We start from the raw sequence: 115,343 nt of genomic DNA on the forward strand, positions 1-115,343 counted from the left end.
TAGATATCTTTTTTTGATGTGGGTCAATATGGAATTGTTGAATATTAAGACAAGCATGAAATAATAAATTAAGTCACGCCTATCTTAATAGGATAATCAATTTTTGCGGTTATTCAATTCCAAGCTCTTTTAATTTCCGAGTTAACGTATTTCTTCCCCATCCTAATAAACGGGCGGCTTCTTGTTTGTGACCATTTGTATATTTCAACGCACAATTTAACATGGTGCGTTCAAGTAATGGCATCGTTTGGGCGAAAAGATTTTCCTTTCCATCCATTAAGGCGCTATCGGTCCACTCTTCAAGTAATTCAAACCACTGGGCGTTAGAAATAGGATCTTGCGATGACAACGATGGTGTTGGCATGAGATTGGCTTGGGATGATTTTACTACGGTATTTGGTTGGGGATGCTCTTCAAGCAAATCATCGGGTAAGTCTTGCGGTAAAATTTCTTGGCTTGCCGCCATCACAGTTAGCCAACGGCAGACATTTTCCAATTGGCGAACGTTACCCGACCAGTAATAGCGTTGAAGAATTTTTTCGCTATCAGGGTGCAGTACCTTACTTTCTACTCCTAACTCTTTGGCGGTATTTTGCAAAAAGTAGTGGGCAAGTCGAGGAATATCTTCAACGCGCTCACGTAATGGGGGTAATTGCACTCGGATCACGTTTAGCCTGTGAAATAAATCCTCACGAAATAGCCCTTCTTTAACCCGTTTTTCGAGATCTTGGTGGGTCGCTGCAATAATCCGCACATCCACATTAACTGGGGTATAACCGCCAATACGATAGAATTGGCCTTCCGCCAGAACGCGTAATAAGCGAGTTTGTACATCAAGGGGCATATCACCGATTTCATCTAAAAACAGTGACCCATGGTTAGCTTGTTCAAATCTCCCTTGACGTACTTGAGTCGCACCCGTAAATGCCCCTTTTTCGTGACCGAATAACTCAGATTCAATTAAATCTTTGGGAATAGCGGCCATATTTAATGCAATAAAAGGGGCATCGGCACGGGGGCTGTGCTGATGTAGCGCATGGGCAACTAACTCTTTCCCTGTACCTGACTCGCCATTGATAAGCACGCTAATTGATGAACGCGATAAACGGCCAATAATACGATAAACCTCTTGCATAGCCGGTGCTTCACCGATCATGGTCGAAGAGACAACAGGAGCGGCTTGTTTAGCTTCACGGCCAGTATGGTTTTGTTCGCGGCTATGATTCAGAGCGCGCTCGACTAATGCGACAGTTTCATCAATATCGAAAGGTTTTGGTAAGTAATCAAAGGCGCCTGATTGGTAGGCATTTACGGCAGCATCAAGGTCAGAGTGTGCTGTCATGATAATAATCGGTAAGAGAGGGTGCGATTGTTTGATGGTATTCAGAAGCTCAATACCATTTGTGCCTGGCATACGGATATCAGATAACAACACATCAGGGAGTGAATTTTCTAATGCGGCGAGTACAGCATCTGCACTGTCAAAGCAGGTGCAAGCGAATTTTGCATTATCGAATGCACGCTCAAGTACCCAACGGATGGAGCTATCGTCATCAACCACCCAAATTTTTCCCTGCATCATGGTTATCTCCTATTTTTTTATTGGTAGATAAATGGAAAACTCAGTGTGACCCGGCCAGCTGGTAAATTCGATTTTCCCTGCGTGTTGGTCGACTAAACTGCGGGCAATTGATAGGCCAAGTCCGGTGCCATCAGGACGTCCACTCACCATGGGATAAAACAATGTATCTTGGATTGCCAAGGGAATACCGGGGCCGTTATCTTCAATATCAATGCGTGCAGCTAATCGATAACGCTCACCTTGCAGTGTGACTTGAAAAGCAGTTCGTGTACGCAAGGTGATATAACCCCCCGTTTCAGCGAGAGCTTGCAATGCATTTCGAGTGATATTAAGGAGTACCTGCTCGATTTGGTCTGGGTAATATTCTAATTCAGGCAGACTCGGGTCATAGTCTCGAATTAGTGCCACGTTATCGGGTTTTTCTAATGACACCAATCGCGTTACATTTTCCATAATATGATGGATACTTTGCTGTGTTTTCGGCCCCGGGTATTGTGGGCCAAGTAGCCTATCAACAAGCGCTCGCAGGCGGTCGGCCTGCTCGATAATCACTTGAGTATATTCATTTAATTGTGGGTCAGGCAGTGCTTTAGATAGTAATTGCGCGGCGCCTCGCAAACCTCCAAGAGGGTTTTTGATTTCGTGAGCAAGCCCTCGGATTAATTCGCGTGCGGCAAGTTGTTGGGCATTTTGCGCGAGTTCTTGGCTAAGACGTCGCTGGCTATCTAATTGTGAAAGCTCAACTAAAATAAATTGCTCTGAAAAAGGCTGTGCGCTGAACGACATCACATGGGAATGGTTATTAAAGACCAAGGTAACTTCATTTTCGGTAAAACTGTGACCGTCTTTTAAACTATTAAGCATGAGTTCATCATTGAGCGAACAATAGCTGAATAGTAGAGGTAGTGGTGTACCGTATAGCTTGCGCTGGCTTTGGGTTAAGATCTGGAGTGCAGCATGGTTGGCATAATGGATAACCAAGTCGTAATCCAAAATTAGCACGCTATTAATGAGAGAGTCGAGAATATGTTCCGGTGCTGGCAAATGTTCGGTTTTCATGTAATGTTGCTCCTGCACTATTTTGGTGCATTATACCTGATAGACCAAACAACCGATATTTGATTTTTGTTGCGTAAATACGTTAGAGATAAAAGGCCCCATCAAAAGATGGGGCAAGTGCTTCACGGCAACAAAGACTAACAGTGGAACGGCGTGTTACACACTGTAGTACATTTCAAATTCGAGAGGGTGTGGTGCCATACGAACACGTTGGATGTCGGCACGGGTTAATTCAATATACGCATCAATAGCGTCATTCGTGAATACACCACCACGGGTTAAGAATTCACGGTCTTTATCTAATTCCGCTAACGCTTCGTCTAAAGAGCCTGAAACAGTTGGAATTTCTTTGGCTTCTTCTGGTGGTAAGTCATATAAATTTTTGTCCATCGCATCACCAGGGTGGATCTTATTGATGATGCCATCAAGACCGGCCATTAACTGGGCTGCAAACGCTAAATATGGGTTAGCAGCTGGGTCTGGGAAGCGAACTTCAATACGGCGTGCTTTGGTACTCGCGACGACTGGAATACGAATCGAAGCAGAACGGTTACGTGCAGAATATGCCAACATGACTGGTGCTTCAAAGCCAGGAACTAAGCGTTTGTATGAGTTAGTCGTTGGGTTTGTAAATGCGTTCAGTGCACGTGCATGCTTAATAATTCCACCGATGTAATACAGCGCCATTTCGGATAAACCGCCGTATTTGTCACCTGCGAACAGGTTAACGCCACCTTTAGATAAAGACATATGGCAGTGCATACCTGAACCGTTATCACCCACTAAAGGTTTAGGCATAAAGGTCGCTGTTTTGCCGTAGGCATGGGCAACATTGTGAACAACATATTTATAAATTTGGGTTTCATCCGCTTTTTTGGTCATGGTATTAAAGCGGGTCGCCACTTCGTTCTGGCCAGCGGTTGCCACTTCATGGTGGTGAGCTTCAACAACCAAGCCCATCTCTTCCATCGTGGTACACATAGCTGAACGCAAGTCTTGTGATGAATCAACCGGTGGAACTGGGAAATAACCGCCTTTTACTGCAGGGCGATGGCCTTTATTACCACCTTCGTACTTGGTGCCTGTATTCCATGCCGCTTCGATATCATCAATATGGTAGTAACTACCATGCATGTTGTTGCCAAAACGAATGTCATCAAAAACGAAAAATTCAGGTTCTGGCCCAAAGAGAACGATATCGGCAATGCCACTTGAGCGCAGGAAATCTTCCGCACGTTTTGAAATTGAACGTGGGTCTCTGTCATAACCTTGCATCGTGCCCGGTTCTAAAATATCGCAGCGAATGATCAACGTGATATCTGCATAGAATGGGTCTAACATCGCCGTTGATGGGTCTGGCATTAATACCATGTCTGATTCATTGATGCCTTTCCAGCCACCAATAGATGAACCATCAAACATCTGGCCTTCTTCAAAGAAGTCTTCGTCAACTTGATGAGCAGGGATAGTGATGTGTTGCTCTTTACCTTTAGTGTCGGTAAAACGCAGATCAATAAATCTAACATTGTGCTCTTTAATTAACGATAAAACATGTTCAGCGGACATCTCGGCTCTCCTGGTCGGGTCTAATCAACAAATCACAAGCTATCGTTTGATAGTCGGTCTGTTGTTTGTCTGGCGTGTTAGTTATATAAAATTAGTTATATAAAAATAGTTAGCACGCGCTCTATAAATAGATAAGCTAAAAGCGTGCCAACTTTTTTAATTATAGTAAATACTGATTGTTACGTGAGGAATAGATTTATTATTAAGCAAATATTGCATTTTGTGCACTGTTTTGGTGCGATCGGCTCTTTTGCGCGCACCAATTTGGTGCTTTGAGTGAATTTGGGGGCCATCGGTGGGATTTCAAATAAAAAATCAGCACTGTGCTCTGTTAAAGCGCAATGCCGATGAAATCTAAAAGAAATGAGGTTATTTAATCTCAAGCAGCGGCATTAATCTTCATCGCTATTGGTTAATAACGTATTTACTTCTTCAATTTGTTTTACTGCATCATTGATAATGGAAGCTATTTGGCGAGTCTGTTCTTCATTTAGCTGTTTTAAAACCATTTTGTGACGCAATAATGCTTTAAAGCGACTGACAGCCATTTCAATGTCTTCCGCTAAATTGCCGCCTTGTTGCATATCACGCGCTTTTGCTAGTTTGCGAGCAATAACCGCTTCAATTTCTTTATTTTGAGCGAGATGGGCAGCTCCTTCTGGTGTGATCGTAAAACTTTTGCGATTGCGCTCAACAATCTGAGACTCTAGGAAGCCTTGCTCTTCTAACAGTGTTAGAGTCGGATAAATAACACCGGGACTAGGCACATATAAGCCATTTGAGGCTTCTTGAATATCTTTGATAATTTCATAGCCATAGCTTGGTTTTTTAGCGACTAACGAAAGTACCATTATATGAAGATCGCCATGGTCGAATAAACGACGCAGGCCTTTGCCTCTTCCGCGGCCTCTTTGGCGGCCTTCGCCGTGGCAGCGTTCACCGTGTCCGTGACCATGACGGCCTTCGCCGTGGCAGCGTTCACCGTGTCCGTGACCATGACGGCCTTCGCCGTGGCAGCGTTCACTGTGTCCGTGACCATGACGGCCTTCGCCGTGACAGCGTTCACTGTGTCCGTGACCATGACGGCCTTCGCCGTGGCAGCGTTCACTGTGTCCGTGACCATGACGGCCTTCATTGTGGCAACATCCACCGTGGTGGCCACGTTGATTTTCATCGTGGTGTGCATAATATACATGACGACAAGATTTAATTAGCATATAGTTACTCCTTAGCGTGTAACTTTAGATATATCGAATTTATTTTATGGGTTTACTATATTTAGATATATCTAATTAGTCAATTTAGATATATCTAAATAACGCAAAAAGATATTTAAACTGGCAGTTAAGAAAGAAAGTCTATTTTTTGTTCTTTTTTTGGGCTGCTAATATTAAGTTTTTAGCGTATTATTCTGTCACTTTGTGATTTCACAGTGCTGATAGGCCTATTTTTATTAGGTATTTTGGCTCAGTCTCGCAACTGAATGTTTTTTCGTTAAAAACTTTTTATACAGTGATGGGTTTCACATTTATTCCACTTGTGCGGAAAAACGTGTAAAATAACAGCAAATTAACGTAGAAAGTATGCTTTGGGCGTGAATAACGGCTCAAAAAGCATATTCCTTTCCTGTCAATTAAACGGTAAAAATCCTTGTCAATTCAAAATTTAAGAAACATCGCCATCATCGCTCACGTTGACCATGGCAAGACCACACTGGTTGGTAAATTACTGCAGCAATCAGGCACGTTCGGTGAACGTGAAACTGTTGATGAGCGTGTTATGGACTCCAATGACTTGGAGAAAGAGCGTGGTATTACTATCCTTGCTAAAAATACCGCTATCCAATGGAATGGTTATCACATTAATATCGTAGACACCCCAGGTCACGCCGATTTCGGTGGTGAGGTTGAGCGCGTTATGTCTATGGTTGACTGCGTACTGCTGGTTGTTGATGCGATGGACGGCCCAATGCCACAAACTCGCTTCGTAACGCAAAAAGCGTTCGACCACGGTTTACGTCCAATTGTTGTTATCAATAAAGTTGACCGCCCAGGCGCACGTCCTGATTGGGTTGTTGACCAAGTATTCGACTTATTCGTGAACTTAGGTGCAACGGATGAGCAACTCGATTTCCCTATCGTGTATGCTTCTGCATTAAACGGTATTGCTGGCCTTGACCACGAAAACATGGCTGAAGACATGACTCCACTGTACGAAGCGATTGTGGAACATGTTGCGCCTCCGGCAGTCGACATTGACGGCCCATTCCAAATGCAAGTTTCGCAATTGGATTACAACAGCTATTTAGGTGTTATCGGTATCGGTCGTATTAAGCGCGGTGTTGTTAAGCCTAACCAACAAGTAACGATTATCGATAGCGAAGGTAAGACTCGCAACGGTAAAATTGGTAAAGTTCTGACTCACTTAGGTTTAGAGCGTATTGACTCACAACAAGCGGAAGCGGGTGATATCGTTGCTCTGACAGGTTTAGGTGAACTGAATATTTCGGACACCATTTGCCAAGTCGGTAGCGTTGAAGCATTGCCTGCGTTAGCGGTTGATGAGCCAACTGTTAGCATGTTCTATTGTGTTAACACCTCACCATTCTGCGGTAAAGAAGGTAAATTCGTGACTTCACGTCAGATCCTTGACCGCTTGAATAAAGAACTGGTTCACAACGTTGCACTGCGCGTTGAAGAAACTCAAGATCCAGACGCATTCCGCGTTTCTGGTCGTGGTGAGCTTCACTTATCTGTTCTGATTGAAAACATGCGTCGTGAAGGTTTTGAATTAGCCGTATCTCGTCCAAAAGTTATCATTCGTGAAATCGATGGCCGTAAACAAGAGCCATTTGAACAAGTGACTTTAGACGTTGAAGAACAGCACCAAGGCGACATCATGAAAGCTTTAGGTGAACGTAAAGGTGACCTGCGCGACATGATGCCAGACGGTAAAGGCCGCGTACGTCTTGACTACGTGATCCCAAGCCGTGGTCTGATTGGCTTCCGTACTGAATTCATGACAATGACATCAGGTACGGGTTTACTGTATTCAACATTCAGTCATTACGACGATGTTCGCCCAGGTGAAATCGGTGGCCGTCAAAACGGCGTTCTGATCTCCAACGGTCAAGGTAAAGCGGTTGCTTACGCACTGTACAGCCTGCAAGATCGTGGTAAATTGTTCTTAGGTCACGGTGCTGAAGTGTATGAAGGCCAAATCATTGGTATTCACTCACGTTCTAACGACTTAACCGTTAACTGCTTAACAGGTAAAAAACTGACTAACATGCGTGCGTCAGGTACTGACGAAGCAACGACTCTGTCACCACCAATCAAAATGACTCTGGAACAAGCACTTGAGTTCATTGATGATGACGAGTTAGTTGAAGTGACTCCGCAGTCTATCCGTCTGCGTAAACGCCACTTGACTGAGAACGATCGCCGTCGTGCAAACCGTTCTAAAGAAGACTAATTATCGTTACGTGATATTGTTTATTACATTATTGTCGTGATGTGTGTAAGGCGCCTTTCGGCGCCTTATTTATTGATAAGGTTTATAACGACTTGTCTTTCTTCATAAAATACAGTGATGAAATAAATAGTCCGATAATTAAAGGGATTTCGTACAATTCTTCAATAAGGCTTTGTAGCTCAGCATGATGTAGAAAAATGGAACTCAGGAACCGATGGTGTTCAACACTATCTGAAATCAAAAAAGCACAAAGGGTCAGTAGTAAGCTCCAAAGTGGAATCGCTGTATTTTTTAGGTGAAAAACAATACTTTTTCTTAATGGAGAAGCGAATAGCATCAAAACTAAACTGCCAATCAAGACGACAGAAACGAGTCTAAAATAGATGTGATCTAAATTAGGGAAAAATTCGCGTCCCCAATTGATTCCTCTACCAAATAATGTTATCCACCAGATAGTTGCCCATAACCAAAATAATTTCATTCCCTGGATTTTTTGCTGTAATGGTTTCATATAAAACCAAGTGAAAAAGGCACAAAAAATTAGAGTAATAGATTGAAAATGTTCAATAGTTTTTGTTGCTAGGTCGATATTTAAATTCTGGGAGAGATTATTAAATAATGGAATTAAAAATAAGCTTCCCCATAGAATAACAATCGGCCAAGAGATTGTTTTATCTACTTTCATAGTATGACTTTTATATTTTAAGATTTATTGATTACTGATAATGCATGGATATCAGCTGACATTGCTTATGTGTAACTTGCTACGTGTAAGTCATTATGCAAAAAGCCTATGGTGGGACTTAACATTTAGTATCAAAAGCCGATAGTGTGGTGTGAAATAGCACCTTTAGGATAAAAAATATTTTCTCTTTAATGGAACAAATTGCCCAGTTTGCTGCTCGTTAATTGAGCTAAGTGCGGGTTGCTTAATCGATAAATTGACAAAATAACGTGAATTATCACTAATTAGGGCTGTTCAGTTGCATGAATAATGATTAAAGTAAATTTAGTGAATAACAATGAGGAAAATTTATGCTGTATATCTTCGATATGGGTAATGTGATTATTGATATCGACTTTAATCGTGTATTTGATAAATGGTCTGAGCTCAGTGGTACACCAAGTGAAGAAATCAAATCACGTTTTACTTTTGGTAATATCTTTCAATTACATGAGTGTGGAAAAATTTCAGACATCGAGTTTGCTGAACTGCTTTGTGAAGAAATAGGCATAACACTAAGCTTTGAAGATTTTGCTGAAGGCTGGCACGCTATTTTTATTTCATTACGACCTGAAGTCATTGATATTATGGAGCGCCTTCGTGAACAAGGGCACCGAGTGGTCGTTTTATCGAATACCAACCGTCTACATCTAGACTACTGGCCAGCACACTACCCAGAAATTGCAGCTTCCTCTGATTTTTTATATCTCTCCCAAGATTTAGGCATGCGTAAGCCTGATCCTGAAATTTACAAATATGTGCTGCAATCAGAAGATTTTGATGCAGCAGATGCTATTTTCTTTGATGATGTCGAGGAAAATATAAAAGCTGCAGAAGCTCTTGGTATTCGCAGTATTCATGTCGTGAATAAAGACACCATTCCTGAATATTTCCGCACTTACGATTTTAGTGCTGAAGTTGAATAACATCCTGATTTTATCGTGGGGCAACGGCGAACGTTGCTCCATCTTTTTGTAAAGAGTCATCATGATTGCATTAATCCAGAGAGTCACTCAAGCGAGTGTGGTTGTTGATCAGAAAATAGTAGGGCAAATAAATACTGGGTTGTTGGTTTTACTTGGTGTTGAAAAAGATGATGATGAGCAGAAAGCCAAGCGTTTGTGTGAAAAAGTATTAGGCTACCGTATTTTTAGCGATGAACAAGGGAAAATGAATCTCAACGTTCAGCAAGCGGGAGGTAGCCTATTGGTGGTTTCTCAATTTACTTTAGCTGCTGACACCAAAAAAGGTATGCGGCCAAGTTTTTCAGGGGGAGCCGAACCTGAAAAAGCAGATACCTTGTATCAATACTTCGTTGAACAAAGCCGGCTACAAGGGATTGAAACACAAACGGGGGAATTTGCTGCCGATATGCAAGTAAATTTAACCAATGATGGCCCTGTTACCTTCTGGCTACAAGTGTGAAGCCATTTTTAAAGGGGGAAGCGATGTACCATTTACGTACACCGAAAGATGATATTGAATTCGCAACTTATTACCATTTTCGCTGGGAAATGTTGCGAAAACCGTTTAATCAGCCCCTTGGTTCAGAAAAAGATGGATATGATTTAACCGCACACCATCAAATGGTTGTGGATGATAAAAACCGTATCCTTGCCATTGGCCGCTTATATATCAATGCAGATAATGAGGGGGCTATCCGTTTTTTAGCCGTTAACCCTGCCATGCAAGGTAAAGGACTCGGCAAATTAATTATCATGGCCCTGGAGTCCGTTGCGCGGCAAGAAGGCGTAAAACGCATTGTGTCGAGCGTTCGTGAAGAGGCCGTCCCCTTTTTCGACAAAATGGGTTTTGAGAACCGTGGCCAAGTCGCTGGGCAGCTAAAAACGCCTGTACGCCACTATTTGATGATTAAACCCATTGAGACGCTAGACCAAATTCTACATCGTCCCGATTGGTGTGGTGAGCTACAACAAGCGTGGTATAAGTACATTCCATTGAGTGAGAAAATGGGGGTTCGAGTTGACCAATACACAGGAACTCGTTTTATTACCACCATGCCGGAAGCGGGCAACCAAAATCCTCATGAAACGATATTTGCAGGAAGCCAATTTTCATTAGCTACCTTGACGGGATGGGGGCTGATTTGGCTGTTAATGCAAGAACACCAGCTTGGTGGCGATATTGTGTTGGTCGATGCCAGTATTCGTTATGGTAAGCCCGTGAGCGGCAGGCCGACAGCGACAGCGGACTTAGCAAATATGAGCGGTGACCTTGACCGTTTAGCGCGCGGCAGTAAAGCGCGGGTAAAGCTGAAAGTCGAGGTTAGTAACCCTGATGGCAAGGTGGGCGCAGTATTCAGTGGTGTCTATATGGTGCTACCTGTAGCGCCAGTAAAGTAATGTTGTTCATTGAAAATTAAAAGATAAAGGCAGGTATGATTGACCTGCCTTTTGTATATCTATGGATTACTAAGTGCGGGGAGCGGCTCTACTAATGAAGGCTCGGTAGGCTGTAAATCGGCTTCGGACTCTACTGAAGAAGTGACAACCCCATTAACAACGGTACGGAATAGGCGTTTGCCTTGCAATGGGACTGCCATCAACTCCCCATTCAAACTTTTTTCTACTGATGGGGCGAGTAAATCCCCTTGTAATGTCGCATCAAAATCACCAATAACTTGAGCGGGAAAGCCTGCCCAGCCCCATTGGTTTAAATCAACGAGATCAATATTCGAACCCGATGCTCTCAGTAAGAAGGGGACTTTTTTTGGTTCTTGTTTTACCAGCAAGCCAACCTTACTGATGCCTTTATCGGTACTGACTGTTAAGCTCGCAGCGGCTGAGGACTTACCACTTTGACGCACTTCAATAAACGGGCGGCGTACAAGAACTTGGTTAATTGTGCCGCTATCTGCAGTGAATGTCGCTTTACCGCTCCAAATTCCCCACTGCTTTTGTTTTATTAAATCGATATTTTCAATATTGCCGCTGAGCGCGGTCAGCTCAAAGGAAAACTGTGGTTGGATATTCATCAAAAGTGATTGAGAAAGGGTGAATTTTTTGATGCTTAAACCAGATAACCAAGGCGGTGTAGGCTCTGCAAAGAATGATAGCCAATTTTCAGGCAAAGTATATAAGATACCCGCTAGTTTGCCTTCGTCGATAGTCAGTATTCGGTCATTGCGCTGCCAAGAACCACTGAGGTTAAAGACGCCTTTATTATAGTAACCGGATAACTTATTGATATTCAGGCTGTCACCGTTAATTTTCAGATCACCAATTAAGGTACTGAGTTGCTGGTCTTTTACGACAAATTGGTCAACATTAAAACGAATGTTGCTTTCGGAACTAGTCCAGCTCCCTCTCACGAAGCTGAGTTGGTCAATTTCGGTGCTTAGGCCAGAGAGTGCCCAATCCTTCCCTTGAATATCAATGTTGGTTAACTCTACTTTTTTGATCTGCAATGATTTTTCACTCGTTATTGCATCAAATAGTGAATCGACATCAACTTTATTTTCCCAACCGACTTTATTCATGGTGAGGGAATCTACCGCGATAGCGCCATCCTTAAGTACCTTCCCAGCCCCCGCAATATAGCCATTATTTAGGTAGGCACTTGCTTGACTTATTTCTGTTCCTTGCTGCTGCAATTTACCGGTAATGGCAACATTCTTGAATGAAAGGTCATTAAATTTTAATTGGTTAGCGGTAAATCGAAAATCACCGTAACCAAAAGGGGAGTTTTCATCGGGTTTCCAAGGGGTAATTCCCCCCGTGAAGCCAGTGACTTGCACAGTATCATTGTCTTTTTTAAGCGTGATTTGGCTATTTTCAAATTGCAAAATATTCGCGGAAATAGGTAGCAGTATCGTATCAGGTGTGACAGTTGTCGATAATGTTCCTTGAGTAATAACCAAACGTTTGATTGCCGTACCGCTAAATAGATTTCGCCAATTAACATCAAGCACGATTTGCCGTGAGTCTAAAGATAGGTCACAGTTTTTATTCGCTAATTTGACATCTTGGAAAATGAATTCACCGGGGTTAGAAAATTCATGTCCCATAATTCCCACATCAATATCATAGTCAGTGAACTTACTTAAAAATTGACTGGAGTAGGATGCACCCCAACGGGTTTGCAGCCCGATATAAGTAAAAATAAACAATAGCAGCAGTAACAGAAGTGCATAGGTAGTAAGTTTGATTAACCATTTCACAGTTTACTGCTCCTTTGGTTTGTTGACGAATAGACACAGGAAGAGACTGCCTAATATAGCGACAATTTAAGGATAGGATACAGAAAAACCGCCAGAGTGTTCAACACTGGCGGCTAGAATGAAGGTTATTTTTCGAGAGGGAAGACTAAATTCAGAACAATTGCAGTTAAACCACCCGCAGCAATACCAGAAGAAAACAATGTTTTTAGCCAGTCAGGTGCGAATTGCAAAATCAAAGGTTGCTGTGAAACGCCCATACCCACTGCGAGGGAAAGCGCAATAATCATGATAGCCCGGCGATTGAGCGGTTCACGAGATACAATGCGTACACCTGAAGCGGCAATGGTACCAAACATTACAATGGTTGCTCCGCCTAATACGGGTTCTGGAATTTGTTGCACAAAGCCTGCAACCGCAGGGAACAGCCCCAATAGCACTAACATTAACGCGACAATATAGCCGACATAGCGACTTGCCACCCCAGTTAACTGGATAACACCGTTGTTTTGCCCAAAGCAAGAGTTAGGGAAAGTATTAAATACCGCAGAAACCATCGAGTTCAAACCATTAGCAAGTACGCCACCTTTGATACGTTTCATGTACAAAGGGCCGCGAACCGGTTGCTCAGATACATCAGAAGTGGCGGTAATATCACCTATCGTTTCTAAGGAAGTCACCATAAAAATAAGAATTAATGGGATCAACAGGTTCCAGTCGAAGGATAAGCCATAATAAAAGGGCTCAGGGACAGTAATAATTGGCTGGTTGGCTTCCATTGGTTGCGCATTTGGCAACATGTCCATCCACCAAGCTGCAATATAACCAACAGCCATAGCAATGACTAAAGATGCGACACGTAAGTAAGGGTTTTTCTGCCGATTAAGTAAAATAATAACCGCTAAAACAACCCCAGCTAAAATCAAATAATCAGGGGAACCAAAAGTGTTGTCACTAATTGCACCATAGCCACCGCCAATGGATGTTAACCCGACTTGAATCAAGGATAGGCCGATAATCATGACAACAACACCTGAAACCAGTGGTGTAATGACTCGACGGGCTAGATGTAAGAAGCGAGAAAGAATCACTTCGGTGAGTGCTGCAACTAGCAATGTGCCGAATAAGGCTGCCATCATCGACGGGATATTAGCGCCACCTTGCTTAAGTGCAACACCCCCCATGATTAAAGGTGCAACAAAGTTAAAACTGGTTCCTTGAATCGAAAGCAGGCCTGAGCCAATAGGGCCCCATGCACGGATCTGAATTAAAGAAGCAATACCGGAGGCAAATAAAGACATACTAATGATGCGCTGGGTATCGTGAGCTGGTAGTCCTAATGCCTGACAAATCAGCATCGCAGGGGTAATCACCGCAACAAACATCGCCAGAAGATGTTGCCCAGCGGCAAACAAGGCTTGGGGCAGTGGTGGGCGGTCTTCTAATTTATAGATGAGTTCGCTTTGCGTTTGTATGGTCGCTTCAGTAGTTTGTTTTTCAGACGTCGCAGTATTCATTGCCTTCATTTCTCGCCAACAAAAAACGCATTGTAATGTGTCGAAATTAAAAAGCAATCGTTTGCGCGTAAAAAATATTGATCAATGTTAAATAAGGCTGTCACATTTTTATATCTTTTAACTTGTATTTATAACAGTTTTTTTTTCTAATCCTATAACCTGCTTTTGGCGTTTTAAGGAAGAAATTAACGTCTTACTAGTTTTTGATAATTTTAACAACAGACGAGGTACGTGAATGTATCATCTCGATGTCTACGGTACACTGGTAGCAGCTACCTTAGTACTATTACTTGGGCGTAAACTGGTCAAATCAGTTCCTTTCCTTGAAAAATATACAATCCCTGAACCTGTTGCGGGTGGGTTGTTAGTAGCTTTTAGTCTTTTATTGCTTAAACAATTATTTGACTGGAGCCTTTCTTTTGACTTATCACTGCAAGAACCTATGATGCTGGCATTTTTTGCCACAATTGGTCTTAATGCCAACCTTGCTAGTTTGAAGGCTGGTGGTAAGGCATTGTTTATCTTCATTTTTGTGGTTGTTGGTTTATTGCTTGTCCAAAATACGGTAGGGATTGCTCTTGCTGAATTATTGGGATTAGACCCTCTCATGGGGCTATTAGCTGGTTCAGTTACCTTATCGGGTGGTCATGGAACTGGTGCGGCATGGGGGAAAATTTTCACTGAAAGCTATGGTTTCCAAAGTGCAACAGAAGTTGCAATGGCGTGTGCTACATTTGGACTTGTTCTCGGTGGTTTAATCGGCGGGCCTGTTGCACGTTTTCTAACGCGTAATATTCCAACGCCAGGAACGGCTGATGATGATAAAGACGTTCCAACTGCATTTGAGAAACCACAATCTGGGCGCATGATCACTTCAATGGTTTTAATTGAAACTATTGCACTGATCGCTATTTGTCTATTGGTGGGAAGTTTTATTGCAGGCGAATTAGCCGATACTCCTTTCGCATTGCCTAAGTTTGTCTGCGTACTTTTTGTTGGTGTCATTTTAAGTAACAGCTTATCACTGCTTGGTTTTTACCGAGTATTCGACCGCGCTGTTTCTGTCATGGGTAACGTGAGCCTCTCATTATTCTTAGCAATGGCACTCATGAGCTTGAAGCTGTGGGAATTAGCATCACTTGCAATCCCAATGATTATCATTCTTGCTGTACAGGCTTGTGTGATGGCGGGATATGCTATTTTTGTGACTTTCCGCGTGATGGGCAAAAACTATGACGCTGCAATCTTAGCTGCAGGTCATTGTGGGTTTGGTCTTGGTGCGACACCAACAGCGATTGCGAATATGCAAGCTGTTACGGATAGATTAGGTCCATCTCACTTAGCATTCTTGGTTGTACCAATGGTTGGGGCATTCTTCATTGATATTGTTAATGCGATAGTGATTAAACTGTATCTGATGCTGCCATTATTCCCAACGATTGCTGGTTAACTTTCATTTTATAATAAATCAAGTAAAGCAGGTATTGCCGTGAAAATATTCACGGCAATTTTCATTTTAGGGAACGAATAAAAAGAAGATATAAAACTTAAGCGTGGCTGTACTGCTCTCGCTCAGGTAACCAACGCTCAATAAGTTGTTGTGCATTTTCGGGGTGATTTTGTTGAATATGGCGAGCAAGGCGTTGCACTTCTGGCAACATGTATTGGTCACGCAACAAATCTGCGACTTTAAATTCTGCATTTCCTGTTTGTCTAGTGCCTAATAATTCCCCTGGCCCGCGAATTTCGAGATCTTTTTGTGCGATAACAAAGCCATCATTGCTGTCCCGCAACACTTGTAGTCTTTGTTTAGCGGTATGGGTTAACGGTGTCTTGTACAATAAGACACAGTGAGACGCGATAGCTCCACGGCCGACCCGCCCTCTTAGTTGGTGTAACTGAGCCAAACCAAGGCGTTCAGGGTTATCAATAATCATTAAACTTGCATTTGGCACATCCACACCGACTTCAATAACCGTCGTAGCAACCAGCAGTTGAATTTCATTCTGTTTAAAAGCCGCCATAATACTTTGCTTTTCAGCGGGTTTCATTCGACCATGAACTAAACCGACTTTCAATTCAGGTAATGCCAGTGCGAGCTCTTCGCTGGTCACTTGAGCTGCTTGCGCTTCTAATAATTCAGAGTCTTCAATGAGTGTGCAGACCCAATAGGCTTGGCGGCCTTCTTCAATACAGGCTTGGCGAACACGCTCAATAATATCATTACGGCGAGTGTCCGGTATGGCGACAGTGGTGACGGGGGTTCGTCCTGGAGGTAGCTCGTCGATGACCGAGGTATCTAAGTCTGCATAGGCTGTCATCGCCAGCGTCCGTGGGATTGGCGTAGCGGTCATGATTAATTGATGAGGGTGGTACCCTTGCTGCTCACCTTTTTCACGCAGAGCGAGCCGCTGATGAACGCCAAAGCGATGTTGTTCATCAATGATAACAAGCCCCAGAGCTTTAAAGCTCACTTGCTCTTGGAAAATAGCGTGTGTTCCAACAACCATCGCGACCTCTCCACTTGCGATGGCATCTTGCTGAGTCTGACGTGCCTTACCCTTTTGTTTACCCGCAAGCCAACCTACTTTGACACCTAAAGGTTCTAACCACTGTTTGAACGTATTGGCATGTTGCTCTGCAAGAATTTCCGTGGGAGCCATCAGCGCCACTTGTTTGCCATTCTCGATGGCACAAACGGCGGCTAAGGCTGCAACGAGGGTTTTCCCTGATCCCACATCCCCTTGAATCAAACGCATCATAGGGGCGTTTTTAGCGAGGTCTGCTTCAACTTCACTAACAACACGGTTTTGTGCGTCTGTTGGTGAAAACGGTAATTGTGCAAGTAACTGAGATTTTAATTGACCACTTGTCACTAATGGTTCCGCATATAGGCGTTCATTACCTGCGCGGATAGCTAACATGCTTAGATGGTGAGCGAGTAGTTCTTCGAGGACTAGCCGCTTTTGTGCCGGATGATGGCCTTTTTCTAGCTCGCTCAGTGCCACATTCGGTGGTGGATTGTGTAATAAGCGAATAGCATCTGGTAAGCTTATCATTCCACGGCTAAGCTCTTCAGGAAGTAATTCTTTTATTTTCCCGCTATCCAGTAGCCCGAGCGCTTGTTCCATGACTTTGCGTAAAGTCGCTTGGCGAACACCTTCAGTGGTTGGATATACGGGTGTTAAATTCTCTTGCAAGCTGATATTGCTGGGGTCTTTAGACACTTTATATTCAGGGTGAATGATTTCCGGTCCTGTATTTCCTCTGCGAACTTCCCCATAGGCGGTAACCTGTCTTCCTTCTGCTAAGTTATTTTTCATTGCTGCTGAGAAGTTGAAAAAACGTAAGGTGAGGTTGCCTGTTCCATCGGAAATTAAGCAAGTCATCATTCTTTTTCGGCCGAAGACGACTTTAGTTTGCAGGACTTCGCCCGTGATCGTTGCTGTCGTGCCGGGAAGAAGATCTTTTATTTGATATAAACGAGTATGGTCTTCATAGCGCAAAGGGAAATGAAGAAGAAGGTCTTGAACGGTGTTCAAACCGATTTTACGCATTTTTTCTGACTGACTTGCACCAACACCATGCAATGAGGTCAGTGAAATGGTATCAAGTAGCCCATTATTCATGTTATTTCCTTCTATTTAACCAAACTGCCGTCTTTTCATTTTTTCGGTTAATTGCATTTGTGCCCACCACGTCTCATCAGCTTCAATTTGCCCTTGGTTATTAATCAATGGCCGAGGAAGCCCCTTACGTTTAGCGACTTCAGCCAGTACAGGGTAACCGCCTTCAAATAACCAAGCTTGTTGTTCATCTGGTGAAAGTAAGCAATGTTCACGATCGTACATTCCCGCTTGTTGCCGCTGCCTTTGGGCTTCATAGAGAATTAATGCAGAAGCGACGGAAACATTCAAAGATTGCACCATACCCGCCATTGGAATGATAATGTGTTTATCCGCCAATGCGAGGGCTTGTTGTGAAATCCCTGTTTTCTCTTGTCCCATCATAATACAAGTTGGTAAAGTATAATCAATTTCACGAAAATCAACGGCATGTTCCGACAAGTTAGTTGCCAAAACCTGCATGTTTTGTGATTTTATTTGGGAAATGGCTTCTTCGGTCGATGCGTGTGAAATAATTTTAACCCAGCTATTACTCCCTGCAGCGGAAGAAACGGACAGTTTGACTTGTTGGTCAGGCCAAATAGCATGAATTTGATGGATCCCTACCGCATCCGCACTGCGTACAATGGCAGAAACATTGTGCGGTTTATGAATTTCTTCGAGACAGAGAGTTAGGTCAGGCTGCCGCATCGCCATCATTTGGCAAATGCGGCGGTAGCGGCGTTCATTCATAGTGATTAATCAAGTATGGTCGTTAATTACGGTTTCGGCTAACACGTAGAACGTCAGGCATAATACGGATTTTTCGCATCACATTTGCCAATTGAACACGGTTTTTAGTCGTAAGGCGAATAAAGGCACAATATACACGGCCATCTTTTTCTTCTGTATTCATACTTTGAATACTTGAGTTAGCGTCATTAATAGCGGCGGTTAAATTCGCTAAAGCGCCTTGATGGTTAATCATATCCACTTTAATTTCAGCGATAAAGTCGGTGTCGGTGTCATTGTCCCATTCAACTGCCATAAATTTATCAGGTTCTTTCTGATACCCACGGATATTTCGGCAAGACTCATGGTGGATAACCAGACCTTTGCCAGGACTAATATGTGCAACAATTGGGTCACCAGGAATAGGGCGACAACATTTTGCAAAGGTGATTAAAACACCATCTGCACCCTTAATAGACAGTTTATTCCGGCTTTCAACTAACACTTGTTCTTCTGGTGCATTTTGTGGATTGTTTTGTAGATTACGTGCGACAACCACACTCATTGCATTACCCAACCCAATTTCAGCAAGCAAATCATCGATAGAGTGCAGCTTCATGCGTGCTAATTCTGCATCAATATTGGTTTGAGGGATATCAGTGAGTTTATTTCCTGCCCCTAGGGCATGGTTGAGTAAACGGCGACCTAAGTTAATAGAATCTTCGCGTTTTAAATTCTTTAATAATTGGCGTATTTTGGCGCGAGCTTTTGAGCTAACGACGAAATTTAGCCAAGCTGCGTTCGGCCTAGCGCCCGGTGCAGTGATAATTTCAACAGTTTGGCCACTCGTCAGGGATTGCGAAAGTGGGTAAGGCTGACGGTCAACACGAGCCCCCACGCAAGCATGGCCAATATCCGTGTGTACCGCATATGCAAAATCAACAGGTGTTGCACCAGTAGGTAATTCAACAATACGGCCTTCTGGAGTGAAAACGTAGATTTCATCTGGAAATAGATCCGATTTAACGCTTTCAATAAATTCAAACGAGCTACCTGCACTTTGTTGCAACTCAAGTAGGCTTTGCATCCAACGTTGAGCTCTAACTTGTGCCGTTGTACCTTGTTCACCTTGCTCTTTATAGGCCCAATGTGCAGCAACCCCCATTTCAGCCATTTGGTCCATGTCTTCTGTGCGAATTTGCACTTCGACAGGCACACCATGCGGCCCAATAAGTGAGGTATGTAGCGACTGATAGCCATTGGCTTTAGGGATGGCAATATAGTCTTTAATACGGCCCGGACGCGGCTTGTATAAACTATGCATCTGACCTAAAACACGGTAGCAAGTATCCACATCTTTCACTATTACTCTAAAAGCATAGATATCCATAATGGAATGGAAACGTTGCTCTTTTTGGTGCATTTTGCGATAGATGGAATAAAGATGTTTTTCTCTGCCACTGACGCGACAAGGAACACCCGCCTCAGTAAGCCTACTGTCAATTTCCGAGAGAATTTTTTGGATCATCTCTTTTCGGTTACCGCGAGCGGCTTTAACCACTTCTTTGATAACGCGATAACGGTTGGGATACAACGCCTCAAAACCAAGCTCTTCAAGCTCTGTTTTGATGTGGTGTATACCTAGCCTATGGGCTAACGGGCTATATATTTCAAGGGTTTCACGTGCAATGCGCCGACGCTTATCGGGCCTGAGTGACCCTAACGTGCGCATATTGTGAGTACGGTCTGCCAGTTTTATCAAAATGACACGGATGTCTTTTACCATCGCCATGATCATTTTGCGGAAGTTTTCTGCTTGAGCTTCTTTTTTGTCGCGAAAGTTGAGCTTGTCTAGTTTGGAAACACCTTCAACGAGACCGGCGACGGTGGTACCAAACAATTCTTCTATGTCTTGAAATGTCGCTGGAGTATCTTCAATCACATCATGAAGTAGCGCAGCCATCAGTGTTTCATGGTCCAAACGCATTTCAGCAAGAATACAAGCAACAGCAACTGGGTGAGTAATATAAGGCTCACCACTCGAACGGGTCTGTCCTTCGTGGGCATCCCGTGCAACAACATAGGCTTTTCTTAGTAATTCAATTTGTTCTTTAGGAAGATACTTTTGAATGACTAAATTAAGGCTCTCAAACAGATACAAGGCAGACCCACCTTAGTGATTAGCGACGACCTTCAGCGATTGCAGAAACTGCTTGCATTTCAGCTGCTTCTTGCTCTTGCTGCTCTTGGCGCTCACGCACATCTAAAATGTGACCGTTGATTAAACCTTCTTCTACTTCACGCAATGCGATAACAGTATATTTATCATTTTCTTCAGGAACTAAAGGGTCTTTTCCACCCGTTTGTAACTGACGAGCTCTACGTGCCGCAACCAATACGAGGTCAAAACGGTTACCAATTTTTTCTACTGCGTCTTGAACAGTTACGCGTGCCATAAGTGTGCTACTCCAAAGAAATAAAAAAATGACCTGATATGATACTGAAACTATTCTCAGTCTGCTAGTAATTTGCTGATTAAAGCATCATGTCGCTGAATTTGACGCGCTAACTTTAAACGCTCAGTACGGATGATAGATTGTAAATCGCTTAGCGCGGTATTGAAATCATCATTAACAATAAGGTAATCATACTCGTTGAAATGTTCAATTTCACCTACCGCTTGTGACATACGCTTTTCTATAACTTCATCGCTGTCTTGCCCACGTCCACGTAGCCTACGATAAAGTTCATCTTTTGATGGTGGGAGAATAAAAATACTGCGTGCTTCTGGCATTTTATCCCTAATTTGTTGGGCTCCCTGCCAATCGATATCAAGAAAAACATCTACACCACTATTTAATACATCTTCAATGATGGGTTTGGACGTCCCATAATAATTTCCAAAAACGCAGGCATGCTCTAAGAACTCGCCTTTGTCGACCATTTGTAAAAAATCAGTTTCAGATACAAAGAAATAGTGCTCGCCATGGACTTCCCCTGGACGTGCGGCTCGAGTTGTATGAGAAACGGAAACCTGTGTGTCATACAATGGTTGTGTTTTTAATAAAGCCTGAATCAGACTTGATTTCCCTGCACCACTAGGGGCAGAAACAATATATAACGTGCCTTGTATCATGATGATTTCTTGAATAGTCGAGGATTAAACATAAAAGATGGTGATAAACCCGACATAGTATACACGTACTTGCATCAACATGCAGCGATATCAATAAATCATGAATTTTAATTAAATGAATTTGATTCATCGCTAAATTGTGAACAGGTTCGAGAAATTAACTTATTACTCATGAAAACAACATTCGTTTTGCGAAGCTTTTTGCAAATAATCTCTTTTGGAGATGAAGACAGAAAAAAGATATTTCATGCTTAGTGAATCGGAAAAATGCTTTGAAATATAGCATTACAATGGATTAGTAATAACAAGGAATAGTTATGGTTTATATTTTTTATGGTTATTGGTTAGCGTCATCTTATAGGTTGGGTGGGTTAATTTTGGGCGTCATGGTGTGTATTAATTTTGCCCAAGCCGCGCAGCAAAGTGCTATTAATGAACAGTGTGAAGAACAAAATAGTCAAATAATTAAGCGGGAGAGTCACAGGTTAGGAAAACAATTACAGTTGTGGAACCAATCTTATCGTTTGGCTGGTAGCAGTCCTATTAGTGATGAAGCTTATGATCAGTTATTTAATTTATGGCGTTCTCTGCAACGCTGTCAGCAGCTTCCTGAAGAATTACCCGACGTGCAATTTCCCGAAAAATTACAGTTAATGAGGCATCCTATTCCTCATACAGGCTTGAAGAAACTCAATGAATTAGATGTTTATAGATGGATAGAAACACGTAAAAACATCTGGTTGCAACCTAAAATCGACGGTGTTGCGGTAACGTTGGTTTACAAGAATGGCAAGCTTATTTCCATGATCAGCCGGGGAAATAGCGTTGAAGGAATCGAGTGGCGAGCAAAAGCAGATTTCATTCCTGCAATACCCAAACAAATTAAATATTCAGGTACGCTTGTGCTCCAAGGGGAGTTATTTTGGCGTATGAATAAGCACATTCAAGCTAAAAGGGGGGGAGTAAACGCACGCAATAAGGTTGCAGGGTGGTTAATGCGAAAAAGTCCCCCAACTGCTCTTGAAGAAAATATTGGTATTTTTATCTGGGCGTGGCCTGCGGGAGATGCAAACCCAAAAACACAATTAACATTACTTTCTGAGATAGGTTTCCCGCTTGCTGAGCAATATAGCCATAAAATTGAAAGTAAAACCCAAGCTAAGCAACTAAGGGAATTCTATTATCAAGGCCAATTACCATTTGCGACCGATGGCATAGTGCTTAAAAATTTTCCAGCGCCAGCGGCATCAGCTTGGCAATCAAAACAAAATAGCTGGGCGATTGCATGGAAATACCCATTGCGCAGTGTGCTATCAGAGGTAACTAAGCTCAAATTTAATGTTGGCAGGACAGGAAGAGTTAGTGTCGTTGCTGAAATCATCCCCATCAATATTGACTCAAAAACTATTTCAAAGGTAAATGCTGGATCATTATCATCATGGTCAAAGCGGAATTTACTTGTTGGAGATAAAATACTTGTCTCTCTTTCAGGTCTCGGAAGTCCAAAAATTGAAGACATTGTTTGGCGGCGAGAGAAACGTGAATACCCAGATACATCAAGCTTAACGCAGTTTCATGCGCTCAGTTGCCTGACTTATACGGAATCTTGCTCGCAGCAATTTGTAGCGAGGTTAACATGGTTAGGCAAACAACTCAGTATTCGAGGGATAAATGAAGCGACGTGGCGCCAGTGGGCTGAGAGCCATAACCTTACTCAACTAACAACTTGGTTGTCAGAGCAATGGCAAAACGATTTACCTAAAGGGAAAAAGCACCAACTGTTAGTAAAGCAACTGAAAATGGCAAAGGCTCAACCTATTTGGTTTTGGTTAAAAGGTTTGGCAATTCCACTGCCTAAGGTACAAGTAGGAAAAGTGACTGACATAGGTATGCTGTATGACCCCTCATGGGTTAATAGTATAAATTTGACAGAATTACAAAGGAAAAAACTGGCTAATTGGTTGGCAGAGCCGGAAATTCAATCTATTTTACGTATCTTGTCTGATATGAAAGCTATTCAGCCATCAATCGCAAACTATTAATGGCTGACGATCTTTTGCTGAACTAGGTTAATCTTGGTTTTCGTAATTGAAAATAGGTAGACCAAGACGATAACGAATGGCGATTAGCCTTGCGCTTAAACCAACAACGAGTGTGATAATTACCACGATGTCTTTAGGCAGAGGAGTTTGTAATAGGCCAATATAGATCCAAGCGGCAGCGAAAGAGACGCCAGCATAGACCTCTTTTTGGAAAACTAAAGGGATTGTATTACACAGCATGTCTCTTAACACACCGCCAAAAACGCCAGTAATTACGGCTGCAATAGCAGCGATGATTGGGCTATAGTGCATATCGAGGGCAATTTGGGCACCCAGTATAGAAAACACAATTAGCCCGATAGCATCTAATATGAGGAACAATCGACGTAAATGTTTCATCATCGGAGCTATCCAAATTGTCACAATAGCAGCGCCTGCAACAGTCAGGATATACTCAGGGTGTTCCACCCAGCCTAAGGGGTAATGGCCAAGTAACATATCACGTACGGAACCACCGCCAATTGCTGTCGCAGACGCAATAATGATGACACCAAAGACATCCATTTTTCGCCTGCCAGCGGCAAGCGCACCCGTCATGGCTTCTGCGGTGATACCAATAATATAAAGTACACTTAATAACATGGTAGTTTTGTTCAAGACTAAGGTTGTTGCTAAAGGGTAATATTACTTGTGAAACTTCTCGACTGAGATTTTCTAGTGTTGGTTAAACTAGATTAGTTAAAGTAATCCGATAGCGATATTAAATGATGTCAAAGGATAACAGATTGAATAATAAATTGCCCTATAAAGAAACACGTTTAACGCATGATGAGCGAAGCCATCAACTAACGAACATTAATGTCTGGACTCCAGATAGCCAGTGGTTAGCGTACGATATACGGCCAAATGGTAGTTCTTTTACAGGTTTATCTATAGAAAAAATTCATGTAAAAACACGGCAAGTTGTTGAGGTTTATCGTGCAAGTCATGGGGCTCACGTGGGGGTGGTAACTGTAAGTCCTCAACCACCAATTCAATATGCGTTTATACATGGCCCTGAGTACCCAGATGATCAGTGGCAATATGATTTTCACCACCGGAGAGGGGTGTATGTTAAAGACGAGCAATTAAACGTCGCCCACTCCATTGATGCAATGTGTATTACTCCTCCTTATTTAGTGGGGGCGTTACGTGGGGGCACTCATGTTCACGTTTTCAGTCCAGACGGAAAGTGGCTGAGTTTTACATATAACGACCATGTTATGCACGAATTAGATGTGCAATTAGATCAACGGAATGTTGCGATTGCTGTACCTATCGGTCCTATCAATGTAAACCCCAAAAAACATGTTCGAGAATATAATGGTGACTACTTTTGTTGTGTTGTGACCCAGACTACACCGCAGCCTAAAGCTAACAGTGATGAAATTAGCCGTGCATACGAAGAGGGTTGGGTAGGTCAAAAAGGCTATCAAAAACAGAGTGGGGAATGGCAGGAAAGAGCCTTGGTATTTATTGGTGATACTCATTCTACAAATGGTGAAATTATTCCTGAGATCTACATTGTTGATTTGCCTTCACAGCTTGAGGATTACATGATTGCAGGGGAATTTCCTATCCAAGGAACAGAATCGAGCATGCCTTCCCCTCCTAGGGGGATACTGCAAAGGCGCTTAACTTATACACAGGATAAAAAATTTCCTGGTTTAGCAAAACAACCTCGACATTGGCTTAGAACTTCTCCAGATGGTAAATCAATCGCTTGTTTGATGAATGATGATGACGGTAATGCTCAATTATGGTTAGTTGATACGCTAACTGGAACACAAAGGCAAATAACACACGGTTCTTCGCCACTTCAGTCTGCTTTTAACTGGGATAGTAAAGGAGAGCACATCTGCTTTATTCGTGATAATAGCGTCATGTATTGTCATGTTGTGACTGGAACTATGCAAAAACTAACAGAATGGACGGAGCTTGCCCCTGTTGCCGATGCCGTTGTATTTTCACCTAATGATGAGTTGATCGCATTCATGCGTGATATTGATGGATTTAGACAGATTTATACCGTAGAAACGGGTTTAAAGCGGCAAATAAAATAATCAGATTACTATAATAACGGATAAAAAAGTTAGGATTGACTTTTTTATTCGTAATTGTTTTTATTATATTCCAATAAAAAACTCAATCATTTAATTGTTAATTATTTACATGTAGAACATGTAGATGCTTACAAATAGAATATTTAAAGTTAAGAAAAATTCTTGTCATAATAAATTAATAATTAAAGTAATATTACATAAATGATTTGCCAGAACTTAGTTAGGTTAAAAATAATGTATTAACAAATACATTTAGTACACAATCATATTTTAATTACAAACGATTGATTACCCCTAAATTACTTTTTCGTTTTATCTTTCTTTTCAAGTTCTTCTATACGTTTCTTGGGTGAGTCAGCTTGAGCATCATTATCTGATTTAGCGTAATCTAAAGGAATTAAAAGGGTATCCATAACAACAGAAAAAGGTAAATCAATAGCAAGTAAAGGCTTAACGACCCAACCCGTTTCATCATCTTTAATCATTTTAATACTATTTTTAGAACCAGGGTAATAGCCTTCAGATGGACCCGCATGAGTCATAATACTTGAGCAGCCACTTAAAATAAGAGGTGCGATAAGAAAGCAGAATCGTATTGAAATTAAACTCAGCATAGACGTCGTCAACCTGTATTTTGCTTGTTATTCCTAATATTGACTTATAATAACGAAAAACAAGAAATTCACAATAATGGCGCCATATTATTATTTTATTGAGCCGTATGTGTTTTTTTAGTTAATAGTTTTCTTGTAGCTATTAACTAAAAATGTTTACCTTCAGTATCTATTCGATGAATGGTAAATAACGTTAAGAAATAATGACATACTATTTTATATTTGTTATCAGTTTGAAAATTCTAAAAAAATAGGTCATTTATTCATTCTGAACTGTGCTCTATGGCACATATTACCCTCAGGCTATTTGGCATAATCGATTCAGTAGTCTGTTTTATCGCCTATCTGGGTGTGTTTAATGGGTAACTTGTCGTCAAAAGGATGCGGTTTATGAGTGAATTAGCTCTTACTGTAAGTTTGTTGGCGTTAGCTGCTGCTTTAGGGCTATGGATCGGTAATTGGAAGATCCGTAGCGTTGGGCTGGGCATTGGTGGTGTCCTATTTGGGGGGATCATCGTTGGGCATTTTGCCCAAAGTTACGGCTTACAACTGAATAAAGACATGCTGCATTTTATTCAAGAGTTTGGCTTGATACTGTTTGTATACACGATTGGTATTCAGGTCGGGCCTGGTTTTTTCTCTTCTTTACGTGTTTCTGGCCTAAAATTAAATGGCTTCGCACTAATGGTGGTTGTCTTAGGTGCGGTGGTAACGGCAATTATATATAAAGTTGCGAATATCCCATTACCTATTATTTTAGGTATTTTTTCAGGTGCAGTCACGAATACCCCATCTTTAGGTGCTGGTCAGCAAATTTTATCTGATTTAGGCTCTGATCCTAACCTTGTTGACCAGATGGGGATGGGTTATGCCATGGCATATCCTATGGGGATTTGTGGCATATTATTAGTGATGTGGTTAGTACGCATTATTTTTAGGATCTCAGTAGATAAAGAAGCTTCCGCATTTAATAGTTCTAACTTTCAACAGCGCGACTCTCTGCAGACTATGAATATTGCCATTCGTAACGCTAATCTTGATGGCTTAATGATGCAAGACATCCCACTACTTGGTAGCGAAGCGATTGTTTGTTCAAGATTAAAACGTGGGGATATGCTTGTTGTCCCTCAGCCCACAACAGAGATCCATTTAGGGGATCTATTGCACGTTGTTGGTTTGAAAGACGATTTAAATAAAGTTCGCTTAATATTAGGTGAGGAAGTTGATGCATCCCTTTCGACATCAAGCTCTATTTTGCATTCCGTTCGTGTAGTAGTCACGAATGATGCCGTATTAAGTAAAAGGCTTAAAGACTTAAATTTAAAACAAAAGTATGACGTTGTTGTTACACGATTAAACCGTACGGGTATTGATTTAGTGGCTAATAACAATTCAGTTTTACAATTTGGCGATATTTTAAATATTGTTGGGCGCCCTGAGTCAATTGAAGCTGTCACCGCTTTGTTAGGCAATGCGAAACAAAAACTACAGCAAGTTCAAATGTTACCTGTGTTCCTTGGAATAGGGCTTGGGGTTGTACTGGGGTCAATACCTGTTTTTGTTCCAGGTTTTCCTGCAGCGCTAAAACTTGGATTAGCGGGAGGTCCATTAGTTGTTGCATTAATTCTAGGCCGTATAGGGACGATCGGGCGTTTATATTGGTTTATGCCTCCGAGTGCGAATTTGGCGTTGAGAGAGCTGGGAATTGTCATGTTCCTCGCTGTGGTAGGGCTCAATTCTGGTGGTGGCTTCATTGATACTTTAATTAAAGGCGATGGGCTGACGTGGATTGGCTATGGGTTATTGATCACGTTTGTGCCGCTATTTATTACAGGTGTTGTCGCTCGAATTTTTGGCAAAATGAACTATCTGAGCCTTTGCGGGGTGCTAGCGGGTTCCATGACGGATCCGCCTGCATTAGCATTCGCAAATAATATTCATGCGACCAGCGGCGCGCCCGCATTATCTTATGCAACAGTTTATCCATTAGCGATGTTTTTAAGGATTATTTCGCCTCAATTGCTGGCCATTTTATTTTGGGCTGTTTAGTTAAATGTGATAGTCCATTTGATGAATAACTAACACTGTTTAAGGCTTGTTTTTCAATTGGATAGGTGAGTATTCTGATGGATGTAGAAGAAGGCCATTAAAAAGTATCACGATATATAGGGGCAAAAAGTGCTTTTGTTCAAGCAATAACCAAATTGAAAAGATGTTCTAATGGTTCTGAATGATATTCGTATTGAAAAATTAATTTGATTTCAATTACGGAGTTCTCGCTAATTTTAGCCCTTTCTATATGAAAGGGCTTTTTTTTACCTAAAACTTGCAATGACAGGGTTAAAAGCCCTTTGTTATTTAGCAACCTAACAGGTTACTTCTTGATACGCTTTTTCTAGTTCTTCAGCTAATATCTTGATCCCCTGTTCAATTTTTTCTGGTTCAGGGACATAGTTCATGCGCATACATTGATGTGCATGTGGCCAATCTTGTTCGATACCGGGAAAGAAGTAGTGGCCAGGAACCATCAATACACCACGTTTTTTTAAGCGTTGGTATAATTCTAAGCTATTAATTGGCAAGTCTTTAAACCATAACCAAAGAAAAATAGCACCTTCAGGCTTATGAATTAAACATTTATCTTCTGGAATATAGCGGCGAATAATTTCGATGGCTTCTTCCACTCGTTGCTTATAAAAAGGGCCAATGACATTCTTAGATAATGAGATAAGGTCATCTTTCTTAAGCATTTCTAACGCAAGTGCAGGGCCTATGCCACCTGGAGCAAGGCTGATAATGCCGTTCATGTTGCTAACGGCTTCAATGATTTCTTCATTAGCGATGATAATGCCGCATCGAGTTCCAGGTAAACCAAGTTTAGATAAACTCATACAAAGAATGACATTTTCGTTCCAAAATGGCGTAGCTTCGCTGAAGATAATGCCGGGGAAAGGAACGCCATAAGCATTGTCTATTAATAATGGGATATTATGTTGTTTAGCTAGTTTGTCTAAATGCTCAACTTCTTCATCTGTAATGACATTACCAGTTGGGTTTGTTGGGCGAGATACGCAAATAACACCAATGTCATCAGTCACTTCTAAAGTATTAAAATCTACACGGTACTTAAATTGACCATTAGGTAAAAACTCAATTTGCGGTTTATTAGCCACAAATAAGTCGTCGTCTAGCCCTGAGTCTGCATAACCGACATATTCAGGGGCAAGAGGGAAGAGGACTTTACGAGTGATACCATCTTCAAAGCGACCGGCTAGCAAGTTAAATAGATAGAAAAAAGCACTCTGGCTGCCGTTAGATAGGGCAATATTTTTCGCGCTAATATTCCAACCTAGTTTTGCTTTTAGCGTTGCTGCAAGCGCTTTCAACATGGCATCTTTACCTTGAGGACCATCATAATTACATAAAGTGTCCGTCAATTGGCCATTAGCACACATTTCTGCTAATAGATCTTGGAAATACTTATCCATTTCAGGGATATGAGCTGGATTGCCACCCCCTAACATAATGGAGCCAGGGGTTCTTATGCCGTCATTCAAGTCTTTCATTAATAATGAAATGCCTGAATTTTGGGCAAATTTATTACCAAATTTAGAAAATATCATCGCATTTATTCACATATATTTATTAGATTGTTAATGGAATTTAAAACATACTCTGCTACTTCTCAGAGTTCAACCACCCATTCACATCTTTTTTTAATTTAAAATATCGAAAGTTTATAGTTTGCCGAGTTAAAATATTGCAATGTTAATGCAATGGTGGTTTATTTTTCTTTTTCTTTGGTAAGTTACACTGATAAAAACTAATTTATTTAAATTGGCAACAATGCATTAAATGGTCATTTACCATGCCAGTCGCTTGCATAAATGCATAACAAGTGATTGAACCTACAAATTTAAAACCATGTTTTTTAAGTGCTTTGGAAAGAAGCTTAGACGTTTCAGTTTCCGTAGGAACTTGCGACGAATTTTCCCAAGCATTGACAATGGGGCGGCCATCAACAAATTGCCAAAGAAAAGTAGAAAAATCTTCACCATTGCCTTGCATCGCTAAATAGGCTTTTGCATTCGCGATAATCGCATTAATTTTGAGTCGGTTACGGATAATTCGAGTGTCTTGCATAAGTCGCTCAACATCATTCTCATTCATTAATGCGATTTTTGTAGGATCGAAATGATGAAATAAATCACGATATCCTTGGCGTTTTTTTAAAATGGTGTACCAAGATAGCCCGGCTTGCTGGCCTTCAAGGCAAAGCATTTCAAATAATGCTAAGTTGCTATAATTGGGTTTACCCCATTCATGGTCGTGATAAGCGATATATTCAGGGTCTTGATTAACCCAATGGCAACGTGTCAGAGAAGTACCCATTTTTCATCCTTTTTACAGTTTCGATAACCTTGTTTCAAAAAACAAACTATTTATACTGTATAAATAACCAGCTTGAAAGGGGTGAAAGTATTTTTTTTTATTTTTAGAATAAATACAGACATATTCAATGCTGTATATCTTGCGGTCAAAGGGTATACTGGCGTACTTTCATTAAATTTTACGTATCGCGTGCGGATCTAACATGCAAAAGTTTGATACCAAGACCTTCCAAGGTCTAATCCTGACATTACAGGACTACTGGGCGCGTCAAGGCTGTACCATTGTTCAACCATTGGACATGGAAGTCGGCGCCGGAACTTCTCACCCAATGACGTGTTTGCGTGCATTAGGCCCTGAGCCTATTGCTGCGGCTTATGTTCAACCATCTCGTCGACCTACTGATGGCCGTTATGGTGAAAACCCAAACCGTCTACAACACTATTATCAGTTTCAGGTGATCATTAAACCATCACCCGACAATATCCAAGAATTATACCTAGGCTCTTTAAAAGAATTAGGTGTTGACCCAACCGTTCACGACATTCGCTTTGTTGAAGATAACTGGGAAAACCCAACCCTAGGGGCTTGGGGATTAGGTTGGGAAGTATGGCTTAACGGGATGGAAGTGACTCAGTTTACTTACTTCCAGCAGGTCGGTGGTCTTGAATGTAAACCGGTAACGGGTGAAATTACATACGGCCTAGAACGCTTAGCTATGTATATTCAAGGCGTGGACAGCGTGTATGACCTTGTCTGGTGTGATGGCCCATTGGGTAAAACCACCTATGGTGATATTTATCATCAAAACGAAGTTGAGCAATCAACCTATAACTTCGAATACGCAAATGTAGATTTTCTTTTCAAATGTTTTGAAGAGTATGAAAAAGAAGCTCAACACTTGCTGGCTTTGGAAACACCACTTCCACTACCTGCATACGAACGTATTTTGAAAGCGGCTCATACTTTCAACCTACTCGATGCACGTAAAGCCATTTCTGTTACTGAACGCCAACGCTATATTTTACGTATTCGTACCCTAACTAAAGGGGTTGCAGAAGCGTACTATGCTTCTCGTGAAGCGCTTGGATTCCCTATGTGTCATAAGAACTAAGAGGCTGTCATGACTCAACAGACTTTCCTTGTGGAAATCGGCACCGAAGAGTTACCGCCGAAGGCTCTTCGTTCATTAGCTGAATCATTTGCTGCAAATTTTACGGCTGAACTTGATGGTGCTGATATCGCTCATGGTGCAGTAACGTGGTTTGCTGCCCCTCGTCGTCTAGCACTTAAAGTCGCTGATTTAGCGGCTTCACAGCCAGACCGTGAAGTTGAAAAACGCGGCCCTGCTATCTCTCAGGCGTTTGGTCCAGATGGCCAACCGACTAAAGCCGCTGAAGGCTGGGCTCGTGGTTGTGGTATTACCGTTGATCAAGCTGAGCGTTTGACGACCGATAAAGGCGAATGGCTACTGTATCGTGCTCAAGTAAAAGGGCAGGCTGTCAGCGAATTATTGGTTGATATGACTAGCCGCGCGCTCGCAAAACTACCCATTCCTAAATTAATGCGCTGGGCTGATAAAGACACTCAATTCGTTCGTCCTGTTCATACCGTCACATTACTACTAGGTAGCGATGTTATTGATGGTGAAATCTTAGGTATCAAGAGCGGGCGCACGATTCGTGGTCACCGTTTCATGGGTGAATCTGAATTTACTATTGATAATGCGGAACAATATCCAGCCATTTTACGTGAACGCGGTAAAGTCATGGCGGATTACGCAGAACGTAAAGCGGTTATTAAAGCAGATGCGGAAAAAGCAGCTCAGGCTCTTGGTGGCCAAGCTGACTTAACAGATAGCTTGCTTGAAGAAGTGACGTCATTGGTTGAATGGCCAGTCGTTTTAACGGCTAAATTTGAAGAGAAATTCTTAGAGGTTCCTTCAGAAGCGCTCGTTTACACCATGAAAGGGGACCAAAAATATTTCCCAGTTTATGATAAGGCTGGCAAGTTAATGCCTAACTTTATCTTTGTGGCCAATATTGAGTCTTCTGACCCTCAGCAAATCATTTCAGGTAACGAAAAAGTTGTACGTCCACGTTTAGCGGATGCCGAATTTTTCTTTAAGACTGACCGTAAACAACGTTTGGAAGATAACTTACCACGCCTAGAAACCGTATTGTTCCAGAAACAATTAGGTACACTGCGTGATAAAACCGACCGTTTAGAAGCATTAGCTGGCTGGATTGCGAGCAAAATTGGTGCGGATGTCAATCATGCTACACGGGCTGGCTTATTAGCGAAATGTGACTTAATGACTAACATGGTGTTTGAGTTCACAGACACTCAAGGCGTTATGGGAATGCACTACGCACGCCATGATGGTGAGTCAGAAGATGTTGCATTAGCTTTAAAAGAGCAGTACCAACCGCGTTTCTCAGGGGATGCACTTCCATCAACTGACGTTTCAGCTGCATTAGCACTGGCTGAAAAAATGGATACGCTTGCGGGTATTTTTGGTATCGGTCAACATCCTAAAGGCGATAAAGACCCATTTGCTCTGCGCCGTGCTGCGTTAGGCGTCTTACGCATTATCGTTGAAAAAGGCTATCAGCTTGATCTCGTTGAAATGACAGAAGAGGCGGCTCGCTTATACGGTGATAAATTAACCAATGACAATGTGGTGAGTGACGTTGTTGAGTTCATGCTTGGCCGTTTCCGTTCTTGGTATCAAGAATTAGGCTATAGCATTGATACCATTCAAGCGGTATTAGCTCGTCACCCAACACAACCAGCTGACTTTGATGCACGAGTGAAAGCCGTTACTCACTTCCGTTCATTAGACGAAGCACAGGCTCTTGCAGCGGCAAATAAACGTGTTTCCAATATTCTGAGCAAATCAGAAGAAAAACTTGCGGACAACGTTTTAGCCTCTGTTCTAAAAATGCCTGAAGAAGTCAAACTGGCGACTCACGTTGTGGTATTACAAGATAAGCTTGCGCCAATGTTTGCAGAAAGGAATTATCAAGAGGCTTTAGTTGAATTAGCTTCTTTACGCGATATCGTGGATGAATTCTTTGCAAATGTGATGGTAATGGATGAAGACCAAGCGGTTCGTATTAACCGTTTGACACTATTAAGCCAGTTACGTGAGTTATTCTTAAGAGTAGCGGATATTTCTTTACTGCAATAGGCTTAAAATTGAGTTATTAGCGTGTTGTTAATGCTATTTTTATAAACTCTAACCTGTTTGATAAATAAGCACTAAAATATTTTAGTGCTTATTTTTTGCTTTAAATAAGGCGAGTTGCATATAAACCTTACCATTTTGGTGGTTTTATCGGCAAACGAACAGAATTGGCGAAAAATGGGTTGACGACCTCCGTTCTTGGCAGTATTATTCACACCGTTTTCGGCGAGTAGCGCAGCTTGGTAGCGCAACTGGTTTGGGACCAGTGGGTCGGAGGTTCGAATCCTCTCTCGCCGACCAAATTCTAAAACCCACCTCATTGAGGTGGGTTTTTTCATTTTTACCCCTTCCTATTTTTCACCTCAACTATTTCAGACTAACTTGGCTTGCACTCAATCACCTATCTCTGTTGATATATAAGCTGACTAACTCATGTTGTTTTAGGTAAAAACGCTTTTTCATTACAAGGACTCGTTAATGAAAGTTGATAACGTTTTATCGATACATCTTTGCTGCTTCTTATTCAGTTTTTGTACCATTATTGGCTTTAAAGCTTATAGCACGCCTATAGCGCCTCCAAATGGCATTATCCAAGTCCCCTCTACTTGTATCATGATGAATCAAGTACATTTCATTGGGCTTGAGCAAGTAAAAGAAATCGCTCGTAGCCAAGTGAATAAATGGCGGCAAAAGATAGAAGGCCAGTGCATTGATGAACAAGGCTTGCTTAAATATGCGGATGACATTACGGCAGAGTTAGTTCATGCAGGCTATTTGACCTCTTACTTGTATTACCCAGAGCAAACTTTTCTATTTGGTATCCTGCAAGCAAAAATAATAGCAGGAACAGTTTCTTCAGTGGTTTATCAACATGAGCAGGTAGAATATAAATCACTTCAACATATATTTCCTTTTCAACTAGGGGATGCGCTTAATCTGCGACAAGTTGAGCAAGGTTTGTACAACTTACAAAATGCATCTTTAATCCCTTTTCAAGTCAAATTAATTGCAGATGATAAGCATGAAAATGCCACTCAAATTATAGTGTTAGGCCAGCACCGGCGAGAATTTCAAGGTACTCTCTCCTTTGAGTCACACTCAATGGCCCATCAGGTAGGCAATACAAATACAGTTAGCCATACTTTTATGGTTGCTAATCCTTTGCTACTAAATGATTTTCTATATTCAAATATTAGCCGTCAATTTAGTAACACTGAAGAGACCGAAGTGAAATCAGCCATGTTGTTTTATTCTCTTCCTTATCAATACTGGTTGTTTTCAATATTGAGTGGATACCAGAAAAATAAAACGGTCATTGCTAGCAATGATGTTGTTTTACCTCTGCAGCAGCATCATGGTTTCTTATTATTACAAGCCGAGTATTTATTAAAGCGAACAGAAAACGCGATGACTTCATTAAGCCTAGGGTCTGAAAGCCAAAAGAGTGACACATTTTTGGCTAATCTACACTTACGAACACAACAACGTTTGGCTCATTACATTATCGGTGAGTTGACTCATCAGGTTAACTTTTTACAGGGTAGCGCTTTAATGGCATTAAAGTATAAACAAGGAACTAGCTGGTTTGGTGCAAATGCACAGCAAGTTACAGGTTTAAATAAGCCACAGGTTATACAAATCTCGGTTTCTGCAATGAGGGTGGCTTCTCCTTTTCAATATGAAAGCCAACTTGATGTGCAATTAAGTCGTGATAAGTTAGATGTTTTATTAGAGCAAGAGTCATTTGTTGGTTTTGGGGGCGTTAGCGGTTTTATTGGAGGGGGCGAGCCCTTTGATATGGGGGATAATAGTTTAAAGCTACAAAGTGAGGTCCTCTGGCAGAGCCCATGGCCATATCTGGCTTTATATACCTCGTTAGGTTTAGGAACAACATCAAATGATAGAGGAACCTTTTGGAAAGAAAATCTATTGCTGGGTGGTAGAGTCGGAGCTAAAGGCCAAATAGGGCGTTTGTCATATCATTTATTTGCTGAAACTCCAATTTGGCAAACTGACCAGCTGTTGGTGAATTCAATGAGTACAGGTCTTCAGGTAAGGGTTCATTATTAGTTAAATCATAGGGTTAAGATAGGCAATTGCATCATTCAGGAATGGCCGAATTAATACTAGGCAATTGTAGCTTTTATCGTTGGTATTAAAGCATATTCTGTATTTGGGCAAATAGAATACAAACTCTTATCAGTGTTATTTTATTCTTTAAGTTATCAGTTAGTTAAAATTTTGTTTAGCATAGTCAGCTGAATGTTTTTTATTTGCTTATAAAACAAACTAAATTATTACATACTAAAATAATTTCCATATCAATTCTCTTTAGTGTTTTATTTCGCACTACACTAATAAAAGCACTATATTCGTTCAGTAATTCAGCACTTAATCACAAATATAAAAATAAATAACCGCAACATAAAACCCTATTCACTACGAATTATATGGTTATAACGCCTGCACCTTGTCCTATACTGTAAAATTTTAAGCTAAATTGCGATGCTAATTGTTTCTAATATGTTACATAGATTGTAGGTGAGTCATAAATGTGGCTATTGACGAAGTGAGTAACAGTTGATTAATTGCACAATGAATAACAAAAAATACAGATACTACATCTGTCGTTTTTATGACGGATTTAGGCATCAAGCAAAACAACATGAACACCATAGGAGCATACAGATGCGCTCTATTAAAAAGACAGGTTTACTGACTGTAGGGCTTACATTGGCAGCATTAGCAGTATCAGCATCAGTACAGGCAAAAACGTTAGTTTATTGTTCAGAAGGTTCCCCAGAGGGCTTTAACCCGCAGTTGTTCACGTCAGGAACAACCTATGATGCAAGTTCAATCCCACTGTATAACCGCTTAGTGGAATTCAAATTAGGAACGACGGAAATTGAACCGGGCCTAGCGGAAAGCTGGGAAGTGAGTGATGATGGTAAAGAATATACTTTCCATCTACGTAAAGGTGTCAAATGGCACTCGAATAAAGAATTTAAGCCAAGCCGTGATTTGAATGCGGACGATGTCATCTATACATTTATGCGTCAAAAAGATGCAAATCACCCATACCATAAAGTTTCAGGTGGCAGCTATGAATACTTTATGGGAATGGATATGGATAAAATTATCGATAAAGTTGAAAAAGTCGATGATAACACCGTAAAAATTACGTTAACTCGTCCAGAATCTCCATTCTTAGCCGATATGGCAATGGACTTCGCATCCATTCTTTCTGCTGAATATGCAGATCAGATGTTGAAAGCGGGTACGCCAGAAAAAGTAGACTTAAACCCAATCGGAACAGGCCCATTTGTTCTACAACAGTATCAGAAAGATTCCCGTATTCTTTATAAAGCCAACGACCAATATTGGGGCACAAAACCTAAACTTGACCGCTTAGTCTTCTCTATCACGCCAGATGCTTCCGTTCGTTATGCAAAACTGCAAAAAAATGAATGCCAAGTCATGCCATATCCAAATCCGGCTGATTTAGAGCGTATGAAGCAAGATAAAGACATTACGTTAATGGAGCAACCAGGCCTAAACGTCGGTTACCTCTCTTATAATGTCGAGAAAAAACCGTTAGATAATCAAAAAGTTCGCCAAGCGCTGTCTATGGCGGTGAACAAAGATGCAATTATCGAAGCGGTTTATCAAGGTGCAGGCCAAAAAGCGAAAAACCTTATCCCGCCGACAATGTGGGGCTATAACGATGCTGTGAATGATTACGAATATAATCCTGAAAAAGCGAAAGCCTTATTAGCAGAAGCGGGTTTCCCGAATGGTTTTGAGATAGACCTGTGGGCGATGCCTGTTCAACGACCATATAACCCAAATGCACGCCGTATGGCGGAAATGATCCAAGCAGACTGGGCAAAAGTTGGCGTTAAATCAAAAGTTGTCAGCTATGAGTGGGGCGAATACCTCAAACGTGCGAAAGATGGCGAGCCACAAACGGTAATGATGGGGTGGACGGGGGACAATGGGGACCCTGATAACTTCTTTGCAACCTTATTTAGCTGTGCCGCAAAAGAGCAAGGTTCTAACTACTCAAAATGGTGTAATGAAAGCTTTGAGAACTTGATCCAACCTGCGCGCCAAACTGCAGATCACGACAAACGAGTCGAACTGTATAAGCAAGCGCAAGTTGTGATGAATGAGCAGGCGCCAGCTCTCATTATTGCACACTCCACGGTGTTCGAGCCAGTACGTAAAGAAGTCAAAGGCTATGTGGTTGACCCACTAGGGAAACACCACTTCGAAAACGTCGATATTGAGAAGTAATCGTATCTAATCTGTCTATGCCCTTCGTTGCTGGTTTAGAGCGGAGGGCGTTTTCTTCTCTAGAAGAAGCGGAAAAGTTAAGTTGTTTGTGAGCACCCGGAAAAGCGATTTTCTGAGTAGCCAAACGGACTAAGAGCCGTCAACGGCATTATTAAAGAGATTCAGGATATGTTGCAATTTATCCTCCGACGATTGGGGCTTGTGATCCCCACGTTTATCGGTATTACATTATTAACCTTTGCTTTTGTCCACATGATCCCGGGTGACCCGGTGATGATCATGGCTGGTGAAAGGGGATTATCCCCTGAAAGGCATGCTTATTTAATGGCTGAACTAGGGCTTGATCAGCCACTTTGGAAGCAATATCTCCATTACATCAATGGGATATTTCATGGTGATTTAGGGATTTCCCTAAAAAGCCGTATTGGTGTGTGGGAAGAGTTTTTACCGCGTTTTTTAGCGACAGTCGAACTGGCTACCTGCGCCATGATTTTTGCGGTTTCTGTTGGGATCCCTGTTGGGGTTTTAGCGGCAGTAAAACGTGGGTCAATTTTTGACCATACTGCCATCGGCCTTTCTTTAACGGGTTACTCAATGCCTATCTTCTGGTGGGGGATCATGCTCATCATGCTTGTGTCGGTGCAGTTAGACCTCACCCCAGTAGCTGGCCGAGTCAGTGATACCGTTTTTCTGGATGACTCCCAGCCTCTAACCGGTTTTATGCTTATTGATACCCTAATTTGGGGGGAGGATGGTGATTTTATTGATGCGGTAGAGCACTTAATATTGCCGTCTATTGTTTTAGGAACGATCCCATTAGCCGTTATTGTGCGTATGACTCGCTCGTCAATGTTGGAAGTGTTGGGAGAAGACTATATTCGTACCGCACGGGCTAAAGGCCTTGGCCGCGCGCGCGTCATTTTAATTCACGCATTACGCAACGCATTATTACCCGTAGTCACGGTAATTGGCTTACAGGTTGGGGTGATGTTAGCGGGGGCTATTTTAACAGAAACTATTTTCTCATGGCCTGGATTAGGACGCTGGTTAATCGAAGGGTTACAGCGCCGTGACTACCCTGTAGTACAAGGGGGAGTCTTGCTGGTTGCTACACTGATCATACTCGTAAACTTAGTGGTCGACGTGCTGTATGGCATTGTAAACCCACGTATTCGTCATAAGAAATAAGGAGCGCTAAATGTCTCAATCTACTGAGCCAACTGTTGTCAGCGCCCCGCAGCCGATGACACCATTGCAAGAGTTTTGGCACTATTTTAAGCGTAACAAAGGGGCCGTTGTCGGGATGTTCTATATTATCCTGATGGTGCTGATTGCGATTTTTGCGGGGGTATTGGCGCCTCACGCACCTGATGAGCAATTTCGTGATTTTTTACTTGTTCCACCAGTTTGGGAAGATGGGGGAAGTTGGCAGTTTATTTTAGGGACAGATGATGTTGGGCGTGATTTACTTTCCCGCTTAATGTATGGCGCACGTTTGTCATTGCTAGTAGGCTGCTTAGTCGTTGTTTTATCATTAATTATGGGTGTCACCATTGGGGTGATCGCGGGATATTTTGGTGGTGTTGTTGATGCGTTAATCATGCGTGTAGTTGACATCATGTTGGCATTACCGAGCCTATTATTAGCGTTGGTGCTGGTGGCCATTTTTGGCCCGTCCATTGTTAATGCTTCTATTGCTTTGACGTTTGTTGCTTTGCCACATTACATCAGGCTGACGCGTGCGGCTGTACTGGTGGAAGTCAACCGTGATTATGTCACTGCCTCTCGAGTCGCGGGTGCGGGAGCGGCTCGTCAAATGTTCATCAATATTTTACCTAACTGTTTGGCACCTTTGATTGTACAGGCCTCTTTAGGTTTTTCGAATGCCATTTTAGATATGGCTGCTTTGGGTTTCCTCGGAATGGGCGCACAGCCACCGACTCCTGAATGGGGAACGATGCTGTCTGATGTGTTGCAATTTGCACAAAGCGCATGGTGGGTAGTGACTTTTCCTGGACTAGCAATTTTATTGACGGTGCTTGCGTTCAACCTGATGGGTGATGGGTTACGTGATGCATTTGATCCAAAACTCAAGCAGTGATGAGGTAACCAAATGGCATTGTTAAATGTAGAACAACTTTCGGTACATTTCGGAGACGAAAAAGCACCGTTTCGCGCCGTTGACCGCATCAGCTATAGCGTTGATAAAGGCCAGGTCGTTGGTATTGTTGGTGAGTCGGGTTCAGGTAAATCGGTGAGTTCACTCGCGATTATGGGATTGATCGATTACCCCGGAAAAGTGATGGCAGATTCATTAAAATTTGATGGACGTGATTTGCTGTCGATCCCTGAAAAAGAACGCAGGCAGATTGTTGGTGCCGATGTTGCGATGATTTTCCAAGATCCGATGACCAGTTTAAACCCTTGTTTTACCGTGGGGTATCAGATCATTGAAGCATTGAAAGTGCATCAAGGCGGGAGCAAAAGTACACGCAAACAGCGGGCTATTGACCTGTTAGATATGGTAGGGATCCCTGACCCACAATCACGTTTAGATGTGTATCCTCACCAGTTGTCTGGTGGGATGAGCCAGCGAGTGATGATTGCGATGGCGATAGCATGTCGACCTAAATTATTGATTGCGGATGAACCGACAACAGCGCTAGATGTTACTATTCAAGCCCAAATCATTGAATTGTTGTTGGAATTGCAGCAACAAGAAAATATGGCATTAGTGCTTATCACTCATGACCTCGCTTTAGTAGCAGAAGCGGCACATCACATAATTGTAATGTATGCAGGGCAGGTGGTTGAGTCCGCCAAAGCGAGTGATATTTTTAAACACCCTCGCCATCCTTATACACAAGCGCTACTACGTGCCTTGCCGGAATTTGCGACAAATAAATCACGTTTAGCCTCACTTCCCGGTGTGGTTCCCGGAAAATACGATAGGCCAGTGGGCTGTTTATTGAACCCACGTTGTCCATATGCAACGGAGATATGCCGTCAAGAAGAGCCAATGTTACAAACCGTTGGTGATCGCCAAGTCAAATGCCATATGCCACTGGATGATATGGGGAGGCCAACACTATGAGTGACAAACAATATACTCCATTACTTAAAGCTGTGGATTTGAAAAAATATTATTCCGTCAAAAGAGGGGTTTTTGCTGCCGAGAAAACCTTAAAAGCATTGGATGGAGTCTCTTTTGAACTAGAAAGAGGTAAAACACTGGCAGTGGTTGGGGAGTCCGGTTGTGGTAAATCGACATTGGGTCGTTTATTAACCATGATTGAGCAACCTTCTGAAGGCGAGTTGTATTATCAAGGCCAAGACTTGTTAATAAAAGATAAGTCTGCAGAGAAGCTACGTCGTCAAAAAATCCAAATTGTTTTTCAAAACCCTTATGGCTCGCTGAACCCACGTAAAAAGGTGGGGCAAATTTTGGAAGAGCCGCTATTGATTAATACTTCGCTATCGAAAGAGCAGCGTAAAGAAAAAGTGCTCTCCATGATGGCTAAAGTGGGTTTGAAAACAGAGCACTATAGCCGATACCCTCATATGTTTTCTGGTGGTCAACGTCAACGTATCGCGATAGCACGTGGTTTAATGCTTGACCCTGACATCGTGGTTGCAGATGAACCTGTTTCCGCTCTGGATGTTTCTGTTCGTGCTCAAGTATTAAATCTGATGATGGATCTACAGCAAGACTTAGGTTTATCTTATGTGTTTATTTCACACGATTTATCGGTGGTAGAGCATATTGCTGATGAAGTCATGGTGATGTATTTAGGCCGCTGTGTGGAAAAAGGGACAAAAGAGCAGATTTTTAATAACCCTCTTCATCCTTATACCCAAGCGTTATTATCCGCGACACCAAGGTTGAATCCAGACGCACGGCGCGAACGTATTAAATTAACGGGAGAGTTGCCAAGTCCCTTGAACCCACCACCGGGGTGCGCATTCGCCGCGCGTTGTCGTAGAGCATTTGGTCAGTGTACGCAGCTCCAGCCAACATTGAAGGAATATAACCAACAGTTGGTTGCATGTTTTGCGGTTGATGAAGATGAAAAGCAGATGATTGTTATGAGTTAATGTGTGAAACGGCAGAAAAGGCTAATTTTCTGCCGTTTTTTATTCAAGTATGCCTTTAATCTGTTTTAACATGTTGTTTGTCCTAAATACCCAATCTTTCTTTTTAAGCTACTCTTTTGCAGATAAAATCAAGTATACTGGCTGATGTTCCCGTTTTCTTTAAAAAGCTGCTTGATTAGAAAGGTTGTGGCCAAATGAATACCCGAGTCCAACGCTCACTAACATTAAAAAGTATGGTCGTATTCTTTATGATTACGTTGCTATCACTTGCGCTTTTTTTAGCTATTCAATTCAGTTATTTAGTTGAACAACGTAAGCAAGATTATTTAGACCAACTCAGTAACGCTGTAGTGCAAATTCAAGAACCATTAACAGATTCATTGCTAAGTTCCGATCTTAACGAAGTCAAACGGTTGCTGATAAGTTTAAAAACATCGGGTATTATGGGAAATGCGATTATTACGGTTGATGGCACAACGGTAATGAATCTAAGCTTTGCAACGCCTAAGCCGATACCTAATTGGGTGACTCATTTTGTGGGGATCCCTGTCGAAATGACCGTGCCGCTGTACGCCTATGGTAATGTTGTGTTGCAAGCGAAGCCTCAAGGGTATTTAACATTACAGGTTGACCCTAACCGTGTTTATCGGTTCGCATTAAATACACTTGCTTTGATGACAACCACTTATTTGCTGTTAGTACTCATTATTGCTATTGGAATGACGTGGTGCGTCAGCCGTATGATAGTAAGACCACTGCGAAAAATCGCAATTGAGTTACAGACAAATTCTGAAGTTAATCAAATTACTGTGTCTGAATATCATCATGACGATGAGCTCGGTTTACTTGCAAAAGGGTATAATCGTCAAAGAAAACAGCAAAAATCAGACTAAGCCATGAACATGAACTCAGCTTTATGGTCTAATATCGTTATAGTGGTGACAATGAAAAATGGAATAAAGCCAAACTATATCGTTTAACCCGATAAGTTCGCGTTTTTCGTTAATTTATCTGTCGTTATTCGCGGTTAAATATAAAGATATAAAACACATAGGGGTTTACATGCAGGGCTTGAAAGTTCGGTATATCATTAGTGTTGTATTATTCTCCGTCTCGCATTTAGCGGTGGCTGAGTCTTTACAACCTGATCCAGCATGGCAGCAAGGAAAGCTAGAAAATGGCTTTAGCTGGCAATTATTACAAACACCACAACGTCCAAATGACCGTATCCAGCTCAGATTAGCAATAAAAACAGGCTCATTAACAGAAAAAGCGAGCGAGAAAGGATACAGTTATCTCATTCCTAAAATGGCGTTGTTTCATCAAACAGAAGCGTTTCCAACTGCAACACTACAAGAATTTTGGCGTCAGGCAGCAGACCCTGACATGCCTAATCCACCCGCTGTTGTTTCCTATGACTATACTATTTATAGCTTAAGTTTACCTAATAATCGCCCAGACCTAATTAAGCAAGCGCTCAATTGGCTTGCAACTTCTGTTGCAGGTGCGGAGTATACAGAAACGACGTTACATAATGGTTTAACCGCTCAAAACGTACCCGTAGCAACACTCCCTTTAAATGCCAACGATCCCGTTTGGCGAGCGCGTTTAAAGGGGTCAACTATGATGGGGTATGACCCAGGCCAAAAACCGAATGATGTTGTGGCGCTTGAAAGTGTGAACTCTTTTTATCAAAAATGGTATACACCGGATGTCATGACATTGTATGTCGCGGGCCATGTGGATGCTCGAATGTTATCTGATTCAATTTCACAAAATTTCTCTTCATTAGAAGGTCGGCGCTCTGAACCGGTTTCTGTTGCCGTGTTATCGTCAGTAAAACCGCAATCTATTGATATTTTGCAGGAACAACCTGCACAGGACACGCTTTCATTAATTTGGGATATTGATTGGCTACCCATTAAAGACTCAAATGTCTTACTGCGTTATTGGTCCAGTGACTTAGCGCGTGAAGCGGTTTATCGCTCCTTGCAAAAAGCGTTCAATCAAAAATTTAATCAAGGGGAAGTCGTTCCGGGGTTAGATTGTCGTGTGCAATATCAAAAAGCCAGTTGTACATTAACGGTCACGGCAGCGCCTGAAAAAATGGCGGCGGTGACAGACATTGTCGCGAGTGAGCTTGCATCGATTAACCAAAATGGTATTGCGCCTGAGTTATTTGACGACATGCTCAAAGAGAAACAGGTGCAGTTATCGCAGTTGTTTGCCGCTTATGCGCGCACGAGTACCGACGTTCTGATTAGCCAACGTTTAATTTCTCAACAAAATGGGGTGGTTGATATCGCTCCTGAACAGTATCAGCGGTTAAGGCAATCTTTCTTGGCGTCACAAAGCCTTGAACAGGTGAATATGGAAGCTCGTCGGTTATTATCTCAAGAGGCAGCGTTTGTATTAGCGCAGCCAAAAGATAAACAAATGATGGATGCAGAACAAATTCGCCAGAAATTTACCAAGGTGCTATGGCCTCAAATTGCAGCGCCAGTATCAACAGAAGCCGCATCCGCTTCACCTGTAGAAGAAAAATCTACTGCACAATAAATATGAAAAGATAGAAATACGAAAGATAGCCATTGAATATCCAGTGGCTATTTTTTCATTTCATGTTGTTGGCTTAATATTGATTCAATAACGTGGATCAGCGTCTCTCGTGACTCTCTATCATCAACAAACCCTGCCGCACTGGTTTTTGCTTTTGGTGCATAATAGGCTACCGAGCCCCAAAAACCTAAATGGGAATACAGGGTGATGCCATTGACAACATTCACCATGATGCCCAATCTGTAATTTTCTGCGCCATCATGAGAACCCATACTTAGCATAGTCTCTAGCGTATTTGGTGATGAAAAAATATTTCCCTCAAACAGCGCTTCTAGAAATATCGCCATTTGTTTCGATGACATAACTAAACCACCACCGCCATAGGCATCCATGGAAGCGTGAACATGAGTGCCATCCCATTTACCTAAGTATTGGCGAGCCCGGGGAGCCGCGATTTTAGGGGGCGGCTCTAATGACTCCCAATAGGCGCTTTCAAGGCCAATAGAGTTGAAATGCAAAAGTTCCCTAACGGCTAGGCCAAGGGATTGCCCTGTGATTCGTTCAATAATATCACCGAGCAAAATATACCCAGTATCTGAATAGATAAAGGACTCTGAAGGCGAAAACGTTGGAAGTTGTTTACCCATGTACATCTCGACCTGCTCTGTTCGGCTCCAAACATAATTAGGCTGTTTAAGAACGGCTTTGAGATAGTCACCATCAGCATGGTCTAGCAGGCCACTGCTGTGCTCCAGTAAATGGCGGATGGTGATAGCACGAGTGTTATATTGGGTACTGAGCAGCGCATCATATTGTGGGTCAATATATTCAGATATTGCATCATCAATACTAAGTTTCCCCATTTCAGTAAGACGTAAAATTGCAGCCGCAGTAAATGTCTTTGTGTTACTGGCGATTCGCAGCGGTGTATCAACAGTGAGGGGCGCACCTTCAAGATCTGCTCCTCTGGCGCAGAAGGTTCCCACGCTATTTTGGGGTTGATTATGGTAGTAAAGGACGACACCACAAGTTAAATTTTCGAGTTGTTGAATAGAGGTGGTCATAATAATCTCATTATTAAATGATTAAGATGAGGATACATACCATCTTAATCATATTCATACGAACCAATGTACGTTTAAAATGCGCTGAAATGAGTAATATGGCAGCCATACTAGGGTCAGTGTTTTTTCTTTTTATATAAATTTGGTGCTATGTTTATTCTCAATATAAGAACATAAAATGTACCCAGATATTGATGTAAAGGAAATAGCATGAACAACGTGAATACATTTTTACAACGGTTAGGCTTGCGTTATCCCATTATACAAGCTCCGATGGCAGGCGTTTCCACCCCAGCGCTAGCCGCTGCAGTTTCGGAGGCGGGCGGGCTTGGCTCACTAGGCCTAGGTGCAAATTCAGTGGAACAAGCTCGCCAATTGATTACTCAAACGCAAGCTCTGACAAGTAAAGCATTCAACGTCAATTTATTTTGCCATTTACCTGCGAAGCGTCATCCCACGAATGAACAAGCGTGGATCCAGTATTTGGCGCCTTATTTTGCTCAATTTAATGAGACTCCACCTTCCTATCTCAATGAAATTTATGACACTTTTTTAGATAACTCAGAAATGTTATCTATGTTACTTGAAACAAAACCTGCAGTCGTGAGTTTTCATTTTAATATTCCATCCATCAAGGTAGTCCAGAAATTGAAACAACATGGGATTTATACCATGGCGACCGCAACCAATTTGCATGAAGCACAACAAGTTGAATTGGCTGGGATTGACGCTGTTGTTGCACAAGGTATTGAGGCGGGAGGGCATCGAGGTATGTTTGATTTGCAGGCTTTAGATGAAGAACTGACCACTTATGAATTAGTGACGTTAATATCTCAACATATTGATTTACCAGTGATTGCGGCTGGTGGCATGATGGATGGGCAAGGTATTAATATGGCTTTAGATTGCGGTGCTGCTGCCGCTCAATTAGGCACTGCATTTTTGCTTTGTCCTGAATCTGCCGCGAACGCAGGCTATCGAGCTAAGATTAAGCAACAAACTGGGGATCACACGCAACTAACGTCTGCAATTTCAGGGCGTCCAGCGAGAGGGATTATTAATCAATTTATTCGAGCAGGTAACGGCTATGAGACAAGTCAATTACCTGATTATCCATTGGTTTATGATATTGGTAAGCAGCTTAATGCAGCAGCAATCAAATCAGGTAGCGATGAATTTTCGGCATATTGGGCGGGGCAGAGTGTGGCGAAAGCTCGCGAGATGCCAGCGTCTTTATTGGTTAGAACGTTAGCAGAAGAAATGAAACGCTAGTTTTAAGCGTGGTGGGGCGGGTTGTATCACCGCCCTCAATAAGTTGCTATTTAACCATTTCGTTATCCAATGAACCTTTTGGCTCATCAGTGGCTATCCAAGCTGCACAAAATAAAGTTAAACGCGCAAAGAAATAGAAGAATGCCATTAGCCCAAGCACTGAACCAAATGCGGCACCGGAAGGTGAGGATGCAAGGTTAGGTAGAATCCAGGTCATAATGGATTTGATGATTTCAAACCCAATAGCCGCCAGTAATGTACCTTTAAAGAGTGACCTACGGCGATGTTGCATACGCGGTAGGATCCAAAAAATCCACAGAAATAATAGGAAGTTAGCCGTAATTGATATCGTTAAACCAATGAGTGTCCAAGCCGGTTTCAGCCATTCTATACCGCCTAGCCCAAGTGTACTGACAATCGTTGCTTGTGCAGAGCCAGCAACAGAGGTCAGCGTAATTGTCACAATTAAGGCAATAAGTAGGCCAATTAAAGCAAAGAAGTCGCGAATATAGCGGAAGATAATATTTTCATGTTCATCTTCATTACGTTCCCATACAGGGCGAGATTGCGCCAAAATAGCTAAACGTAAGTTATTAACCCAATTAACCCCTGAGTAGACTGCTAAAGCTAACCCTGTCAGCCCAACGGTTGTACGTTGACGGATGGCGGTATCTATTGTTCTTTCTAATGTATTTGCGAGTGTCGGATCAGTAATATTTGCAGAAATTCCACGAACTAATTTTTCAAGTAATTCAGGATTACTAGCTAATACAAAACCGGCAGCAGCGAATGAAAACATTAAAACGGGGATTAAAGAGAGAAAGGAGAAATAAGTGATCGCAGCTCCAAACTGGTTCCCCATTCGGTCGTTAAAGCGTTGCACGGTACGAATGATATGCGCAATAAAAGGAATTGCACAAATAAAGTTCACAACGCGCATTGAGAAGGTCACTGCTTTTTTACTGCCATCAATACTTCTATTCAGTGTTGCTTTCAGTTTATTGGTATCTTTTTGTTCTTCTTCCTGCGTATTCGACATTTAATCCCCTTTTCCCGCAACTAAAAATTGTCTGACTTTTCGACCTATTTAATGCCTATAAATGAATAATATGCATAATACTATAGCTTAAATTGGCTAGTAACTTCATCCCAATGACTATTTTAAGAGATAAATAGCCATTGGAACGTTTGTATAAAGTCAAAGCAACTAGCTAATTAATCAGAGGAAAAGGGACATTAGAAATTAAAGCGCATCTTTATAAACTTGCAGTTCAGCTTGAGCTTCTTTTAACTCGGCTTGTGCTTCCGCGAGTTTTCTTTCACGCTTTTTAATTTTGCTTCTGTCATCACCTTTTAATTTTTCTTCCTGCAACTCAGCTTCGCGCTCTTGTACTTTTTCTGTTTTTTCAGCCACCTCTTTTTGGCTATCTCGGTATAAAGATTCTGGAGTGCAATAACGATTCACATTATCGAGTGCTTCTTCTAAGCCTTTAACTCGATGTTGATTTCCATGTTGTTTAGCGTAATTAATTTGCTCTTCAATGCGTTGTTTTTTTATTTCGCAGCCATTTTGTGTTTTTGCTGCCATTACTGATGCGCTCGTAAAAAAAGAAATACAAATACTAGTTGTAAGGAGTAGTTTATTCATTATTTACCTCTGTTTATTTTAAAATTTGTGTTTAGGATAGCGTTTTATTTCTTTTCAGTCATGTGAATTTTAACACAGCTATGGTTATGACATTTGTAGTCAATTTTAGCTATAATGACGCGGATGAATAAATCCGGTCTATTTTTTGTTCAAAAGGGCTATCTTTAAAGAATCTATTTAATAATAGTCATCTTAGTGGCTAATATTGAATTTCCTCAGGAAATAAACGTTACATGTTAAGTTATCGTCACAGCTTTCACGCAGGCAACCATGCTGATGTGTTAAAACACACAGTACAGAGCTTGATCATTGAATCTCTGAAAGAGAAAGAAAAACCGTTTCTGTATATAGATACGCACTCAGGTGCTGGCCGTTATCAATTAACGGGGGAACATGCAGAAAAAACAGGTGAATATCTTGAAGGGATCGCGCGTATTTGGGAGCAGCCAGATTTACCTGAGGAATTATTGCCGTACATGAATATTGTGCGCCAATTGAATGATAATGGGCGCTTACGCTATTACCCAGGTTCACCATTATTAGCAAAATATTTATTACGTGAACACGATAAACTGGTATTAACTGAATTACATTCGAGCGATTATCCATTATTGCGCACCGAATTTTCACGGGATAACCGCGCGCAAGTTTTCAAGGAAGATGGATATCAACAGCTGAAATCGAAATTACCCCCACAGAGTCGACGTGGTTTTGCGCTGATGGATCCTCCTTATGAGATGAAGACGGATTATGAAGCAGTAGTGAAAGGGGTGGTAGAAGGCTATAAACGCTTTGCAACAGGAACTTATGCAATTTGGTATCCTGTTGTATTACGTCAACAAATTAAGCGCATGGTCAATCAATTAGAAGCAACGGGCATTCGTAAAATACTACAAATTGAATTGGCGGTACGCCCTGATAGCGACCAACGTGGAATGACAGCGTCTGGTATGATAGTGATTAACCCACCTTGGAAACTTGAGCAGCAAATGAAGAATGTGCTGCCGTGGTTACATAAAACACTCGTCCCAGAAGGTACAGGACATACGTTAGTTGACTGGATTGTGCCAGAGTAAACGGTATTTATGATAGGTAACGTCGATTAAATCAATAGGCTTTACCTATCTAAAAGCGCTATTTATATCATGACAATCAATAGCATGATGCGAGAAAATGCATTCATAAATCATTCAATCAATGGGAATAACCAAATTATGAGCAAACATTACGACTATATCGCAATTGGTGGCGGAAGCGGTGGTATTGCGTCGATGAACCGTGCAGCAATGTATGGGCAAAAATGTGCCTTAATTGAGGCGAAAGCATTAGGTGGAACTTGTGTTAACGTGGGCTGCGTGCCGAAAAAGGTGATGTGGCATGCGGCACAAATTTCTGAAGCTATTCGCAATTATGGCCCTGATTATGGTTTTGATGCGACAATTAATCGTTTTGATTGGAAAACATTGATTGATAGCCGTACTGCTTACATTGACCGTATTCACCAATCTTATGACCGTGTCTTAGGCAATAACAAAGTCGATGTTATCAATGGTTTTGCACGTTTTATTGACGCACATACTGTTGAGGTAAATGGTGAAACCTACACGGCAGACCATATTTTGATTGCAACTGGCGGGCGTCCAGTGATCCCTGCTATCCCAGGTGCAGAATATGGCATGACTTCTGATGGCTTCTTTGAACTTGAAGCCTTACCAAAACGTGTTGCGGTTGTGGGAGCTGGTTATATTGCCGTTGAACTCGCTGGTGTATTAAATGGCTTAGGTGCAGATGCGCATTTATTCGTGCGTAAACACGCCCCGTTACGCTCATTTGACCCACTTATTGTTGAAACATTAGTGGAAGTCATGAATACGGAAGGGCCAAAACTGCACACAGAATCAATTCCAAAAGAAGTCGTGAAAAATTCAGATGGTTCACTGACATTGAAATTGGAAAATGGCCAAGAACAAACGGTAGACGCATTAATTTGGGCAATTGGCCGTGAACCAATGACTGATAACCTGAATATTGAAGCCACAGGTGTCGCACTGAATGAAAAAGGCTATATCAAGGTTGATAAATACCAGAACACCAATGTACCGGGTGTCTACGCGGTGGGTGATAACACTGGCGCGGTTGAATTAACCCCAGTTGCGGTTGCGGCTGGCCGTCGTTTATCTGAGCGTTTATTTAATAATAAACCGGATGAGCACTTAGATTACAGTAATATTCCAACGGTGGTGTTCTCACACCCACCAATTGGCACTGTTGGTTTAACTGAACCAGAAGCGATTGAAAAATATGGTGCTGATAAAGTTAAATGCTATAAGTCATCTTTCACAGCCATGTACACCGCGGTTACTTCGCATCGTCAGCCTTGCCGCATGAAGCTAGTTTGTGTTGGCGACGATGAAAAAATCGTTGGTATTCATGGTATTGGCTTCGGTATGGATGAAATGTTACAAGGCTTCGCGGTTGCATTAAAAATGGGCGCAACCAAAAAAGATTTTGATAATACTGTTGCTATTCACCCAACCGCAGCGGAAGAATTTGTGACCATGCGTTAGTATAGAAAAACTAACGAGATAAGTTTGTTTTTCTGGAAAGTAAACTAATACTGGCTATGCACAATATATGTAGCCAGTATTTAAGGTGTTCACTAGTAATTATTCTCCCTCCTCGAAGAATACAGGGGTTCTCTTTTTAGCCTGATCATACGAGATGGCCTATTTAATATAGTTACTTTCTTTAAAAGTCATTTGGCTTACTTTTTCTAGTATAATTAATCTGAATACAGATTTTAGAGACCATCTGTTTATACTGTAACGTATTCTATTTATTAACAATGAGTAATATATTTCCATGTCAGGGTGTACCATTGAGTATTCTCGGTATACCTTTCAGAGTGGTCTATGTGAACAATAACTAATTTGATAAGAATTAAAAGAGGTATCTGTAATGGCTGGGTATGAAGCACCGATTACTATAAAAAAAGCAATAGATAATATTAAAAAACGTCATTATTTGCTACCTTCTATTCAGCGCGAATTTGTTTGGGATACCGATCAGATAGAAACTTTGTTTGATTCACTTATGCGTGATTACCCAATTAGCACATTCCTTTTTTGGAAAGTAGACAAAAATAAAATTAAAGATTTTCAATTTTATGAATTTCTAAATAAATACCATGAAAAAGACAGCCGTCATAACCATAAAGCAGAACCTAGTAATGAAGAGGACATCATTGCGCTACTAGATGGTCAGCAGCGTATGACTTCAATGTATATTGCTCTTACAGGTACTTATGCTAAAAAAATTCCTTATTACCATTGGGATAGTTCACATGCGTTCCCTGCTAAAAAACTGTATCTAAATCTATTAAAACGATCTGATGAACTGGAAACGGAGTATGAGTTTAGGTTCCTAACTGAAAAAGAAACGAAACAGTCGGAAGGCTATTATTGGTTTGAGTGCAGTAAAATTCTTGAATTAAATGAGTCTAGAAAACTCAATAAGTATTTGATTCAAAATAAACTAATGGATACATCCATGTATACAGAAACGGAATGTGACTTCGCTTCAGATACATTGTTTGAGTTTTTCAACGTCATTCACCAAAAAGGCACTATTAGCTATTACCTTGAAGAAAGTGAAGAGCTGGACAAAGTACTTCAAATTTTTATTCGGATCAACAGTGGTGGCACCAAGCTAAGTTATTCTGACTTGTTATTATCAATCGCCACAGCTCAGTGGAAGGAAAAAGATGCGCGTGAAGTGATTCATGAGTTTGTGGACTCAATTAACCGAATTGGAGATGGTTTTAATTTTACTAAAGATATCGTTTTAAAGTCATGCTTGGTACTAGCCGATTTTGATGTGAAGTTTAAAGTCGATAATTTCACAAAAGAAAATATGGTAACTATTGAGCAAAATTGGGATAAAGCGTCAGCAGCTATGCGTTCAAGTATTCAACTGGTTTCTAAGTTAGGGTTTAGCCGAGATAATTTAGCCGCAGCTAATACAATTATACCTATAGCCTACTTTATCTTTAAGAATGATTTCGAAGATACAATCGTTCACTCCTCTCACCGCGATGAAGATCGAAAAGCCATAAAAGAGTGGTTAGCTCGTGTTCTACTCAAAGGAACGTTTGGAGGTCAGCCAGATTCAATTTATCCTAAAATGCGTGATCTGATAAATGAAAATTTAGGTAGGTTTCCGCTTCAAGAAACAATTGAATATTACCGTGGCAGCCGCAAGTCAATCAACTTCACTGAAGATGATATTGAAAATATATTGGATTTACAATATGGCACAGCTAAAACGTATTGTGCACTTTCATTATTGTATCCTGGATTAAACTCTGCCTATAAGTATCACCAAGATCACATTCACCCGCAGTCACTTTTTAAATCTAAAATACTCGTAAAACAAGGTGTTGATCCGAGTGATGTTGAACAGTTTATTGCGGAGTTTAATAAACTACCAAATCTTCAGTTACTGGAAGCTACCAGTAATATTGAGAAAGGTGATAAGTTATTTGAGAACTGGTTAGATATCAACTTTAGCACAAATGGAGCTAAAGAAAGCTATCTAATACAGAACCTAATTGCTACGGATCAATCATTAAAACTAACTGATTTTTTATCTTTTATTGAATCTCGTAAACAAAATATGAGAGAAAAACTTATTCGGTTATTAGATGTAAATTGAGTTTCAGTTAGTTAAGGAAAGTATTCGGCGACTAAGTAAGCAAGGGGCCGTGATTATATTGTGTATTCCATTAATACAGATGATAGTTTAAACAGTACTTTCCTATTAACTATTTTTGGAAAAATTTTCCACGTTATGTTAAATCTATCTTTATAGATATTTTTTAGAGTTAGGGTGGGCTATTGCCGTACCAATTGTAGGGAAATTAGCGGATAAATGGGGGACAAAGACTGTTGCTCAGATAAGTGCATTATTGGTGATAGTATCATTTCGTATATAGATTAAGAGATAATTAGTTATTTACTATGTATTTTAATTTACGTAAGAATCTATTCTTATGCCTATAGTGGGTTAAGAGTAATACGTGAAAAATAATTTCACTCTCTTTCTATTGTGGATTAGGAAGAGAGTGATTGTTAATACTTACACGCTATTGGCGTTTTTATTCTTGATGATTTTTGACGTCAGGGAATAATATTTATTATTTATTCTCTAAAATCTCGGCAATTGCAGGAATAGTAGACAAACTTTTCATGTAAGTTTGCATCGCAGGGGTGGTTTCCATGACTTGGTATTTAACTAAAAACATCACAAATGCGCCGATATACACATCGACAGCCGTAAATTGCTCGCCACAAATAAACGGTTTAGCATTGTTTAAACCCACTTCTAAACACGCCATGGCGCGCTCGATAGAACCAAAGCCAGAAGATTTTTGTTGCTCTTCGTCTAATTGAATGCCTAAATTATTGATGGTAAAGGCAGATTCAATTGGCCCAGCAGTAAATAGGAACCAACGGTAGTAATCTGCACGTTTAGGGTCGTTCAAGGCCGGTGCTAACCCTTTTTCAATAAACTTATCTGCTAAATATAAGCAAATGGCGGCAGTTTCAGTGACGATGGCATCACCATCAACAAGCGCAGGGACTTTTGCCATGGGATTAATTGCAAGATATTCAGCGGTGTGCATATCCGCGCCATAACCTAATTCAACACGTTTGTAAGGAATGTCTAAAATTTTTAAAAGTAGGTCGACAGTATTACCGCGTGACATTGAATTAGTAAACAGAACCAGTTCGCTCATGGTGATTTCCTTATATGAAGTTGAGCGCTTACTATAAGGGAGTCGAGTGTCAGAAATTGTCAGGAGAGACGCACAATACTTCTTTTTGCCAACGTTCTAGTAGGTAATTTTTGGGGTAAGGTAGCTTATCTGAAAGTGCCTGATAAGATTGAATGCGGTCTAAACGGAAGTGGCGGTAACTTTCACGTAATTCACACCAAGCGGCCAAAACTTGTGAATCTTTCATATAACCAATCGCAATTGGCCAAATAGTGCGTTTGCTAGGTTGATTTTGTCCATCCAGGTAAGTCATTTGAGCTTTGCACTCTTCTCGCAAGCTTAAACGCAAATCTTTAGCTATCGTGTCATTAATTTCATAGAAATGGGTGGTTGGGGCAAATAAGGTATTTTGATTTAGGATTTTCTGTGAATGACCTGCCACCACCGCATTAATCTTACTTATCGCTCGTATTGCTGAGCTTTTTAGTTCAGTGTCTGTATTACTTTTTACCCAACGTAAACCTAATATTAAGGCTTCGAGCTCATTTTCATCAAAAGTTAAAGGCGGTAATAACAGGCCCGTTTTTAATTGGTAGCCAATACCGGCTTCACCAATAATCTCAGCACCTTGGTCGCGTAAGGATTCTATATCCCGATAGATCGAGCGAACGCTGACCTGCAGTTGTGATGAAAGTGCTTCTGCCGTAATCGGATAGCGATTCTCTTTGAGTATCTGCAATAATGTGAGTAGGCGCTGCGTGCGGGTCATAAAGTCGTCTGCTTAATATTATAGAAGGAGAAAAACAGCAAAGATAATGTGTCTAACTATAATAAAAAAATAATAAGCGGAATGCTAATTTATTGGTGATAAAGGGAGTGGGGAGCTCCCTTTATCGATAGAGATAAAATAAACGGTAATATCATTTAAAACGTTAAAACAGTCTTCAGCCCCAAGACCCACGCATCTGATGTTCTTTTTACTCCGCCTGGTTGATGCCAATACTGCATACTTGGTTGGAGTTCCAACCAATGAATAGGCTTAAAGCGATAATAGAGTTCTGCGTTTAATGCGTTTGAAGTAATAGGATGATATAACGGATCATTATAATCGGTGATCCCTAACTGCTCATTTTGTATTTTTTGGTTTTTTGCAAAGTGGTCACTAAGCTCAATATAGGAAACACCGAGGCCAATCCAATCTTCAGGTCTGGCATCAAAAGCCCCGCGGTAGCGAAGGGAGCTTGAGACAACATAGTTCATGAAATTACTGCGCTCATCGTGGTAACTGCCACTAACCGATAGACTTAAGCCTCGATTTTCATCATCTTTGTGGCGAGTTAACTGTTGGTTCATTCCGCCATAGGCAAACCATGTGTTGTTGTAGCTTTTATCTTTATAGAGGTCATGCTGTTTGGCATTGGTATATAATAACCCTAGGTTATAGGCACCAGGCAACCTATTGACGAAAGTGCGGTTCTCAATTTCTAAAGGTAATAAAATGCCTTTACTGCCTTTGGTTGACCAACTCCATGCATGGCTTCTATCCGTTGCTTGAGGATTTTGTTCCATAACCCCTGTTTTGATGGTGATTCCGGGGGTGATTTTATAGCTAACCGTTGTTCCCCAAGTGTGAATATTCCAGTTACTCCATGTCAGGGCGTTAGCTGATTTTCCGCCACATTGGCTGAGTAATTGGAAATCACAAGGAATAATTTGGTCGAACTCTTGTACTTTATTCATCATACCAATACGCCAGGTTAGTCGGCGGTCATCAAAGCTACGAGCGAAGGTTAGCCATCCTAATCGTGTTATGGAGCCGCCCCCATAGCTTTCTTGTGCAAGGTCGTTATTCGGTACCCGAGGGTCTTGCAGGCGTTTAATGGTCAGGTTGTCTTCATGGTTTCGATTGACAATATTTCCTTCAATACGGGCATCTGGAATACCTGTCCAACGTTCAAGGTCTTGTGTGAATGTAAAAGCAAATTGGTCGATATAAGCAGTATGTTTATCATTATTGTAGCCACCCCCTGCATTATAGGCGACTTGGCTCAAATAATTGCTGTGAAATGAAAAACCGTGGTCGGATAATATAGGACGTATTCCTAACATATCGCCAAATATTCCTTTAGGGGCGGGCTCAAAGCCTAAAACAGTTCCATTCCATTGTTGCTCATTCGCGATAGCAGGTAACGTTAAAAATAACAAAGAGAATAATAATTTTTTATTCATGTCGGAAATAACCTATTAGCAATAGTTTGCCTTAACCCAATAGTAGATAATGGGTTTATGCAGTTGTCTTTTTAATCTAAGGGCTCTCGAGATAAATAAATTATCCCGAGATATTTTTTATTATATTGAGGTATTTATTTTATTAGCGTAATAACTCTCCTTGGCTCTTAATAATACTTTGATACCAATAAAAGCTTTTTTTACGTTTTCTTTCGAGAGAGCCATTACCTTGGTTGTCACGGTCAACATGAATAAAACCATAGCGTTTTGACATTTCAGCTTTGGATGCGCTAACAATATCAATCGGCCCCCAACTGGTATAGCCCATAATGTCTACACCATCTTGGATGGCTTCGTGTATCTGAACTAAATGGTCGTTGATATATTGAATACGATAATCATCAATAATTTCTCCTTCAGGCGTTATTTCATCAATAGCGCCTAATCCATTTTCAACAATGAATAATGGTTTTTGGTATCTATCCCATAATAAATTTAAAAGTGTTCTCATCCCTTTGGGATCTATTTGCCACCCCCACTCTGAACTTTCTAAATGAGGGTTTGGAACCATGCTGAGAATATTTCCGCGTTTTTTCTCATATTCATCTTTATCCGCAGTCACGCAACCCGTCATATAATAACTGAATGAGATAAAGTCCACGGTATGCTGTAAATCGCGTTTATCTTCTTCTGTAATCGTTATATTAATTTGCTGGTCTTTAAAATAACGCAGCATATAGCCTGGGTATTGCCCTCTACACTGTACATCACCAAAAAACAGCCATTTACGATTTTCCGTCAGGGTTTCCCACACATCATCAGGTTTACAAGTTAATGGATAAACAAGACCCCCTAATAACATATTACCGATTTTGGCATCAGGAATAATGTCATGGCAGGCTTTCGTGACTCTTGCACTGGCAACGAGCTGGTGGTGAATTGCTTGGTAAACTGCTGAAGGAGAACTATTTTCAGGCAGGCCTACGCCAGTCATTGGTGCATGTAAAGACATATTGATTTCATTGAATGTCAGCCACAGTTTGACTTTATCTTTATAGCGCTCAAAGACGGTACGTGCATAACGTTCGAAAAATTCAATTGTTTTACGGTTTCCCCAACCGCCATACTCTGTCACTAGGTGATAGGGCATTTCATAATGGGATAAAGTAATAACGGGTTGAATGTTATATTTCGCCATTTCATCAAATAAACTATCGTAAAAAGCGAGGCCGTCTTCATTGGCTGTTAATTCGTCACCAAGTGGAAATATACGGCTCCATGCAATAGAGGTGCGTAAACAGGTAAAACCCATTTCAGCGAAAAGTGCGATATCCTCTGGATAGCGATGATAAAAATCGATAGCGACATCTTTAATATATTGGTCGTTATCATTTCGTTCAACAAGCTCTCCAAAAATACCATTTGGCTGAACATCAGATGTACTTAATTCTTTCCCTGCCGTTAAATATGCTCCTTCGGCTTGGTTTGCTGCAATTGCGCCACCCCATAAAAAGGTATTCGGAAATTTGGTCATCATTTTAATTCCTTATTTCGGATTAACTGTCATGAATGTAAGTCCAGAATTGATTGTCTGGTTCAGCAAGGTTGTTTCAACGGCGGCGTAATCATCACTATTACTAATAATGATTGGCGTTGTTAAGTCATAACCAGCCTCAATAATTTTTTCTAATTCAAAGGTGAGAAGAAGGTCACCGGCTTTGAATGTATCCCCTTGTTTAACTTGAGGGGTAAAGTAAAGCCCATCGAGTTTTACGGTATCGATGCCAACATGGATTAATAATTCAATTCCACTTTGGCTTAATAGACCTAGCGCATGGCCAGTTTTAAAAAATGAGCCAACTTCACCATCGAATGGGGCATAGACTGCGCCAACAGTTGGGACAATGGCGGCACCTTGTCCGAGTAATCCACTGGCGAATGTTTCATCAGGGACATTTGCTAGTGGAAGTGAGTGCCCAGACATAGGGGACAAAATATCATTGTCAGTCACGGGTTGAGCTTGAACATGGGTAGGTTGAATGAGTTTAGTTTCATGTTTAAGCCCAAAGAGGCGCGTTGCTAGGCAAGCAAAAACAAAAGAAAGCAATGATCCAATAATCGCTCCCCAAACGGTATTATTGAAACCACTTTCAGGAATGATTTGTGTGAAAGTGAAAATGTTGACTAAGCCAAAAGAGTAGGTCAGCGTTTGGCTATAACCGATGATTGCACCACCGACACCACCACCGATGCAGCCAAAAATAAAGGGACGGCGCAGCGGTAAAGTGACACCATAAACGGCGGGTTCGGTAATGCCAAAGATCCCTGCGGTGACGGAAGAGCCTGCCATAATCCGCATCTTTGCATTGCGAGTGGCTAGCATGACGCCAAGTGCTGCACCGACTTGCCCCGCAACGGCAGGAAGAAGCAATGGAACCAGCGCATCTTGTCCATAAACACTAAGATTATTGATGCTAATGGGAACAATGCCCCAATGTAGGCCGAAAATAACACAAACCTGCCAAATCGCCCCCATAAATGCACCAGCAATAACGGGGGTAAAGTTATAAATAGTTTGGAAAGTATCTGCAATTAATAGGCTTAACCAGGTTGCTGATGGGCCAATAACCAAGAAAGTGAGAGGAACGATAATCAGTAAACATAAGAGTGGCGAGATGAAGTTTTTCATCGCAGCAGGCAATAAAGTATTCAGCTGCTTTTCTAATAAACAACTCAGCCAAGCTGCAAAGATAATAGGAATAACGGAAGTACTGTAATTAATGAATGTAACAGGTAAACCTAGAAAATATTCAGTAGCCGAACCATTAAGGCTTTGTTGAAATGCCGCTATCATTGATGGGTGTACTAAAGCACCACCAATTGCCATGGTTAAGAATGGGCTTCCTCCAAACTTTTTACCCGCGGTATAACCGAGAACTAAAGGGAAAAAATAAAATAATGAGTCACTGGCAGCAAACCATAATTTATAAGTGGCACTTTGTTCTGATAACCAATTAAGAGTGACAGATAAAGAAAGGAAACCTTTTAAAATCCCCGAGGCTGCCATCACGCCGAGTATTGGTGTGAATATACTGGAGACAATATCGATAAAATGGCTAAGAATATTTTCTTTGTCTTTTTTCTCGTTAGCTATCTGACCGCTTTCTTTTAGGGAATGTTCTGTCGTTGCATCTTCTTTGCCAATGAGTTGGTTTATTGCGTTATAAACCTCATGTACATGGTTACCAATAACTACCTGAAATTGGCCCCCGCTTTCAACAACGGTAATCACTTCTGAGTTTTGCTTTAAATGCTCAGGGTTGGCTTTTTTTATCTCTTTAAGCTTAAAACGCAAACGCGTTGCACAATGAATGACATTGACGATATTGTCTTGGCCGCCTACATCGTTAATTATCTGCTCTGCTAAAGGTTGGTACTTCATAAATATTCCTTTATCACTTTATGATGAACACTAGCGCTATTAATGAATATGCAAAAAAAAACCTGATGCACACTCGCCTAATGAGGCGAGTGATAATCAGGTTTTGCCCACCATGAGTTGGTGGTAACAATCCATTCGGTTTTTATTCGTTGTCAGTTAAATAGCGAATTTAATTTTGTTGTAACGCGTTCTCTTTTCTCACGCGCTCAATATGGATAGTAAGAAACATACGTTCTTCATCTGTTAAGTCTCGTTGGTATTTTTTCTGTAAAAACTGGCTTATTTTTTCGGCACATTGCCAAGCAATGGCATAATTTTCTTTAATCACAAGATGCATAGAAACATCATCATTCGGTACTGGCGTATTACTCATCATGCGATGGGCAAAAAACTTTAAATGAGTAACGAAGCGTTGATAACTTAATGTTTCTGCATTGTACTCAACTTTTAGGTTATATTTCACAATGTTCATGATTTCTTGCATCACGTCCATCGTTTGCATAACAACAGGCATTTCCCCTGTAAGCTGCGCATTAACGAAATGTAACGCGATAAACCCAGCTTCATCGATGGGTAACTCAATCTCTAAATCTTGCTTAATTAAGGCCAGTGACGCTAACCCCAACTGGTACTCTTTTGGATAAAGTCGCTGAATTTCCCATAGCATAGTATTAGTGATAGCGAGGCCTTTTTGTTGTCTTTCAATTGCATAATTACAGTGATCAGTTAAAACGATATATAAGCTTTCATGTAGGCTGCCAAGTTTACTTTTCGCATTTTCAATTATCTTGTCACAGACTTGCATGACAGAAATCGGTATTTGGCTCAACAGTTCACTTAATCGGTTTGTTAATTCATGGCTACGTAACTCAAAGATTTTTTCTATTTTTTTAGGATCGATAAAGTCATTAACCTTCATTTGAAAGGCGAGTCCACGCCCCATGATGACAATTTCTTGCTGTTGTTCATTTAGGGCAACGACCACATTGTTGTTTAAAATTTTTGCGATCTGCATTTTGTTTCCCCTGAAACGAAAAAAACCTGATAGCACAATGACAATTCATTGACTAATCAGGTTTTGCCTGCATGATAAGTGCAGTAACAATCCAATAACTTAATTTTCAAATACTGTAATTAAACTTTTTGGATTATTCAAATAGCAAAGCATGAAAATGTGAACTCACACGGTCAATTCAGCCAATCTCTTTTTTGCATGACCAATGACCGTGTTGCGCCTATTTAACTGTTTTTGCCACCAAGACACTTTTTTGCCACCAAGACACAATGTAATCAGCAATTTGTTCTGGGCTATTGATATCTAACTGCGGCACATTTGTATCAATGATTTCATTGCTGGCAACAGCAACCACATAGTCATCAATTAAGCCGTTTAACGGCTTACCCACCTCAGAACGGAACAAGGCAATTTTGTCGATCGTTTCATGTTTGAACCCTTCAACGAGGATCAGATCTAATGAAGTGGGATCGAAACGGCTGGCTAAATAGCGTAGATCCATCTCATTCGCGTCGGGGGTTTCAGTCATCAATGCCCAGCGTTTTTCACTGGCAACAAGCGTTTGGTCAGCGCCAGCTTTACGTAATTCAAAGCTGTCCTTGCCTGGTTTATCCACCTCCATGTCATGATGAGTGTGTTTAATTAAACCAACGCGCAAGTTGCGTTGCTTGAGCAAAGGAATAACTTTTTTTAATAGGGTCGTTTTTCCTGTGCCGCTGTAAGCGGTAATTCCAAGTAGGGGTAGAGTATTTTGCTTCATGATTCTTTTTGTTGTAGCTCCCAGTTACGGCTATCTTCCAGTGTATTAAGATTCGCAAATGAACCTGACTCGGGTGAGAAAATAACGCCTTTTGCATTAACTTCATGCATAAATAGCATTAATTTACGGTCACCTCTTGCAAGGTAATCATCGAGTTGAGTTTTTAGTGACCGATGTAATAAAGCAAATGTAGGGTGTTCTCGTTCTGCATCACAAGCGTAGCAGGCTAAATGTTTTTCTTTCTCACTAAACATTTTTTCCACTAAATTAAGAGGAAATGCAGGAACATCGCAAGGCACAAACAGTAACCAGTCAGTTGTCGCGTGGTGCAAAGCAGATTGCATTCCTGCTAATGGGCCAGAAAAATGGTTATTTAAGTCAGAAATAACGGTCAATTGGCTTTCGCTGTAACGTGCCTGATTACGGTTTGCATTGATGAGTACTTCGCCAACTTGAGGTTGTAAGCGTGCTAAAATATGTTGATAAAGCGGCTTTCCCGATAAAAGTACCAACCCTTTATCTTGCCCCCCCATTCGAGTGCCTCGGCCACCAGCGAGTATCACACCGGTTATTGACTGACGAAATGACATGTTCAATATCCTTGAATATCTTCAAGAAAATGTTTCAACATTCGTATAAAACACTTTCGAGTATAGTAATTACTAAAATTTATTCTATTTTGCTATAAAATCAATGAATATTCGTGCGTATTGCCGTTAAACTTTACGTAGATTGACAACAGTTCGCTTTTTCTCTTGTATGATTATTGGTAACTTGTATCAAATATTCGTGATAAAGGAATAAACATGAAATGCCATCGCTTAAATGAAGTTATTGAGCTTCTGCATCCTGTCTGGAAAGATAATTCAGATTTAAACTTGGTAGAATTATTGCAAAAATTGGCTGATGAAGCCGGCTTTAAAGGTAGTTTATCTGAGTTAACAGACGATGTGCTGATTTATCATTTAAAAATGCGTGGCTCGGACAGCAATGAAGCGATCCCGGGTTTAAAAAAAGATTATGAAGATGACTTTAAAACCGCTATTTTGCGTGCCCGTGGCATCATTAAAGACTAAAGCGCGATGGATGAAATAGAACATTCGAATTTCCATTTTAGTGGAATTTCCCCTGACTTAATTTTAGATGCCTTAATGGAAGTTGGGGTTTACCCCGAATCAGGGCTACTTGAATTAAATAGCTACGAAAATCGTGTTTATCAGTTCCAAGACGAAAATCGGCAACGTTATGTGGTTAAATTTTATCGGCCTGAACGTTGGAACCGCTCACAAATTCAAGAAGAGCACGATTTTACTTTAGAACTACGAGACGAAGGCTTATCTGTAGCCGCACCTCTTGAGTTTGCAGGGCAAACGGTATTGGAATTTGGTGGGTTTATATTTGCAATCTTTCCGAGTATCGGTGGCAGGCAATATGAAACCGACAATTTGTTTCAATTAGAAAGTGTAGGCCACTTATTAGGGCGTATACACCAAATTGGTCAGCGTAAAAATTTTGCATTTCGTCCGACAATAGGCGTCGATGAATATTTGGCGCAACCCCGCCAAGTGATGGCATCGAGTCCTTTGATTGCGGAACGTTATAAAGCCCAATTTATGGCATCTTTAGATGCATTGATTGCACAAGTAAAATTACAATGGCCTGATTCACATTCATCTATTCGCCTACAAGGTGATTGCCATCCAGGTAATATTCTATGGCGCGATGAATCTTGGATGGTGGATTTTGATGATGCTCGAAACGGGCCTGCAATCCAAGATATCTGGATGCTGCTTAATGGTTCTCGTCAAGAACAAGTCATTCAATTGGATACGTTATTAGAAACGTATAATGAGTTTTGTGATTTTGATGTAAAACAGCTGAAGCTTATTGAACCTCTTAGAGCAATGCGCATGGTACATTACCTCGGGTGGGTTATCCGCCGCTGGCAAGACCCTGCGTTTCCTAGAGCATTTTCATGGCTACAAGCTGATGATTTTTGGCAAAAACAATCGCTCGAATTTAATCAACAAATTGAACGGTTGCAAGACGCCCCTTTGCAGTTAACCCCTCAGTTTTAACTTTTAAGTTTTTGTTTTTGGAGAATGTAGTCTATGAAAAAAATTATGTTGGCTTTGCTTGGTATTGCCATGTCTTTTAGTGCTGCAGCGGCAAACTACACGGAAGGTAAAGAGTATACTGATGTTAAAGCTGTCCCAAATTTACCACAGGTTCTGGAGTTCTTCTCATTTTATTGCCCACACTGTTATCAATTTGAGAGTGTGTATAAAGTGCCTCAAACCGTAGAGAAAAACTTGCCAGAAGGCGTGAAGATGGAACGCTATCACGTTGACTTTCTTGGTCCTTTAGGCGCTGATTTAACCCAAGCTTGGGCTGTTGCGATTGTCCTGAAAGCAGAAGACAAAGTGACACCTATCCTATTTGAAGGCATCCAAAAAACGCAAACTATCAATAGTAAAGCTGATATCCGTAATGCTTTTATCAAAGCAGGTATCTCGGGTGAAGAATATGATGCAGCGTTAAATAGCTTTGTCGTGAAATCTATCGTTGCAAAACAGCAAAACGCAGCGCAAGACTTAAAACTTCGCGGTGTTCCTGCACTATTTGTTGATGGTAAATACCAAGTTCGTAATAACGGTATCTCAGTTGATAATGCGGCTGATTATGGTAAAGAGTTCTCTAACGTTGTGAACTTCTTAATCAGTAAAAAGTAATCGTACATAGACGGTGGTATACTCACCATCGTCTATTTTCTTCTCGTAATATCCACAATTCTAAGACTTTCTTTCACGTGTGTTAAATCCATTCAATTATGTGCTAACTCTTTGATTTTACTTTTCTGTTTATATTATTAATAGCCATGTTACTTGTTGAATTTACTGAGTAACATAAATTTACACACAAGCTTATCCACAGGATGTTAGTCAGATACTTAGTTAATCGGCGTGATTAATTTTAATTAACTGTAATCAATGGTGTACTCATAATAGTGGATGATTTTGGTGTGTTTTTAGTTATCTAACTAAGCAGAATATAAAACTTGGGATGTATCTGAGGCTACATTATGGCATCCTATTAGCATTCGTTCCTGACTAAAAAGATGATGACAGATTATGGCTCAGATTGCAGAAAACCCCCTTATTTTGGTTGATGGTTCTTCTTACCTATACCGTGCTTATCATGCATTTCCTCCACTGACTAATAGTGCAGGTGAGCCTACAGGGGCAATGTATGGCGTGCTTAATATGCTACGCAGTTTAATTATGCAGTATAAACCTAGCCATGTAGCGGTTGTCTTTGATGCGAAGGGAAAAACATTTCGTGATGAATTGTTTGAAAGCTATAAGTCTCATCGCCCACCCATGCCTGATGATTTACGCGCTCAAATCGGCCCATTGCATGAAATGGTTGAAGCGATGGGGTTGCCTTTACTTGTTGTTTCAGGCGTAGAGGCTGATGATGTTATCGGGACATTAGCCTGTGAAGCAAGCCGAAAAGGTATACCTGTGTTAATCAGTACGGGCGATAAAGATATGGCGCAATTAGTTGAACCTAATATTACGCTAATCAATACCATGAATAACACTATTCTAGGGCCTGATGAAGTCAAAGAAAAATACGGTGTTCCCCCTGAACTTATCATCGACTTTTTAGCCTTAATGGGGGATTCATCAGACAACATTCCCGGCGTGCCAGGTGTTGGTGAAAAAACAGCACTCGCTTTACTGCAAGGTATTGGTAGCTTAGACGCAATTTATAATGACCTTGAAGCTATCGCGCCATTAGGTTTTAGAGGCTCTAAAACGTTAGCTCCTAAAATGGCGGAAAACCGTGATGTTGCCTTTTTATCGTACCAATTAGCGACCATTAAAACGGATGTTGAGCTGGAAAAAACGTGTGAAGAGCTGAAAGTTGCTCAACCTGATGTGGATAAACTGCATCGATTATTCAGTCGTTATGAATTTAAACGTTGGCTAGCCGATGTTGAAAATGGGACTTGGATGGAGGGTAAAGGCTCAAGTGCGAAAGCAAGCCCAACACCAGCAACATCACCTGCGAAGCCATCAGCCCCAACTGCGCCAACATTGTGTGCCGAAAATTACCAAACGATCCTAGAAAAAGCCGATTTAGAGCGCTGGGTTGAAAAATTAAGCAAAGCATCATTATTTGCTTTTGATACTGAAACCGATAGCTTAGATACCCAAGAAGCTCGTTTAGTGGGAATGTCATTTGCAATTGAACCGGGGCACGCCGCTTATTTACCATTAGGCCACGATTACCTTGATGCGCCAGTACAGCTTCCTCTGAAAGAGGTTTTGGAACTTATGAAGCCTATTCTTGAGAGTGAAAACATCCTCAAAATTGGCCAAAACTTGAAGTATGATGCAGAAGTTCTTGAGAATTATGACATCGAATTAAAAGGCATTGGTTATGACACCATGCTGGAATCCTATGTATTAAACAGTGTTGCGGGGATGGGACGCCATGATATGGACAGCTTGGCCGATCGTCATTTGAACCACAAAACGGTGAGCTTTGAAGAGATTGCAGGGAAAGGCAAAAAACAGCTAACATTTAACCAAATCGCCTTAGAAGAAGCCGCTAATTATGCGGCAGAAGATGCAGATGTCACGTTATTATTGCACCACGCGTTATATCCACAATTAGAGGCAGAACCAAAGCTTAATCATATTTTCCAAAATATTGAAATGCCACTTGTGCCTGTGTTAGTGCGTATGGAGCGTAAAGGCGTTTTAATTGATGCAAACGTACTTGCAGCGCAGTCAAAAGTGATTACTGCCCGTTTAGCTGAATTGGAAAAAGAGGCTTTCGAACTTGCAGGGGAAGAGTTTAACCTCGCTTCACCAAAGCAATTGCAAACGATTTTATTCGAAAAATTACAATTGCCAGTGATAAAGAAAACGCCAAGTGGGGCTGCATCGACCAATGAAGAAGTACTTGAGGAATTGGCGCTGAACCATGCATTGCCGAAATTATTGCTTGAGCACCGTAGTTTAGCCAAATTGAAATCCACGTACACGGATAAACTGCCGCTAATGATTAACCCGCGTACTCAGCGCGTTCATACTTCTTACCACCAAGCTGTCACGGCAACAGGGCGTTTGTCTTCTCGGGATCCTAACTTACAAAACATCCCAGTGAGAACCGAAGAAGGGCGTCGGATCCGCCAAGCCTTTGTTGCACGTGAAGGCTACAAAGTGATGGCTGCGGACTATTCACAAATTGAATTGCGTATTATGGCGCATTTATCCCAAGATAAAGGCCTATTAACGGCATTTGCGGAAGGGAAAGATATCCATAAAGCAACAGCCGCTGAAGTCTTTGGTGTACCACTGGAACAAGTCACTAGTGACCAACGCCGCAGTGCCAAAGCGATTAATTTCGGGCTTATCTATGGCATGAGTGCGTTTGGCTTAGCGCGTCAATTAGGGATCCCTCGTGGTGAGGCGCAGCGCTATATGGATCTTTACTTTGAACGTTACCCTGGTGTATTACGTTACATGGAAAACACACGTATACAGGCTTCCGAACAAGGCTATGTTGAAACACTTGAGGGGCGCCGTTTATATCTGGCAGATATTAAATCCAGTAATGGGATGCGCCGTAAAGCAGCGGAACGCGAAGCGATCAACGCGCCAATGCAAGGAACCGCTGCGGATATCATTAAAAAAGCCATGATTGCCGTTGATAATTGGTTGCAAACGGAAAAACCGCATGCAGACATGCTAATGCAGGTTCACGATGAATTGGTCTTTGAGGTCAAAGAATCTGAACTAGAGCGTGTCCAAGCTCAAGTTCAGTCATTAATGGAACAAAGTATGAAACTCGATGTACCATTAAAAGTGGATGTAGGGATTGGCGATAACTGGGATGAAGCCCATTAATTTTTAACTGTATTGAATATAGAAACCTCCAAGACGTTATTGGAGGTTTTTTTATGTTTCAATAAAGGCATAACCGATAATTATGCGTTTGAAATAATTTACTAGAAATTTAATCTAACTCTGCAATAAATCAATTATTTTATGGTGAAACGCCAGAAAATGGATAACATTTTTATGCGACATACATCTCATAAATATGTAATTAAAATCCGTTTTTTGTCTTATTTTATGTGTGTTATTATGCTGAATCGTGGGCAGCTTTGAAAAAAAATTACAAAAAGGCTTTTTTTCGAGCGAAAAATAAAGTACATTAATAGGTGTAGGGTACAGAGGTAAGATGTTCTATCTTTCAGACCTTTTACTTCACGTAATCGGATTTAGCTGAATATTAGCTGCTCCAGTCAAAGTTTTTTTGACTGGAGCATTTTTTTATCTAAAATTCAGTGGATTAGAAGATATAAGGCAATAATGAGCCATTTCTGGCTCACAATAAAAGAAATCAAGCTGGTGTGTTATACCAACTATCTAGCTTAATGCGGAGTTTATCGACACCAATCTTTTTCAGCGCTGAAAAGTATTCCACTTCAATATCCCCTTCAAGAGGAGCAAGTGCTTGGCGAACTTCCATTAACTGTTTCTTTCTTGCGCCAGAGGCAAGTTTGTCTGCTTTAGTGAGCAAAACTAAAACGGGCACATTCATTGCAACAGACCATTCAATCATTTGCATATCGAGGTCTTTTAATGGATGACGGATATCCATTAATACAACAAGCCCCTTAATACATTCTCTTTTTTGGAGATATTCCCCGAGTGCTTGCTGCCATTTACGTTTCATTTCTTCAGGAACTTCGGCATAACCATAGCCTGGAAGGTCAACAAGGCGAACGCCTTCCTCAACTTCAAATAGGTTGATTAGCTGAGTTCTTCCTGGTGTTTTACTGGTACGTGCTAAGCTTTTTTGCTGTGTTAATGCATTTAATGCACTGGATTTCCCCGCATTAGAGCGGCCAGCAAAAGCCACCTCAATTCCGGTATCTTTAGGTAGATGGCGGATATCGGGTGCACTGATGACAAATTTTGCCATCTGGTAGTTATGATTTTTAATTGCCATTTGTCGTTCTCCCTGAGTTAGCCTCAAAAGGCTCGGGGATTATAGCTTTGCTTAGCGCTTCACGACAACTCGAAATATCCTCTCAACCTCTTTTCCCTTTGAATCCAGCCTTATTTTTGTATGTTGTGGGCGGGTGAAATAGTAATAATAGAAAAATAACCATTATTGATGACGTCTTTTACAGAAATTGGTCTAGAATTTAGCGCATTTAGTGTGTTTTTATTTTCTGGCGTAAATATAGGTAAATCTTCAGCATTCTTGTTGGCTTCACTCTAGAATTGCTTGATTGCAGTTGTAATGAGCTATAACGAAAGGGATCTTACATGTTAAAACGAATTTTTGTGCCACTTTTGGCCGTCTGCGCAATGAGCGCATCTTCTCTTGCATTATCTGCGGGTGAGACTTATGTTAAATTAGTCACGTCGGCGGGTGATATCGAATTAGAACTGAATAGCAAAAAAGCCCCTGTTACGACAGAAAACTTCGTTCAGTATGTTAATGAAGGTTATTACAACGGAACCACTTTCCACCGTGTTATTCCTGGATTTATGATCCAAGGCGGTGCGTTTGATAAAGATTTACAACAAAAACAAACCCGTGAACCGATTAAAAACGAGGCAGATAACGGTTTACGTAACTTACGCGGTACTATCTCAATGGCGCGTACAGCGAATAAAGACAGTGCAACGAGTCAATTTTTCATCAATGTCGCAGATAATGCTTTCTTAGATCATGGACAACGTGATTTTGGTTACGCTGTATTTGGTAAAGTGGTCAAAGGGATGGATGTTGCAGATAAAATCTCTAAAGTGAAAACGGAAAACGTGGGGCCATATCAAAATGTCCCAGTTGACCCTATTACAATCATCTCTGCAGAAGTAATTAAAAAGCCATAGTGGTTAAAAAAGTCATAGTGGTTAAAAATGGTAGTGATTAAAAACTATCATATCGAATACAGTGGGTAAGTTGCTTTAACGTACCCACTTTTATTAAAAACCACGTTCCCCCCCTTTGTGTGTCCCTTCATGAACGCTCTTCGTTAAAATGTGTCAGCTTCTACTCATTTTTAACAGCCTTTTATTTCATTGTATTTAAAGTAAATCTTAATCAAAATACGGGGTTGTTATAAGAGTGTAAATATAATCCCATGATTTTTATATGGAAATTTATCTCTGATAAAAAACAATCATTGACTTAAATAGGCTATTTTCCTGCTTTGGCTGTGCTATGATAGCCGCCATTATTATTTTTATGGTGTTTTAATCATCGTTCTGATTGCCAACACGATAAAAATATGCATAAGAATTAATATATAATGATAAAAATCAGTCGGATAGGCTAATATGCTTTTACTTATTGATAATTACGATTCTTTTACTTACAACTTATACCAATACTTTTGTGAGTTAGGGGCAGAAGTTGTTGTAAAACGTAATGATGAAATTACCATCGAAGAAATTGAACAGCTTTCACCTACACATCTTGTGATTTCACCTGGGCCATGTACACCGGATGAGGCAGGTATCTCCCTTGAGGCGATCAAATACTTTGCAGGTAAATTACCCATTTTAGGGATTTGCTTAGGGCATCAAGCGATTGGGCAAGCATTTGGTGCATCAGTCGTTAAAGCTCGAGAAGTTATGCACGGTAAAACCTCTGCTATCCACCATAACCATCAAGGTGTTTTCAAGGGCTTGAACCGCCCCTTGACAGTAACACGCTACCATTCACTGGTGATTGCGGCAGAGACACTTCCTGTTTCTTTTGATGTATCAGCGTGGTCACTGAACAATGGTGATGTTGATGAAATCATGGGAATACGGCACAAAACCTTGCCTATAGAAGGCGTTCAGTTCCATCCTGAAAGCATTCTGAGTGAGCAAGGCCATGAATTACTCAATAATTTTCTAAAATATTAGTTTATAAATCTGGTTCAGAATAAATTAATTATGCATATTATGCCCTTTGCTATTGCTCTTTTTTGATTTTTTATTCATATTTAATGATTATATTTTCATTATCGCATTAAATAAGAGCAGGTGAGGGGTATGTCAGAGCAATCAGTAGTAAATCGGCAGACTTTTGATCAAGTTATGTTGCCTATATTTTCGCCAGCGGAATTTATTCCCGTTAAAGGCGAAGGGAGCCGTGTTTGGGATCAGCAAGGTAAAGAATATATTGATTTTGCTGGTGGGATTGCGGTTCTTGCTTTGGGGCATTGCCACCCTAGTTTAGTGTCGGCTGTGCGTGAACAGAGCGAAAAGCTATGGCATGTCAGCAATATTTTCACCAACGAGCAGGCGCTGAAGTTAGCACAAAAGCTCACGAATGCGACATTTGCTGACCGTGCATTTTTTGTGAATTCCGGCTCAGAAGCGAACGAAGCCGCATTTAAATTAGCGCGTCGTTACGCTATCACCAAATATAACCCATATAAAACTAAGATTATTGCTTTTAAACAAGCTTTCCATGGGCGCACATTATTTACCGTTTCGGTTGGTGGGCAAGCGAAATATGCGGATGGTTTTGGGCCAAAGCCTGCGGATATTATTCATGTACCTTTTAATGACCTTGATGCAGTCAAAGCGGTCATTGACGAAAATACCTGTGCAGTCGTTCTCGAACCAGTGCAAGGCGAAGGTGGTGTAACCGCAGCAACGTCAGAATTTCTGCAAGGTGTACGCAAACTGTGTGATGAAAATAACGCGTTGCTGATTTTTGATGAAGTGCAAAGCGGTATGGGGCGAACAGGCAAATTATTTTCTTATATGCATTACAATGTTGTGCCTGATATTTTAACTACGGCAAAAGCATTGGGTGGCGGTTTCCCTATTAGTGCAATGATCACCACTGAAGAAGTGGCAAAAACCATGGAAGTCGGTTCGCACGGTACCACCTATGGTGGCAATCCCTTAGCGTGTGCAGTAGGTAATGCAGCGTTTGATATTATTAATACTGAAGAAGTATTAAATGGTGTTGAAAAGAGTCGTGAATTATTTGTTGCTCATTTAAATAAACTGAATGATAAATACCACATCTTTTCTGAGATCAGAGGAATGGGGTTATTAATTGGCGCGGAGTTAGACGGAAAACTATTGAACCGCTCGAAAGATATCCTGCAAGCTAGTGCAGTAGAAGGCCTGATGATGCTCAATGCTGGCACGAATGTTTTACGTTTTACGCCTTCTCTGATCATTTCTGAAGAAGAAATCAACAGCGGTATGGCGAAATTAGATGCGGCGATCGGGAAATTGCTGAGTTAACCATGAGATAAGATTGCAGAAAATATTTTCTGCAATCTATTTTTTAATGTTATTTAATTGTTTTTGTTTAATTTAATTGTAAAATAATATTTTTTTGAAGCTGTATTTCTTTCTCCATATCGCTACTAAGTTGCTCTAATTCATTAGACGTTTTTTCTATTTTTTTTCCATTTTACTCAATTTCATTGGGGTCATTGAGGTTGCTTTATGAATTGGGGAAGTTTTATCAATAGGCAGATGTTGTCTTAGTCTAGATGATCGCGTTTGCCTAATTACTAAGGAGCTAGCATTAGTTGCTTTTAGGTATTCAGGTAAATTAACGATTGCTTTCTCTCCTTTGTGGAGTCGATTGGTTGAATCACTGTGTCCATAGGTAATTTTGTCGGCCTTTCTAATTTTTCCAGGTTCTGGAATTTGATAAAGCGGTTTTTTTAAGCTTGTATTTAGTAAATAGCTGTCCATTGTTGTAGTAGGTATTTCTGTTTTATTCGTCGTTGATGCTCCATTAGTTTTAATTAACTGAGGAATATGGCTTTTTTTTGATTTAATTGGATGCTCTATTTTTTTAACCTGTGAAAAATCGTACATTTTGATTTGTTTAGGTATTAGGCTTTTTTGCTCTTCTTTATAATCATTTATATCATCAGAATGATAGCCAGATGAGCTTAAACTTACATTACTTGATGAGTGGGTGAGTTCAAAAGAGGATATTTTATTTGTATTTTTGATTTTATCATCTTTATTTTTTTCTTCTTTTTCAATCACTCGTTTAAAACTATTGTATTCATCTTCCAGCATTCTGATGGTTGCTCTCATATCATTGAAGATAACATTAATATCGCGAATTTTACCATTTGGTGATATTGGGAAATCTATAATATCGATGATATTTAATTTTTCGAACTGCTTATGATTTTGATAAAGGGGGTGGATTTCCTCTTCAGGTTCTGACTTTCTGTTTATCAGTTTATTAATTTTCGATTCAACTCGGATCATTTCATCGAGTAGGAATTTATAATTATTAAATAAATCTAATTTTTGCTGCTGAGTTGTATAAACTAAGTTACTTATAGCCTTGGTGCTATTAATTTCATTGTGTTTTTTCATTAACTCTTGTCTAGCTATAGTAGCCCTATCTGTAATTTTAACCTTTCCATTTTCAAACTTAACGCATAGTTCTTTCTTTTTATTTGTTTTAAAAACATCTCTGAACTTGCGAATACTTTTTTCATGAATGGATTTTATTTTATATTTAAAATTAGATAGCGTACCTGCGGAACGGTTTAAATGAAAATCTACAAACGTTGAGGTTTCAACGTTGTTTTTTTTAGTTGTTTGCATTGGTAAGTCTTCCTGAGTTTTATGGGTAATTGAATGGTCTTCTACTGGGGTAAAATTTTTTTCTATTTTTCTCGAATTTTTAAATATGAGGGGATAGCGAGAAACTAAGCTCTGATCTTGAGAACTAGGCATATTTTTAAAAAAATCAAGGCTAGTCTTGAAATCGATAGAGCGGATGTCAATATTTTTATTTTTTTGAGTTCCAAAAACAATCTTATGTTTAGGATCAAATACCTTATAAGTTGGCTGGGTATTAGGTAGCAAACTTCCTATATTTAATGAAGATATAAAATTTACATTTCGCGTATTTTTCATCGACTCTGTAGTTTTATTTGCTAATGCAGGGAATTTTACAGATGTGGAATTTGCATATTGTAATTTCTTAAAAAAATTCTTATTTTGTTGAAAGTTGTTAATAACGCTATTCGTAATATTTCCTGATTGTGGCAAGGAAAATTGGTGGTTTTGGTTGCTATTAATGGGCATATATAAATTCCCGAATGATTATGTATTAATTATCCATGATTTTATATAAGCATATTTTAAATAATATCAAAAAACGCGAGTATACTTGAAAATTAATAGAGGAGTGGGTACAAGAGAAAAGTGTAAACAGCGATATATTGCTGTTTACACTAAGAGTCTAGCCAACCAAGTTTGGCTAAAATATTAATTAACGGGTGCCGTAGACAACAATGGTTTTGCCGTGCGCAGAGATCAGGTTTTGATCTTCTAGCATTTTTAAAATACGACCGACTGTTTCACGGGAACAACCCACGATTTGGCCAATTTCCTGACGAGTGATTTTGATTTGCATTCCATCTGGATGTGTCATTGCATCGGGTTGTTTGGCTAAATTTAATAGGGTTTGAGCTATACGGCCTGTCACATCTAAGAAGGCGAGGTTGCCCACTTTTTCAGACGTGGTTTGCAGGCGACTAGCCATTTGCGCAGAAAGGCGCATTAAAATATCAGGGTTTACCTGAATCAATTGACGGAATTTTTTGTAAGAAATTTCAGCAACTTCGCAGGCGACTTTTGCTCTAACCCACGCAGTGCGTTCCTGCCCTTCTTCAAATAACCCAAGCTCACCAATGAAATCCCCTTGATTCAGGTAAGAGAGGATCATTTCTTTGCCTTCTTCATCTTTAATTAAAACAGCCACCGAACCTTTAACGATATAGTAAAGGGTTTCTGCTTTCTCACCCTGATGGATAAGAGTGCTCTTGGATGGATATTTATGAATATGGCAGTGTGACAAAAACCATTCAAGAGTAGGGTCTGTTTGTGGCTTGCCGAGAACCATTAGCGTTATCCTCTGTATGTTATTGCAGCCATTCAGAAAAACGAATTAGAAAGGCTGGCTTTAAAGTCACTAGCTTAGCATATTAATTTGCCTTATATACCTTTAAATAATCTAACAGCTGATTGGTTCAGCGTTTTTGATTGCTTTGGGTAACGCAAATTGATATCAACACTATAATATGATCAATTAAACCGTTGAGTTTTGATCTTAATCCTATCAACTAAGTATTGTTTGTAGCATATTCAATACAGAAAGTCTCCCCTGTATCGCTTCAGCCAAATAAAGTTGATATAACATTCATTATATCTATGGAACAATGTAGCCTTTAAGTCGATTTCATTTCAAGGGGAAATACAATGGAAGCAAGAGTAAAGTGGGTTGAAGGGCTTTCTTTTTTAGGTGAGTCAGCGTCTGGACACCAAGTGATGATGGATGGGAATGCGGGGGATAAGGCCCCAAGCCCAATGGAAATGGTGCTCATGGCAGCAGGTGGCTGTAGTGCGATTGATGTCGTTTCGATTTTACAAAAGGGTCGTTACGATGTGACTAATTGTGAAGTTAAGTTAACGTCACAGCGCCGTGAAGAAGCCCCGCGTTATTTTGTAAAAATCCATTTGCATTTTATTGTAGCTGGGAATGAATTAACAGAAAAAGGGGTCGAACGTGCGGTTCAACTTTCCGCAGAAAAATATTGTTCGGTGGCGTTGATGTTAGAGAAAACCGTTGAAGTCACACACAGCTTTGAAATAAAAAGCTAAAAATAAATTTAATATTTATTAATATATTTGAATCGAAAGATGCTTATCTTAATTAATGATAAGCATCTTATTTATTAATCAAAAAATAATTTAATTGTTGTTCTTTTGATTAATTAATTTTTCGACTATTGGCGCCATAATTAATTCCATCGCTAGCCCCAATTTCCCTCCAGGAACGACAATTGTATTCATTGCGGAAATAAATGAGCCGGATATCATTGATAGCAAATAGGGGAAATCAATTTGTTCTAGCCCACGAAAACGGATCACAATAAAGCTTTCGTCTTGTGACGGAATCGCTTTTGCTGAGAATGGGTTAGATGTGTCTACCGTTGGAACACGTTGGAAATTAATGTGAGTGCGAGAAAATTGTGGCGTGATGTAATTAATATAGTCCCCCATAGAACGCACAACCGAGTCCATGACGGCTTCGCGAGAGTGCCCTCGCTCTGTGGTATCGCGGATCAATTTTTGGATCCATTCTAGGTTGACAATAGGGACAACGCCGACAAGCAAATCAACATGTTGTGCAACATTATGTTCTGGCGTCACAACGCCCCCATGTAGCCCCTCATAAAACAATATATCTGTTTTGTCTGGCAGCGGCTCCCAAGGGGTGAATGTCCCTGGTTGCAAGCCATAAGGTACGGCTTCATCATAAGTATGTAGGTATTTACGGGACTGCCCACAGCCGGTTTTTGCGTAATCAACTAAGGTTTGTTCAAGCAAAGCAAAATCATTCGCTTCGGGGCCAAAATAACTGATGTGCCGCCCTTGTTCTCTGGCTTTACGGATAGCCATATCCATTTCAGGACGTGTATAGCGATGAAAGCTATCTCCTTCCAGTGTTGCCGGTTGAATATTTAATTGGTGAAAAACTTTACGAAATGCTTGGCTAGTTGAGGTTGTGCCAGCACCGCTTGAACCGGTGATGGCTATGATTGGGTGCTTTTTGGACATCGCAGACTCCCTGTGTTGCGCTAATAAGCACTATTTTAATCAACAGTGCATGAAGCGGATTAACGGGTGTTAGGGTTATGAGTCTTATTTGATAGTTTACGACATGGTTGCGTTGGAAAACACTCACTTAATTTGTGGTTGCTGATGATGTCAAAATGAACCATGGAATAAACACATCATAAAGAAAAACTTCCCTTAGGCATGAAATTAACCGATTCATGCAATTCAGACCAGACTAGCACAATTTCACCAGAAACTAACTGCTGTTTCACATCGTTAACCTTATCTTGCAAGCTTTTTTCATGGGAGCCATAGTCTGTCCCTTCTCGTAAAACATAGCTTTCAATCAGATTTTCCAATGTTTCAGGGGCAAGTTCTTGCCAAGGAATAATCACATTATTTCCTTATCTAAATAAGGCGTTAACCATTGAGGAATACGGGTTTCTAACCACATTTGCGGTTTTCTCAATGTACCGCTCACAAAGCCGACGTGCCCGCCATGTTCTGTCATTTGGTATTCCACATTGTGGGGTAAAAATGATAAATCAGGCACAACTTCAGGCGCCATAAATGGGTCATCTTTGGCGTGAATAATTAACGTTGGTTTAGTGATATAAGCTAATTTGGGTAATGCGCTGCATTTTTGATAATAATCGGTTGCATCATCAAACCCATGAATACGTGCAGTAATCACATCATCAAACTCACGGATCCGTTTAAGCTGCTTTAATTGTAAGAGGTTTAAGGGTAGTGAGCCTGGATAACGCACTAATTTTCGGGTGGCATTGCGTTTCAAGCCATTGAGCAAATAACGTTGATAAAATTGAGAAATGCCCTTTTCCATGCGTAAAGAGCAGGCTTCTAACATCAAAGGAGCAGAAACAACAACACCCGCATCGACATCTGCATTTTGGCCGCTTTCAGCTAAATAGCACGCTAACATATTACCACCAAGGGAATAGCCGACCGCGGCCGTCGGCGTATCACCATAGGTTTGTTTTAACCAACGGAGGAAATAGCGAGCATCACTGGTTTCGCCTGAATGGTAAATTCGCTGTTGGCGATTGGGTTCACCACTACAACCGCGAAAATGCATAATCACCCCCAACCAACCATGTTTTTGGGCAGCTTCTAGCATCCCGTGGGCATAAGGACTCTTAAAATTGCCTTCTAGGCCATGGAATATCACTAAACGTGGCTTGTGCGCTGCTAGCTCAGGTTTTTCACTCCAAGCGAGATCGATAAAATCGCTATCAGGCAATTCAAGCCGCTGCCATATCGGTTTGATTTTCGGTGTTCTACGGAAAATCCTTGGCAGTAATGTTTGGAGGTGTGGATTTTTAGCCCAACTTATTGGACGAAAGTTTTCTGACATAGCCTTATTTTTATTTAATGGGGACTCTTGTGAGTCACATAACATACTGTTATTTTTTTGTGATGCAAGTAAACAAATTTGAGTTTGAGGCTAAATTATAAATGACATTGGGGCTGGTTTTTTCTCTTTTTACGTTTTTATTCATTGCTGCAGTCACTCCCGGCCCTAACAATATGTTGCTAACATCAAGTGCAGCAAACTACGGTTTTCGCCATACGATTGTATTATGCCTTGGTATTATGTTAGGTATGCAATCCATACTTTATCTCTCTGCATTCGGTATTGCCGCACTTTTGCTGCTCTATCCCGCCATTCATATCGCATTAAAAATTGCTGGAAGCTTGTATTTACTTTGGCTCGCATGGAAAACCGCCACCGCTAATTATGCACCACTTAAGGCCAATAGCGAAGTCGCAAAAAGTGTGACTTGGTATCAAGGGGGGTTATTACAGTTTTTGAACCCAAAAGCGTGGATGATGGGTTTAGGAGCTGTAGGGGGATTTAGTCTCCCCGGTGAGTTATTCACCCAATCTATTTTAATGATGAGCATCGCATTCGTGGTAGTTAACTTAGTGGCGGGTTTAATCTGGATGGGGTTTGGCTCATTAATCAGCTTATTTTTGCGTAGCCGCCGTGCTTGGTTTATTTTTAACTGGGTAATGGGAATTTTAACGGCTTTGTGTGTTCCCCTGATTTGGTTGGAATGATTTTTTGATAAAAGTGTAGTTTATAGACTCATAAAAAAGCAGCCAACTAGCTGCTTTTTTGTTTGATCGAGTTATTAATCTAAATCGACGTTCTTAGTTCCGAAAAAATAAGTAAAAATAAAACCGAATAAGTAGGAAACGAGTAACCCGCCTACATAAACTAACATCCCTGGGAACACGCCATCCGCAGAGGTCATCATTGGTATAGCGACTAAGCCAGATGGGCCAAACACGGTATTTAAACCAACCGGTAAACCCATCCAAGCGACTAAGCCAACAAAGAAACCTCCCGCAGCACCGCCTAAACATGCTGTGACAAACGGTTTCATTCGCGGAAGGGTGACACCGTAGATCAGCGGCTCACCGACACCTAAGAAACCTGGAATGATAGCACCACGAATTTGGTTGCGTAATATTGAGTCTTTTGCGGCTTTAACATACAACGCCATTGCGGCACCAACTTGCCCACCACCTGCCATCGCTAGGATAGGGAAAAGTGAGTTAAAGCCTTGAGTTTCAACCAATGCCATATATACCGGAACAAAACCTTGGTGCACGCCAAACATTACTGCAATTAAGAATAGCCCAGCAAGTATTGCCGTTCCGAATGGATTGCTGCTTAAATGAACAAAAAGCCATGACATGCCAGAGAATAACCAACTGCCAATTGGCATGATGAAGATAAACACCGCAGCACCAACAATTAATAGGGTAATTGTTGAAGTTAAAATCATATCAAGGTTTGCTGGGATGATTTTACGTACCTGTTTTTCTACCCATGCGCCAAAAATACAGGCAATCAAGACCCCAATAATGTTACCTCTTGGGTCGATAGCTAACCCGAAGAAGCTATTCATGTCAGAATAGAACCCTTTGGCTATTTCAGGGTTGTAGCCAAGAACAAACAGTGAAGCGATGATGGCGCCATTTACTGCGCTACCGCCAAAGGCTTTTTGAGTGTTATAACCAATAAGAATACTTAGAAAGCTAAACAGCCCTTTGCTAAATACGGACATATATAAAATAGTATGTACGAGTAGGGTTTGCTCTTCAGGTTTTGTGGGGAGACCTGCAGGGAAATAGCTCTGTTTTGCCAGTGTTGCAAAACCTAATAATAAGCCAGCAGCAATAAAACCTGGAATTAAGGGGGTAAATATCGTGGCAAATTTTGATAAAAATCGGTGAACGGCACTGGTTTGTTTCTTTTTCAGTTGCTGTTTATTTGCGGAAGCAATGTCTTTCAGATCATGAGGGGAAGATGCTGCCTGATGGTCGTCGTCTTCACCTTCTAGCAATTGATTCATTAAATCCGCAGCAGTTTGTGCTTTGCCGGGGCCCACGATGATTTGCAGTTGTTCATCACTTTCAATAACACCAAGCACTCCTGCGATTTGTTTGAGTGCGGCTTTGTCGACCAACTGGTCGTCATTGAGTGTTAAGCGCAGGCGCGTCATACAGTTGCCCGCTAACTTAATATTACGACGACCACCAACGTGTTGCAGAACTTGCTGCATCATTTCTATTGTTATTTTAGCCATGCTATTTATCTCATAAAATCCGCAGGTTAAGCGGAGGTAGCGATATTGAGTGCTGTACGAATAAAGCCATTATTATTAGAAAGTAACTGGCGGGCTTCATCGGCATTCAAGCCAGATAACACCATTAAAATGGCGGTTTTACAGTGTCTATCACATTGTTGAAGTGCAGACTCTGCGGTATTTCTATCGCATTGTGTCGCTTCCATCACAATCTTTGTTTGTCTTTCAATCAATTTGGCGTTGGTGGCTTCCACATCAACCATCAAATTGCCAAATACTTTACCGATACGGATCATCGCCCCAGTGGTGATCATGTTCAGTACTAATTTTTGTGCAGTCCCTGCTTTCATGCGGGAGGAACCCGTAACGACTTCAGGACCGACAACTGGCGTGATGGCGATATCAGCACTATTCGCCACAGGGCTATTAGGGTTACAGCTGATAGCCGCGGTGGTGGCGCCAACTTGGCGTGCGTAAGCGAGCGCGCCTAACACATAGGGAGTACGCCCACTGGCTGCGATGCCGACGAGTACATCATTCTCATTAAATTGAATGTCTTTGAGGTCTTGTTCACCCAGTTCAGGTTTATCTTCTGCATTTTCCACGGCACGGAAGATAGCTTGATGACCACCGGCAATTAAACCTACAACTTGTTCATGGGGCGTACCATAAGTTGGCGGGCACTCACTAGCATCAAGAATACCTAAACGGCCCGATGTGCCTGCACCCGAGTAAATCAGACGACCACCTTTTAAAAAGGCTTCTGCGACTTTATCAACCAGTTGGGCAATTTCAGGGAGCACTTTTTCAACCGCTAACGGAACGAGTTTGTCTTCATTATTAATGACCTTCAGCATCTCAGCCGTTGAGAGTTGGTCGATATTAGTACTGGCCGCATTACGGCTTTCAGTTACCATCTTGCTTAAGTCGATAGTCATAAAAATTGCTCCTAAATCAGTTATTGTACTAATAATAAGGAATTATTTATTCCCTTGGTGTGATTGAAATCACGGTGTTATCTATTCTAACTTGCGAATATAAAAGAATATTTTGTTACTTAATTCAGATGGGATTTCTGTTGTTGGTTGAATTTCAACAATTATTTTTAAGTCATCGGTCAAATAAAATAGGAATAATTTATTATTAATTTATTCTATGAAACGAAAAAAGAACGTTAATCTCTAGAGGGTGTCATGACACTATTGGATATCATTACTTACTCATTACCGCGATTAGCAGAAAACCAACGCAAAATTGCACAATTTATCCTTGAAAATCCCGAAAATGTGCTGAACTTGTCATCTCAGCAGCTAGCGGAAATTTTAGATGTCAGCCAATCTGCTATCGTTAAGTTTAGCCAAAAAGTTGGGTTAAAGGGATATCCTGCTCTGAAACTGGCGCTTAGTGAGATTATCGGGCGCCAACAATTTAAGGAAGGAGCGCCTCATTCCGCTCTACATAATCGTATTGCGCCTGATGACAACTTGATGGTTGTTGCTCAGAAATTGGCAATGGAAAAAAATCATTCAATTACAGAAACAACAAAATTAATTGATTTCAAGCAATTTGAAAGAGTTGTTGAACGAATAGACCAATCACAGAGAGTTCAAATTGTCGGTATTGGAGGATCAGGATTAACAGCAAAAGATTTAAGTTACAAATTACAAAAAATTGGAATTACAACGCTAGTGGAGTCAGACCATCATGTGCAAATAGCGGCTGCCCTCACGCTTAATACTCATGATGTACAAATCGTTATTTCTTTTACAGGTAGGCGTAAAGACATGCTAACTGCCGCGAATATTGCACGTAAGCAAGGGGCGTGCGTCGTTGCGATCACGCGTGATCGTGATTCACCATTGGGGCAACTAGCGGATTATGTTCTTGAAAGCATCGCAGAAGAAGATGAATGGCGTAGTTCGTCAATATCATCAAGAACTGCGCAAAATACGCTTACTGATTTGATCTTTATGGCGTTATTACAACGAAGAGAAGCGAAAGCGAAGTCATTGGTTATGAATGCAAGAGTAGTGATTAATAAATTAGATGAATGATTGGTGGCTAGGATCCTCATCGATAACTTTGCAATCAAGCCTTATTTGCGTTAAGACTAATATCATAAGTATTTTGATTTTAAAAAGTTAAAAGGGAGTTATTGATGAGAGCACTCATAGTTTATACGGAATTAACCGATGACGACTCCGTTATTAGCCATGCCGTAGCAAGACTCGCCAGTGAACTTAAAGATGAGCACGTAGAAACCGTGATCATTCGTAATTTTGAAGATGGGATGGCATACATTCGGTCAAACACCAGCATTGACTGCTTGTTATATGGCCGTGATATGTCAGACACGCAGGAACAAACGCAAGCACATCAATTAATTACCCAACTTCATCGCAGGCAAGAAGATGTCCCTGTCTTTTTATTAAGTGATCGTGAAGAAGCCTTGACGGCATTTGACCGTAAGATGATGGAACAAGTCGATGAATTTGCGTGGATTTTAGAAGATTCTGCAGATTTTATTGCAGGCCGTGTCCTTGCCGCGATTATCCGTTACCGTGCTAATTTATTACCCCCTTTGATGAAAAGCTTGATTAAATACAGTGATGTACATGAATATTCATGGGCAGCTCCGGGGCATCAAGGTGGTGTTGGGTTCACTAAAACCCCCGCAGGTCGCATCTATCATGATTTCTTTGGGGAAAATTTATTTCGTACAGATATTGGTATCGAGCGGGTTGCTGTGGGTTCACTGTTAGATCATACCGGCGCATTTGGTGAATGTGAAAGAAATGCCGCACGTATTTTTGGGGCTGACCAATCTTATTCCGTGGTTGTGGGAACATCCGGTTCGAACCGAACAATTATGCAAGCTTGCATGACAGATGATGATGTTGTTGTCATTGACCGTAACTGCCACAAATCTATTGAGCAAGGTTTGATTTTAACCGGAGCAAAACCGGTTTATATGACGCCAAGCCGTAATCGTTATGGCATCATTGGTCCGATTTACCCTCAAGAAATGACCGCAGAAGCGATTGCTGAAAAAATCGCTAAAAACCCATTAACGTCGGATAAAATAGGCAAACGTCCTGCATATAGCGTTGTCACCAACTGTACTTACGATGGCGTATGTTATCACGCACGTAAAGTACAAGACTTGCTGGATAAATCATTGGATAGGATCCATTTCGATGAAGCATGGTACGGCTACGCACGTTTTAACCCTATCTACCATGACCATTTTGCGATGCGTGATGACCCCAGAAAAGACGATGAGCCGACCATTTTTGCGACTCACTCTACGCATAAATTATTGAATGCACTTTCGCAAGCTTCATTTATCCACGTTCGAAATGGCCGTAATGCGATTGATTTTAATCGTTTTAACCAAGCCTACCATATGCATGCGACCACTTCACCGCTATATGCCATTTGTGCTTCGAATGATATTGCCGCAGACATGATGGACGGTAATAGTGGACGTTCACTTACTGATGAAGTGATCCGTGAAGCTATCGACTTTCGCCAATCACTGGGCTACCTATATAAAGAATTTATCAATGACGACGAGTGGTTCTTTAAACCATGGAATCAAGAGATGGTGAAAGACCCAGCAACAGGTAAGCGCTATGCTTTTGAAGATGCCCCTGTTGAACTGTTGATGAAAGAGCAAAGCTGCTGGGTGATGAACCCTGAAGATAAATGGCACGGTTTTAAAGATATCCCTGAAAATTGGGCGATGCTTGACCCGATTAAGGTCAGTATCTTGTCTCCAGGAATGGGGGATGATGGTAAATTACTGGATAGCGGAGTCCCAGCAGCGCTAGTCACGGCATGGTTAAATCACTATGGTATCGTGCCAACCCGGACGACTGATTTCCAAATTATGTTCTTGTTTTCAATGGGAATTACAAAAGGTAAATGGGGGACGCTGGTTAATGCGCTGCTATCGTTTAAACGCCACTATGACAATAATACAGCACTGAAAAAGGTATTGCCTGAAGTGGTTGAAGCGGCACCTGAAATTTATGGTGAGATGGGGTTACGTGATTTAGGGAATAAAATGTTTGTGTATCTGCAGAAAAATAACCCTGGAGGCCAGTTAAACCAAGCTTATGAGCAACTCCCTCAAGTGATGATGAGCCCACGCGATGCCTATCAAGAAATTGTTGCTAACCGCGTTGAGGCGGTGCCTTTAGATAAACTCGCCGGTCGTATCGCAGCAAACTCGATTATTCCGTACCCACCGGGCATTCCAATGTTGCTATCAGGGGAAAGTTTTGGTGATAAAAATAGTCCACATATTGGCTATCTAAATAGCCTTCAAGCATGGGATAGCGAATTTCCTGGCTTTGAACACGAAACGGAAGGCACTGAAATTATTGATGGCCAGTATTATGTGATGTGTATACAGGGAACTAACTGATCCTTTTAGTAAAACATTAGGAAAGAAAAATTGCCATAAAGTAAGTATATTCATCTATTAATTTGTCAGAGATTATTAAGTCATTAGAAATATTTAATGGCTTAATAATTAAATATCTCTAAAAGTTATTTTAATATTATTTGTTATGTGAAAAAGGGAATTAACCCAAGTTTTTCTGTGGGTATTATACATTCGTTCTATTCATCTAAATAAGAATACTTTGATGAAAATTAATTAGGAATAATCATGCTAAAAAAGAGAATAATAATTCCTAGGTAATGTTCAGTTCACCTGATTTATAATTGTTTCGATAAAGAACGTATTTAATTTTCATATGTGAATATTCACATCATGCTCTCATAATTCTATATATAATAGGAATATTACGCTATTAAATTATCTGTTTTTCTGCTTAATTACGGCGGGAATATACGCAAATAAAACAAATAAAAAACAATTCGATAACATATTGTAGGGAGAATTAAAAATATTTAAATCACCTACAAATGTCATATTTTCAAGTGAAAATTTTTATTTTTGTTATTTTCTAATCTTTTCTGCTTTACTCCTTAAGGGTTATAAAAAAATATTTTAAACTTTAAACTGTTTTTTATCTTATAAAACAGTCGGTTAAAATCAATTGGTAAAATAGCGACTAATATTGATATCTATTCGGTCGATTGATATAGCTGTTGGTTATTTATTTGACGTATATCAATTGCAAACTATATAATGCTAAAAGTTTCAGTATGTAACTAAATATTTTACCTGGAGAGGGGAAATTATAAGGTTGGAACCATAGTGTACAAATCATATATTTTTGCTATTGGATTCTAATTAAATCCAATTTCTAGATGTCACCAATTCAATATTAATTTCCTTATTTAAAGAAGGGAATGGCTTCCGTTTTAAATAAAAAACTAATTGTATCAGAAAGGGTTGTTATGAGAAAAATATATGGGTTTGCAATAATGCTGTGTGTAATTGCACTCTCTGGCTGTATGAGGAATGATGGGTTACATGGTTATAATAAAGAATCATGGAACAATAAGAACACTCTCAAAGAATATAACTTGGTTAATGATAATAAAGCATTAGTTTTATTTTATCGCATAGATAATCAAGTTAAAGGGAAAACAATTAATATATTTGTGAATAATGAATATTTAACTTCGCTAGAAAGTAATTCCGTTAAGGGTATTGAGCTGTGTGCTGGAAGAAACAATTTAACAGCTTATAAGACAGACGTAAGAGAACGTTATAATACTAAATTAAATGCTTCCGATTTTTTTGAATTAGAAGCTGGAAAAAAGCATCTGTTTTTGATTGTTGAAGTTGATGGGAAAACTAAACTAAGAGCGATGGATGAAAAGGAACTGAATGATATTAAAGGAAATATAAGCGTTCAGTCACATACTTTATCACGTGTTGATATGCTCGAAGATTGTCAATAACTGAAAATCCTCCAATAAATTTAAAACAATGAATAATTGTCTTCAATGAGGCAATGGATAACTATGTCTATAAAAAAAATATCAATTAAAATTAATAATAGCGAAAAAACAATTGAGCAACATTCTGTTATTGCCGGGCAACAGGGTATAGGCCAACAAAATCAACCATTGCATATTAATGCAAAAAAAATGTTAATTATCTCTTAATTGATGAAGAAACTAATTTTGCACCAGAAAATATCGCAGTTAAACGAGTTGATAAAAATTTATTTATTGCTTTTGAAGGTAGCGATATCGAGCAGCCAGATATTATTATCGAAAATTATTTTGCGGATAATGGTGAGAGTGGTTATCACGAAGGAAGCTCTAATCTAATTATTGGTCAACATGAAAATGGTCAGTATTTCCCATATATTCCAGAAAGTGCAGAAAAAAGTGATGCAATTAGTCAATTGGCGGATGGTCAAGCGACAGGGCAAGCCATAGGCGGTGATGCATTAGCACCAGTATGGGCATTTAACCCATGGTGGTTAGCTGCACTTATTCCTATTGCTGGCGTTATTGCTTCAAGTTCAGGTGGAGGAAGTCGCAGTTCTAAACTGGTAGAGCATACCCCTGAAGCGAAAGATGACGATGGCGTGACGAAAACGGAAGTTCCTGTGATCCTTGATGTGCTGAAAAACGACACCGACTTGGACGACGATATCGACCCAAGCACCGCGGTGATCGTGACTAACGGCACCAAAGGGACCGCAACATTCGATGCCGATGGCAAACTGGTTTACACCCCAAATAAAGGGGAAGTGGGCACCGACACCATCACCTACCAAGTGACCGACAAAAACGGCAACGTGTCGAACACGGCCACGGTTACTGTCACCATCGATGCCGCGCCAGTGGCGAACAACGACAGCATCGCCACTAAAGACGGCGTACCGGTAACCCTTAATGTGCTGCACAACGACACCGACTTGGACGACGATATCGACCCAAGCACTGCGGTGATCGTGACTAACGGCACCAAAGGGACGGCAACATTTGATGCTGACGGTAAGTTAGTTTACACCCCAAATAAAGGGGAAGTGGGCACGGACACCATCACCTACCAAGTGACCGACAAAAACGGCAACGTGTCGAATACGGCCACGGTTACTGTCACCATCGATGCCGCGCCAGTGGCGAACAACGACAGCATCGCCACTAAAGACGGCGTACCGGTAACCCTTAATGTGCTGCACAACGACACCGACTTGGACGACGATATCGACCCAAGCACCGCGGTGATCGTGACCAACGGCACCAAAGGGACGGCAACATTCGATGCCGATGGCAAACTGGTTTACACCCCAAATAAAGGGGAAGTGGGCACGGACACCATCACCTACCAAGTGACCGACAAAAACGGCAACGTCTCCAATACCGCCACCGTCACTGTCACCATCGATGCCGCGCCAGTGGCGAACAACGACCATGGCGTGACGAAAACGGAAGTTCCTGTGATCCTTGATGTGCTGAAAAACGACACCGACTTGGACGACGATATCGACCCAAGCACCGCGGTGATCGTGACCAACGGCACCAAAGGCACCGCAACATTCGATGCCGATGGCAAACTGGTTTACACCCCAAATAAAGGGGAAGTGGGTACCGACACCATCACTTACCAAGTGACCGACAAAAACGGCAACGTTTCCAATACCGCGACCGTCACTGTCACCATCGATGCCGCGCCAGTGGCGAACAACGACCATGGTGTGACGAAAACGGAAGTTCCTGTGATCCTTGATGTGCTGAAAAATGACACCGACTTGGACAACGATATCGATCTAAGCACCGCGGTGATCGTGACTAACGGTACCAAAGGGACGGCAACATTCGATGCCGATGGCAAACTGGTTTACACCCCAAATAAAGGGGAAGTGGGCACCGACACCATCACCTACCAAGTGACCGACAAAAACGGCAACGTGTCGAACACGGCCACGGTTACTGTCACCATCGATGCCGCGCCAGTGGCGAACAACGACCATGGTGTGACCAAAGACGGCGTACCGGTAACTCTTGATGTGCTGCACAATGACACCGACTTGGACGACGATATCGACCCAAGCACTGCGGTGATCGTGACTAACGGCACCAAAGGGACGGCAACATTTGATGCTGACGGTAAGTTAGTTTACACCCCAAATAAAGGGGAAGTGGGCACGGATACCATCACCTACCAAGTGACCGACAAAAACGGCAACGTTTCCAATACCGCGACCGTCACTGTCACCATCGATGCCGCGCCAGTGGCGAACAACGACAGCATCGCCACTAAAGACGGCGTACCGGTAACTCTTAATGTGCTGCACAACGACACCGACTTGGACGGCGATATCGACCCAAGCACCGCGGTGATCGTGACCAACGGCACCAAAGGGACGGCAACATTCGATGCCGATGGCAAACTGGTTTACACCCCAAATAAAGGGGAAGTGGGCACCGACACCATCACCTACCAAGTCACGGACAAAAACGGCAATATTTCGAATATTGCTGAAGTAACCATTGAAATTACGCCATCATTACCATCAGTTGTGGATGTTTATGAAAAAGGGCTTAGAACAGATGGAACTGCGGATAGTGCTTTAGCCGTAACAACAGGAACGGCAACATTAGCCAACCCAAATGATAAGCCGATTACAGAGCAAGATCTAAAAATAACAGCGCCAACAACAACTCTGACATCCGGTGGTAAAACCGTTATATGGGAAGCGACCAATGATGGTTTTGTAGGAAAAACATCAGAAGGTGAAGAGGTTATTGCTGTCACCATCACTGATACAAAGAATGAAAATGGCCAAACGAGCGTTGATTATCAAGTTGATTTGAAAGGTCTTATTGACCATCCAATAGGTACCGACACACTCAAGGTTGATTTTGGGTTAACTAATGGCGTCGATATTGTTGATACTGAAATTATTATTCATGATGATAAGCCATTCTCTGATAATGTTGAAGTCGTGGTACAAGCTCCAACTGATAATACATTCTATGCGAACGTAATTATCTCGTTAGATTTATCCAGTAGCATGGGGAAAGATGATAGTGGTATTTTGGGTGGGTACACGAGATCAGGGATGAAAACACGCTATGATGCCGCGCTAGATTCAATTGAGAGTTTGTTAAAGAGCTATGAAGAGCGTTTAAACAGCGCGGATTCAGGTGACGTTCGTGTGAGTTTAAATGGGTTTGCAGATAAAGCGTCGGTGATTAATCCATCATTACAAACAACGCATAGTACTTCGCATTGGTTTACCTTGGATGAAGCTAAAGATTTGATTAACAGCTTAAAGGGTAGGCAAGGTGACCTGTCAAGAAGCTTAAATATTGGGGTGAATACCAACTATGATGCAGCATTACAGCAAATCGTAGATAGTTATAATAATCATCCAGCAAGTGGTACGGGGCCTGTGACGGAGCAATCTGTTGATAATACCTTCTTCTTTATTAGTGATGGCACTCCTAATATGGGAAATAAAAACTATGGTCAAGGGATAAGTGAGCAGTCACCTCAAGATTATGTTCCAGGAAGTGCTTATACCGATATTGGTGAAGATAAGTGGACTGAGTTTTTGGTAGATAATGGAATTCGTTCTGTTGCAATTGGAATTGGTCAAGACATGGTGACTGTCAATAATGGAAAAACCGGTTCAGATTATCTGAAACCCGTTGCTTTCGATGGTAAACAAAATACTGATAATGACCATAACGATGTAATTGTGCTGAAAGATATGAGTTCGTTAGGTAATATTTTAAGTAAATATGTACCGAATGAGAATGTTATCGAAAGTAGCTTTTCTAAAGGTAAAGATGCAAATTCATCTTTAACCTTTGGTGCTGATGGAATGAAATCAATTAGTGTTGAAGTCGATGGTATAACTTACAAATATGACCCATCAAATAAATCAGTGACATCTGATGGAAGCGATAAAGGTATTTGGGCTGATTTCGGTAACGGTGAAGTCGCGATTAAGACCAATGCTGGTGGGCTCTTTTCGATTTCTTTAGGAGAGAAAAACTTCGGTGATTTCTCTTATCGACCAAGTACAACTCGCCCAATTGGTGTTGATAAAGAAGAGTTTACTTTAACGCTAACAGATAATGATGGTACGAGTTATCAGCCTTCAATTACTGTGAATATAAGTAATCTTAAAGAGTCTACGAGTGTATCATCAATAACGAGTGACCTTTCATTACTGAAGCTATTTTCACAAGAAAATACGATGGAGCTACATGAAATGGATGTTGATGGGAGTATTGCATCAACCAATTTGAATGGTTTTATGAATTCATCGCTAGATGCATTACAAGAAAACCAAGCTGCAATAATCTAGAACAATAACTATGGGGGTATTAAAAATAATACCCCCAACATTTTGATATATTTATACGAATAGAAATTTTAATGAGTAATCAGGCTGATTAATCCTGCCTTTTTATTTTATTATATATAGTATTTTTAATGTTAATAGATTGAAATGTATTTACATCCTTCTTTATAGACATATGTTTAAAATATGAAATTAAGAGCTTTTAATATTCTGGCTATATTCTTATTGGGTGTGTTCTCTGTGAATACAGTGGCTGATGTTATTGAATTAAGAACTTTACTTAAAGATTCTTTATATAATACGCCTGAAGTTCAAGAAGCTTATGCGAATTACCAAGCCGCACAAAGTAATGTGAAAATGGCAAATTCAGGGCACTATCCAGTGGTAAGTGTGATGGGGACTCAGCCGGTTGCTCAACATCATAAATATGAAAGTAACTCTATGGAGTCTGGGTTTCATCCAGGAGTGAAAACAACGATGAATGTTTATGCTTGGGGAGGAATAGAAGCTGGTGTTGATAGAGAGGAATTCAAACAAGAATACTATGAGAACCAATATGTTCTTTCTCAGGAAGATATAAGTGTTCGAATTAGTCAGCTTTATTTACTTATTTTAAGAAATAAAGAAACACTTGTTGTTATTAATGAAAACTTGGCTCGTCATCAACATATATTAGAGAAGTTAAATGCGATAATTCAGTATGACCCTGGCCGTTCAAGTGAATTAACGCAAGTTAAAGCACGTACTTTAAAAGTTGAGATGAACCGAGCTGAAGTTGAACGAAATTTAAATTTAGCATTGAGTCAGCTATCGATATTAACGCAAAGAAAATTATTAGCAGAACAATTCATTGATCCGTTTCGAAATACTGACAGCACTGAAGTTTTACGGAATTTTCAAGAGAGTAATTTGGAAAATAACCCAAGTTATAAAGCACAGGTTGCCGATGCGAAAAGCCTTGAGGCAGATGTGAAAGTTGCAAGTGCAATGAGAAAACCTGCACTAAACTTAGAAATAAATGCAACGCCTGATAATAAAGAGGTTTTTTTGCGTGTTTCTTGGAATATCTTTGACCAAGCTAGTTATTATAGTGAAGCACAAAAAGAGTATGCCTTATTGGCATCTAATGAACGAATTAAAATAACATTTCGTGAAATTGAAGAAATGAGCCAATCCGCAGCTATCAATATGATAAAAAGTGAAGAACAAGAAGTTATAGCTAAAAATTATATTTTGGAGCAAAAAAAAGTTGTCAGTAACTATGAAAAACAATTTACGATTAACCGTCGTTCATTGATCGATTTATTAGATGCTTATAACGAATTAGCAAATATACAGACAAGTGCAGTCACTTTGAAAAATGATTATAGAGACGCGACACTTAGTTATCTTAGTGTGCAGGCAAAAATGTCTGCATGGATGAATCAATAAGTGCTAAAAATAACATGAATATTATTAATAATATATCTCTGGTTACTGCGCGGTTAGGGTATGCTATCCTGCCAGAGGTATTGCTATCTCAAACAAAAAGAAAAGATGATAAATCAATAGATTATTCCTCTCTTGTTAGCGTGTTAAATTCACATCAATTCGATAACCAGTTGATTAAAATTGATTTGAAAGCTATCCCGACCATTGCGGTTCCTTTTATTGTATTACTTGAAAATAATGAATCTATTGTTGTTAATAAAATAGAAGAAAACAATGATGAACGTTATTTTGAAATCTTAACGAAAGAAGGGATTTGTCAGTTAATTAGCTTTGAAATGCTATCAAAAAATTATTCGGGATATAGTTGGTTTATAAAACGAAATATAAAATCTGAAAGCCGTTCTGAAATTGAAAAATACGAAAAAAATCATTTTTGGAAAATAATTTGGCAATTTAAAAAGTATTATTATCAAGTTATCGTAGCTTCATTTGTAATTAATGTTTTGGCGTTAATTAGTTCCCTATATGTCATGAATGTCTATGATAGAGTGATCCCAAATCAAGCGTATGAAACATTATGGGTATTATCGATAGGTGTACTGCTAGCAATATGCTTTGAATTTTTAGCAAAAATGTTGCGGAGTTACCTCCTTGATATCGCTGGAAAAAAAGCTGATATCATAATAAGCGCTATGTTATTTCACCGAGTAATGGGGATTAGCTTAGATAAAAAACCTTCTTCATCTGGCTCTTATGCAAATAATTTACGTGATTTTGAATCCATCCGTGAATTTATGACGAGTGCTAGCTTGATAGCGCTTGTCGATCTCCCTTTCATTCTGTTGTTTATTGGAGTGATCAGTATGATTGGAGGTTATCTCGCATTAGTTCCATTGACTATTATTCCTATCGTTATTATCGCTGGTATTTTAATTCAAAAACCTTTAGCTGAAGGCATTAATGCATCGATGAAAGAAACCTCTCAGCGACAGGGTTTAGCTGTTGAAGCTATCGAAGGTATTGAAACGTTAAAGTTGAATAATGCGGTTAATTGGGCTCAACAGCGGTGGGAAATATTAACAGAGAAAACGGCGTTTGCTTCCGTTAAAGTACGTAATTTGACCAACTTTATGTTGAATTTCAGTGCGGGAATGCAACAAATCAATACTGTTGCATTGGTTTTTGTTGGAACCTATTTGATCCATGCTAATGATGTAGATTCACGCATTACCATGGGTGGCTTGATTGCCAGTGTAATACTGTCTGGACGTGCATTAGCACCTTTAGGACAAATTGCGGGTTTAGCAACACGTTTTCAATCTGCTCGGACAGCGTTAAATGGTGTTAAAAATATTTTTGAACGACCAATTGAGCGCGAAGATCATAAAAAATATATTTCACCAACCTCCATTAGAGGTGCGTTAACGTTATCTAATGTTAGCTATCGTTATAGCAAAGATAGTCAACCAGCCTTGGATAATATTAATTTAAACATTATGGCTGGAGAAAAAGTGGCCATTTTAGGCAAGATCGGTGGTGGAAAAAGTACCCTTTTAAAACTATTAACTGGGCTATATGAGCAGCAAGAAGGCAATATACTTTTAGATGATATAGATATTCGTCAAATAGACCCAATTTACTTAAGAAGTAAATTGGCGATGTTAACACAGAAACCACGGTTATTTTTTGGAACGCTGCGTGACAATCTTGACCTTGCCCGTCTTGACGGTTATTCCTCTGATGACGACTTAATTCATGCGTTGCAGCGTTTTCATTTAGATAAAATTATTCGCCAACATCCGGCTGGTTTAGACATGCCCTTAGGTGAAGATGGCTTAGGCCTTTCTGGAGGCCAAAAGCAAATTGTCTCTTTAGTACAACTGACATTACATAATCCACAAGTCGTTTTATTAGATGAGCCGACCACAGGAATTGATGTTGAAACGGAAAAAGACGTATTGGCGGCTATTGGTGAATGGACTAAAAATAAAACACTTATTGTTGTGACACATAAATTACCTATTTTGAGTTTAGTCGACCGTATTATTGTTGTTGATAATGGCCGAATTGTATTAGATGGCCCTAAAGATTCGGTGCTTAAAACACTAGAAAAGAAGGATGATATAGAAAAAGCTGTAAGCACAGATACACCGAGAGTTCAGCATCCTGCCGCGCCACAAGTTCGTATTGTTTCACAAGTCAGACGCACTATTAAACAACATGAAGGGAAGGCTGAACATGAACAAGCATAACCAATATTCCGAGAAGAGAAAAAACAGTTATCAATCTCATGATTTTTCACATGATTTACAATCAGTGATGAAGAAAGAGCGTCATACCTTATTGTTTCTTCCTATCCTATTCTTAGCACTGTTATTAACTGTTTTTATTGTTTGGTCTTATTTCAGTGATTTAGAAGAGATAATTCGAGGGCAGGGTACGATTATTCCGAGTAGTCGTGAACAAGTCATTCAAAGCATCGATCCCGGTAATATTGAAGAAATGTTTGTTAAAGAAGGTGATATCGTTGAAAAAGGGCAAATACTTCTCAAGTTAGATGATGCAAGAAGTATGGCTATTTTACGAGAAAGCCAAGCGAAGGTACAAAATTTAGAAGCAATATATATTCGGTTATATAGTGAATCACGTAATGAAGAACCTGACTTTTCGACAGTTAACGACCAAAAGTTAGTGGAACGTGAAATAAATGCATTTAATGCAAAAAAAAGGCAAAGAGACGAGGCTATTGCGGGTTTAACACAAAGTAAAAACTTATTAGATAGAGAAATTGCAATTACTCGACCTTTAGCCAAAGAAGGCTTGGTATCTCATGTGGAAGTGTTGCGCATGGAAAGACAGTCTGTCGAGCTAGCAACACAAATTAATGAGCGTGAAAATAATTATATCGCAGAGGCGAATGAGGAGTTAATTCGTGTTGGCTCTGAACTTGCTCAAGCCAAAGAAAATATGCGTATGCGCGAAGACCATGTTATACGTTCAGAAATCCATGCTCCTGTACGTGGAATTGTGAAAAATATTAAGATTACGACAGTAGGTGGCGTTGTTAATACTGGGCAAGATATCCTAGAAATTATACCACTAGATGATAAATTAATGGTTGAGGCTTACATTCGGCCACAAGATGTCGCTTTTTTAAGACCAGAGATGCCTGCAGTAGTCAAAATAACTGCCTATGACTATGCTATTTATGGCGGGTTAAAAGGGACTGTAAAATTGATCAGTCCTGACACTTTAAGTAATAATAATCAGCGTAATGAATTAAAATTAAATCAAGAAGAAACGTTTTACCGTATTATTGTTGAAACAGAAACGAATTACTTACTCGATAAAAATAACAATAAAATGGATATCATTCCTGGAATGATTGCTTCCGTTGATATTAAAACGGGTGAGAAAAGTGTTTTTGATTATCTGATTAAGCCGATTACACGAATGAAACAGGCATTAACCGAAAGGTAATTTTGATATTCCGCAAAATTACTTTTATAACAGAGTAATAGTATTTCAGTTTGTTGTACTATCTATAACTTAGCGAAACATGCGGTAAGAAAAGATGAGAGCACCGTTAAGCTCTCATCTGACTCAAACTTAAATATCAAAGGTAATGCTTCATGACTCACTGGTCATAGCTTCTAACTGCTCTTGCAATTCCATCCACTCCATTTCGACCTCTTCAAGAGCTGCTTTGTGTTCAGTTTGTTTTTTCAAACATTCCGTCAATTCGGCTTTTTTATCTTGTTCGTAAATGGCAGCATCAGAAAGTTTGGCTTCTAGGTCACTTAGGGCATTGGAATGCTTATCCATCTGCTTTTCCAATTCCGTAATTTTTTTACGGATAGGCTGGGTTAACTGACGAAATTCAGCTTCACGACGTTTTTGATCTTTTCTATCTTGTGCTGTAACCGTTGCAGCGGCCGCCGGCTTATCTTTCTCTTGTTGATCACGCACTTGCTGTAATTCGAGCTTATTTTGCTCAGCTAGCCATTGTTGGTAATCTTCTAAATCACCATCAAACTGCTCTACAGAACCGCCGTGGACTAAATACAGTTCATCGGTGGTGGTACGCAATAAATGCCTATCATGGGAAACGACAACTAAAGCCCCTTCGAAGGCCATTAAGGCTTCGGTAAGTGCTTGGCGCATATCTAAGTCCAAGTGGTTAGTTGGCTCATCAAGTAGCAGTAAATTTGGGCGCTGCCAGACGATTAAAGCGAGTACTAAACGGGCCTTTTCACCGCCAGAGAAACGGCCGCTTGGGTCAGTCACTTGGTCGCCTTTGAAGCCAAAACCACCTAAATAGTCACGTAACTGCTGCTCAGTTTGCTCTGGTGCAAGGCGGGCAAGATGCTGCAAAGGTGACTCTTCAGGGTGTAAATATTCTAATTGGTGCTGGGCGAAATAACCGAGTTTAATCCCTTTTGCGAGGGCGATTTCTCCCTGTAATGGTGGTAAATCACCTGCTAACATTTTGATTAAAGTTGATTTACCCGCGCCATTGCGCCCCAGTAGGCCGATGCGTGAACCTGGTACCAAGTTTAGTTTAATGGATTGTAAAATGACTTTTTCACCGTAGCCAGCGCTGATTTTTTCCATTTTCAATAATGGATTCGGTAAGCTTTCTGGTTTACGGAATGAAAAATGGAATGGGTTATCCACATGAGCGGGTGCGACCATTTCCATTCTTTCAAGCATCTTAATACGGCTTTGTGCTTGCTTGGCTTTCGTCGCTTGCACTCTAAAACGGTCAATATAACTTTGTAAATGCGCTGCTTTGGCTTGTTGGCTCTCATACAACGCTTGTTGCTGAGCGAGTTTTGTCGCACGTTGGCGCTCAAAAGAAGAATAGTTACCCGTGTATTCAAACATCGTTTCTTGTTCGATATGCAGGACTTTATCAATAATCGGGTCGAGGAAATCCCTATCATGGGAAATCAAAATCAGGGTGCCTTGGTAGCTTTTTAACCATTTTTCTAACCAAATCACTGCATCTAAATCAAGGTGGTTGGTTGGCTCATCGAGTAACAACAGGTCAGAACGGCAAAGCAGTGCCTGCGCGAGGTTCAAACGCATCCGCCATCCACCGGAAAATGATTTTACTGGGGAATCTAGTTGTGACTGACTAAAACCTAAACCATGTAGCAAACTGGATGCGCGAGAACGGATGGTCCATGCATCAATGGCATCAAGCTGCCCATGAACCACAGCGATGGCATGACCATCATTTTTTTCATTAGCTTGTTGAAGTTTTTGTTCTAAAGCTCGGAACTCGCGGTCGCCATCAATCACATATTCAAGAGCGGGCACATCAAGCGCTGGGGTTTCTTGGTTCACCCATGCCATGGACCAATTACTTGGAAAGGTTGCAGAACCTGCTTCAGCTTGCAATTCGCCTTTTAATAACGCAAGAAGGGTCGATTTACCGCAGCCGTTTTTACCCACTAAACCAACTTTTTGGCCGGGGTTAATAGTCGCAGTGGCATTGTCCAACAGAACACGGACACCTCGACGAATTTGGAGTGAAGAGAAAACAATCATAGCAACCGTCTATTCAAAATATGTTAAATTATCAACGTATATACTCTAAATCTTTCACGGTGCGGTTAGGCGACAAGCAAATGAGTTGCTAGGAGCCTACTTAAGTCGGTGACTAGCGCGAATGCGCGTAGTCAACAACACCGCAACGTGAAGTATGACGAGTATAGCAGGCTGCATGGTAACGGAAAATGTTCCGTCTGACACGCCTTTGAGGAGGGAAAGATGTCAAATACACCAAAAGTGCTGGTGGTCTACGCTCACCCGGACCCCGACGAGTCTATAGCCAATAAGGCGTTACTTGATGCGGTGCGTGGTCTTGAACATGTGACCCTGCATGATTTATACGCAATTTATCCGGATTATTTTATTGATGTTACCGCGGAACAAAAATTATTGTGCCAGCACGACATCATTGTTTTTCAACATCCCCTTTATACTTATAGTTGCCCTGCATTGTTGAAAGAGTGGTTTGACCGTGTGTTAACTCGCCGTTTTGCTACCGATGTGGGGTACCAAAAATTAAAAGGCAAATACTGGCGCTCGGTGATCACCACCGGAGAGCCCGTTCATGCTTACCAACATGATGGATATAACCATTACCCACTCACAGAAATACTTCGCCCATTTGAATTGACTGCATTAATGTGTGATATGCAGTGGTTAGAACCAATCATTATTTATGCAGCTCGTCGGCAACCGAAAGAACGCTTTGAACAGCTTATCGATGATTACCGTCAATGGATGCAACAACCGCTAGGCGCGGGAGGACTATCCTAATGTCAGAACTGGGGCTATTTGAGTCCGTTATTATTTTCCTCTGTGCAGGGGTAATAATGGTGCCTATCGCACAGAAAATCCGCTTAGGTGCTGTGCTCGGTTATTTGCTTGCCGGGATCATAATTGGGCCATTTGTTTTCGGCTTTATTCATAATGTTGATGATATTTTACACTTCTCCGAGATGGGGGTCGTGTTCCTGATGTTTCTCATTGGGTTAGAGCTCAAACCTTCTAAATTATGGGAACTTAGGCGCTCGATTTTCGGTGTTGGTACGCTTCAAGTGGTTGTGACCGCTGCTATCATGGCGTCACTGTTATTTTTAGCCAAATTCTCTTGGCAAGCCGCCATTGTCGGTGGATTAGGAATGGCGATGTCATCAACGGCAATGGCGCTTCAGTTGATGAACGAAAAAGGGATGTCCAATAAAGAAAGTGGGCAACTTGGTTTCTCTGTTTTGTTATTTCAAGATATGGCCGTTATCCCGATTATGGCGCTGATCCCATTGCTCGCCGGGGACACCGCAACCAGTGATTGGCAAAAAATTGGCTTGAAGGTAGTGGCATTCGCCGGCTTATGGGTCGTTGGCCGCTATTTATTACGGCCGATGTTCAGGCTTGCCGCGAAATCTGGCGTTCATGAAATTTTTACGGCTGCGGCATTGCTGGTGGTATTAGGTTCTGCGCTCATTATGGAAAGCCTTGGGTTTTCTATGGCACTGGGCACCTTTATGGCGGGAGTCATGTTAGCGGAAACTGAGTTTCGCCATGAACTAGAAATTAATATCGAGCCATTTAAAGGGTTATTATTGGGGTTATTTTTTATCTCAGTAGGTATGTCATTAAACTTAGATGTGTTATGGGCTTATTTACCACAAGTATTGATTGCTGTTGCAGTATTAGTCGGAGTCAAAGCGTTGGTGCTTTACGGCTTGAGTTTAGCGGCTCGGCTTCGAAATGGTGCAAGAGCGCAATTTTCCGGGGTACTTAGCCAAGGCGGTGAATTTGCTTTTGTGATCTATGGAACTGCCTTTGGGGCAAGTGTGATTAATGAATGGCAAATGGACTTACTGCTGGTGGTTGTCACACTTTCCATGATGACTACGCCACTTGTGATGCAACTGATAGATGCTTATTTGAACTACCGTTATAATCAACAACCCGCCTCGAGTGAAAAACCGTTTGTGGAAGACAATGACCCGCATGTTATTTTGGTCGGTTTTGGCCGCATGGGGCAAGTGGTTGGCCGTTTATTGATGGCTAACAAGGTTAAAATCACCGTGCTAGAACAAGATGTTACGGCAATTGGTACCATGCGCCGCTATGGCTATACTGTATATTATGGTGATGCGCGTGAGCTGCAATTATTGCGCTCAGCAGGAGCAGATAAAGCAAAATCTATTGTGATCACCAGTGATGTACCGGAAGAAGTGATGGAAATTGTGCAAATTTGCCAAGAAAATTTCCCTAACTTGCATATCATTGCACGTGCTAAAGGTCGTCTTGAGGCCCATGAGCTATTACAAAGTGGAGTGACTGATTTTAGCCGTGAAACATTCTCAAGCGCACTTGAATTAGGAAGCAAAGCGCTTGTTAGCACGGGGATGCATCCTCATAAAGCTTATCGCGCGAAGCAGCATTTCCGCCGTTTAGACATGAAAATGCTTAGAGATATTTACCCAGAGAATGAAAATAGTGACAGCGGGCAAATTTCACGCATTAAAGAGGCACGCCGTGAACTTAATGAGCTTTTTGAGAAAGAAATGCAAAGAGAACATCGACAGCCTCATAGCTGGAACAATGAACAATAAGGGTTAGAAATGGTTTCAACACGTAAACGCTTTATTGCTGGGGCGACGTGCCCTAAGTGCAAGTCACAAGACACATTAATGATGTGGCGTGAAGATAAAATCGATGTTGTCGAGTGTGTCAATTGCGGTGACCAACAACGCCAAGCAGGGGATGAAGCAACGGAGCATGTTAGACAAAAAGAGCAAGTTATTGGAATTTTTACACCTGAATAATAGAAATTTGTCAATTCTCAATACATCACTATAGTTTTTCGGTACAATTGGCAAAAAATTTTTCCCTTACGGGTAGTAGGAGATGTCATGAAAGTAGCAAAAGACTTGGTGGTCAGCTTGGCTTATCAAGTAAGAACAGAAGACGGTGTTTTAGTTGATGAGTCGCCAGCAAGCGCGCCAATGGACTATTTGCATGGTCGTGGGTCTTTAATTTCAGGTTTAGAAAAAGCATTAGAAGGTCGTTCTGTCGGCGAAAACTTCGATGTTGAAGTTGCTTCAGATGATGCATATGGTCAATACGATGACAACTTAGTTCAACGTGTTCCTAAAGATGTATTTATGGGCGTTGATGAGTTAGAAGTGGGTATGCGTTTCTTAGCTGACACTGACATGGGCCCAGTTCCTGTTGAAATCACAGGTATCGAAGGTGATGAAGTTATCGTTGACGGTAACCACATGTTAGCAGGTCAAAACCTGAAGTTTAATGTTGAAATCATGGCTATCCGTGAAGCAACAGAAGAAGAAATCGCACATGGCCACGTTCATGGCGCTGGCGGTCACGACCATGACCACGACCACGAAGGTGGTTGCTGTGGCGGTGGCGGTCATAGCCACGGTTCAGAAGGCGGTTGCTGTGGTGGCGGTGAAGGTCACGGGCATGGTCACAAACAAGGCGGTTGCGGCTGCCACTAATGCGCTGTATTAGTGTTTATAAAAAAAGGAAGCAAAAGCTTCCTTTTTTACGTTTAAAATCAATAGTGTGGTGGTGGTGTTTCTTCTTCAGGTCTTGCCAAGTGAGAATCTTGGGATGATTTCAGTCTTTCAGCCACAATGCGCAAATGTTCTTGCAGGCGGCTCATTTGCATTTGCTGGTCAGTAATAACCTGATTAAGTTGTTCAATAGCCAGTTCTTGAAAGGCAACTTTACTTTCTAAAAGTTCTAAACGTTGTTCAAATGTATCAGATGAGTCCATATTCGACTCTCCTTAAGCGTTTATATCGTAATTAAACCATCATAATAACTGAACATTACAAATCAATAGATAAGTTTTAGTTAAAGATATAGGCGAAGAAACGACTTTTTGTTAATGTGGTCTCAGTAGTTATTATATTTTTTTAATACTCAATGGGGTAACGGGGTCTAAACTTAAAGAGCCCTACCCATAAAACGAATAGTTCGCTATTCGAATATAATCGAAGAAAAGTTATCGGAGACTAGGATGAAATCACTGTTTAAGGCAAGCCTTTTAGCAACTACGCTAGCATTTACTTTTGCTGCTCCGCAAGTGATGGCAGCGGAAGCCAAAGCACAAAGCAGCGCATTCAAAAACGCAGAAGAGCGTAATGCGTATGCATTGGGCGCATCTTTAGGTCGCTACATGCAGAATTCTTTAGAAGAACAGAAAACAATCGGTATTAATTTGGATAAAGCTCAATTACTGGCTGGTGTCCAAGATGCATTTAACGGCAAAAGCAAAATGACCGATGCAGAAGTTGAGGAAACATTGCGTCAATTTGAAGGCCAAGTCAAAGAAGCCGCTGACAAAAAAATGAAAGACGAATCAGCAGCGAATGAGAAAAAAGGTGCTGAGTATCGCGAAAAATACGCTAAAGAAAAAGGCGTAGTTAAAACCAAATCTGGCTTACTGTACAAAATTGAAAAAGACGGTACAGGGGCGAAACCTAAAGCAGATGAAACTGTCGTAGTTCACTATAAAGGTTCACTGATTGACGGTACTGAATTCGACAGCTCATATTCACGTAACGAGCCACTGACAATTCCATTAAATTCAGTTATTAAAGGCTGGACTGAAGGTCTAGTTAACCTGAAAAAAGGTGGGAAAATGCAGTTAGTGATCCCTGCTGAATTAGCTTATGGTGAAAATGGCGTGCCGGGTATCCCTGCAAATTCAACATTAGTCTTTGATGTTGAATTATTAGATATCAAACCTGCCGCGAAATAAGCACTCACAAAGTATTAGCTAAGTCTATTTTTGAGCCCAATGCATTCATGCCTTGGGCTTTTTCGTCTTTCTCATCAAAAAAAATCTCAAATTGTTTAAAACTTGTGATAAAACAGACTGTCTTGCATTCATTCGCTTGACGGCAACGTCTTGGAGTTTTAACTTCAGAAGACTCTATTTTATTTTTTATCATCACAATTGTTGGCTACAAACAAAGTAATGAAGGCCAAATAGTCGAATAATGAACGCCTTTTTAGTCAACAGGATGAGTTTTTACATTAGAAGGATGATGTTGAAATGTCTGATTCTATACAATCACACGATCTCAGCGATATTAACATATTGGATAACCAACCATTTTCTGAGACAGACCATGAAATTTTAAAATCATATGAAGCCGCGGTGGATGGTCTGGCAATGCTAATTGGTGGGCATTGTGAAATTGTTCTTCACTCTTTAGAAGATCTAAACTGCTCTGCAGTCAGAATCGCAAATGGCCAGCACACTGGGCGTAAAATCGGCTCACCGATAACAGACCTTGCGTTGAGAATGTTGCATGATATGGCAGACGAAGAATCGAATGTTTCGAAAGCTTATTTTACGAAAGCAAAAAACGGCGACTTAATGAAATCCGTGACTATTGCCATTCGTAACCGCAAACAACGTGTGATTGGCTTACTATGCATTAATATGAACCTAGATGTGCCATTCTCTGAAATTATTCAATCGTTTGTTCCAGAAACCAAACAAGAAGTTACTTCCGATGTGAACTTCGCCTCTTCAGTTGATGATCTTGTCGCGCAAACACTCGAATATACGATTGAAGAAGTAGGCGGTGACCGTAATGTTTCTAATAATGCGAAAAATAAGCAAGTGGTTCTTAACTTATACGAAAAAGGCATTTTCGATATTAAAGATGCCATTAACCAAGTTGCAGATCGCCTGAATATTTCTAAACACACCGTGTACTTATACATTCGTCAATTTAAGAGTGGTGAATGAGTAATATCAATTCGTTAACTTATTGCTTAGTTGTGACTGGCCCCGCTTACGGTACACAACAAGCAGCAAGTGCGTATCAATTTGCAAAAGCCCTTCTTGAAGAAGGGCATATATTGAAAACACTCTTTTTTTATCGAGAGGGGGTTTTCAATGCGAACCAGCTCACATCACCGGCAACAGATGAATTTAATTTAGTTGCAGCTTGGCAGGAACTTGCAAAACAATCTGGGTGTGAAATGCATATCTGTGTTTCCGCTGCGTTACGTCGAGGAGTGGTTGACCAAGAACAAGCGCAGAGTTTATCTCTTCCAACGGCTAACCTTGCTGAGGGCTTTATCATGAGTGGGTTAGGGAGCCTTGCGGAAGCGATGATAACCACAGACCGAACGATTCAATTCTAAGAACAGCTCAATACAAGGTATCGTGTGAAAAAAATAGCTTTTGTCTTTACAACCATGCCCCATGGAAATGCCAGTGGCCGAGAAGGGCTAGATGCATTATTAGCAACTTCAGCGCTGACAGAAGACATTCAGGTGTTTTTTCTCTCTGATGGAGTCTATCAGCTTCTAGCAAACCAACACCCTGCGGAAGTGCTTGCCCGAGATTACATCGTAACATTTAAAATATTGCCGCTATATGACATTGAAAAAATTTATCTCTGCGGTGCTTCGTTACAAGAAAGAGGGTTGGGAGAGAATGGTGAATGGGTTGTGACACCAACAATTCTCAACAAGAAAGAGATCAGAGCTAAAATAGCGGAATGTGATGTGGTGCTTAATTTTTAATCTACTGTGCGAATTTTGAGCTTGGGTTAGGTTTTGATCTATAGTAGGATCTTTTCTATGCTGTATACATTAGCAACATCTCCATTTAAATGTGATTTTTCTGCGGTGCTCGGTTTTATTACGGCTGAAGACGTAGTTTTACTGATGCAGGACGGCGTGGTTGCGGCAGTCGCACAGTCGCCTTTTCTTGCGACATTACAAAAAACAGGCGCGCAATTGTATGCTTTGGATGTCGACATCAACGCTCGCGGGTTGCAAAATATCCTCTCAACCACCGTTTCTGTGATCACATATCAAGGTTTTGTGAAGCTAACAGAAGTCCAAAAACAACATTTTGCTATATAAAGGCATTAAAAGTTGTATATTTCTTGACACCTGAGCCAGTCAGCAATAAAATTTCGCGTCCTCGTGTATCGTCATGTTGGCGAACGGGGTCAAAATCCGTGTTTACGAAGCAATAAAACCAGGAGCTTTTTTAATAATGGCAACTATTAATCAGCTGGTACGCAAATCCCGTAGCTCGAAAGTTGTGAAAAGCAACGTTCCAGCACTGGAAGCTTGCCCGCAAAAACGTGGCGTATGTACTCGTGTATATACTACCACTCCTAAGAAACCAAACTCAGCATTACGTAAAGTATGCCGTGTTCGTTTAACTAACGGTTTCGAAGTTTCTTCCTACATCGGTGGTGAAGGCCACAACTTGCAGGAGCACTCCGTTATCCTTATCCGTGGTGGTCGTGTTAAAGACTTACCAGGTGTGCGTTATCACACCGTTCGCGGTGCACTGGACTGTTCTGGTGTTAAAGACCGTAAGCAAGCTCGTTCTAAATACGGCGCGAAGAAACCTAAGGCTTAATGGATTTCCGTTAAGTAAGGCCAAACATTTTAATCTTAATGTCAAAATACTCTCGTAGAGTTTTGGACAAACCTGAATTAACAACGGAGTCATATCCATGCCACGTCGTCGCGTAATAGGTCAACGTAAAATTCTTCCAGATCCTAAGTTCGGATCAGAATTACTGGCCAAATTTGTAAATATCCTGATGGTAGACGGGAAAAAATCTACTGCTGAAGCAATCGTATATAACGCACTTGAGACCCTTGCTCAGCGTTCTGGTAAAACTGAACTTGATGCATTCGAATTAGCACTGGATAACGTGCGTCCGACTGTGGAAGTTAAATCCCGCCGTGTTGGTGGTTCAACTTACCAAGTTCCAGTTGAAGTTCGCCCGGTTCGTCGTAATGCCCTGGCAATGCGTTGGATCGTTGATGCTGCTCGTAAACGCGGTGATAAATCTATGGCACTTCGCCTGGCAAATGAATTATCAGACGCTGCTGAGAACAAAGGTTCCGCTGTTAAGAAACGTGAAGACGTTCACCGTATGGCAGAAGCTAACAAGGCGTTCGCACACTACCGTTGGTAATTATTTCTTACCTACATTAGTGATGTATCTCAGGGTAGCCATTTGCTACCCTTTATATGAAGCATTGAACGCCCACGAGAGAGGAAAAAATGGCCCGTCAAACGCCCATAGCACGTTATCGTAATATCGGTATCAGTGCACACATCGACGCCGGTAAAACCACAACTTCTGAACGTATTCTGTTCTATACTGGTGTAAACCATAAAATTGGTGAAACTCACGAAGGTTCTGCAACAATGGACTGGATGGAGCAGGAGCAAGAGCGTGGTATTACTATCACATCTGCAGCGACTACTGCATTCTGGTCTGGTATGGCAAAACAGTATGAGCCACACCGTGTTAACATCATCGACACCCCAGGACACGTTGACTTCACCATCGAAGTAGAACGTTCTATGCGTGTTCTCGATGGCGCAGTAATGGTTTACTGTGCGGTTGGTGGTGTTCAGCCACAGTCTGAAACTGTATGGCGTCAGGCTAACAAATATAAAGTTCCACGTATCGCGTTCGTTAACAAAATGGACCGTATGGGTGCGAACTTCTTACGTGTTGTTGAGCAATTAAAATCACGTTTAGCAGCTAATGCAGTTCCACTGCAATTACCAGTCGGCGCAGAAGAGTCGTTCACTGGTGTTATTGACTTGCTGAAAATGAAAGCAATCAAGTGGAACGATGAAGACCAGGGCGTTACCTTCGAATACGAAGATATCCCTGCAAACATGCAAGAAGCAGCTGAAGAGTGGCACAACAACCTGATCGAAACCGCAGCAGAAGCATCAGAAGAACTGATGGAAAAATATCTGGGCGGTGAAGAACTGACTGAAGCAGAAATTAAAGCTGCATTACGTCAACGTGTTCTTGCAAGCGAAATTATCCTGGTTACCTGTGGTTCTGCATTTAAGAACAAAGGTGTTCAGGCGATGCTGGATGCTGTTATTGATTACTTACCTGCGCCAACAGATGTACCTGCAATCAATGGTATTCTGGACGATGGTAAAGACACTCCTGCTGAGCGTCACGCAAGTGATGATGAGCCATTCTCATCATTAGCATTTAAAATTGCAACCGACCCATTCGTTGGTAACTTAACGTTCTTCCGTGTTTACTCTGGTGTTGTTAACTCAGGTGACACAGTACTGAACGCAGTTAAAGCGAAGAAAGAACGTTTTGGCCGTATCGTACAGATGCACGCTAACAAACGTGAAGAGATTAAAGAAGTTCGCGCTGGTGACATCGCGGCTGCAATCGGTCTGAAAGACGTAACTACAGGTGATACTTTATGTGCTGTTGATGCACCAATCATCCTGGAGCGTATGGAATTCCCAGAGCCAGTAATCTCTGTTGCAATCGAACCAAAAACAAAAGCTGACCAAGAAAAAATGGGTATCGCATTAGGCCGTCTGGCTCAAGAAGACCCATCATTCCGCGTATCAAGTGATGAAGAGACTAATCAGACTATCATCGCTGGTATGGGTGAATTACACTTGGATGTTCTGGTTGACCGTATGCGTCGTGAATTTAAAGTTGAAGCGAACGTTGGTAAACCTCAAGTTGCTTACCGTGAAGCAATCACTATGAAAGTGACTGATATCGAAGGTAAACACGCTAAACAATCTGGTGGTCGTGGTCAGTACGGTCATGTCGTTATCGATATGTTCCCACTGAACAAAAACGATAAAGACGGCGTTCAAATGGATTACGAATTTGCCAACGACATCAAAGGTGGTGTAATTCCAACTGAATACATCCCTGCCGTTGACAAAGGTATCCAAGAGCAGCTGAAATCTGGTCCATTAGCTGGTTACCCTGTTGTTAACATGGGGGTTCGTTTACATTTCGGTTCTTACCATGATGTTGACTCCTCTGAATTGGCGTTTAAACTTGCGGCTTCAATCGCGTTTAAAGATGGCTTCAAAAAAGCTAAACCAGTTCTGCTTGAGCCAATCATGAAAGTTGAAGTGGAAACACCAGAAGACTACATGGGTGATGTTATTGGTGACCTGAACCGTCGTCGTGGTATGATTGAAGGTATGGATGACCTGCCTACTGGTAAAGTCGTTCGTGCACAAGTACCATTGTCAGAAATGTTCGGTTATGCTACTGACCTGCGTTCTCAGACACAAGGTCGTGCTTCATACTCTATGGAGTTCCTGAAGTACAATGAAGCACCAAACAACGTTGCACAAGCTGTAATCGAAGCTCGTAACGCTAAATAATCGATTTTTATCGGTTAACTACTTTAATTTAAGTTCCTTCTTTATCGTGAAGAGGGAACTCCATAAGGAATAGAGTCGTGTCTAAAGAAAAATTTGAACGTTCAAAACCGCACGTTAACGTTGGTACTATCGGCCACGTTGACCACGGTAAAACTACTCTGACAGCAGCTATCACTACTGTTCTGGCAAAAACTTACGGCGGTGCTGCTCGTGCGTTCGATCAAATCGATAACGCACCTGAAGAAAAAGCGCGTGGTATCACCATCTCTACTTCACACGTAGAATATGATACTCCAACTCGCCACTACGCACACGTAGACTGCCCAGGACACGCCGACTATGTTAAAAACATGATCACTGGTGCTGCTCAGATGGACGGTGCAATTCTGGTTGTTGCTGCGACTGATGGCCCAATGCCACAAACGCGTGAGCACATCCTGTTAGGTCGCCAAGTAGGTGTTCCTTACATCATCGTTTTCCTGAACAAATGTGACATGGTAGACGACGAAGAGCTGTTAGAATTAGTTGAAATGGAAGTTCGTGAACTTCTGTCTCAGTACGATTTCCCAGGCGATGACACTCCAGTTGTTCGCGGTTCAGCACTGAAAGCGCTGGAAGGCAACCCAGAGTGGGAAGCGAAAATTGTTGAATTAGCAGAGCACCTGGACAGCTACATCCCAGAGCCAGAGCGTGCAATTGACAAGCCATTCCTGCTGCCAATCGAAGACGTATTCTCAATCTCAGGTCGTGGTACAGTAGTAACAGGCCGTGTTGAGCGTGGTATCATCAAAGTTGGTGAAGAAGTTGAAATCGTTGGTATTCAAGACACGGTTAAAACAACTTGTACTGGCGTTGAAATGTTCCGTAAACTGCTGGACGAAGGTCGTGCGGGTGAGAACGTTGGTGTTCTGCTGCGTGGTACTAAACGTGAAGAAATTCAACGTGGTCAAGTACTGGCAAAACCAGGTTCAATCAAGCCACACACTAAATTCGAATCAGAAGTTTATATTCTGAGCAAAGATGAAGGTGGTCGTCATACTCCATTCTTCAAAGGTTACCGTCCACAGTTCTACTTCCGTACAACTGACGTAACAGGTACTATCGAACTGCCAGAAGGCGTAGAGATGGTAATGCCAGGTGATAACATCAACATGATCGTTACCCTGATCCACCCAATCGCGATGGACGACGGTTTACGTTTCGCAATCCGTGAAGGTGGCCGTACTGTAGGTGCGGGTGTTGTTGCAAAAATCATTGCATAATACCGCTCTTTCTGAATAAGAAAGAACCACTTAGTAAAAAAGGGCGTCTAATAGACGTCCTTTTTATACGTTGCAAAATTCAGACGTTGCAAAATTAAGAACCTATCTCATCAATCATTTGTATAATTATTGGTGAGATAGGCTCTGAAACAACGAATTGATAACTGTGCGGGCTACTTTGCGCAGTTATATGAGATTTATTAAGGTTTTGCTCGGAAGATATGGTATATTTTACTGCTGCCACAAAAAGAAAGTCACTTTCTTGATTGGTGTAGTTAAAAAATTTACTGAGCATGCTGAAATTCCTGCAAAATGGAATAGCACTTGTGAAATGGGTAGCACTTGTAAAGTGATAGTACTGACGTACACGTAGTACTTGCGAAATAAAATGTTACTGCAACTTGTTATTTTTGCAGAACGAATAACGCTAATTACCTCCATTAACAAGGCTAATTACTTTTTAGATCGCAGGTAATGCTATTGATATCCCTATCAAATTTTTGCAGGCTTAGTTTGTAGTAATTGAGGGATATGTTGGCATATTCTATTGGTTTGGCTTGGTTGTCTTACCTTTGTAAACAAGCAAGCTTTGTACATACTTCATGGTAACAGGTTGAATTATGAGTGCGAATAGCGAAGCTCAAGGAAGTGGACGCAGTGCAGACATCTTCAAGTGGGTCATTGTCTGTGCCTTATTAATAATTGCTATTGTTGGTAATTATTACTTCCGTCAATATAATCTCGCGCTGCGTGCTTTTGCAGTTGTGGCTGTTGTCGCTATTGCAGGTGCTGTCGCTTTATGGACCACAAAAGGTAAAGCAACACTGGCGTTTGCACGCGAAGCTCGCGTCGAGATGAGAAAAGTCATTTGGCCTACTCGCCAGGAAACATTACAAACTACTTTAATTGTTGCTGCAGTAACGGCTGTAATGTCATTAATACTGTGGGGACTAGATGGTATTCTGGTGCGTTTAGTTTCATTTATTACAAGCCTGAGGTTATTCTAAATGTCCGATTCACCTAAAAAGCGCTGGTATGTCATTCAGGCATTCTCTGGTTTTGAAGGTCGCGTAGCACAGTCTTTACGTGAACATATCAAATTACATGCTATGGAAGGTTCTTTTGGCGAAGTTATGGTTCCAACAGAAGAAGTTGTTGAAATCCGTAGCGGTCAGCGCCGTAAGAGTGAACGTAAATTCTTCCCAGGCTATGTCTTAGTCCAAATGGTCATGAATGATGACTCTTGGCACTTAGTACGTAGTGTACCGCGTGTAATGGGGTTCATTGGCGGGACGTCAGATCGTCCAGCGCCAATTAGCGATAAAGAAGTTGATGCTATAATGAACCGCTTACAACAAGTTGGTGATAAACCACGTCCGAAAACATTGTTTGAACCAGGTGAAATGGTTCGCGTTAGCGAAGGCCCATTTGCTGACTTTAACGGTGTTGTTGAAGAGATTGATTATGAAAAGAGCCGCTTAAAAGTCTCTGTTTCTATCTTTGGTCGTGCAACTCCAGTCGAATTGGATTTTGGTCAGGTAGAAAAAGCCTAATCTAAACGACAAAACTGACTTGCAAAAGGCGTGAAATTTGACTACAATTTCGCGCCTTTTGTTTTTATGTTCGGCACAATTAACGTGCGGGGCATGTTTAATGTAACGGGGAGCCTTACAAACCGTAAGGCGCTATCACCCATCTAGAGGAAATATCATGGCTAAGAAAGTTCAAGCCTACGTTAAGCTGCAAGTTGCAGCTGGTATGGCGAACCCAAGTCCACCAGTTGGTCCAGCTCTGGGTCAACAAGGTGTTAACATCATGGAATTCTGTAAAGCGTTCAACGCAAAAACAGACAGCCTGGAAAAAGGTTTACCAATTCCTGTTGTTATTACTGTTTACGCAGACCGTTCTTTCACTTTCGTTACCAAAACTCCACCTGCAGCAGTTCTGCTGAAAAAAGCAGCTGGCGTTAAGTCTGGTTCAGGCAAGCCTAACAAAGATAAAGTTGGTAAAGTGACCTCTGCTCAGATTCGCGAAATCGCTGAAACTAAAGCTGCGGACATGACTGGTGCTGATCTTGACGCAATGATGCGTTCAATTGAAGGTACTGCTCGTTCCATGGGCCTGGTAGTGGAGGACTAAGACAATGGCTAAACTGACTAAGCGCATGCGCAATATCCGTGAAAAAGTTGATGCAACTAAACAGTACGACATCAACGAAGCCGTTGCACTGCTGAAAGAATTAGCAACTGCTAAATTCGTAGAAAGCGTTGACGTAGCTATCAACCTGGGCATCGATGCTCGTAAATCTGACCAAAACGTTCGCGGTGCAACTGTACTGCCACACGGTACTGGTCGTTCAGTTCGCGTTGCTGTGTTCGCACAAGGCGCAAACGCTGAAGCTGCTAAAGCTGCAGGTGCTGAACTGGTAGGTATGGAAGATCTGGCTGATAAAATCAAAGCTGGTGAAATGGACTTTGACGTTGTTATTGCTTCTCCAGATGCAATGCGCGTTGTTGGCCAATTAGGTCAAGTTCTGGGCCCACGTGGTCTGATGCCAAACCCGAAAGTTGGTACTGTAACTCCTAACGTTGCTGAAGCAGTTAACAACGCTAAAGCAGGTCAGGTTCGCTACCGTAACGACAAAAACGGAATCATCCATACCACTATCGGTAAAGTTGATTTCGACGCTGACAAACTGAAAGAAAACTTAGAAGCACTGCTGATCGCGCTGAAAAAAGCAAAACCAGCTTCTGCTAAAGGTGTTTTCATCAAGAAAGTTAGCCTGTCCACCACTATGGGTGCAGGTGTTGCTGTTGACCAAGCTGGTCTGTCAGCGACAGTTTAATTGCTATAGCTTTGGCTAATTGGTAATTAGGCTTTACCTTTGCGTCAAATTTGTATAAAATTTGACGCCTTGAGTTTGTTGGGTATAGCGATATACTCAACGAACCACGAATTTCGGTATGGAGTCTGGCCTTTCCAGACCCCGTCCAAGACCGCAGGTGTGGTTTATTAGTTATGATAGCTACTTAATTTACCTGCGTAGACGGTGACAGAGATACCTAGAATTTAATTCTGGATTCTATTCTGCTCACCGTGTTTTAGCGCTCTTACATAATGTTGTGTTTGAGTGATGTGAGTCCCGGGTTTTCCCGGTTAATCCAGGAGCAAGAAGCTAATGGCACTAAATCTTCAAGACAAACAAGCGATTGTTGCTGAAGTCAGCGAAGTAGCCAAAGGCGCGCTTTCTGCAGTTGTTGCTGATTCACGCGGCGTAACTGTAGCAAAAATGACTGAACTGCGTAAAGCAGGTCGCGAAGCAGGCGTTTATATCCGTGTTGTTCGTAACACACTGATCCGCCGTGCTGTTGAAGGTACTTCTTATGACGTACTGAAAGACGTGTTTGTCGGTCCAACCTTAATTGCTTTCTCTAACGAACACCCGGGCGCTGGCGCTCGTCTGTTCAAAGAGTTCGCGAAAGCGAATCCAGCATTTGAGATTAAAGCTGCGGCCTTTGAAGGTGAGTTAATCCAAGCGAAAGATATCGATCGTCTGGCAACTCTCCCAACTTACGATGAAGCAATCGCACGCCTGATGTCAACCATGAAAGAAGCCGCTGCAGGCAAATTGGTTCGTACTCTGGCTGCTCTGCGCGATCAGAAAGAAGCTGCATAAGCCCTTTCCTTCGTTGCTTTTTAACGTATAAACTATTTCTGAATTTTAGGAACACTTGTTATGTCTATCACTAAAGACCAAATCCTTGATGCAGTTGCAGAAATGTCTGTAATGGACGTTGTTGAACTGATTACTATGATGGAAGAAAAATTCGGCGTTTCTGCTGCTGCAGCTGTTGCTGTTGCTGCGGGCCCAGCTGAAGCTGCTGAAGAAAAAACTGAATTTGACGTTGTACTGTCAGCTGTTGGCGGTAACAAAGTTGCAGTTATCAAAGCAGTTCGTGGCGCAACCGGTCTTGGCCTGAAAGAAGCTAAAGATATGGTAGAGTCTGCTCCAGCGACCATCAAAGAAGGCGCGAGCAAAGACGAAGCTGAAGCTCTGAAAAAATCTCTTGAAGAAGCAGGCGCTTCTGTTGAACTTAAATAAGTTCAATTGCAAGAACGCAGCCTAATCTAATTAGGCTGATGGCTGGTGATTTTTTAATCACCAGCCTTTTTGCGCTGTAAAGCGTGATGGGTGTTAACAGCTTTTCACGCAGTTTTAATGTTAACAACAACCCTCCAATACTTCTTTCTATTGACGACTTAATATACTGTGTTCTTCGCTACGACCCGCTCGGGTAGCTCGGTAGCAAAAGTAACGCAATGAAATGATTTAAGAGTAATAGCAATGAGTATTAAGGAAAGTATTCATTTTCCGTTTCTTATAAAAAACGCGTTGCGGTTCAGTCTCTTATACTAAGAGCTAACCACTTGGGTCACTGATCAACGAGCTGAGGAAACCTATGGTTTACTCCTATACCGAGAAAAAACGTATTCGTAAGGATTTTGGTAAACGTCCACAAGTTTTGGACATACCTTATCTCCTTTCTATCCAACTTGACTCGTTCCAGAAGTTTATCGAGCAAGATCCTGATGGCCAGAATGGGCTGGAAGCTGCTTTCCGTTCTGTGTTTCCAATTCAGAGCTATAGCGGTAATGCTGAATTACAATATGTCAGCTATCGTTTAGGCGAGCCTGTTTTTGATGTTAAAGAATGTCAAATTCGCGGTGTAACTTACTCTGCGCCTTTGCGTGTGAAATTGCGTCTCATCGTTTATGAGCGTGAAGCACCGGAAGGAACTGTTAAAGACATCAAAGAACAAGAAGTCTACATGGGTGAAATTCCACTCATGACTGAAAACGGAACTTTCGTTATCAACGGTACTGAGCGTGTTATCGTTTCTCAGTTACACCGTAGTCCGGGTGTATTCTTCGACAGCGATAAAGGTAAAACACACTCTTCAGGTAAAGTGCTCTATAACGCACGTATTATCCCTTACCGTGGTTCATGGCTTGATTTCGAATTTGACCCGAAAGATAACCTGTTTGTACGTATTGACCGTCGCCGTAAATTACCTGCGACCATTATTCTGCGTGCAATGGATTACAATACAGAAGAAATCTTAAATCTATTCTTCGAAAAAACTGTATTCCAAATCCGTGATAATAAACTGATGATGACGCTGGTTCCTGAGCGTCTACGTGGTGAAACGGCTTCTTTTGATATTGAAGCGAACGGTAAAGTCTATGTAGAAAAAGGCCGCCGTATCACTGCACGTCATATTCGTCAGTTAGAAAAAGAAGAAATCAATAGCATCGAAGTGCCTGTTGAATATATCGCAGGTAAAGTTGTTGCTAGAGACTACATTGATGAAAGCACCGGTGAGCTGATTTGTGCAGCAAACATGGAACTTTCTTTAGACATGTTGGCGCGTCTGAGCCAGTCTGGTCATAAAACAATCGAAACATTGTTTACCAATGACTTAGACCACGGTGCTTACATTTCTGAAACCGTTCGTGTCGACCCAACTAACGACCGTCTGAGTGCATTGGTAGAAATCTACCGCATGATGCGTCCTGGTGAGCCACCGACCCGTGAAGCGGCAGAAAACCTATTCGAGAACCTGTTCTTCTCTGAAGACCGTTATGACTTGTCTGCGGTAGGTCGTATGAAGTTCAACCGTTCACTGAACCGTGAAGAAATTGAAGGTTCAGGTATCCTGAGTGAAGAAGACATCATTGATGTGATGCGTAAACTCATCGATATCCGTAACGGTAAAGGCGAAGTGGATGATATCGACCACTTAGGTAACCGTCGTATTCGTTCTGTTGGTGAAATGGCAGAGAACCAATTCCGTGTCGGTCTGGTTCGTGTTGAGCGTGCAGTGAAAGAGCGTCTTTCTCTGGGCGACCTCGATGCATTAATGCCACAAGATATGATCAACGCGAAACCAATTTCAGCCGCAGTGAAAGAGTTCTTTGGTTCTAGCCAGCTGTCCCAATTTATGGACCAGAACAACCCACTGTCTGAAATTACGCACAAACGTCGTATCTCTGCGTTAGGCCCAGGTGGTCTGACTCGTGAGCGTGCGGGCTTCGAAGTACGTGACGTTCACCCAACTCACTACGGTCGTGTTTGTCCTATCGAAACGCCTGAAGGTCCGAACATTGGTCTGATCAACTCATTATCTGTTTATGCACAGACCAATGAGTACGGTTTCTTAGAAACCCCATACCGTTTAGTACGTGATGGTTTAGTTACAGATGAAATCCATTATCTGTCTGCGATTGAAGAAGG

At 41.1% G+C, this 115,343-nt stretch carries 97 protein-coding genes and 1 tRNA gene (1 of these 98 only partly in view); 60 read left to right on the forward strand and 38 right to left on the reverse strand.

From position 1 onward, the window contains the following. Nucleotides 1–109: 109 nt before the first annotated feature. The 4 genes from glnG to M1E86_RS01350 form a co-directional block, all read right to left on the reverse strand. The gene (gene glnG / locus M1E86_RS01335) at nt 110–1,582 is read right to left on the reverse strand and encodes a nitrogen regulation protein NR(I) (protein WP_213913545.1); all 1,473 of its coding nucleotides are present in this window, start codon (nt 1,580–1,582) and stop codon (nt 110–112) included. Between the two features lie 9 nt (nt 1,583–1,591). Continuing rightward, complete coding sequence (glnL, locus tag M1E86_RS01340) at nt 1,592–2,641, reverse strand: nitrogen regulation protein NR(II) (protein WP_213913546.1); 1,050 nt, start codon at nt 2,639–2,641, stop codon at nt 1,592–1,594. A 156-nt stretch (nt 2,642–2,797) separates the two neighbouring features. Beyond that, nucleotides 2,798–4,207 carry a glutamate--ammonia ligase gene (glnA, locus tag M1E86_RS01345; RefSeq protein ID WP_125891728.1) on the reverse strand — a complete coding sequence of 470 codons (1,410 nt, stop codon included), beginning with the start codon at nt 4,205–4,207 and terminating at the stop codon, nt 2,798–2,800. Between the two features lie 392 nt (nt 4,208–4,599). Next, nucleotides 4,600–5,424 (reverse strand): PadR family transcriptional regulator, encoded by an 825-nt coding sequence (locus M1E86_RS01350; protein WP_248467415.1) that lies wholly within the window; start codon nt 5,422–5,424, stop codon nt 4,600–4,602. 433 nt (nt 5,425–5,857) lie between these two features. Here M1E86_RS01350 and typA point away from each other — a divergent pair, with 433 nt between their 5' ends. Further along, entirely contained in the window at nt 5,858–7,681 is a 1,824-nt protein-coding gene (typA, locus tag M1E86_RS01355; protein WP_125891727.1) for a ribosome-dependent GTPase TypA, read from the forward strand. A gap of 82 nt (nt 7,682–7,763) precedes the next feature. Here typA and M1E86_RS01360 read toward each other — a convergent pair whose 3' ends face one another. Continuing rightward, nucleotides 7,764–8,366 (reverse strand): hypothetical protein, encoded by a 603-nt coding sequence (locus tag M1E86_RS01360; RefSeq protein WP_213913547.1) that lies wholly within the window; start codon nt 8,364–8,366, stop codon nt 7,764–7,766. A 350-nt stretch (nt 8,367–8,716) separates the two neighbouring features. On the opposite strand from M1E86_RS01360, the gene yihX reads away from it, so the two are divergent. The 3 genes from yihX (at nt 8,717) to fabY (ending at nt 10,768) form a co-directional block, all read left to right on the forward strand. Further along, the gene (yihX, locus tag M1E86_RS01365; protein WP_125891725.1) at nt 8,717–9,331 is read left to right on the forward strand and encodes a glucose-1-phosphatase; all 615 of its coding nucleotides are present in this window, start codon (nt 8,717–8,719) and stop codon (nt 9,329–9,331) included. 61 nt (nt 9,332–9,392) lie between these two features. Next, nucleotides 9,393–9,830, forward strand: coding sequence for a D-aminoacyl-tRNA deacylase (dtd, locus tag M1E86_RS01370; RefSeq protein ID WP_125891724.1), 438 nt, complete (start codon nt 9,393–9,395; stop codon nt 9,828–9,830). A gap of 23 nt (nt 9,831–9,853) precedes the next feature. Continuing rightward, on the forward strand, nt 9,854–10,768 hold the full coding sequence (gene fabY / locus M1E86_RS01375) for a fatty acid biosynthesis protein FabY (protein ID WP_125891723.1): 915 nt from the start codon (nt 9,854–9,856) through the stop codon (nt 10,766–10,768). A 59-nt stretch (nt 10,769–10,827) separates the two neighbouring features. On the opposite strand, the gene M1E86_RS01380 is transcribed toward fabY, so the two are convergent. Together M1E86_RS01380 and M1E86_RS01385 are read right to left on the reverse strand one after the other, a co-directional pair. Continuing rightward, entirely contained in the window at nt 10,828–12,585 is a 1,758-nt protein-coding gene (locus tag M1E86_RS01380) for an AsmA family protein (RefSeq protein WP_213913548.1), read from the reverse strand. A gap of 125 nt (nt 12,586–12,710) precedes the next feature. Continuing rightward, complete coding sequence (locus tag M1E86_RS01385; RefSeq protein WP_213913549.1) at nt 12,711–14,099, reverse strand: uracil-xanthine permease family protein; 1,389 nt, start codon at nt 14,097–14,099, stop codon at nt 12,711–12,713. A gap of 235 nt (nt 14,100–14,334) precedes the next feature. On the opposite strand from M1E86_RS01385, the gene gltS reads away from it, so the two are divergent. Beyond that, the gene (gene gltS / locus M1E86_RS01390; protein WP_125891721.1) at nt 14,335–15,549 is read left to right on the forward strand and encodes a sodium/glutamate symporter; all 1,215 of its coding nucleotides are present in this window, start codon (nt 14,335–14,337) and stop codon (nt 15,547–15,549) included. Between the two features lie 97 nt (nt 15,550–15,646). Here gltS and recG read toward each other — a convergent pair whose 3' ends face one another. Genes recG through gmk form a run of 5 tightly spaced genes read right to left on the reverse strand, consistent with a single transcriptional unit; the run spans nt 15,647 to nt 21,572 of the window. Then, the gene (gene recG, locus M1E86_RS01395) at nt 15,647–17,728 is read right to left on the reverse strand and encodes an ATP-dependent DNA helicase RecG (RefSeq protein WP_213913551.1); all 2,082 of its coding nucleotides are present in this window, start codon (nt 17,726–17,728) and stop codon (nt 15,647–15,649) included. A 15-nt stretch (nt 17,729–17,743) separates the two neighbouring features. Continuing rightward, nucleotides 17,744–18,457 (reverse strand): tRNA (guanosine(18)-2'-O)-methyltransferase TrmH, encoded by a 714-nt coding sequence (trmH, locus tag M1E86_RS01400; RefSeq protein WP_125891719.1) that lies wholly within the window; start codon nt 18,455–18,457, stop codon nt 17,744–17,746. A gap of 22 nt (nt 18,458–18,479) precedes the next feature. Further along, complete coding sequence (gene spoT, locus M1E86_RS01405) at nt 18,480–20,597, reverse strand: bifunctional GTP diphosphokinase/guanosine-3',5'-bis pyrophosphate 3'-pyrophosphohydrolase (protein WP_426099229.1); 2,118 nt, start codon at nt 20,595–20,597, stop codon at nt 18,480–18,482. Nucleotides 20,598–20,616: 19 nt separating this feature from the next. Then, the gene (gene rpoZ / locus M1E86_RS01410) at nt 20,617–20,892 is read right to left on the reverse strand and encodes a DNA-directed RNA polymerase subunit omega (RefSeq protein ID WP_004262665.1); all 276 of its coding nucleotides are present in this window, start codon (nt 20,890–20,892) and stop codon (nt 20,617–20,619) included. A 56-nt stretch (nt 20,893–20,948) separates the two neighbouring features. Beyond that, complete coding sequence (gene gmk, locus M1E86_RS01415; RefSeq protein WP_125891717.1) at nt 20,949–21,572, reverse strand: guanylate kinase; 624 nt, start codon at nt 21,570–21,572, stop codon at nt 20,949–20,951. Nucleotides 21,573–21,889: 317 nt separating this feature from the next. On the opposite strand from gmk, the gene ligB reads away from it, so the two are divergent. Continuing rightward, a complete protein-coding gene (gene ligB, locus M1E86_RS01420) occupies nt 21,890–23,614 on the forward strand; it encodes an NAD-dependent DNA ligase LigB (protein WP_213913552.1) in 1,725 nt (574 codons plus the stop codon). A 27-nt stretch (nt 23,615–23,641) separates the two neighbouring features. On the opposite strand, the gene M1E86_RS01425 is transcribed toward ligB, so the two are convergent. Next, complete coding sequence (locus M1E86_RS01425) at nt 23,642–24,256, reverse strand: trimeric intracellular cation channel family protein (RefSeq protein WP_102138856.1); 615 nt, start codon at nt 24,254–24,256, stop codon at nt 23,642–23,644. A 122-nt stretch (nt 24,257–24,378) separates the two neighbouring features. On the opposite strand from M1E86_RS01425, the gene M1E86_RS01430 reads away from it, so the two are divergent. Continuing rightward, complete coding sequence (locus tag M1E86_RS01430; RefSeq protein ID WP_248467424.1) at nt 24,379–25,716, forward strand: DUF3748 domain-containing protein; 1,338 nt, start codon at nt 24,379–24,381, stop codon at nt 25,714–25,716. Nucleotides 25,717–26,015: 299 nt separating this feature from the next. Here M1E86_RS01430 and M1E86_RS01435 read toward each other — a convergent pair whose 3' ends face one another. Beyond that, nucleotides 26,016–26,330: a YceK/YidQ family lipoprotein gene (locus M1E86_RS01435; RefSeq protein ID WP_213913556.1), complete on the reverse strand. Its 315-nt coding sequence runs from the start codon at nt 26,328–26,330 to the stop codon at nt 26,016–26,018. Between the two features lie 390 nt (nt 26,331–26,720). On the opposite strand from M1E86_RS01435, the gene M1E86_RS01440 reads away from it, so the two are divergent. Further along, entirely contained in the window at nt 26,721–28,379 is a 1,659-nt protein-coding gene (locus M1E86_RS01440; RefSeq protein ID WP_102138858.1) for a putative transporter, read from the forward strand. Between the two features lie 317 nt (nt 28,380–28,696). Here M1E86_RS01440 and M1E86_RS01445 read toward each other — a convergent pair whose 3' ends face one another. Beyond that, nucleotides 28,697–29,953 carry a valine--pyruvate transaminase gene (locus M1E86_RS01445; RefSeq protein ID WP_125891712.1) on the reverse strand — a complete coding sequence of 419 codons (1,257 nt, stop codon included), beginning with the start codon at nt 29,951–29,953 and terminating at the stop codon, nt 28,697–28,699. Between the two features lie 205 nt (nt 29,954–30,158). Continuing rightward, entirely contained in the window at nt 30,159–30,722 is a 564-nt protein-coding gene (locus M1E86_RS01450) for a DNA-3-methyladenine glycosylase I (RefSeq protein WP_213913557.1), read from the reverse strand. A gap of 202 nt (nt 30,723–30,924) precedes the next feature. Between M1E86_RS01450 and glyQ the strand changes: the two genes are divergently transcribed. The 11 genes from glyQ to M1E86_RS01505 all read left to right on the forward strand — a co-directional run bounded on the left by glyQ (nt 30,925) and on the right by M1E86_RS01505 (nt 44,859). Further along, nucleotides 30,925–31,833 (forward strand): glycine--tRNA ligase subunit alpha, encoded by a 909-nt coding sequence (glyQ, locus tag M1E86_RS01455; RefSeq protein WP_004262647.1) that lies wholly within the window; start codon nt 30,925–30,927, stop codon nt 31,831–31,833. A 9-nt stretch (nt 31,834–31,842) separates the two neighbouring features. Continuing rightward, nucleotides 31,843–33,912 (forward strand): glycine--tRNA ligase subunit beta, encoded by a 2,070-nt coding sequence (gene glyS, locus M1E86_RS01460; RefSeq protein ID WP_213913559.1) that lies wholly within the window; start codon nt 31,843–31,845, stop codon nt 33,910–33,912. Between the two features lie 220 nt (nt 33,913–34,132). Next, nucleotides 34,133–34,209 (forward strand) — tRNA-Pro (locus M1E86_RS01465). Nucleotides 34,210–34,386: 177 nt separating this feature from the next. Beyond that, nucleotides 34,387–35,979, forward strand: a complete 1,593-nt coding sequence (locus tag M1E86_RS01470; protein ID WP_125891709.1) for a ShlB/FhaC/HecB family hemolysin secretion/activation protein — start codon at nt 34,387–34,389, stop codon at nt 35,977–35,979. Between the two features lie 618 nt (nt 35,980–36,597). Next, a complete protein-coding gene (gene dppA, locus M1E86_RS01475) occupies nt 36,598–38,205 on the forward strand; it encodes a dipeptide ABC transporter periplasmic-binding protein DppA (RefSeq protein ID WP_102138864.1) in 1,608 nt (535 codons plus the stop codon). Between the two features lie 168 nt (nt 38,206–38,373). Continuing rightward, a complete protein-coding gene (gene dppB, locus M1E86_RS01480) occupies nt 38,374–39,393 on the forward strand; it encodes a dipeptide ABC transporter permease DppB (protein ID WP_102138865.1) in 1,020 nt (339 codons plus the stop codon). A gap of 10 nt (nt 39,394–39,403) precedes the next feature. Further along, the gene (gene dppC / locus M1E86_RS01485; protein WP_213913560.1) at nt 39,404–40,306 is read left to right on the forward strand and encodes a dipeptide ABC transporter permease DppC; all 903 of its coding nucleotides are present in this window, start codon (nt 39,404–39,406) and stop codon (nt 40,304–40,306) included. A gap of 12 nt (nt 40,307–40,318) precedes the next feature. Further along, complete coding sequence (gene dppD, locus M1E86_RS01490; RefSeq protein ID WP_102138867.1) at nt 40,319–41,299, forward strand: dipeptide ABC transporter ATP-binding protein; 981 nt, start codon at nt 40,319–40,321, stop codon at nt 41,297–41,299. Then, on the forward strand, nt 41,296–42,300 hold the full coding sequence (dppF, locus tag M1E86_RS01495) for a dipeptide ABC transporter ATP-binding subunit DppF (RefSeq protein WP_213913562.1): 1,005 nt from the start codon (nt 41,296–41,298) through the stop codon (nt 42,298–42,300). Before dppD ends, dppF begins: the two co-directional genes overlap by 4 nt. 194 nt (nt 42,301–42,494) lie before the next feature. Continuing rightward, a complete protein-coding gene (locus tag M1E86_RS01500; RefSeq protein ID WP_125891706.1) occupies nt 42,495–43,193 on the forward strand; it encodes a HAMP domain-containing protein in 699 nt (232 codons plus the stop codon). Between the two features lie 169 nt (nt 43,194–43,362). After that, nucleotides 43,363–44,859 carry a M16 family metallopeptidase gene (locus M1E86_RS01505; protein ID WP_426099230.1) on the forward strand — a complete coding sequence of 499 codons (1,497 nt, stop codon included), beginning with the start codon at nt 43,363–43,365 and terminating at the stop codon, nt 44,857–44,859. A gap of 47 nt (nt 44,860–44,906) precedes the next feature. On the opposite strand, the gene M1E86_RS01510 is transcribed toward M1E86_RS01505, so the two are convergent. Next, complete coding sequence (locus tag M1E86_RS01510; RefSeq protein ID WP_213913563.1) at nt 44,907–45,923, reverse strand: serine hydrolase domain-containing protein; 1,017 nt, start codon at nt 45,921–45,923, stop codon at nt 44,907–44,909. A gap of 210 nt (nt 45,924–46,133) precedes the next feature. On the opposite strand from M1E86_RS01510, the gene M1E86_RS01515 reads away from it, so the two are divergent. Further along, nucleotides 46,134–47,195 (forward strand): NAD(P)H-dependent flavin oxidoreductase, encoded by a 1,062-nt coding sequence (locus M1E86_RS01515; protein WP_213913565.1) that lies wholly within the window; start codon nt 46,134–46,136, stop codon nt 47,193–47,195. Between the two features lie 46 nt (nt 47,196–47,241). On the opposite strand, the gene yhjD is transcribed toward M1E86_RS01515, so the two are convergent. Next, nucleotides 47,242–48,234, reverse strand: a complete 993-nt coding sequence (gene yhjD / locus M1E86_RS01520) for an inner membrane protein YhjD (RefSeq protein WP_213913567.1) — start codon at nt 48,232–48,234, stop codon at nt 47,242–47,244. Nucleotides 48,235–48,438: 204 nt separating this feature from the next. Further along, on the reverse strand, nt 48,439–48,843 hold the full coding sequence (locus M1E86_RS01525; RefSeq protein WP_185746888.1) for a DUF1090 domain-containing protein: 405 nt from the start codon (nt 48,841–48,843) through the stop codon (nt 48,439–48,441). 233 nt (nt 48,844–49,076) lie between these two features. Here M1E86_RS01525 and M1E86_RS01530 point away from each other — a divergent pair, with 233 nt between their 5' ends. The 3 genes from M1E86_RS01530 (at nt 49,077) to M1E86_RS01540 (ending at nt 53,556) form a co-directional block, all read left to right on the forward strand. Further along, nucleotides 49,077–49,919 (forward strand): 23S rRNA (adenine(2030)-N(6))-methyltransferase RlmJ, encoded by an 843-nt coding sequence (locus M1E86_RS01530; RefSeq protein WP_333987754.1) that lies wholly within the window; start codon nt 49,077–49,079, stop codon nt 49,917–49,919. A gap of 138 nt (nt 49,920–50,057) precedes the next feature. Further along, nucleotides 50,058–51,410, forward strand: a complete 1,353-nt coding sequence (gene gorA / locus M1E86_RS01535) for a glutathione-disulfide reductase (protein WP_213913571.1) — start codon at nt 50,058–50,060, stop codon at nt 51,408–51,410. A 391-nt stretch (nt 51,411–51,801) separates the two neighbouring features. Then, nucleotides 51,802–53,556, forward strand: coding sequence for a DUF262 domain-containing protein (locus M1E86_RS01540; RefSeq protein WP_213913573.1), 1,755 nt, complete (start codon nt 51,802–51,804; stop codon nt 53,554–53,556). A 481-nt stretch (nt 53,557–54,037) separates the two neighbouring features. On the opposite strand, the gene M1E86_RS01545 is transcribed toward M1E86_RS01540, so the two are convergent. The 8 genes from M1E86_RS01545 to mobA form a co-directional block, all read right to left on the reverse strand. Further along, on the reverse strand, nt 54,038–54,640 hold the full coding sequence (locus M1E86_RS01545) for a glutathione S-transferase family protein (protein WP_213913575.1): 603 nt from the start codon (nt 54,638–54,640) through the stop codon (nt 54,038–54,040). A gap of 49 nt (nt 54,641–54,689) precedes the next feature. Continuing rightward, nucleotides 54,690–55,388 (reverse strand): helix-turn-helix transcriptional regulator, encoded by a 699-nt coding sequence (locus M1E86_RS01550; protein ID WP_125891697.1) that lies wholly within the window; start codon nt 55,386–55,388, stop codon nt 54,690–54,692. A 155-nt stretch (nt 55,389–55,543) separates the two neighbouring features. Further along, entirely contained in the window at nt 55,544–56,848 is a 1,305-nt protein-coding gene (locus M1E86_RS01555) for a carbohydrate porin (RefSeq protein WP_426099231.1), read from the reverse strand. A 142-nt stretch (nt 56,849–56,990) separates the two neighbouring features. Then, complete coding sequence (locus tag M1E86_RS01560) at nt 56,991–58,382, reverse strand: glycoside hydrolase family 1 protein (protein ID WP_213913601.1); 1,392 nt, start codon at nt 58,380–58,382, stop codon at nt 56,991–56,993. A gap of 12 nt (nt 58,383–58,394) precedes the next feature. Further along, complete coding sequence (gene bglF / locus M1E86_RS01565) at nt 58,395–60,290, reverse strand: PTS beta-glucoside transporter subunit IIABC (RefSeq protein ID WP_213913578.1); 1,896 nt, start codon at nt 60,288–60,290, stop codon at nt 58,395–58,397. Between the two features lie 169 nt (nt 60,291–60,459). Continuing rightward, entirely contained in the window at nt 60,460–61,305 is an 846-nt protein-coding gene (gene licT, locus M1E86_RS01570) for a BglG family transcription antiterminator LicT (protein ID WP_213913579.1), read from the reverse strand. Nucleotides 61,306–61,525: 220 nt separating this feature from the next. Continuing rightward, nucleotides 61,526–62,065, reverse strand: coding sequence for a molybdopterin-guanine dinucleotide biosynthesis protein MobB (mobB, locus tag M1E86_RS01575; protein ID WP_213913581.1), 540 nt, complete (start codon nt 62,063–62,065; stop codon nt 61,526–61,528). Beyond that, nucleotides 62,062–62,655, reverse strand: a complete 594-nt coding sequence (mobA, locus tag M1E86_RS01580) for a molybdenum cofactor guanylyltransferase MobA (protein WP_125891691.1) — start codon at nt 62,653–62,655, stop codon at nt 62,062–62,064. The genes mobB and mobA overlap by 4 nt, the downstream gene beginning before the upstream one ends. A gap of 216 nt (nt 62,656–62,871) precedes the next feature. Between mobA and M1E86_RS01585 the strand changes: the two genes are divergently transcribed. The 4 genes from M1E86_RS01585 (at nt 62,872) to polA (ending at nt 67,989) form a co-directional block, all read left to right on the forward strand. Beyond that, the gene (locus M1E86_RS01585) at nt 62,872–63,141 is read left to right on the forward strand and encodes a YihD family protein (RefSeq protein ID WP_004262581.1); all 270 of its coding nucleotides are present in this window, start codon (nt 62,872–62,874) and stop codon (nt 63,139–63,141) included. A 6-nt stretch (nt 63,142–63,147) separates the two neighbouring features. After that, nucleotides 63,148–64,143 (forward strand): serine/threonine protein kinase, encoded by a 996-nt coding sequence (locus tag M1E86_RS01590; RefSeq protein WP_426099232.1) that lies wholly within the window; start codon nt 63,148–63,150, stop codon nt 64,141–64,143. Nucleotides 64,144–64,176: 33 nt separating this feature from the next. Continuing rightward, the gene (gene dsbA / locus M1E86_RS01595) at nt 64,177–64,797 is read left to right on the forward strand and encodes a thiol:disulfide interchange protein DsbA (RefSeq protein WP_125891689.1); all 621 of its coding nucleotides are present in this window, start codon (nt 64,177–64,179) and stop codon (nt 64,795–64,797) included. Nucleotides 64,798–65,196: 399 nt separating this feature from the next. Then, a complete protein-coding gene (gene polA / locus M1E86_RS01600; RefSeq protein WP_213913584.1) occupies nt 65,197–67,989 on the forward strand; it encodes a DNA polymerase I in 2,793 nt (930 codons plus the stop codon). A 499-nt stretch (nt 67,990–68,488) separates the two neighbouring features. Here polA and yihA read toward each other — a convergent pair whose 3' ends face one another. Continuing rightward, nucleotides 68,489–69,100 carry a ribosome biogenesis GTP-binding protein YihA/YsxC gene (gene yihA, locus M1E86_RS01605; protein WP_125891687.1) on the reverse strand — a complete coding sequence of 204 codons (612 nt, stop codon included), beginning with the start codon at nt 69,098–69,100 and terminating at the stop codon, nt 68,489–68,491. A gap of 323 nt (nt 69,101–69,423) precedes the next feature. Here yihA and ppiA point away from each other — a divergent pair, with 323 nt between their 5' ends. The 3 genes from ppiA (at nt 69,424) to M1E86_RS01620 (ending at nt 72,363) form a co-directional block, all read left to right on the forward strand. Continuing rightward, nucleotides 69,424–69,996 (forward strand): peptidylprolyl isomerase A, encoded by a 573-nt coding sequence (ppiA, locus tag M1E86_RS01610; RefSeq protein WP_125891686.1) that lies wholly within the window; start codon nt 69,424–69,426, stop codon nt 69,994–69,996. A gap of 447 nt (nt 69,997–70,443) precedes the next feature. Then, a complete protein-coding gene (locus M1E86_RS01615) occupies nt 70,444–71,019 on the forward strand; it encodes an aminodeoxychorismate synthase component II (protein WP_004265957.1) in 576 nt (191 codons plus the stop codon). 129 nt (nt 71,020–71,148) lie between these two features. Further along, on the forward strand, nt 71,149–72,363 hold the full coding sequence (locus M1E86_RS01620) for an aspartate aminotransferase family protein (RefSeq protein WP_213913586.1): 1,215 nt from the start codon (nt 71,149–71,151) through the stop codon (nt 72,361–72,363). A gap of 156 nt (nt 72,364–72,519) precedes the next feature. Here M1E86_RS01620 and M1E86_RS01625 read toward each other — a convergent pair whose 3' ends face one another. Then, nucleotides 72,520–74,190 (reverse strand): hypothetical protein, encoded by a 1,671-nt coding sequence (locus M1E86_RS01625; RefSeq protein WP_426099233.1) that lies wholly within the window; start codon nt 74,188–74,190, stop codon nt 72,520–72,522. 187 nt (nt 74,191–74,377) lie between these two features. Next, nucleotides 74,378–75,010, reverse strand: a complete 633-nt coding sequence (gene crp, locus M1E86_RS01630; RefSeq protein WP_006813718.1) for a cAMP-activated global transcriptional regulator CRP — start codon at nt 75,008–75,010, stop codon at nt 74,378–74,380. A gap of 356 nt (nt 75,011–75,366) precedes the next feature. Between crp and M1E86_RS01635 the strand changes: the two genes are divergently transcribed. Then, nucleotides 75,367–75,768, forward strand: a complete 402-nt coding sequence (locus M1E86_RS01635) for an OsmC family protein (RefSeq protein WP_213913590.1) — start codon at nt 75,367–75,369, stop codon at nt 75,766–75,768. A 90-nt stretch (nt 75,769–75,858) separates the two neighbouring features. Here M1E86_RS01635 and M1E86_RS01640 read toward each other — a convergent pair whose 3' ends face one another. From M1E86_RS01640 to M1E86_RS01650, 3 genes are all read right to left on the reverse strand, one after another. Then, nucleotides 75,859–76,728 carry a phosphoribulokinase gene (locus tag M1E86_RS01640; RefSeq protein ID WP_004265947.1) on the reverse strand — a complete coding sequence of 290 codons (870 nt, stop codon included), beginning with the start codon at nt 76,726–76,728 and terminating at the stop codon, nt 75,859–75,861. A 176-nt stretch (nt 76,729–76,904) separates the two neighbouring features. Then, the gene (locus tag M1E86_RS01645) at nt 76,905–77,123 is read right to left on the reverse strand and encodes a YheU family protein (RefSeq protein ID WP_213913591.1); all 219 of its coding nucleotides are present in this window, start codon (nt 77,121–77,123) and stop codon (nt 76,905–76,907) included. After that, nucleotides 77,120–78,103 (reverse strand): hydrolase, encoded by a 984-nt coding sequence (locus M1E86_RS01650; RefSeq protein ID WP_213913593.1) that lies wholly within the window; start codon nt 78,101–78,103, stop codon nt 77,120–77,122. Before M1E86_RS01650 ends, M1E86_RS01645 begins: the two co-directional genes overlap by 4 nt. Nucleotides 78,104–78,204: 101 nt before the next feature. Here M1E86_RS01650 and M1E86_RS01655 point away from each other — a divergent pair, with 101 nt between their 5' ends. Beyond that, entirely contained in the window at nt 78,205–78,810 is a 606-nt protein-coding gene (locus tag M1E86_RS01655) for a LysE family translocator (protein ID WP_213913594.1), read from the forward strand. A gap of 74 nt (nt 78,811–78,884) precedes the next feature. Here M1E86_RS01655 and murP read toward each other — a convergent pair whose 3' ends face one another. Further along, the gene (murP, locus tag M1E86_RS01660) at nt 78,885–80,348 is read right to left on the reverse strand and encodes a PTS N-acetylmuramic acid transporter subunit IIBC (protein ID WP_125891641.1); all 1,464 of its coding nucleotides are present in this window, start codon (nt 80,346–80,348) and stop codon (nt 78,885–78,887) included. A gap of 26 nt (nt 80,349–80,374) precedes the next feature. Continuing rightward, nucleotides 80,375–81,286, reverse strand: a complete 912-nt coding sequence (murQ, locus tag M1E86_RS01665; protein WP_125891640.1) for an N-acetylmuramic acid 6-phosphate etherase — start codon at nt 81,284–81,286, stop codon at nt 80,375–80,377. A gap of 255 nt (nt 81,287–81,541) precedes the next feature. Between murQ and M1E86_RS01670 the strand changes: the two genes are divergently transcribed. The 8 genes from M1E86_RS01670 to M1E86_RS01705 all read left to right on the forward strand — a co-directional run bounded on the left by M1E86_RS01670 (nt 81,542) and on the right by M1E86_RS01705 (nt 95,521). After that, nucleotides 81,542–82,402, forward strand: coding sequence for a MurR/RpiR family transcriptional regulator (locus tag M1E86_RS01670; RefSeq protein ID WP_125891639.1), 861 nt, complete (start codon nt 81,542–81,544; stop codon nt 82,400–82,402). A 104-nt stretch (nt 82,403–82,506) separates the two neighbouring features. Continuing rightward, on the forward strand, nt 82,507–84,780 hold the full coding sequence (adiA, locus tag M1E86_RS01675; RefSeq protein ID WP_125891638.1) for an arginine decarboxylase: 2,274 nt from the start codon (nt 82,507–82,509) through the stop codon (nt 84,778–84,780). Between the two features lie 896 nt (nt 84,781–85,676). Beyond that, entirely contained in the window at nt 85,677–86,234 is a 558-nt protein-coding gene (locus tag M1E86_RS01680; protein ID WP_254879825.1) for a DUF2846 domain-containing protein, read from the forward strand. Nucleotides 86,235–86,297: 63 nt separating this feature from the next. Beyond that, nucleotides 86,298–86,441: a hypothetical protein gene (locus tag M1E86_RS01685; protein WP_426099234.1), complete on the forward strand. Its 144-nt coding sequence runs from the start codon at nt 86,298–86,300 to the stop codon at nt 86,439–86,441. Nucleotides 86,442–86,686: 245 nt separating this feature from the next. Next, nucleotides 86,687–90,613: an Ig-like domain-containing protein gene (locus M1E86_RS01690; RefSeq protein ID WP_426099235.1), complete on the forward strand. Its 3,927-nt coding sequence runs from the start codon at nt 86,687–86,689 to the stop codon at nt 90,611–90,613. 183 nt (nt 90,614–90,796) lie between these two features. Then, entirely contained in the window at nt 90,797–92,041 is a 1,245-nt protein-coding gene (locus M1E86_RS01695) for a TolC family protein (protein WP_213914622.1), read from the forward strand. A gap of 14 nt (nt 92,042–92,055) precedes the next feature. Next, complete coding sequence (locus M1E86_RS01700; RefSeq protein WP_213914628.1) at nt 92,056–94,293, forward strand: type I secretion system permease/ATPase; 2,238 nt, start codon at nt 92,056–92,058, stop codon at nt 94,291–94,293. After that, complete coding sequence (locus M1E86_RS01705) at nt 94,280–95,521, forward strand: HlyD family efflux transporter periplasmic adaptor subunit (RefSeq protein ID WP_213914623.1); 1,242 nt, start codon at nt 94,280–94,282, stop codon at nt 95,519–95,521. Before M1E86_RS01700 ends, M1E86_RS01705 begins: the two co-directional genes overlap by 14 nt. A 150-nt stretch (nt 95,522–95,671) precedes the next feature. Here M1E86_RS01705 and M1E86_RS01710 read toward each other — a convergent pair whose 3' ends face one another. After that, on the reverse strand, nt 95,672–97,597 hold the full coding sequence (locus M1E86_RS01710; RefSeq protein WP_213914624.1) for an ABC transporter ATP-binding protein: 1,926 nt from the start codon (nt 97,595–97,597) through the stop codon (nt 95,672–95,674). 222 nt (nt 97,598–97,819) lie between these two features. Between M1E86_RS01710 and kefG the strand changes: the two genes are divergently transcribed. From kefG to slyD, 4 genes are all read left to right on the forward strand, one after another. Then, a complete protein-coding gene (gene kefG, locus M1E86_RS01715) occupies nt 97,820–98,374 on the forward strand; it encodes a glutathione-regulated potassium-efflux system ancillary protein KefG (RefSeq protein WP_125895223.1) in 555 nt (184 codons plus the stop codon). Then, the gene (gene kefB / locus M1E86_RS01720; RefSeq protein WP_213914625.1) at nt 98,374–100,182 is read left to right on the forward strand and encodes a glutathione-regulated potassium-efflux system protein KefB; all 1,809 of its coding nucleotides are present in this window, start codon (nt 98,374–98,376) and stop codon (nt 100,180–100,182) included. The genes kefG and kefB overlap by 1 nt, the downstream gene beginning before the upstream one ends. Before the next feature lie 9 nt (nt 100,183–100,191). Then, on the forward strand, nt 100,192–100,395 hold the full coding sequence (locus tag M1E86_RS01725; protein WP_125895220.1) for a YheV family putative zinc ribbon protein: 204 nt from the start codon (nt 100,192–100,194) through the stop codon (nt 100,393–100,395). A gap of 87 nt (nt 100,396–100,482) precedes the next feature. Continuing rightward, on the forward strand, nt 100,483–101,088 hold the full coding sequence (gene slyD, locus M1E86_RS01730) for a peptidylprolyl isomerase (RefSeq protein ID WP_004262508.1): 606 nt from the start codon (nt 100,483–100,485) through the stop codon (nt 101,086–101,088). Nucleotides 101,089–101,147: 59 nt separating this feature from the next. Here the strand turns inward: slyD and M1E86_RS01735 are convergent, their stop codons facing one another. Further along, nucleotides 101,148–101,369 carry a SlyX family protein gene (locus M1E86_RS01735; RefSeq protein WP_004262507.1) on the reverse strand — a complete coding sequence of 74 codons (222 nt, stop codon included), beginning with the start codon at nt 101,367–101,369 and terminating at the stop codon, nt 101,148–101,150. A gap of 246 nt (nt 101,370–101,615) precedes the next feature. On the opposite strand from M1E86_RS01735, the gene fkpA reads away from it, so the two are divergent. The 9 genes from fkpA (at nt 101,616) to tuf (ending at nt 109,048) form a co-directional block, all read left to right on the forward strand. Then, nucleotides 101,616–102,359, forward strand: a complete 744-nt coding sequence (fkpA, locus tag M1E86_RS01740; RefSeq protein WP_102138909.1) for an FKBP-type peptidyl-prolyl cis-trans isomerase — start codon at nt 101,616–101,618, stop codon at nt 102,357–102,359. A 297-nt stretch (nt 102,360–102,656) separates the two neighbouring features. Next, a complete protein-coding gene (locus M1E86_RS01745) occupies nt 102,657–103,361 on the forward strand; it encodes a helix-turn-helix transcriptional regulator (protein WP_213914626.1) in 705 nt (234 codons plus the stop codon). Then, entirely contained in the window at nt 103,358–103,762 is a 405-nt protein-coding gene (gene tusD / locus M1E86_RS01750) for a sulfurtransferase complex subunit TusD (RefSeq protein ID WP_213914627.1), read from the forward strand. The genes M1E86_RS01745 and tusD overlap by 4 nt, the downstream gene beginning before the upstream one ends. A gap of 54 nt (nt 103,763–103,816) precedes the next feature. After that, entirely contained in the window at nt 103,817–104,146 is a 330-nt protein-coding gene (gene tusC, locus M1E86_RS01755; protein ID WP_241098780.1) for a sulfurtransferase complex subunit TusC, read from the forward strand. Nucleotides 104,147–104,203: 57 nt separating this feature from the next. Beyond that, entirely contained in the window at nt 104,204–104,491 is a 288-nt protein-coding gene (gene tusB, locus M1E86_RS01760) for a sulfurtransferase complex subunit TusB (protein ID WP_125895214.1), read from the forward strand. A 136-nt stretch (nt 104,492–104,627) separates the two neighbouring features. Then, entirely contained in the window at nt 104,628–105,002 is a 375-nt protein-coding gene (rpsL, locus tag M1E86_RS01765) for a 30S ribosomal protein S12 (RefSeq protein ID WP_004265905.1), read from the forward strand. Nucleotides 105,003–105,099: 97 nt separating this feature from the next. Continuing rightward, a complete protein-coding gene (gene rpsG, locus M1E86_RS01770) occupies nt 105,100–105,570 on the forward strand; it encodes a 30S ribosomal protein S7 (protein WP_004262486.1) in 471 nt (156 codons plus the stop codon). A gap of 89 nt (nt 105,571–105,659) precedes the next feature. Further along, nucleotides 105,660–107,786 (forward strand): elongation factor G, encoded by a 2,127-nt coding sequence (fusA, locus tag M1E86_RS01775; RefSeq protein WP_125895212.1) that lies wholly within the window; start codon nt 105,660–105,662, stop codon nt 107,784–107,786. A gap of 77 nt (nt 107,787–107,863) precedes the next feature. Beyond that, nucleotides 107,864–109,048, forward strand: a complete 1,185-nt coding sequence (gene tuf, locus M1E86_RS01780; protein ID WP_217748398.1) for an elongation factor Tu — start codon at nt 107,864–107,866, stop codon at nt 109,046–109,048. Nucleotides 109,049–109,142: 94 nt separating this feature from the next. Here tuf and M1E86_RS01785 read toward each other — a convergent pair whose 3' ends face one another. After that, nucleotides 109,143–109,343, reverse strand: coding sequence for a hypothetical protein (locus M1E86_RS01785; RefSeq protein ID WP_125895081.1), 201 nt, complete (start codon nt 109,341–109,343; stop codon nt 109,143–109,145). 325 nt (nt 109,344–109,668) lie between these two features. On the opposite strand from M1E86_RS01785, the gene secE reads away from it, so the two are divergent. The 7 genes from secE to rpoB all read left to right on the forward strand — a co-directional run. Next, nucleotides 109,669–110,055, forward strand: a complete 387-nt coding sequence (secE, locus tag M1E86_RS01790) for a preprotein translocase subunit SecE (RefSeq protein ID WP_004265885.1) — start codon at nt 109,669–109,671, stop codon at nt 110,053–110,055. Then, entirely contained in the window at nt 110,056–110,601 is a 546-nt protein-coding gene (gene nusG / locus M1E86_RS01795) for a transcription termination/antitermination protein NusG (protein WP_213914518.1), read from the forward strand. 157 nt (nt 110,602–110,758) lie between these two features. Then, a complete protein-coding gene (rplK, locus tag M1E86_RS01800; protein WP_125895083.1) occupies nt 110,759–111,187 on the forward strand; it encodes a 50S ribosomal protein L11 in 429 nt (142 codons plus the stop codon). 4 nt (nt 111,188–111,191) lie between these two features. Further along, nucleotides 111,192–111,893: a 50S ribosomal protein L1 gene (rplA, locus tag M1E86_RS01805; RefSeq protein WP_125895085.1), complete on the forward strand. Its 702-nt coding sequence runs from the start codon at nt 111,192–111,194 to the stop codon at nt 111,891–111,893. Nucleotides 111,894–112,226: 333 nt separating this feature from the next. Next, on the forward strand, nt 112,227–112,724 hold the full coding sequence (gene rplJ, locus M1E86_RS01810; protein WP_004264381.1) for a 50S ribosomal protein L10: 498 nt from the start codon (nt 112,227–112,229) through the stop codon (nt 112,722–112,724). A gap of 60 nt (nt 112,725–112,784) precedes the next feature. Further along, entirely contained in the window at nt 112,785–113,150 is a 366-nt protein-coding gene (rplL, locus tag M1E86_RS01815; RefSeq protein ID WP_004264384.1) for a 50S ribosomal protein L7/L12, read from the forward strand. A 358-nt stretch (nt 113,151–113,508) separates the two neighbouring features. Continuing rightward, nucleotides 113,509–115,343, forward strand: partial view of a DNA-directed RNA polymerase subunit beta gene (gene rpoB / locus M1E86_RS01820; RefSeq protein ID WP_125895087.1) — the beginning only. Its footprint extends 2,194 nt past the window's final position; the window shows 1,835 of its 4,029 coding nt (coding positions 1–1,835); it begins with the start codon at nt 113,509–113,511; its stop codon lies beyond the right edge, outside the window.

Source organism: Providencia sp. PROV200, from assembly GCF_049901995.1.
Taxonomy (GTDB): domain Bacteria; phylum Pseudomonadota; class Gammaproteobacteria; order Enterobacterales; family Enterobacteriaceae; genus Providencia; species Providencia rettgeri_E.

What these genes read in the sequence shown, in the direction of transcription:
- glnG (WP_213913545.1), bottom strand. Translation starts at nt 1,582, where the DNA reads ATGATGCAGGGAAAAATTTGGGTGGTTGATGACGATAGCTCCATCCGT.
- glnL (WP_213913546.1), bottom strand. Translation starts at nt 2,641, where the DNA reads ATGAAAACCGAACATTTGCCAGCACCGGAACATATTCTCGACTCTCTC.
- glnA (WP_125891728.1), bottom strand. Translation starts at nt 4,207, where the DNA reads ATGTCCGCTGAACATGTTTTATCGTTAATTAAAGAGCACAATGTTAGA.
- M1E86_RS01350 (WP_248467415.1), bottom strand. Translation starts at nt 5,424, where the DNA reads ATGCTAATTAAATCTTGTCGTCATGTATATTATGCACACCACGATGAA.
- M1E86_RS01360 (WP_213913547.1), bottom strand. Translation starts at nt 8,366, where the DNA reads ATGAAAGTAGATAAAACAATCTCTTGGCCGATTGTTATTCTATGGGGA.
- yihX (WP_125891725.1), top strand. Translation starts at nt 8,717, where the DNA reads ATGCTGTATATCTTCGATATGGGTAATGTGATTATTGATATCGACTTT.
- dtd (WP_125891724.1), top strand. Translation starts at nt 9,393, where the DNA reads ATGATTGCATTAATCCAGAGAGTCACTCAAGCGAGTGTGGTTGTTGAT.
- fabY (WP_125891723.1), top strand. Translation starts at nt 9,854, where the DNA reads ATGTACCATTTACGTACACCGAAAGATGATATTGAATTCGCAACTTAT.
- M1E86_RS01385 (WP_213913549.1), bottom strand. Translation starts at nt 14,099, where the DNA reads ATGAATACTGCGACGTCTGAAAAACAAACTACTGAAGCGACCATACAA.
- gltS (WP_125891721.1), top strand. Translation starts at nt 14,335, where the DNA reads ATGTATCATCTCGATGTCTACGGTACACTGGTAGCAGCTACCTTAGTA.
- recG (WP_213913551.1), bottom strand. Translation starts at nt 17,728, where the DNA reads ATGAATAATGGGCTACTTGATACCATTTCACTGACCTCATTGCATGGT.
- trmH (WP_125891719.1), bottom strand. Translation starts at nt 18,457, where the DNA reads ATGAATGAACGCCGCTACCGCCGCATTTGCCAAATGATGGCGATGCGG.
- rpoZ (WP_004262665.1), bottom strand. Translation starts at nt 20,892, where the DNA reads ATGGCACGCGTAACTGTTCAAGACGCAGTAGAAAAAATTGGTAACCGT.
- gmk (WP_125891717.1), bottom strand. Translation starts at nt 21,572, where the DNA reads ATGATACAAGGCACGTTATATATTGTTTCTGCCCCTAGTGGTGCAGGG.
- ligB (WP_213913552.1), top strand. Translation starts at nt 21,890, where the DNA reads ATGGTTTATATTTTTTATGGTTATTGGTTAGCGTCATCTTATAGGTTG.
- M1E86_RS01425 (WP_102138856.1), bottom strand. Translation starts at nt 24,256, where the DNA reads ATGTTATTAAGTGTACTTTATATTATTGGTATCACCGCAGAAGCCATG.
- M1E86_RS01430 (WP_248467424.1), top strand. Translation starts at nt 24,379, where the DNA reads ATGATGTCAAAGGATAACAGATTGAATAATAAATTGCCCTATAAAGAA.
- M1E86_RS01435 (WP_213913556.1), bottom strand. Translation starts at nt 26,330, where the DNA reads ATGCTGAGTTTAATTTCAATACGATTCTGCTTTCTTATCGCACCTCTT.
- M1E86_RS01440 (WP_102138858.1), top strand. Translation starts at nt 26,721, where the DNA reads ATGAGTGAATTAGCTCTTACTGTAAGTTTGTTGGCGTTAGCTGCTGCT.
- M1E86_RS01445 (WP_125891712.1), bottom strand. Translation starts at nt 29,953, where the DNA reads ATGATATTTTCTAAATTTGGTAATAAATTTGCCCAAAATTCAGGCATT.
- M1E86_RS01450 (WP_213913557.1), bottom strand. Translation starts at nt 30,722, where the DNA reads ATGGGTACTTCTCTGACACGTTGCCATTGGGTTAATCAAGACCCTGAA.
- glyQ (WP_004262647.1), top strand. Translation starts at nt 30,925, where the DNA reads ATGCAAAAGTTTGATACCAAGACCTTCCAAGGTCTAATCCTGACATTA.
- glyS (WP_213913559.1), top strand. Translation starts at nt 31,843, where the DNA reads ATGACTCAACAGACTTTCCTTGTGGAAATCGGCACCGAAGAGTTACCG.
- M1E86_RS01470 (WP_125891709.1), top strand. Translation starts at nt 34,387, where the DNA reads ATGAAAGTTGATAACGTTTTATCGATACATCTTTGCTGCTTCTTATTC.
- dppA (WP_102138864.1), top strand. Translation starts at nt 36,598, where the DNA reads ATGCGCTCTATTAAAAAGACAGGTTTACTGACTGTAGGGCTTACATTG.
- dppB (WP_102138865.1), top strand. Translation starts at nt 38,374, where the DNA reads ATGTTGCAATTTATCCTCCGACGATTGGGGCTTGTGATCCCCACGTTT.
- dppC (WP_213913560.1), top strand. Translation starts at nt 39,404, where the DNA reads ATGTCTCAATCTACTGAGCCAACTGTTGTCAGCGCCCCGCAGCCGATG.
- dppD (WP_102138867.1), top strand. Translation starts at nt 40,319, where the DNA reads ATGGCATTGTTAAATGTAGAACAACTTTCGGTACATTTCGGAGACGAA.
- dppF (WP_213913562.1), top strand. Translation starts at nt 41,296, where the DNA reads ATGAGTGACAAACAATATACTCCATTACTTAAAGCTGTGGATTTGAAA.
- M1E86_RS01500 (WP_125891706.1), top strand. Translation starts at nt 42,495, where the DNA reads ATGAATACCCGAGTCCAACGCTCACTAACATTAAAAAGTATGGTCGTA.
- M1E86_RS01505 (WP_426099230.1), top strand. Translation starts at nt 43,363, where the DNA reads ATGCAGGGCTTGAAAGTTCGGTATATCATTAGTGTTGTATTATTCTCC.
- M1E86_RS01510 (WP_213913563.1), bottom strand. Translation starts at nt 45,923, where the DNA reads ATGACCACCTCTATTCAACAACTCGAAAATTTAACTTGTGGTGTCGTC.
- M1E86_RS01515 (WP_213913565.1), top strand. Translation starts at nt 46,134, where the DNA reads ATGAACAACGTGAATACATTTTTACAACGGTTAGGCTTGCGTTATCCC.
- yhjD (WP_213913567.1), bottom strand. Translation starts at nt 48,234, where the DNA reads ATGTCGAATACGCAGGAAGAAGAACAAAAAGATACCAATAAACTGAAA.
- M1E86_RS01525 (WP_185746888.1), bottom strand. Translation starts at nt 48,843, where the DNA reads ATGAATAAACTACTCCTTACAACTAGTATTTGTATTTCTTTTTTTACG.
- M1E86_RS01530 (WP_333987754.1), top strand. Translation starts at nt 49,077, where the DNA reads ATGTTAAGTTATCGTCACAGCTTTCACGCAGGCAACCATGCTGATGTG.
- gorA (WP_213913571.1), top strand. Translation starts at nt 50,058, where the DNA reads ATGAGCAAACATTACGACTATATCGCAATTGGTGGCGGAAGCGGTGGT.
- M1E86_RS01540 (WP_213913573.1), top strand. Translation starts at nt 51,802, where the DNA reads ATGGCTGGGTATGAAGCACCGATTACTATAAAAAAAGCAATAGATAAT.
- M1E86_RS01545 (WP_213913575.1), bottom strand. Translation starts at nt 54,640, where the DNA reads ATGAGCGAACTGGTTCTGTTTACTAATTCAATGTCACGCGGTAATACT.
- M1E86_RS01550 (WP_125891697.1), bottom strand. Translation starts at nt 55,388, where the DNA reads ATGACCCGCACGCAGCGCCTACTCACATTATTGCAGATACTCAAAGAG.
- M1E86_RS01555 (WP_426099231.1), bottom strand. Translation starts at nt 56,848, where the DNA reads ATGAATAAAAAATTATTATTCTCTTTGTTATTTTTAACGTTACCTGCT.
- M1E86_RS01560 (WP_213913601.1), bottom strand. Translation starts at nt 58,382, where the DNA reads ATGACCAAATTTCCGAATACCTTTTTATGGGGTGGCGCAATTGCAGCA.
- bglF (WP_213913578.1), bottom strand. Translation starts at nt 60,290, where the DNA reads ATGAAGTACCAACCTTTAGCAGAGCAGATAATTAACGATGTAGGCGGC.
- licT (WP_213913579.1), bottom strand. Translation starts at nt 61,305, where the DNA reads ATGCAGATCGCAAAAATTTTAAACAACAATGTGGTCGTTGCCCTAAAT.
- mobB (WP_213913581.1), bottom strand. Translation starts at nt 62,065, where the DNA reads ATGAAGCAAAATACTCTACCCCTACTTGGAATTACCGCTTACAGCGGC.
- mobA (WP_125891691.1), bottom strand. Translation starts at nt 62,655, where the DNA reads ATGTCATTTCGTCAGTCAATAACCGGTGTGATACTCGCTGGTGGCCGA.
- M1E86_RS01585 (WP_004262581.1), top strand. Translation starts at nt 62,872, where the DNA reads ATGAAATGCCATCGCTTAAATGAAGTTATTGAGCTTCTGCATCCTGTC.
- M1E86_RS01590 (WP_426099232.1), top strand. Translation starts at nt 63,148, where the DNA reads ATGGATGAAATAGAACATTCGAATTTCCATTTTAGTGGAATTTCCCCT.
- dsbA (WP_125891689.1), top strand. Translation starts at nt 64,177, where the DNA reads ATGAAAAAAATTATGTTGGCTTTGCTTGGTATTGCCATGTCTTTTAGT.
- polA (WP_213913584.1), top strand. Translation starts at nt 65,197, where the DNA reads ATGGCTCAGATTGCAGAAAACCCCCTTATTTTGGTTGATGGTTCTTCT.
- yihA (WP_125891687.1), bottom strand. Translation starts at nt 69,100, where the DNA reads ATGGCAATTAAAAATCATAACTACCAGATGGCAAAATTTGTCATCAGT.
- ppiA (WP_125891686.1), top strand. Translation starts at nt 69,424, where the DNA reads ATGTTAAAACGAATTTTTGTGCCACTTTTGGCCGTCTGCGCAATGAGC.
- M1E86_RS01615 (WP_004265957.1), top strand. Translation starts at nt 70,444, where the DNA reads ATGCTTTTACTTATTGATAATTACGATTCTTTTACTTACAACTTATAC.
- M1E86_RS01620 (WP_213913586.1), top strand. Translation starts at nt 71,149, where the DNA reads ATGTCAGAGCAATCAGTAGTAAATCGGCAGACTTTTGATCAAGTTATG.
- M1E86_RS01625 (WP_426099233.1), bottom strand. Translation starts at nt 74,190, where the DNA reads ATGCCCATTAATAGCAACCAAAACCACCAATTTTCCTTGCCACAATCA.
- crp (WP_006813718.1), bottom strand. Translation starts at nt 75,010, where the DNA reads ATGGTTCTCGGCAAGCCACAAACAGACCCTACTCTTGAATGGTTTTTG.
- M1E86_RS01635 (WP_213913590.1), top strand. Translation starts at nt 75,367, where the DNA reads ATGGAAGCAAGAGTAAAGTGGGTTGAAGGGCTTTCTTTTTTAGGTGAG.
- M1E86_RS01640 (WP_004265947.1), bottom strand. Translation starts at nt 76,728, where the DNA reads ATGTCCAAAAAGCACCCAATCATAGCCATCACCGGTTCAAGCGGTGCT.
- M1E86_RS01650 (WP_213913593.1), bottom strand. Translation starts at nt 78,103, where the DNA reads ATGTCAGAAAACTTTCGTCCAATAAGTTGGGCTAAAAATCCACACCTC.
- M1E86_RS01655 (WP_213913594.1), top strand. Translation starts at nt 78,205, where the DNA reads ATGACATTGGGGCTGGTTTTTTCTCTTTTTACGTTTTTATTCATTGCT.
- murP (WP_125891641.1), bottom strand. Translation starts at nt 80,348, where the DNA reads ATGGCTAAAATAACAATAGAAATGATGCAGCAAGTTCTGCAACACGTT.
- murQ (WP_125891640.1), bottom strand. Translation starts at nt 81,286, where the DNA reads ATGACTATCGACTTAAGCAAGATGGTAACTGAAAGCCGTAATGCGGCC.
- M1E86_RS01670 (WP_125891639.1), top strand. Translation starts at nt 81,542, where the DNA reads ATGACACTATTGGATATCATTACTTACTCATTACCGCGATTAGCAGAA.
- adiA (WP_125891638.1), top strand. Translation starts at nt 82,507, where the DNA reads ATGAGAGCACTCATAGTTTATACGGAATTAACCGATGACGACTCCGTT.
- M1E86_RS01680 (WP_254879825.1), top strand. Translation starts at nt 85,677, where the DNA reads ATGGCTTCCGTTTTAAATAAAAAACTAATTGTATCAGAAAGGGTTGTT.
- M1E86_RS01685 (WP_426099234.1), top strand. Translation starts at nt 86,298, where the DNA reads ATGTCTATAAAAAAAATATCAATTAAAATTAATAATAGCGAAAAAACA.
- M1E86_RS01695 (WP_213914622.1), top strand. Translation starts at nt 90,797, where the DNA reads ATGAAATTAAGAGCTTTTAATATTCTGGCTATATTCTTATTGGGTGTG.
- M1E86_RS01700 (WP_213914628.1), top strand. Translation starts at nt 92,056, where the DNA reads ATGAATATTATTAATAATATATCTCTGGTTACTGCGCGGTTAGGGTAT.
- M1E86_RS01705 (WP_213914623.1), top strand. Translation starts at nt 94,280, where the DNA reads ATGAACAAGCATAACCAATATTCCGAGAAGAGAAAAAACAGTTATCAA.
- M1E86_RS01710 (WP_213914624.1), bottom strand. Translation starts at nt 97,597, where the DNA reads ATGATTGTTTTCTCTTCACTCCAAATTCGTCGAGGTGTCCGTGTTCTG.
- kefG (WP_125895223.1), top strand. Translation starts at nt 97,820, where the DNA reads ATGTCAAATACACCAAAAGTGCTGGTGGTCTACGCTCACCCGGACCCC.
- kefB (WP_213914625.1), top strand. Translation starts at nt 98,374, where the DNA reads ATGTCAGAACTGGGGCTATTTGAGTCCGTTATTATTTTCCTCTGTGCA.
- M1E86_RS01725 (WP_125895220.1), top strand. Translation starts at nt 100,192, where the DNA reads ATGGTTTCAACACGTAAACGCTTTATTGCTGGGGCGACGTGCCCTAAG.
- slyD (WP_004262508.1), top strand. Translation starts at nt 100,483, where the DNA reads ATGAAAGTAGCAAAAGACTTGGTGGTCAGCTTGGCTTATCAAGTAAGA.
- M1E86_RS01735 (WP_004262507.1), bottom strand. Translation starts at nt 101,369, where the DNA reads ATGGACTCATCTGATACATTTGAACAACGTTTAGAACTTTTAGAAAGT.
- fkpA (WP_102138909.1), top strand. Translation starts at nt 101,616, where the DNA reads ATGAAATCACTGTTTAAGGCAAGCCTTTTAGCAACTACGCTAGCATTT.
- M1E86_RS01745 (WP_213914626.1), top strand. Translation starts at nt 102,657, where the DNA reads ATGTCTGATTCTATACAATCACACGATCTCAGCGATATTAACATATTG.
- tusD (WP_213914627.1), top strand. Translation starts at nt 103,358, where the DNA reads ATGAGTAATATCAATTCGTTAACTTATTGCTTAGTTGTGACTGGCCCC.
- tusC (WP_241098780.1), top strand. Translation starts at nt 103,817, where the DNA reads ATGCCCCATGGAAATGCCAGTGGCCGAGAAGGGCTAGATGCATTATTA.
- tusB (WP_125895214.1), top strand. Translation starts at nt 104,204, where the DNA reads ATGCTGTATACATTAGCAACATCTCCATTTAAATGTGATTTTTCTGCG.
- rpsL (WP_004265905.1), top strand. Translation starts at nt 104,628, where the DNA reads ATGGCAACTATTAATCAGCTGGTACGCAAATCCCGTAGCTCGAAAGTT.
- rpsG (WP_004262486.1), top strand. Translation starts at nt 105,100, where the DNA reads ATGCCACGTCGTCGCGTAATAGGTCAACGTAAAATTCTTCCAGATCCT.
- fusA (WP_125895212.1), top strand. Translation starts at nt 105,660, where the DNA reads ATGGCCCGTCAAACGCCCATAGCACGTTATCGTAATATCGGTATCAGT.
- M1E86_RS01785 (WP_125895081.1), bottom strand. Translation starts at nt 109,343, where the DNA reads ATGCTCAGTAAATTTTTTAACTACACCAATCAAGAAAGTGACTTTCTT.
- secE (WP_004265885.1), top strand. Translation starts at nt 109,669, where the DNA reads ATGAGTGCGAATAGCGAAGCTCAAGGAAGTGGACGCAGTGCAGACATC.
- nusG (WP_213914518.1), top strand. Translation starts at nt 110,056, where the DNA reads ATGTCCGATTCACCTAAAAAGCGCTGGTATGTCATTCAGGCATTCTCT.
- rplK (WP_125895083.1), top strand. Translation starts at nt 110,759, where the DNA reads ATGGCTAAGAAAGTTCAAGCCTACGTTAAGCTGCAAGTTGCAGCTGGT.
- rplA (WP_125895085.1), top strand. Translation starts at nt 111,192, where the DNA reads ATGGCTAAACTGACTAAGCGCATGCGCAATATCCGTGAAAAAGTTGAT.
- rplJ (WP_004264381.1), top strand. Translation starts at nt 112,227, where the DNA reads ATGGCACTAAATCTTCAAGACAAACAAGCGATTGTTGCTGAAGTCAGC.
- rplL (WP_004264384.1), top strand. Translation starts at nt 112,785, where the DNA reads ATGTCTATCACTAAAGACCAAATCCTTGATGCAGTTGCAGAAATGTCT.